The following is a 111,332-nucleotide window of genomic DNA, read 5'->3' as shown; positions in this document are numbered from 1 at the left end:
TCGTTTCGGCGCTGCATGTCGTGGCGATCTGGCTGCACGCGGCCGGTGAAGATGTGCTGATCCCGATCGAGCCGACGCCCAAGGAGCTGGCCCTGAACGGGCTGTACAGCGAGGCCGCCCTGCTCGCGCAGCTCAAACCGAAGGCGGATCAGACCAAGCAGCGCTTTGACGCCGACACCCGTGGGCAACTGGGCAGCTGATAAACGCAGGCAATAAAAAAACCCGGACAGTGTCCGGGTTTTTTATTGCCTGCCTGAAACGCCTTACTCGGCCGCAGGTGCTGCCGGCTTGCGGCGTTTGAGCGGGGCCATGCCGTCGCTGCTCACCAGAGAATCCGGCTTCGGACGGTTGGCGCTCTTGCGCTTGGTCGGGGTCTTGGCGGCAGCTTTTTTCTTGTCGCCCTTGGCGTCGGTCTTTTTCTTCTTCACGCCGACGGCCTTGCCCGAGGCCTTGACCTTCTTCGGTCCGCCGTAGGTGCCTTTGACTTCCTTGATGGTGCGGCGCTCGAAGCTCTGCTTCAGATAACGCTCGATGCTCGACATCAGGTTCCAGTCGCCGTGGCAAATCAGCGAGATCGCCAGACCGTCGTTGCCGGCACGGCCGGTACGACCGATACGGTGAACGTATTCGTCGCCGCTGCGAGGCATGTCGAAGTTGATCACCAGATCCAGGCCATCAACGTCCAGACCACGGGCCGCCACGTCGGTAGCCACCAGGATCTTCACGCCGCCCTGCTTCAGACGGTCGATCGCCAGTTTGCGATCCTTCTGGTCTTTTTCGCCGTGCAGCACGAACGCCTTGTATTCCTGGGCGACGAGGCGACCGTAGATGCGGTCGGCCATGGCCCGGGTGTTGGTGAAGACGATGGCCTTCTGATAGGTCTCGTTGGCCAGCAGCCAGTTGACGATCTGTTCTTTGTGCTGGTTGTGGTCGGCGGTGATGATCTGCTGACGAGTGGTGTCGTTCAGCTGGCTGACCGCGTTGAGCTGCAGGTGCTCAGGGTTGTTCAGCACCTTGGCGATCATCTCGCGCAGGCCGGAACCGCCGGTGGTGGCGGAGAACAGCATGGTCTGCTGACGGTTCGGGCATTCGTCGACCAGACGCTGCACGTCTTCGGCGAAACCCATGTCGAGCATGCGGTCGGCTTCGTCGAGCACCAGCACTTCGACTTCTTTCAGATCGAGGTTGCCGGCGTTCAGTTGCTCGATCATCCGGCCCGGGGTGCCGATCAGGATGTCCGGCACCTTGCGCAGCATGGCGGCCTGGACCTTGAAATCTTCACCGCCGGTGATCAGGCCGGACTTGATGAAAGTGAACTGCGAAAAGCGCTCGACTTCCTTCAGGGTCTGCTGGGCCAGCTCGCGGGTCGGCAGCAGGATCAGGGTCTTGATGCTGACGCGGATCTTGGCCGGGCCGATCAGGCGGTTGAGGATCGGCAGGACAAACGCGGCGGTCTTGCCGCTACCGGTTTGCGCCGTCACCCGCAGGTCACGCCCCTGAAGCGCCAGCGGAATGGCCGCGGCTTGCACAGGCGTTGGCTCGACAAATTTCAGCTCGGCCACGGCTTTGAGCAGGCGTTCGTGCAGGGCGAATTGGGAAAACACGGGTGCTACCTCGAAGATATGCAGAAAAACAGCTGCATAGGTTACCGGTTTCGAGCGCTCAGGCCGAGTTTCTTTATGAAATCAGCCGCAATCAGTGGCTTTTTTGTTGCTCGATTTGTCTCCAACGGTAATACACAGCGTCTTAAATGCTCTAATCGCCCGTCGCGTCCTACAGAAGAATCGTTGCCCTCATGGATTTCAAACAGCTCTGGCTCAACGCCCAAGACCTTTGGGGTGCCCTCGATCAGCACCCGCTCCTGCACGCCGGCCTGGCACTGATCCTGCTGCTGGTGATCGCGCTGGTCCTCGGACGAGTGGCGCGTTACCTGATCCTGCATGCCAGCCGGATGCTCGGTCGCCAGCCCGCGCTGCACTGGATCAACGACTTTCGGCATAACAAGGTGTTTCAGCGTCTGGCGCAGATGACGCCGTCGCTGGTGATCCAGTTCGGCCTGCACCTGGTGCCGGAGCTGAGCAAGACCGCCATGGTGTTCCTCGGCAATGTGGCGCTGGCGTTCACCATTCTGTTCCTGCTGCTGTCGGTCAGCGCCCTGCTCAACGCGCTGCTGGACATTTACGCCCGCACCGAACACGCCCGCACCCGCTCGATCAAGGGTTACGTGCAACTGGCGAAAATGGTCTTGTACGTGTTCGGCGCGATCATCATCGTCGCCACTCTGATCGACCGTTCGCCGCTGTTGCTGCTGTCCGGTCTGGGTGCGATGTCGGCGGTGATCCTGTTGGTCTACAAGGACACCCTGCTGTCGTTCGTCGCCAGCGTGCAACTGACCAGCAACGACATGCTGCGGGTCGGCGACTGGATCGAAATGCCGCAAGTCGGCGCCGATGGCGATGTGGTCGACATCACCCTGCACACGGTCAAGGTGCAGAATTTCGACAAGACCATCGTCTCGATCCCGACCTGGCGCCTGATGTCCGAATCCTTCAGAAACTGGCGCGGCATGCAGCAGTCCGGCGGGCGGCGGATCAAGCGCAGTCTGTTCATCGACGCCAGCGGTGTGCGTTTCATCCGCGACGATGAAGAAGAGAAACTGTCCCAGGTGCACCTGCTGACCGCCTACATGGGCCGCAAGAAAGCCGAACTCAAGGCCTGGAACGAAGCGCAGGGCAACGTCGCGGCGATGTCGGCCAACCGCCGGCGCATGACCAACATCGGCACCTTCCGCGCCTATGCCTTGGCTTACTTGAAGAGCCACCCGGAGATCCAGCCGAACATGACCTGCATGGTCCGCCAGATGCAGACCACGGCCCAGGGCATTCCGCTGGAAATCTACTGCTTTACCACCACCACGGTGTGGGCCGATTACGAACGGATCCAGGGGGATATTTTCGATTACCTGCTGGCGGTGCTGCCGGAGTTCGGATTGAGCCTGTATCAGCAGCCGAGTGGTGGGGATTTGCGCTCCGGGATATTGCCGGCAGTCCTTGGCGCGAGCCACATTCCAGAAGCCGAAAAACATCTGATGTAGCGCTTTCTTCAGCGCAAAAAAAGACGCAACCCGGGTTGCGTCTTTTTTTGTCCGGCCGACTTATCAGGCCTGACGCTGCGGTGCCTTGTGCACCATGGTGTAGGCGTAGTCGACACCCATGCCGTACGCGCCGCTGTGTTCCAGCACCAGGTCCATCACCGCTTGATAAGTGTCTTTGTGCGCCCAGTCACGCTGGTACTCGAGCAGCACTTGCTGCCAGGTCACTGGTACGGCGCCGGCCTGAATCATCCGCTGTACCGACATGTCGTGGGCTTCTTTGGTAGTGCCGCCGGATGCGTCGGTGACGATGTACACCTCGTAGCCTTCAGCCAGCGCTTCCAGAGCCGGGAAGGTCAGGCAGACCTCGGTCCACAGCGCGGCGATGATCAGTTTCTTGCGGCCGGTGGCCTTCACCGCGTCTACCAGCGCCTTGTCTTCCCAGGAGTTCATCGAGGTGCGTTCGATCGGCTTCTGCTCCGGGTGTACCGCCAGCAGTTCCGGCCAGATGTAGCCGCTGAAGCTTTCGGTTTCGACCGAGGTGTAGATGGTCGGTACGTTGAAGATCTTCGCTGCCTTGGCCAGGCCGACGGTGTTGTTCTTCAAGGTCTGACGGTCGATCGACTGCACGCCGAAAGCCATTTGCGGCTGGTGGTCGATCAGGATCAGGGCGGAGTTGGTCGGGTTCAGCAGTTCACGGATAGACATGGCGCGTTCCTTTTGATGTCGATTCAGCGTTTCGATTGGGTAATGGGTGAGTCGAGTGGCTTGCCGTCTTCGGCGTTGTTGTCTCGGCTTGGATGTCACTTTAGGGGCTAGCCGATAAAGGGACAATTCCCTAAAATCGAGAATCATTGATTCTAAAAAAGGGACAATCATGGATCGCATCGAATGCATGCGCGCCTTCGTGGTGACGGTCGGCGAAAACGGCTTCGCGGCCGCCGCCCGGGCCATGGACGTGCCCCGGTCGAAAGTCAGCAAACAGATTCAGGCGCTGGAAGAAGCCATCGGCGTGCAACTGCTGCAACGCACCACCCGCAGCCTGCACCTGACCGAGGCTGGCGCGGAGTATTTCGAAGCGGCGCGGGAAGTGATTGCGGCGCTGGACGAGGCCGAGCAGCGAGCGCGGGACGGGGTTGGCGAATTGCGCGGCGTACTGCGCGTAAACGCACCGATGTCGTTCGGCCTGCGGCGGCTCGGCAAACTGATTCCGCTGTTTCATGAACAGCACCCGAACATCGAGCTGCAACTGGTGCTCAGCGACCAGCAGGTCGATCCGGTGCGCGGCGGATTCGACGTGACCATCCGCATCGCCAGCCTGCCCGACTCGACCATGATCGCCCGGCAACTGGCGCCGGCGCCGCGAATCATGGTCGCCTCCCCCGCTTACCTCGAACGCGCGGGCACGCCCCTGTCGCCGCAGGATCTGCGCTCGCATCAATGCTTGAACTACGGCTATCTGCAGAGCGGCGTCAGCCTGCAACTGTGCAACGGCAAGGAGACCCAGCGCGTCAACGTCACCGGGCCATTGCACGCCAACAACGGCGACCTGCTGGCGCAAGCGGCCGAGGCCGGCATGGGCATTGCGCTGCTGCCGGACTTCATCGTCGAAGAGGCACTGGCGGCCGGGCGACTGGTGCCGGTGCTGTGCGAATGGCAAGCCCCGGCGATCACTATCAACGCGGTGTATTCGTCAGCGCGGCGGGTGCCGCAGAAGACCCGGGCGTTTATCGAGTTTCTGGTGGGGCAACTGGCTGCGACGTAGCTCTGGATGATCGTGCGAACTCAAGCGGATTGCGGAACATCACATACGCAGGATCCAGGCCTGAATCCTTCGGAAAGACCACGACATAATCTTCGAACACTACGTCTGCCGGGTCGGAAAATGTTTCCAGTAGTGGTACTGACGCCGAACGGATAAACCCTAATCGGTATGGCGTGATTGCAGCAGGTGGTAGAGCGGTTTCAAGCGTGTCAGGAGGACACCAATTTACGGTGACCGGGGTGCTTCCATCCGCAGTAAAACTGTAGGTCTGCGCCACGTCATCCCAGACCGCCGCCCGGACTCTTACCCCCGAGGTCGAGTTATCAACGTTGGCGGGCGTGAGAATGACCTGATGCAAAGTCTTGATTTCTCTGATCCCCTGAAACAGCGTGCCGGTCGGTACGGAGTAAGTGCCGCTGCTCAATCTGAACGGTACATCGACGGCGCCAAGAGTTGCCGCCAGATACTGCCAGTCCAACCCCTCAACCGGGATCAGCTCCGCCAGCGGAACGCAAACCCCATACAGGCCTGTGTCGGCGCGACTGCGGAAACCGAACTGCAGCACTTCGGCAAACTGAGCTTGCTCCGCCGGAGTGCTTGAAGTGCTTTGCCAGGTGAACTCCGACACCGCCGAACGAATGGCTTTTTGCAGATCGACACGATGACTTTCCAACGGTCGGGAAAGTGCGCCATCGACCAGGATTGCCGGCCGTGCGCTGATGAAAACCAGCGGAGCAAACAGTTGCGCTGACCCGCTGCCCAACTGTTCGCGTAGTTCAACCAGTTGCGTTTGGGCGCTCGTCAATAGAGCCTCAGACTGGGTTTGAAAATGCTTGAAACGTTGATGGATGTTTTTGAGCTTCACCACATAGCTGTCGTAAGTAGCAGTGATTTGCTGTGCAATATTTTGCCATTGGCCGCGCTCGGCTTGAGCCCGCGTCACCTCACCCAGAGCATCGTCCTTTTTGAACCGGACACGCATTTCCCAGGACTCATAGCGACCGATGGCGGCAAGCGCGTCCAGTTCGGCGGCCTCCACAGAACGAATGTCGGCCTCTCTCGAAACGACATCCACTTGCACACTCTGTCGCTGGCGCAAGTCAGCGAGACGCTCCTGCGCGATGGTCAGCGCAGCCTCTGCCGCTCGCTCTGAAACAGTCAGATCGCCGCTGATCTTGTGAGCATCAGCAAGACTTTTAGCAATGCGCTGCTGTGTAACCTGCGCCCAATCCACGGGGGCTCGGGGCCTTGCCGATGGCGCAGTTGCAGCAGACAGACTTTGCCCCTTGAACGCAGCACGGCCCTGCCCGCCGTGCCAAGCCTTTACGTGATACACCACGACGCCGGACGAGTTTGGATTTCGTTCGGTTTTCGGATGATAAAACAGCAGATCGGCGCCTCGGGGATGGCCTGCTATCCGGTCAAAATGGTTGATCAATCGATTGTGGTCGGCTTCAGGCAGATCGACGGCCCAGATCCGGTCGACCAGCGTCTGGAACTCCGGCTCGGTGTATTCGCCGAGGGTTGATTTGAGTTTCATGGTTTTTAACTTCCTTGTATGTCCGCATGACTCCGGAGGGCATTCAAGCGAATGCCCTCCGTCCTTGGTCACTTGCTTCAAAGTTAATCGGGTTTGAAGCCAGGTTTGTTATTGAGTGCGCGCCACTCTTTCACTTCTTTCAGGATGCCTTCGGGGCTGTCTTCACGTCCTTCCTTGGGGTAGAAGATGACGTCCGAGCGGTCGGGGTGTTCGGTGACCAGCTCGAAATGTATTACGCGCCTCATCATGTAGCGATCAAACTCGTCACCTGACAGCTCCTCCCCGCCCTCAAAAAGCTCTGTAAGAAACGCTCGGAATTCGGACTCTGTGTAGTCTTCGATACGTGCAGTATTTTTCATTGCGCATCCTCTCCTTTATGCACCGATATATGTCGCTTTGGCGTCATCACCAATATGTTTTCCACGTCATAAACCGCGCCTCCCTTCGCTACTGGAATTTTATGATGAAGCTCAAACTTCACTCTTCCCCCATGTTGATCTTCCAGCGCGGGAAAAGGCGCACTTCCCTTACGCATGAACCTGAGATTGGTCTTGTTGAACTGCGACACAAGAAGCTCATCCGCCGCCACAGCCTTCCAAAAGGCCTCCCTGAATCGATGAAAATTGGCAAACTCCTTCCCTCTTAACTGGTCAGCAATTTGCGCTGGAATGTGCGCACCCTCTGCCCTGGCACTGTCTCCCAACCAAATCCCCGTAATCTGCTGCCCAGTTCCCGTAGCAACTCCCGGATCATCCCTTCGATCCAGAAACAGAACATCCGGCGACGGCAGCTCCATATCCCCCGGGAACCCCGGAATACTCGCACCCGTCTGCCCTTCATCAACAGCCGGAAACGTCTCGTTTGCCGGTAGGATCGGGATGAACAGACTAATTGGTTAAACCATATAGTCCATGGGTATGTCGTCAGTTAAAAGCCACCAGAGTGCTTCGCAATCTAAACAGTTACTTTCGCCCTTTATCAATTAGGGTGAAAACCAACGTCTTAACTTGCATATCAGCGGTATATTGAAAGACCACCTTCAATCCTGGATAAGTTTTCTGATCAAGCGGATAGGACTCCCAACCGCCTGTCTGGCCCATTGGCTCAGGCATCTTTATAGGCCCCCTTGACTCAACTGCCCTTCCAAAAAGAGCATGAACACAACCTTGATCCATACTCAACTTGTAGGGCACAGGAAGTTCCCCCTGATAAGCAATGGTGGAGGGCGTCGTTTTTTTCAATGTAATAAACAACGCCTCAAACCTCTTAGTTTCCTCAAAGAAGGTCAAACTCACTCCAGCTTCCAGCTCCACATCCAACAAGTCACAGCCAGGATACAACGCATCTAACTTGCAAGACTCAGTAAAAAAATCCTTAGCAAGTAATTGTTCATAATTCTCACCAAGCCCAAGCATCAACTTATTAACTTGCATAATATTCATTCATACCACCCTTGGCGGACATGGAGATTGTGAATCTCAGAGCGAGCTTTCTCTATAGATACCTCGTCAAATCCACTCTGCGACAAACCAATTTTTATGGCGTCAAAATTAACATCTACGGCACGCCTGAGATTATCCGCATCCTCCACCTGCTTATCCCTATTGTTCCGCCCGCCATAAGTTTCACTAAATTTTCGATGTACTTGAGCTGGAATAGCCACGCTTGGGGCTTTTTTCACCATATCTGCCCTTTCTTGCCGGCCAAGTTCAGGAAACGCATATCTCAAATGGAAATCCAACGCTCTGCGCGAAGGAATATGGTCAATATCCAACCCATCCCCCCTGCTTCGCCCACTGAGTTCGTTGTACGGCCCGACCTCCAGCGGCTCAACCGGTGGACCGGCAAACACCAGATCCGGCGAAGGCAGCTCCATATCCCCCGGGAACCCCGGAATACTCGCACCCGTCTGCCCTTCATCAACAGCCGGAAACGTCTCGTTTGCCGGTAGGATCGGGATGAGCGGATTGCCGGGATAAATCGTGGGTGTCGAAGGGGAAATCGGTGTGGTGGTCGGCCCGAGGTGTTCGCTGCCCGGTGGCACCAGAGGTGTCCAGGTTCCAATGCCCACCGGGGGAATCGGCCAAGGCTGGACGGCGGGTAGAACGCCACGTCGTCCGTGGGCACTTTGCGGCGCGACGATGCTGACCCGGTCAAGATTGAACGGATTCGCATCGACGGATGCATCGTCCTGAAAACGCAGTTCGAACTCGCGGCGTTCACCCACCCAGGTGCTTTTCGGCGCATAAGGGGCGAAACCTTGCTCGACGCGTTTTTTGTTGACCTTGTCGAATTGACTGGTCAACGCGGAATGCTCACCGAGTGTTTGCCACAACACTTGGTCAAACGCGCCGAAAGACTGAATCTCCCGCCCACGTAACTGGTCGCCGATCTGACTGGGAACGGCTGCACCGGTGCTGCGGCTGGCCGTGCTCCACCAGTCAGCCTTGGCGGGTTGACCCTTGCCGGTGACGACGCCCGCGCCCAACGGTGGCAGGTTGAAGGACAGGTACATCGGCGCCGAACCTGGGACGCAGATGATGCAGTCCTGAATGCGCAGGTCGACGCCCTTCGGCAAGTCCTGAACAACCGGTGGCAGCAGCGCTATCCGGCCCTGACTCGGAACCTCTTTGGTGATGCTCGCATCGGGCGTGAACTGCAGGTGTCGGGCCGGTGAGCCGGGGACCTCTGCGGTGTAGTTTCCCGTCAGCGGATCAGGCACCGCATTGATGACCGGTACACTGGCGCTGATTTCCTTGCCGGTGGTGACCGCAATGACGGCGGTGCCTTGCGCTACGGCCTCAGGCTTGAGCCGATAAGGCATGTCCACCGACCCGCCGGAATCGGCTATCGAGCGCAGCGTCTGCTCATCAGAAAGCCCCAGCGCCTCGGCAGGCACGGCGACAGACTGAAACAATCGTCGTCGCTGCTCCGGCGTCAGTTCTCCATCACCCAGCGTCGGCGAGTACACCAACCCGCCGATCAATACCGTGGACGGATGCGGAACCAGCATGGCGAGAGGAAGGTGTTTGACCGCTTGCCGTACACCTGCCTCGATGAGTGCACCCGCTTGCTGGGCGACGAGTGCTCCGGAACGGGTCAACACCATCGCGCCTTGCGTCATCGACGACAGCGGGACGGTCAGCGTATTGGCCTGTCGGGTTCGACTTACCCGCGCATCTTCATCAGCCTGTTGCTTGAATCGAATCCGTGCCTCGCGCTGCGCGGCGTATTGGCGCTGAGCCTCCCAAACCGCTTCCCTCGCACGCCAGACCACAGTCTGCTCGGCATGATGCCTGGCCAGTGCAGCAGACTTTTCCCGCAGGGTATGGATCTGCGAGGTCAATAATCGCGCTTCATGGGCGGCGTTGTACGCGGTTTCCCAGATCCGGTGGCCGTCATCGAGCGCTTGGCCAAACTGGGCGATTCGAGTCAGATAGTGATGGGACGAGCGCGTCAGCGGGTCATGACCATCAAAGGAAAGGGCTGCCGCGTTCTGTGCATCGAGTTCCGCGGATTTGCGGGCGAGCAGCCCGTCGATTTCGCCTTTTTCCTTCGTGATCAGGTAGAGCTGCCAACGCTCACTGTCATCGCTGTTCGGTGGCCTGCGCGAAGCGAGGACTTCTTGCTCCAGTGACGTCGAGAGTTGACCGGCCCTTTCGGCAAAACGACGATCGACTTCCGCCCTGATGGCGTCATGTCGCTGCGCCAATCCCGCCAGGAACTGCATCAGCGCTTGATGGCGCGCCTGTTCCTGAACCTGCGTGGCGGTTGCCTGAGCCTGTGCCGCTTCGGCTTGTGCCTTGGCTGCTGCCTCAGCCTGCTCTTTTTGCTTTTTTTGAAGTGCCTCGGCTTTGGCTTTGGCCTTTGCCTTCTGCTTCTTCTTGCTGACCTTGCCGAAGCCGCCCGAAACTCCACCGCCGCCACCAAAACCACCACCCGATCCGCCACCCGACGCGGGCGGCCCGGATCGGATGACGACGCTCCCCGACGTTCCATCGTTGAAATTGTTCTGTGCCATACAGTCACTCCTTGTCTGTAGGGCACAGCGTGTCGATCAAGCGGTAATCAGGTGCGGTACATAGTTATCGCGGTGGAAATAAGGGGTTGATGGGCGATTCAGCCAATAGCCTGCGGCTTGCGAATCCCCAACCGGCTGATCCACACCGCCGCCAGAATCACACTGCCACCGAGGAACAACCGCCCCAGTTCTTCATGCTGATTCCAGATCAACAGGTTCAGCAGCAAGCCCACCGGTACATGCAGGTTGTTCATCACCGCCAGGGTGCCGCCGTTGACCAGGCACGCGCCCTTGTTCCACCAGTACAGACCGAGTGCGGTCGAGACCAGGCCGAGGAACACCAGCACGCCCCATTGCAGCGGCGCGTCGGGCAGGAAACTGGATTTGCCGAACAACAGGAACGCCGGCAGCGCCACCGCGAGTGCGCCGAGGTAGAAGAAACCGAAGCGCCGGTAGTGCGGCAGATCGCTCGGGTGCTTCGCCACCAGGTGCTTGTACAGCACCTGCCCGGCGGCATAGGTGAAGTTGGCCAGTTGCAGCAGCAGGAAGCCCATGAAGAAGTCCGGGTTGATCCGGTCATAGCGGATCACCGCCGCGCCTGCGACCGCCACCAGTGCGGCGATCAGCGCCCACGGGTTGAAGCGTCGGTTGAGAGCGTCTTCGATCAACGTCACATGCAACGGCGTGAGGATGGTGAACAGCAGCACTTCCGGCACCGTCAGCACGCGGAAGCTCAGGTACAGGCAGACGTAGGTCACGCCGAACTGCAACGCGCCGATCAGCAGCATGCCGCGCATGAACGCCGGTTCCACCGAACGCCAGCGCGTCAGCGGGATGAACACCAGCCCGGCCAGCACCACACGCACCAGCACCGCGAAGTAGCTGTCGACATGCCCGGCCAGGTATTCGCCGATCAGACTGAAGGAAAACGCCTGGATCAGCGTGACAATAAGTAGATAGCCCATGGTCGCCTCGATTTCGAATGGCGGCGACGATAGCGGTTTTTGCCGGCCATCGCTAAATCCCGGGCAAAAAAAAGCCCGATCTCGCTAAAGCGTTCAATCGGGCTACAGCACTCAGGAGCAACAAGTGCAAAGGGAGGTTCGATGCGCGTAGAGCCTTGAAGGGGTTGCGCCAGGTCACTAGAACAATCGGCGATTATCTGGCGATTAACATATCAAGCGACCTGGGAGAGTTTGGCGTTGGCCTGGTTGAGGCCTTTCTCCTGGAAGTCACCGCCCAGGTTCATGCCTTCGGCGTGGATGAAGGTCACGTCGTGGATGCCGATGAAACCCATCACCTGACGCAGGTACGGTTCCTGGTGATCCGCCGGGCCGCCGGCGTAGATGCCGCCGCGAGCAGTCAGCACGTAGGCACGCTTGCCGCTGAGCAGTCCTTGCGGACCGGTTTCGGTGTACTTGAAGGTCACGCCGGCACGCAGCACGTGGTCGAGCCAGGCTTTCAGGGTGCTTGGAATCGCGAAGTTGTACATCGGCGCGGCCATCACCAGCACGTCGGCGGCCAGCAGTTCATCGGTCAGCTCGTTGGAGCGATCCAGCGAGGATTGTTCGTTGGCGTTGCGCTGTTCGGCGGGCTTCATCCAGCCGCCCAGCAGGTTGCTGTCCAGGTGTGGCACCGGGTTCACGGCGAGGTCACGGACGGTGATCTGATCGGCCGGGTGTGCAGCTTTCCACTGACTGATGAAGGTCTGGGTCAGTTGACGGGATACCGAGTCTTGCTGGCGGGCGCTGCTTTCGATGATCAGAACGCGGGACATGTTGTGTAGCCTCCATCCGAGAATGTTGTAAGTCGATGGAGTGAAGGTTAAACAGAGTCGCATCGATGAAAAAGCGCAAATAATTGCTGCAAACCATCGAAATATTCGTTTAGATGCAAGCTACACCTGCAGGAGCGGGCTGACTCGCTCCCACAGAGAGGCAAAACCGCTATTTCGGATTGCAGCTCAGCTCGACGCGCAGCTTGATGATCTCGCGGGAGAACTTGGCGGTGGCGTTGGTGTGTTTGCCGGCCGGCACTTCGATATTGCGGGTGCGCGGCGCTTCCGGGCCATTGCTGAACACGACTTTGCAGACCGCGTCGACTTCGCCGTAGTTGGCGACCCGGATGGAGCCGATGTCTTTATCGGTATCGAAGGACTCGTAGTCGATCTTCAGGCCATTGAGATTCTTCTGCACATCGATCGGATACGCAAACGCGGTCAGCGGCAGCAGCGCCAGTACCACACAACAGAACTTTTTCATTCGGCAGTCTCCATGAGGGATCGCCAGCTTAGGACAAGAGGAGCTATCGATGAAAGCGCCCCGCGTGACCCTCGATCAATGGCGAACGTTGCAGGCAGTGGTCGACCACGGCGGATTCGCCCAGGCCGCCGAAGCGTTGCACCGTTCGCAATCGTCGGTGAGCTACACCGTCGCCCGTATGCAGGATCAGCTCGGCGTGCCGTTGCTGCGCATCGACGGCCGCAAGGCTGTGCTCACCGAAGCCGGCGGCGTATTGCTGCGGCGTTCGCGACAACTGGTGAAACAGGCCAGCCAACTGGAAGACCTCGCCCATCACATGGAGCAAGGCTGGGAAGCCGAAGTACGGCTGGTGGTCGATGCCGCCTACCCGAGCGCCCGCCTTGTTCGTGCGCTGACCGCATTCATGCCGCAAAGCCGTGGCTGCCGCGTGCGTCTGCGTGAAGAAGTGCTGTCGGGTGTCGAGGAGGTGTTGCTCGAAGGCGTGGCCGATCTGGCGATCACCGGCCTGAGCATTCCCGGTTACCTCGGTGCGGAGTTGAGCGACGTGGAATTCGTCGCCGTCGCCCACCCCGAACACGCACTGCATCGGCTGAACCGTGAACTGAATTTCCAAGACCTGGAAACCCAGATGCAAGTGGTGATCCGCGACTCCGGCCGCCAGCAACCCCGGGATGTCGGCTGGCTCGGTGCGGAGCAGCGGTGGACCGTCGGCAGCCTCGCCACCGCCGCCAATTTCGTTTCCAGCGGCCTGGGCTTTGCCTGGCTGCCACGGCACATGATCGAACGTGAATTGAAGGAAGGCCTGCTCAAGCTGCTACCGTTGGATCAGGGCGGCAGCCGCAATCCGAGTTTCTATCTGTATTCGAACAAGGACAAACCGCTGGGCCCGGCCTCGCAGATCCTCGTCGAACTGTTGCGTACCTTCGACACCTTGCCGCTGGACGCACCGTTCGCCGCCCCCGAACAAGCCTGACACGGAGTTCACCGATGGCGTATTTCGAGCATGAAGGCTGCAACCTGCACTACGAGGAATATGGCCACGGCGATCCGTTGCTGCTGGTTCACGGGCTCGGCTCCAGCACGCTGGACTGGGAATTGCAGATTCCGGCACTGGCCGCGCAATACCGGGTGATCGTCCCGGACGTGCGCGGTCATGGCCGCTCCGACAAGCCCCGCGAGCGCTACAGCATTGCCGGGTTCAGTGCGGACATCGTCGCCCTGATCGAACACCTGAAGCTCGGCCCGGTGCACTACGCCGGGCTGTCCATGGGCGGCATGATCGGCTTCCAGTTCGCTGTCGATCAACCACAGATGCTCAAGAGCCTGACCATCGTCAACAGCGCGCCCGAGGTCAAGGTGCGCAGTCGCGACGACTACTGGCAGTGGTTCAAGCGCTGGAGCCTGATGCGTTTGCTGAGCCTGGCCACCATCGGCAAGGCCCTTGGCGCCAAGCTGTTCCCCAAACCGGAGCAGGCGGACTTGCGCCAGAAAATGGCCGAGCGCTGGGCAAAAAACGACAAACGTGCTTATCTCGCCAGCTTCGATGCGATTGTTGGCTGGGGGGTTCAGGAACGACTTTCGAGGATCTCCTGTCCAACGCTCGTCGTCAGCGCCGACCGGGACTACACCCCCGTCTCGCTGAAAGAAACCTATGTCAGACTGCTGCCCGATGCGCGGCTGGTGGTGATCGCCGATTCGCGCCACGCCACCCCGCTCGATCAACCCGAACGCTTCAATCAAACGCTGCTGGCGTTTCTCGCCACAGCCGATATTCACCCTCAGGATCACTGAACCATGCTGAAAAAACTCGCCCTCGCCGCCGGCACCGTGCTGTTCGCCGCCAACCTGATGGCTGCCACGCCGGCCAAGGCGCCCCACGTCGAACTGGTGACCACCAACGGCACCATCGAAATCGAGCTGGATCCGGTCAAGGCGCCGATCAGTACCAAGAACTTCCTTGAGTACGTCGACAGCGGTTTCTACACCAACACCATTTTCCACCGCGTGATCCCGGGCTTCATGGCCCAGGGCGGCGGCTTCACCCAGCAGATGCAACAGAAAGAAACCAAGGCACCGATCAAGAACGAAGCCAGCAACGGTCTGCACAACGTTCGCGGCACCCTGTCGATGGCCCGCACTTCCGATCCGAACTCGGCCACCAGCCAGTTCTTCATCAACGTTGCCGACAACGCGTTCCTCGATCCGGGCCGCGACGCCGGTTACGCGGTGTTCGCCAAAGTGGTCAAGGGCATGGACGTGGTCGACATCATCGTCAACTCCCAGACCACCACCAAACAGGGCATGCAAAACGTGCCTGTCGACCCTGTGATCATCAAGTCGGCCAAGCGCATCGACTAAGCTTTACAGGGCATATCGAGCGGCTGCAGCTTAAAACTGCGCCGCTCACACTGATAAAAGGAGAGCCCGTACTCCGGGCGGTTATCTGATGCTCTATCGCCGTTTCGAACAACTGATCGACATATTCCGTGACGCGCCTACGGCATCCCCGCCGGATCGTGTTCTGCCCTTCTATACCTATTACCTGAAGCAGGTCTGGCCGAGTTTCGCCGCCCTGCTGATCGTCGGCCTGTTCGGTGCCCTGATCGAAGTGGCGCTGTTCAGCTACCTGAGCCGCATCATCGACCTTGCCCAAGGCACGCCGAACGTCGATTTCTTCAAGGTGCATGGCGCCGAACTGGCGTGGATGGCCGTGGTGGCCCTGCTCCTGCGACCCCTGTTCCTGGCCCTGCACGACATGCTGGTGCACCAGACCCTGAGCCCGAGCATGACCAGCCTCATCCGCTGGCAGAACCACAGTTACGTGCTCAAGCAGAGCCTGAATTTCTTCCAGAACGACTTCGCCGGGCGCATCGCCCAGCGCATCATGCAGACCGGCAACTCGCTGCGTGATTCCGCGGTGCAGGCGGTGGATGCGTTGTGGCATGTGCTGATTTATGCGATCAGCTCGCTGGTGCTGTTCGCCGAAGCCGACTGGCGCCTGATGATCCCGCTGCTGACGTGGATCGCCGCCTACATCGGCGCGCTCTACTACTTCGTGCCACGGGTCAAGGACCGCTCCGTCGCTGCTTCCGACGCGCGCTCGAAACTGATGGGCCGCATCGTCGACGGCTACACCAACATCGCCACCCTGAAGCTGTTCGCCCACACCAACTTCGAACAGCACTACGCCCGCGAAGCGATTCAGGAGCAGACCGAAAAAGCCCAGCTGGCCGGCCGCGTGGTCACCAGCATGGACGTGGCCATCACCACCATGAACGGCCTGCTGATCGTCGGCACTACAGGTCTGGCACTGTGGCTGTGGACGCAATCGGTGATCAGCGTCGGCGCCATCGCCCTGGCCACCGGCCTGGTGATCCGCATCGTCAACATGTCCGGCTGGATCATGTGGGTGGTCACCGGCATCTTCGAGAACATCGGCATGGTCCAGGACGGCCTGCAGACCATCTCGCAACCGGTCAGCGTCACCGACCGCGAACAGGCCAAACCACTGGCCGTGGCCCGTGGCGAGGTGCGTTTCGAGCACGTGGATTTTCACTACGGCAAGAAGAAAGGCATCATCGGCGACCTCAACCTGACCATCAAACCCGGTGAGAAAATCGGCCTGATCGGCCCGTCCGGCGCCGGCAAATCGACCTTGGTCAACCTGTTGCTGCGGCTGTACGACGTCGAGGGCGGGCGGATCCTGATCGACGGCCAGAACATCGCCGAAGTCGGCCAGGAAAGCCTGCGCGCACGGATCGGCATGATCACCCAGGACACCTCGCTGCTGCACCGTTCGATCCGCGACAACTTGCTGTACGGCAAGCCTGACGCCACCGACGCCGAACTCTGGGAAGCGGTGCGCAAGGCCCGGGCCGACGAGTTTATTCCGCTGCTGTCGGATGCCGAAGGACGCACCGGATTCGATGCCCATGTCGGTGAGCGCGGGGTGAAGCTGTCGGGCGGCCAGCGCCAGCGGATCGCGATTGCGCGGGTGCTGCTCAAGGACGCGCCGATCCTGATCATGGACGAAGCGACCTCGGCGCTGGACTCGGAAGTCGAAGCGGCAATCCAGGAAAGCCTGGAAACCCTGATGCAGGGCAAGACCGTGATCGCCATTGCCCACCGTCTCTCGACCATTGCCCGCATGGACCGGCTGGTGGTGCTGGAGAACGGCAAGATCGCCGAAACCGGCAACCATGCCGAACTGCTGGCCCACGGCGGATTGTACGCACGGCTATGGGCGCACCAGACCGGAGGGTTTGTCGGCATCGACTGATCCTGCGACAAACGAAAAAACCGCCACAGCCCCTTCACTACGGGCTCTGGCGGTTTTTTCATGGCTGCTGGAAATCCCCGCATTCCCTGCTGTACTCAGCGAAGGCTCTGGAGATGAACCTGTCGTAATTGCAAGGAAGCACAACTCGATGCAGTCTCGATAGCGCGTCTATCAAGGACTCTCTCATGTCTCTGTTAAAACGTTCAGCCACGGAGTTGTTGGGTACGTTCTGGTTGGTGCTGGGTGGTTGCGGCAGTGCGGTGATCGCCGCGTCTTCACCTGTGGGGATCGGCGTGCTGGGGGTCGCCCTGGCGTTTGGCCTGACGGTGCTGACCATGGCGTTTGCCATCGGCCACATCAGCGGCTGTCATCTCAACCCGGCCGTGTCGGTCGGTCTGGTCGTCGGTGGTCGGTTCCCGGCCAAAGAACTGCCCGCCTACATCATCGCCCAGGTGATCGGCGGGATTCTGGCAGCGGCGCTGCTGTATCACATCGCCAGCGGCAAGGAGGGTTTCGACATCGCCGCCGGCCTTGCTTCAAACGGTTATGGCGAGCACTCGCCGGGCAAATACTCCATGGCCTCCGGGTTCATCACCGAGCTGGTCATGACCGCGATGTTCGTGGTGATCATCCTCGGCGCCACCGACAAACGCGCCCCTGCGGGACTGGCACCGATCGCCATCGGCCTGGCCCTGACGCTGATCCACCTGATTTCGATTCCGGTGACCAACACCTCGGTCAATCCGGCCCGCAGCACGGGCCCGGCGCTGATGGTCGGCGGCTGGGCCATCGCGCAGTTGTGGATGTTCTGGGTCGCGCCGCTGCTGGGCGCGGTGGTCGGCGGTGTGGTCTATCGCTGGCTGGGCAAGGAAGAAACCTGAGGAGAGCGGGCGAGGATCAGGCTTGCCGATACGGCAAGGCGCTCCTCGCCTCTTCCGCATAGGCCAGCACACCGGCGCGTTCCTGCTGAAGAAAATCCTTCACGGCAGCTTTCAGGCCGGGATGGCGCAGGTAATGCCAGGAGTGAGTGATCACCGGTTCAAAGCCGCGAATCAACTTATGCTCGCCCTGGGCGCCGGCATCGAAACGCTGATAACCCTGAGCAATCGCGTAGTCCATGCCCTGATAAAAACAGGTTTCGAAATGCAGCCGGTCGTACTCGGCCAGACATCCCCAGTAACGCCCGTAGAAACTGTCGCCACCCACAAGGCTGAACGCCATCGCCACCGACCTTGAGCCCTGTTTGGCCAGCACGACACGAATCGATTCCGGCATGCGCTCGGCCAGCAGACTGAAGAACTCTCGCGTCAGGTACGGTGCCTGACGACGCACCGCATAAGTGTTGGCATAGCAGGCGTAGACAAAATCCCACTGCGCCTCATCCAGCTCTCGCCCTTCCAGCCATTCGAATTCGAAGCCCTGTCCCGCCACTTGCTCGCGCTCTTTGCGCATCTGCTTGCGCTTGCGTGAACTGAGCACGTCGAGAAAGTCCTGGAAGTCGCGATAGCCGCGATTCTGCCAGTGGTACTGACAGCCGATGCGTTGCAGCCAGCCCGGCTGCTCGGCCATGGCGGCATCGGTGAAGGCATCGGTGAAGTTGATGTGGGCGCCGGAGAGTTCTTCGATTTCCAGATAACCCGGCAGGCTCTTGAGCAGTTCGAATCCGTCCTCGACGCTCGCCGCCAACAGGCGCGGCCCGGTGACCGGGCTGAACGGCACCGCACTCAAGAACTTGGGGTAGTAATCAATGCCGGCACGGGCGCAGGCATCGGCCCAGCCGTGATCGAAGACGTATTCGCCATAGGAATGCCACTTGCGATAACCAGGCAGCGCCGCGATCAGACGACCGTCTTCGACATGCAGCAAATGCTCCGCCTGCCAGCCGGTGTGCGGGCCGACACTGCCGCTGTCTTCCAGCGCGCCGAGGAAGGCATGGCGCAGAAACGGCTGGTTGTCCGGCACCAGTGCATCCCAGAGTGCCGGTTCGATTTCCGACAGTTTTTGCAGGCGCTGCAACGGCATTTTCCTCTCCACTTTTGGCCCTGAAAGCCTCGCGAGTATCGCTGATCGGCCCTGTCTTGCCCACGCCCGATTGCGCGACAGCGCTCTAGATCAATAGTTCACGCAAGTTTTGTATCGTCATCAACCTGCCATCACCGTGCCACTGCTCTGTCATAAACCATCGCGATACTGGCGCCTGTTTTTAGAGCGCCGGGTTCTACCCGGACACAGTTTTCCGACGTTCAAATCGTCGGTTGTGCCCAGGATGGTTCAGCCATCCCTCTCATCTTCGGAGATTGCTATGCGTCTTGCTTCCACGAAAACTGCGGCGGCCCTGTGCGGTGGCCTGTTGCTGGCCATGAGTGTTCCGGCCAGTGCCGCAGTCGACGCCAAACTGCTCGACATGCTCAAGGCTAACGGTTCCATCACCCAGGCGCAGTACGTAGAACTGCAAACCGAACTGGCCCAGGATCAGAAGGCCCAGCAAATCGCGCAGCAGGCGCAGCAAGAGACCAACGAGCAAATCGCGGCAACCGCGAAGAAAACCAACGAGCTGAGCAGCTTCGACCAGAAGCTGGCCTGGGCTGCCAAGACCCAGTTCAAGGGTGACGTACGTTTCCGTCAGGAAACCGTGAAGAACGATGGCGTACCGAACGCCAAGGACCAGGACCGTCAGCGCATTCGTGCCCGTCTGGGTGCCTACACCGAAATCAACCCGCAGGTGGACACCGGTATCCGTATCGCCACCGGCAGCAGCGACGACGCCCGCTCCACCAACCAGGACCTGAACAACTACTTCGACAAGAAGCAGATCTGGCTCGACCTGGGCTACGTCGACTACCACCCTGACGCGGTCAAGAACCTGCACCTGATCGCCGGTAAGATGAACCAGCCTTGGGTGAGCATGGGCGACATCATCTGGGACAGCGACATCAACCCGGAAGGCCTGGCCGTCACCTACAAGTACCCGCTGAACGGCAGCGCCGAACTGTTCGGTAGCGCCGGTCACTACACCCTCAAGGACAACGTCGACGGCGAAGGCGTGCAGTTCAAGCACGACCTGCGTCTGTACGCTGGCCAGTTGGGCGGTCGTTTCGCACTGACCGACAGCCTGAAACTGACCCTGGGCGGCAGCATCTACTCCTACGACAACGACAAGGACAGCGCCTGCCCTACCAGCGGCACCGTGACTGCGCCATGCGCCCTGGCCGTCAACGGCAACAGCCCGAACGAAACCTTCAAACTGTATGAAGGCTTCGGTCAACTGGACATCGCCAACCTGCCGGTTCCGCTGTCGATCTACGGTCAGTACGTGAACAACAACGACGCCAGCAACGACCAGGACACTGGCTGGCTGGCCGGCGTGAAGACCAAGGTTTACGGCTTCGGCATCGACTACAACTACCGCGACGTACAGCGTAACGCGGTGGTGGGTGCCTTTACCGACTCCGACTTCGCCAACGGCTACACCGGTTCCCGCGGCAGCAAGCTGAAAGTGAGCTACGAGCTGGACAAGAACTTCACCCTCGGCGCCACCTACTTCATGGCTAACTCGGACTACACCAACGCCAGCCTGAAGAAGACCGACTCCGACATCAACACCCTGCAACTGGATGCTGAAGCCAAGTTCTAACACCGCAGTGACAAGCTTCAGGCAACCAGTGAATGCCTCATTTGTAGCCTGAAGCTGCTTTTCTCCTACAGCCCGGCGCCGCAGCAGCGATCCCCATCATCCGTTCGCTGCTGTTACGCCGGGCTGTTTTTTTGTCTCAGGAATTGTCTTTGCGCCGTTGCGCCGCCAGCCGCTCGGCCAACGCATCCACACCCTCATCCGGTTTCTCCGGCATCACCCGCAATGTCGCCTGCATCAAACGCATCTGACGAATGAAACGCCGGCAATTGGGGCAGAACATCAGGTGATGACGCACCATCAGTTTCTCGCGAAAGCTCAGCTGGCCATCGAGATAATCGCTGGATCGTGCCACTTGCTCCTTGCAGGTCAACATTCGCCTGTCTCCTCAAAATGTTCCACGGTCGCGAAGACCTTCAAACGTGCCCGGTGCAGCAGCACACGGACATTGGAGAGCGAGATCTCCAGAAGATTACAGATCTCTTCCAGCTCCAGGCCCTGACGCTCGCGCAGCAACAGCACACTGCTTTGCAGTTCTGACAGGCTGAGCAGCGTGTGTTCCAGGCATTCGCGCAGTTCATTTTCGGTCAGCAGCGCTTCTGGCGTGTCCTGATGCCAGGCGAACGGTGCGATCAGCCAGTGGCCGTCGCCGGGGGAAAAGCGGTCGTCGTCGATGGTGCCATGGGGCGATGGCAGATCATCCATCAGCACTTCGCGGCGGTTCTGCTTGTAACGGCCCTTGGCCGAGTTGGCGGTGATGGTCAGCAGCCAGGTCTTGAGACTGGAGCGTCCCTCGAAGCTGCCGATATGGCGCACCACCGACAGCCAGGCGTCCTGCACCACTTCCTCGACATGACGCTGACCGACAATCGCATAGGCCACGGCGCGCATGGCGCTCTGGTAGGTCGTGACCAGTTCCTTGAAAGCCTTTTGCTCACCGGCCAGCAAACGTGCCAGCAGTTGGGTGTCGTCAACCGCCATCCCTCAATCCCCTTTTCCTGACTTCGAAAATGATAACGGCAGGATGGCGCGCAACACACCATCCTGCCGTCAACGTCGAAAATTACAGCGTTACAGCTGATCCGGCTGTAGGAAAGATCAACGCGGTTAAGAGGAAATTAACCTCAATCTCAGCGCTTGCGCAGAATCACGCTACCAATCGAATAACCGGCACCGAACGAGCTCAGCACCGCCAACGAACCGGCCGCCAGATCGTCCTGATATTTGTGGAACGCGATCACGGAACCGGCGGAACTGGTGTTGGCGTAGGTGTCGAGGATCACCGGGGCTTCTTCTTCAGTCGCTTCGCGGCCCAGCAGCTTGCGCACGATCAGGTGGTTCATGCTCAGGTTGGCCTGGTGCAGCCAGAAGCGTTTCACGTCACCGACGTTGAGCTTGTTCTCTTCCAGATGCTCGCCGATCAGTTCGGCCACCATCGGGCAGACGTCCTTGAACACCTTGCGACCTTCCTGCACGAACAGTTTGTCGCGGGCACCGATGCCCTCTTCCGCTGCGCGGTTGAGGAAGCCGAAGTTGTTGCGGATATTGTTGGAGAACTTGGTCAGCAGTTTGGTGCTGACTACGTCGAACTGGTGCTTCGACGTTGCCGTATCGGCACGCTCGATGACGACGGCGGTGGCGGCGTCACCGAAGATGAAGTGGCTGTCGCGGTCGCGGAAGTTCAGGTGACCGGTGCAGACTTCCGGGTTGACCATCAGGATCGCCCGGGCCTGGCCCAGTTGCACGGTGTTGGCGGCTTGCTGGATGCCGAAGGTCGCCGACGAGCAGGCAACGTTCATGTCGAAACCGAAACCCTGGATGCCCAGTGCTTCCTGGACTTCGATGGCGATGGCCGGATAGGCGCGCTGCAGGTTGGAGCAGGCGACGATCACGCCGTCGATGTCGGCGGCGGTCTTGCCGGCGCGCTGCAAGGCTTGCTCGGCAGCACCGATGGCCATCTGGCAGAGCACCGACCATTCATCGTTGGAACGCTCCGGCAGGCGTGGCGCCATGCGTTGTGGATCAAGGATGCCGTCCTTGTCCATGACAAAGCGGCTCTTGATGCCCGAGGCTTTTTCGATGAACGCGGCGCTGGATTCGGTCAGGGCCTGGATCTCGCCGCTGGCGATGGCGTCGGCGTTGTCCGCGTTGAACTGCGCGACGTAGGTATTGAAAGACTGCACCAGCTCTTCGTTGGAGATGCTGTTGGCCGGGGTGTACAGGCCGGTGCCGCTGATGACGACGTTATGCATGGTCGTTTCTCTAATCTGTTCAGGCAGAAAGTGCTGGCACCGACGTGCCAACACGCAAAGGGTCTATTCCCATAGAGGGGACGCAAAAACCTGGCATCGCTTTATTCCGACCTCGCCCGCGGCTGACAAGGCTCAAAACCGCGGGGCCGGCGTTTATAGGCGCGAAGTTTGCCATAAACCTTGGCATTTGGCGCCTTTTGCAGGATCGGAGGTCAGGCCTCGACCTGACTCCACTGCTTGTTCAGGCGCTTGTCGGAGATCGGCACTTTCGTCCCCAACTGTTGGGCGAAGAGCGAAACCCGATACTCCTCCAGCCACCAGCGATACAGCTCAAGCTGCGGATCGCGCTTGCCTTCCTGGGCATGTTTGGCGGCGCGGGTCTGGTATTGCGTCCAGAGGCCGGCGAGTTCGCCGCTCCAGACCCGATCCTTCTGCACCTGCGCGCCCAGTTTCTCGAAACGCTGCTCGACGGCCTTCAGATAACGCGGCAGCTCCTTGAGCCACAGCATCGGTGTTTCCCGGACAAAACCCGGATACACCAGATGGCTGAGCTGCTGCTTGATGTCGTTAAGCGCCACCGCCTGAGCCAGATCGATCTTGCCCTTGAAGCGTTTTTGCAGACCGTGCCAGAGCTTGAGGATTTCCAGGGTCAGACGCGCCACGCGCTCCGCATGCTCGGTCCAGCTGCCGCGTTTGCGCTCGGCCAGTGCGGCCAGCCCTGCGCCGTCGCGAGGCAACGGGTCTTCGCCATCAAGAATGCAGCTGTCGAGGCTGGCCAGCAGAATGTCTTCCACCAATGCATCGACCCGGCCCAGTTCGCGATACAGCAGGCCCAGTTCGGTCAGGCCCGGCAACTTGCCGCGCAGGAACTTGGCCGGTTCGGCCAGTTGCTGCATCAGCAGGCGCTGCAAGGCGCGGCGGTGCTGGAATTCGGCTTCGGCCGGGGTCGAGAAGCGCCCTTCCTTGACCGTGCCGCCCTCTTCCACCAGCGCCGGATAGACCGTCATCGACAGCCCGGCGATCTTCTGCTGAGTCTTTTCCGCAACCGGCGCGAAGACCTTGGCCTCCACCGGTTGCTGACTTTTCGCGCTCTGCGGCACAGCCAGTGCGGCCTGACTGGCCTCGGCGAAACGCGCCGTCAACTCCGCCAGATCCCGGCCTTCGCCGAGGAACTTGCCCTGGCCGTCGACGATTTCCAGGTTCATCCGCAGATGGCTTTCGACCTGTTGCGCCGCTTCGGCCCAGGCCTCATCACTGACCCGCGCACCGGTCATGCGCAGCAGCTCACGACCCAACGCTTGCGGCAACGAACCCTCGGCGAACGTCATGCGTTGCAACGCAGCCTTGATAAAGTCCGGCACCGGCACGAAGTTCTTGCGCAGGGCCTTCGGCAGGTTGCGCACCAGCGCGATGCATTTGGCCTCGATCAGCCCCGGCACCAGCCATTCCAGACGTTCCGGCGGCAGCATCGGCAACAGCGGCGCCGGCACGCGCAGGGTCACACCATCGCGTGGGTGATTGGGTTCGAAGTGGTAACTCAGCGCCAGTTCCAGATCGCCGATGTGCAGGGTGTCCGGGTAATGCTGGGCGGTGACTTCGCTGGCTTCGCGGGCCAGCACGTCCTCTTCGCGCATGATCAGCAGTTGTGGGTCTTTCTGGCTGTTGACCCGATACCAACTGTCGAAGGTCGCGGTCTGGTGAATCTCCGCCGGCAGTCTCGCATCGTAGAACGCGTAGAGGGTTTCCTCGTCGGCCAGAATGTCCCGGCGACGGGCCTTGGCTTCCAGTTCGTCGAGTTGTTCGAGCAATTGCTTGTTGGCGGTCAGGCACTTGGCCCGGGACTGAATTTCGCCACGCACCAGGCCTTCGCGGATGAACAGCTCTCGCGAAACCACAGGATCAACCGGCCCGTAATGCACCGGTCGGCGACCGACCACGATCAGCCCGAACAGGGTGATCTGTTCGAATGCGACGACCTGACCGCGCTTCTTCTCCCAGTGCGGTTCGAAATGGTTCTTCTTGATCAGGTGCCCGGCCAGCGGCTCGATCCAGTCGGCGTCGATCTTCGCCACCATCCGCGCGTAGAGCTTGGTGGTTTCCACCAGTTCGGCGGTCATCACCCACTGCGGGCGCTTCTTGCCGATGCCCGATGACGGATGAATCCAGAAGCGCCGCTGACGGGCGCCAAGATAGTCGCCGTCCTCGGTTTTCTGGCCGATCTGGCTGAGCAGACCGACCAGCACAGCCTTGTGCAGCTTCGGATAATCCGCCGGCTCTTTGTTCAGGCTCAACTGCAAGTCGCGGCAGATCAGGCTCAACTGGCGATGGGAATCGCGCCACTCGCGCAAGCGCAGATAGTTGAGGAAATTCTTGCGGCACCAGTTGCGCAGCGGATTGGCGGTCAACGCCTGGCGCTGTTCTTCGAAGCCACGCCACAGATTGACCAGCGCCGCGAAGTCCGAATCGGCATCCTTCCATTGCGCGTGGGCCTGATCGGCGGCTTGCTGACGTTCCGGCGGACGCTCGCGCGGATCCTGAATCGACATGGCGCTGGCAACGATCAGCACCTCCTGCAAGCTGCCGAGTTTCGCCGCTTCCAGCAGCATACGGCCCATGCGCGGGTCCACCGGCAGGCGCGCCAACTGGCGACCGAGCGGGGTCAGCTGACTGTTGCGATCCACCGCCGAGAGTTCTTGCAGCAGATTGAAACCGTCGCTGATCGCCTTGCCGTCCGGCGGCTCGATGAACGGGAACGCGGTGATCTCGCCGAGGCGCAGATGCAGCATCTGCAGGATCACGGCGGCGAGGTTGGTGCGCAGGATTTCCGGGTCGGTAAATTCCGGGCGACCGAGGAAATCCTCTTCGCTGTACAGGCGCACGCAGATACCCGGTTCGACCCGGCCGCAACGACCTTTACGCTGGTTGGCGCTAGCCTGGGAAATCGCTTCGATCGGCAGGCGCTGGACCTTGGCGCGGTAGCTGTAGCGGCTGATGCGTGCGGTGCCGCTGTCGATCACGTAACGGATGCCCGGTACGGTCAGCGAGGTTTCGGCGACGTTGGTCGCCAGCACCACGCGACGGCCCGGATGGGACTGGAAAATCCGCTGCTGCTCGGCCGGCGACAGGCGCGCGTACAACGGCAGGATTTCGGTGTGTTTGAGCTGGGCCTTGCGCAGCATGTCGGCGGCGTCGCGAATCTCGCGTTCGCCCGGCAGGAACACCAGCACGTCGCCAGGACTGCGGCGTTCGCTGCGCTCGTAAGCGGCGATTTCGTCGAGGGTGGCGAGGATCGCCTGATCCACGGTCAGGTCGTCCTCGACGCGGTTGCCCTCTTCATCCTGCTCAAGGGTCAGCGGGCGATACCAGGTTTCAACCGGGAAGGTGCGGCCCGACACTTCGACAATCGGCGCATCGTCGAAATGCGTGGAGAAACGCTCCAGATCGATGGTCGCCGAAGTGATGATGACTTTCAGGTCCGGGCGACGCGGCAGCAGGGTTTTCAGGTAACCGAGCAGGAAGTCGATGTTGAGGCTGCGTTCGTGGGCTTCGTCGACGATGATCGTGTCGTAGCGTTCGAGGTAGCGGTCGTTCTGGGTTTCCGCCAGCAGGATGCCGTCGGTCATCAGTTTGATCAGGGTGTTGGCATCGCTCTGATCCTCGAAGCGCACCTGATAACCGACCAGCGCGCCCAGCGGCGTACCGAGTTCTTCGGCAACCCGGCTGGCCACGCTGCGTGCGGCGATTCGCCGAGGCTGGGTGTGGCCGATCAGGCCATGCTGGCCGCGACCGATTTCCAGGCAGATTTTCGGCAACTGGGTGGTTTTACCCGAGCCGGTTTCACCGGCGATGATCAGCACCTGATGCTTTTCCAGGGCCTTCTTGATTTCGTCACGCTTGGCCGCGATCGGCAGGCTGTCGTCGTAACGGATCACCGGCAGGCTGGCCTTGCGCGCCAGCACCTGATCGCAGGACGCCTGCATGCGCGCCACCCACTGGGCCAGCTTGGCCTCGTCGGGTTTCTTGCGCAGCTCAAGCAACTGCCGCCGCAGCCGGTGGCGGTCGGCGAGCATGGCGTGATCGAGGTTTTTCAGCAGTTTGTCGATGGAGGGCGATTCGTCGGTCATCGGGTACGCAATTCGGTCGTCTAGTGGCGCAAGGACGCGATTGTCGCAGAAAAGCAGCTACAAGCGCCAAGCTACAAGCCGCAAGTTGAAAGCGGGACCTGTAGCTTGCTGCTTGCGGTGGCTTTATTCGTTATCCAGGCCCTTGCGCCGATATGGGAAGACGTCGATGACTTTTCCAGCCCTGATCGCCTCCTGCAACCCCTTCCAGTAATCGGCGTTGTACAGCTCGCCATGCAACTGATCGAACAATTTGCGCTGCGCCGAGTCGGCAAACAGAAACGGCGGAAACTCCTCGGGGAACACGTCCAGCGGACCGATCGAGTACCACGGTTCGGAGGCCATTTCGTCCTCCGGCGTGCGCGGTGCCGGGATGTGGCGGAAGTTGGCTTCGGTGAGGAAGCAGATCTCGTCGTAGTCGTAGAACACCACCCGGCCATGGCGGGTGACGCCGAAGTTCTTCAGCAGCATGTCGCCGGGGAAGATGTTGGCTGCCGCCAGTTGCTTGATCGCCAGCCCGTAGTCCTCCAGCGCCTCGCGCACCTGGGCTTCGTTGGCGTTGTCCAGATACAGGTTCAGCGGAGTCATCCGGCGTTCGGTCCAGCAGTGGCGGATCAGCACGGTTTCGCCTTCCAGCGACACCGTGGACGGTGCGACCTCCAGCAATTCCGCCAGACACGCCGGATCGAACTTGCTCAACGGGAAACGGAAATCGGCGAACTCCTGGGTATCGGCCATGCGCCCGACGCGATCGACGCTTTTCACCAGCCGGTATTTCTCGATCACCGTGGCGCGGTCGACGTTTTTTGACGGTGAGAAGCGGTCCTTGATGATCTTGAACACGGTGTTGAAGCCCGGCAGCGTGAACACGCTCATGACCATGCCGCGCACGCCCGGGGCCATGATGAACTGGTCGTCGGTATTGGCCAGGTGGTTGATCAGGGCGCGATAGAACTCTGATTTGCCGTGCTTGTAGAAGCCGATCGAGGTGTACAGCTCGGCGATGTGCTTGCCCGGCAGGATGCGTTTGAGGAAACCGATGAATTCCGCCGGCACCGGCACATCCACCATGAAATACGAACGGGTGAACGAGAAGATGATCGACACATCGGCTTCGTCGGTAATCAGCGCGTCAATCTGAATCCCCCGCCCCTCGCGGTGCAGCAGCGGAATCACCAGCGGCCACTGATCGTCGTTAGTGTAGATGCGCCCCACCAGATAGGCGCCCTTGTTGCGGTACAGCACCGAGGAAAACAGCTCGACGCTCAGTTCCGGGTCCTTGCACACCCAGTCCGGCAGGTTCTCGCGCAGTTGCGCTTCCAGACGCTGCAGATCCCGGGGCAGATCGGCGTAATCCTCACTGAAACGGTAATCGGCAAAGATGCTCGCGAGCATGCCCGACAACTGCCCTTGCGGTTTGTAGGTGCGGGTTTGCGCAGCCCGGGCGCGGCGCAGGCTTGGCCGGGTGGTATGGATGAACATGCAGCCGTCGCTGATCAGGTCGTGGCTGAACAGGCCGCAGAAAATCGAGTTGTACCAGGTCTCGGAGAGTTCATCGTCGAAGCGCAGGTCGATGATGCTGATGTAGGCGCTTTTCACCAACGGCCAGCAACTGACCTCCATCAGCGTGTCCGCCTCGAAATGCTCACGCAGGCGCGCGACGGTTTCGCCGACCTTGTCTTCGTAGAGGTTGATCCGCGCCGCCGACGCGGTTTGCGTGTCCTGCCAGCGCGCCTGTTCGAAACGCTCCCGGGCGCCATCGGTGATCCGCCGGAAATGCTCGCGGTAATCGTCAAAGCCATCGAGGATCATGCGGGCGATGTCGGTGGCTGGCCATTGCTGCGGCATAGATGAGACCTCTGCGGGAATTGAAGAATCTGTGCTCGAAGGCCTGAGCTTAGCCACGGAACCGGGGGCAGGAGAAGCGTAATTTCTGCCAAATCTGCGACGGCGTTGTACAGCGACACAGTTTTTATCAAAGTTTTTTTAATCGACCGTTCGGTCAGCAAACACGCCCATCAGTCTTTCTCTCCATTCGGCCCCAGCCCGCGAATTCCCTGGGTTTCGGATCCAATCATACCGTGACATCTCTATTCCGCGGCTTTGCCCGGTCTGCGCATTCCTGTCCATCGCCCGTGACCTTGATTGCGCAGTGACCTTACCAAGGTGATGGCACTTTGATATACAGCCCGCCATCACCCGCCTCACAACAAGATCCTCGGCCCACGAGGACGCCCTCTTTCTCAACGTTCAAGGAGCACATTGATGTCTATCCGGAATCTGCGCATAGGTTTGCGCGCCAGTTTGAGTTTTGCCGTTCTGGCCGGTCTGCTGATGGTGGTGGGCCTGTTCGGTCTGGGCCAGATGAAGGCCCTGCGTGAAAGCGCAGCGGTGATCGAAGAATCGTGGATGCCCAGCATCGAAAGCATTCATGACGCAGCGGCGAATATCGCCAGCATCCGCCTCGAATCCCTGCGCCTGATCACCAGTACCCAGGCCGCTGTGCGCGAACGCAGCAAGGGCATTCTCACGGCGCAGCGTCAGGAGTTGCTCAAGCGCCTCGACGATCACAAAGCCCTGCTCGCCAACGATCTGGAACGGGCGATGCTCGAAGGTCTGGGTGCCGACACCGCCAAGTACCTGAGCATCCTCGACCAGATCATCAAACAGATCGACGCCGGGCAGAACGATCAGGCCTACACGCGACTGACCACTGAACTGGCGCCTCAGGGCAGCGTGCTCGACAAGACCCTGGAGCAAATGATCACCCTCAATCAGCAAGGTGCCGATGCCGCCGCCAAATCCGCTGCCGCGACCTATCAGCAGTCACTGTGGATCGTCGCGACAATCATCGTCATCGCCCTGATCGCCACTTTGCTGCTGGCGTGGCTGCTGACCCGCAGCATCACCGCGCCGATCAATCAGGCACTGAGCGTGGCCCGGCGGATTGCCTCCGGTGACCTCAGCGGCCGCATCGACAGCGACGGCCGGGATGAAGCGGCGCAGTTGCTCACGGCGCTGGCCGAGATGCAGGGCAATCTGCGCTCGACCATTCGCGGTATCAGCGAGTCGGCCCAGCAACTGGCCTCCGCCGCCGAAGAAATGAGTTCGGTGATGGAACAGAGCACCCGCGGCCTGCAACAGCAGAACGACCAGATCGAACAGGCCGCCACGGCCGTCACCGAGATGAGCACGGCGGTGGATGAAGTCGCGGCCAACGCGGTGTCCAGCGCCGAAGCGTCAGAAGCCTCGAACGAGGACAGCAAGCACGGGCATGTGCAGGTCAGCGAGACCATCAGTTCGATTCAGGAACTGGTCAGCGCGGTGCTCGGTGCGTCCGAACAGGCCGAGGGCCTGGCGACCCAGGCCCAGGACATCAGCAAGGTGCTGGAAGTGATTCGCGGCATCGCCGGGCAGACCAACCTGCTGGCGCTCAATGCCGCCATTGAAGCGGCGCGGGCCGGTGAGGCAGGACGTGGCTTTGCAGTCGTTGCCGACGAAGTCCGTTCGCTGGCGCAGCGCACGCAGAACTCCACCGAAGAAATCGAGCTGATGATCAGCAGCATCCAGCAAGGCACCGGTGCCACCGTCGGCGCGTTGCAAAGCAGCGCCGAGCAGGCCAGCCAGACTCTGCGCCGGGCCAACAGCGCCGGCCATGCACTGGAGAAAATCACCGCGTCGATCTCGCAGATCAACCAGCGCAATCTGGTGATCGCCAGCGCTGCCGAACAACAGGCGCTGGTGGCCCGGGAAGTCGATGAAAACCTGGTGACCATCCGTGACCTGTCCACGCAAACCGCCGCCGGCGCGACCCAGACCTCTGCCGCCAGTCAGGAACTGTCGCGCCTGGCCGTCGACCTCAACGGTCTGGTGACGCGCTTCGTGCTCTGACGGGGAAATTAAATGCCCGATTAGCGGTTGCCATCGTCAGGGCGCTCGGCAACACTCTCGTCCCCATCAAGGAAGGAGTTACCCGTGAGCCCTGTCGATATTTTCCGCATGTTGTCGCTGGCTGCGATCTGGGGTGCGAGCTTCCTGTTCATGCGCATCATCGCCCCTGCGATCGGCACCGTTCCGACCGGATTTTTCCGGGTCTCGATCGCGGCGGTCGGTTTGCTGGTGATCCTTGGCCTGATGCGCATCAGCTGGGATTTCAAAGGCAAACTCAAGACCGTAATGGTGCTGGGGGTGATCAACTCCGGCGTTCCGGCCACCCTGTACTCCGTCGCCGCCCAGGTGCTGCCGGCCGGGTACTCCGCAATTTTCAATGCCACCACGCCGCTGATGGGCGTGTTGATCGGCGGGCTGTTCTTCAGTGAAAAACTCACGGTGGCCAAACTGGCCGGGGTGTTTCTTGGTCTGCTCGGCGTGGGCGTGCTGACCCGCGCCGGCCCGGTCGCGTTCGACCTGCCGCTGTTGATGGGTGCCGTTGCCTGCCTGCTCGCAACGACCTGCTACGGTTTCGCCGGTTTCCTCGCCCGACGCTGGCTGGATCAGGCCGGCGGGCTCGACAGCCGCCTTTCGGCGCTGGGCAGCATGCTCGGTGCGACGCTGTTCCTGTTGCCGCTGTTCGGCTACAGCGTCATTACCCAGCCGCCGGTGAGCTGGGGCGGCTGGAATGTCTGGCTGTCGCTGTTGGGCCTGGGTCTGGGCTGCACCGCGTTTGCGTACATCATTTACTTCCGCCTGCTGAGTTCCATCGGGCCGGTGAAGTCGATGACCGTGACTTTCATGATCCCGCCGTTCGGCGTGTTGTGGGGCGCGTTGTTTCTGGATGAGCCGCTGTCGATGGCCCATGTGTATGGCGGGGTGTTGATCGCAATTGCGCTGTGGCTGGTATTGAAGCCCGCGGCAGTAAAGCCGGCAGAAGTCGCGACTCGCTGATCGACAGATGCAAAAAGGCCCGGGAGTTTCCTCCCGGGCCTTTTTTATGTGCGGCTGTTATTCCGACTTACGGAACACGAATACCAGACCGACGATGATCAACAGCATCCCCAACACACTCAACGCGGCCAGGCGGTTGCCGAAGATCAGGTAGTCCATCACCGCCGTCACGGCCGGCACCAGATAGAACAGACTGGTGACATTCACCAGATTGCCCCGGGCGATCAGTCGATACAGCAGCAACGTTGCCAGTACGGAAACCACCAGTCCCATCCACAACACCGGCACGATGAAACCGGCACTGTGCTCGAAGTGGAACGGCTGGAACGGCACGAAGATCCCGCACAGCAACAGTCCTGCCAGATACTGCACCGGCAGCGTGCCAAGGGGATTGTCGGTGATGCGTTTCTGCATGATCGAGCCGAACGTCATGCTCGCCAATGCCGACAAACCGAACAGCATCCCCGCCAGCGACATCCCGGCCAGGCCGATGCCCTGGTACACCACCATGATCAGACCGGCCAGCCCCAGCGCCAGACCGAAGATCCGGCTCGCAGAGCGTTGCCGCTCCATGATGACCACGGTGAGGATCGGTTGCACGCCCATGATGGTCGCCATCACCCCGGGAGTGACCTTCAGGTCCAGCGCCAGCAGATAAAAGATCTGATAAGCACCCAACAGCACCACCCCGGTGGCCATCGCATACAGCATCGGCCGGCCGCCCTTGGGCAGTTTCAGCTTGAGCAACGGCACCAGCAGCACCAGCCCGCACAGGGCAATCACAAAACGGATCAGCAGAAAGGCAAAGGGCGAAGCGTGGGCCAGCCCCCATTTGGAGAAAATCGCCCCGCTGCTCCACAGCAGAACGAACAGGCTCGTGGACGCCGCCGCGAGCGCGGACTTTTTCGAAAAGACAAACATGAATACCACCTGTAGTCAGGCAAATAGCCAACTCAGCCGAAGCTGAAATTCAGTAGGTTTTTTCAGGCGGGCACAGGGGTCAGCAGAAAACGCTGATCAGCCCGAAACGCCAACGCCCGGCGGTGATACGACTGCGCACACCGGCGTGCTACTGACAGGTGGGGGGTAATGGCTGATCTGCACAGGCTGCTGATTCCCGCACGGCACGACGCCAGCGTTGACCGCTGAATCGACTACCGCGTTGATGAGGGATGCAGGCATCTGGGCTGATCTTTTTTGAGGGATTGAAAGGTGAGCCGTAGAACTCACGAGCGCCGACTATAACCAGCCTGCGACATGGATTGCAATGAGTTGGGCAAAGGGCCGGTAGCGACGGATGAGCGAGAGCTGAATAGGCTGTTGAGCAACGGCTACATCCACTACGAGGGCGGGCTCATGCGTAGATCCGTGAAAAAATCCCCTACCAAGAAAAGATCAATCAAAACGGATGAAAGGCTTGCTTCCTCCGAGCTATCAACCAATCAGCAGCGCTTTCTTCAGCTACTGACTACAGGTATAGAAGGCGAACCCGACGTTCTCGCTGGACGGCGCTGACTCGCAGGCAATAAAAAACCGCTCCTTGTGAGCGGTTTTTTTATTGCCTGCATCCAGCCTCAACCAAACAGCCAATACCCCAGCAACGTCAACACCACCACCGCCAGCACCGGCCGCATCACGCGGTAGGCCTTTGGATTGCGGCGCTTCCACTGCTTGACCACGCCGCTGAACCGGTCGCTGAAGTTCTTGGTCCAGGCATAGGCCTGGTTGATCCCGCCGACGCGCTCATCGTCGAGGTTCTGTGGTGCGGTGGCGCGGCCCAGCCAGGCGCTGATGGAGCGGTTGATGCGGGTCATGAGGCGGTTGCTCAGCGGACGCTCGACGTCGCAGAACAGGATGACGCGGGTCTGTTCGGTTTCGTTCTTGACCCAATGCACATAGGTCTCGTCGAACATCACGTCTTCACCGTCGCGCCAGGCGTAGACCTGACCATCGACGAAGATCCGGCAATCGTCGGAGTTCGGCGTCGACAGCCCCAAGTGATAGCGCAGGGAACCGGCGAACGGATCGCGGTGCGGGTTCAAGTGGCTGCCGCCCGGCAACAGCGCGAACATCGCGCCCTTGACGTTGGGAATGGCACTGACCAGCGCCACGGTTTTCGGGCACAGGGTCTCGGCCGAAGGCAGCGGTTTGTCGTACCACTTGAGGTAGAAACGCTTCCAGCCCTTCTTGAAGAACGAACCGAAACCGGCATCGTTGTTCTTCTCGGCGGCGCGAATATAGCCCTCGTCGAACAGGTGCATCGCTTCGTCGCGGATGGTTTCCCAGTTGTCGCGCAGCACGTCCAGTTCCGGGAACTTGCTGCGGTCCAGGTACGGTTTGGACGGCACACCGGAAAACAGGTACATCAAGGCGTTGTACGGAGCGAACAGCGCCGAATGGTTGACGAACTGGCGCAGCACCGGCAAACGCGCCTTGCCGCGCAAATGCACGTAGAGGATGCTGCTCACGAACAGCAGCAACACCAACACCTTGGCGGCCAACGAAAAGGTCATCAACGACTCCTTGAAAAAAGACAACGCCACGCAATGTCATTTACCCGACATGGCGGCCGGCCATGATAAACACTACCGGCTCCGGGAAAAACCCGCCCGACCCAAGATTCAGTGTTAAGAATTGCGCAACAAAGCACTAATTAACATAACGAGCCTGAACCCTGGCTGATCTGAATCAACGGGACGCTTACTGCTGGTTCTCCTGATCGGTGAACAGATCGCTGAACAACATGCTCGACAGATAACGTTCACCGGAGTCCGGCAGTACCACCACGATGGTCTTGCCCTGCATTTCCGGGGTTTCCGCCAGGCGCACCGCGACAGCCATCGCCGCACCGCAGGAAATGCCGCACAAGATCCCTTCTTCCTGCATCAGGCGCAACGCCATGACCTTGGACTCTTCGTCGGTTACACGCTCGACCCGGTCGACCATCGACAAATCCAGGTTCTTCGGCACAAAACCGGCACCAATGCCCTGAATCTTGTGCGGACTCGGCTTGATCTCTTCACCGGCCAGCGCCTGGGTGATCACCGGCGAGGTCACCGGCTCCACCGCCACCGAAATAATCGGTTTGCCCGCCGTATTCTTGATATACCGCGAGACACCGGTGATGGTTCCGCCCGTGCCGACGCCCGCCACCAGCACGTCGATGGCACCGTCGGTGTCATTCCAGATTTCCGGGCCGGTGGTTTTTTCGTGGATGGCCGGGTTGGCCGGGTTGTCGAACTGGGCCGGCATGAAATATTTGCCCGGATCGCCGGCAACGATCTCGGCAGCCTTTTCGATTGCGCCCTTCATGCCCTTGGCAGGCTCGGTCAGCACCAGCTCTGCACCCAATGCCTTGAGCACCTTGCGCCGCTCGATGCTCATCGAAGCCGGCATGGTCAGCATCAGTTTGTAACCACGAGCAGCCGCCACGAAGGCCAGGCCGATGCCGGTATTGCCCGAAGTCGGCTCGACGATGGTCATGCCCGGCTTGAGTTTGCCGCTGCTTTCGGCGTCCCAGATCATGTTCGCGCCGATCCGGCACTTCACCGAGTAACCCGGGTTTCGACCTTCGATCTTGGCCAGAATGGTCACGCCACGGGGCGCAATGCGATTGATCTGTACCAGCGGCGTATTGCCGATGGAATGGGCGTTGTCAGCAAAAATACGGCTCATGGCTGGGTCCTTGTGCAGCGTTGAATTCAGCTCTCCAAGGTAAGCCTGTTGCTCCTGCCAGTCCAGTCGGGTCGAACGTCTGCAACGGCCGACAGTCAATCGCTTTACATCGTTCGGGAATTGCCACCATGAAGCGTCGCTACCGCTGGCCGTTGTGGATCCTCGCCACTGTCGTTGTACTGCTGATTGCCCTGCACATCGCCCTGCCCTACCTCGTGCGTGACTATCTGAATGACAAGCTGGCCAACATGGGCGACTACCGTGGCCAGATCACCGACGTCGACTTGGCCCTGTGGCGCGGTGCATACAAAATCAACGGTTTGAAAATCGTCAAGGTCGACGGCAAGGTGCCGGTGCCGTTCGTCAACGCGCCGTTGATCGACTTGTCCGTCAGTTGGCATTCGCTGTGGTACGACCACGCGGTGGTGGCCCAGGTGAAGTTCTTCAAACCTGAAGTCAACTTCGTCGATGGCGGCGCCAACAAACAGAACTCCCAGACCGGTAAGGGCACCGACTGGCGCGCGCAGTTGGGCAAGCTGCTGCCGATAACCCTCGATGAAGTGCAGATCCACGATGGCCGCATCAGCTTCCGCAACTTCAATTCCAAACCGCCGGTGAACATGAACGCCACCAACGTCGAGGCGAGCATTTACAACCTGACCAACGTAGTCGACACCAAGGGCAAGCGTGATGCCCGCTTCGAAGGCAAGGCCCTGCTACTCGGTCAGGCCCCCTTGGAAACCTCTGCCACATTCGACCCGCTGAGCAACTTCGAAGACTTCGAATTCCGCCTGCGCGCCCGCGACCTCGAACTCAAGCGCATGAACGACTTTGCCTCGGCCTACGGCAAATTCGACTTCAACGCCGGCCACGGCGACGTGGTCATCGAAGCCCAGGCCAAAAAGGCCCAGCTCACCGGATATATCAAGCCGTTGCTGCGCGACGTTGAAGTGTTCAACTGGCAGCAGGACGTGGAAAACAAGAACAAAAGCATCTTCCGCTCCGTCTGGGAGGCGCTGGTCGGCGGCACTGAAACCGTGCTGAAGAATCAGGCCAAAAACCAGTTCGCAACCAAGGTCGAACTCAGTGGCAGCGTCCATCAGCAAGATATCAGCGCATTCGAAGCGTTTTTGCAGATTTTGCGCAATGGATTCATCCAGGCATTCAATGCCCGGTATGAGCGGCCGAAGCCGGATGCGGGTTAAGTTTTACGGTTGACGATGTAGCGCCCAGTGTCCTCTGCTGCGATCAGTGCAGGTTTCTCCTGCAACGAATCCCAACCCAGACAGGCCAGGGCCAATGACCGTGGCACGGGTTCCCGGCCATTACTGTAGCGACTGATGCTGCGGGGACTGACGCCCAACGCTTCGGCTGCCTCATTCAGTGGTAAACCGGTGCGAGCGCGCCAATCCATGAAGATCCGTGTGTTTTCGTCCGGAGCATTTTGCGCGAGCGCGTCCCGGTACAAGGTATCGGCACCAATCTGGATATCCGGCTCCAGCCACTCCACGCTCCAACCGTTGTCGCCCAGATCGGCTGTTACAAACACGGCAGCATCCAATAACGGAGCGAGCCCCGGATAAGTCTGGAGGTCGCGGCTCAAATCGAGTGATAGTTGCTGGCCATCAATGAAGGTCAGTGACAGGCGAGCATCAGCCAGTGCCTGCACTGCCGCCAACCTTGGCCTCTTCATGGGTAACATCGTTTCCAGTCCTCCAGCAATTGCGTCTGATGGGCCGAAACCCACGCCAACGCTTCCTTGACGATCAGCGGCGGTGCCTTGCCCATCATGACCTCGACGGTTTCCAGGCTCAGCATCACATCCACTCCACCACCGGTCAGGTGAACATGGGGTGGCGGGTGATCCTTCTCGCGCAACTGAATGCGGTATTTTTCGCGAAATCGGTATTTAGTAGACATGCTCGAAGGCTATCGCCAAATCGGCGATACCTGAATACTGGCCTCGTGCCGAAACTGAGTCAACATGTGACGCCCCATTCAGAGACTGAATAAGCCGTCTGCGTTCACAGTCGACCGGGCCGCGCGTTATAGTCGGGCATCCGATTATTTCGCCCCCGCCCTGCCCGTTCAGGTCGGCGTTACCGTTCGAGGATTAGCAGATGAAGTTCGAAGGCACCCAGGCCTACGTCGCCACCGATGACCTGAAGCTGGCGGTCAACGCCGCCATCACCCTGGAGCGGCCGCTGCTGGTCAAGGGCGAACCGGGCACCGGCAAGACCATGCTCGCCGAGCAACTGGCCGAATCGTTCGGCGCCAAGCTGATCACCTGGCACATCAAATCCACCACCAAGGCCCATCAGGGTCTGTACGAGTACGATGCGGTCAGCCGTCTGCGCGACTCGCAACTGGGCAATGAAAAAGTCCACGACGTGCGCAACTACTTGAAGAAGGGCAAGCTCTGGGAGGCGTTCGAGTCCGAAGAGCGCGTCATTCTGCTGATCGACGAAATCGACAAGGCCGACATCGAGTTCCCCAACGACCTGCTGCAAGAACTCGACAAGATGGAGTTCTACGTTTACGAGATCGACGAGACGATCAAGGCCAAGAAGCGTCCGATCATCATCATTACCTCCAACAACGAGAAAGAGCTGCCGGACGCCTTCCTGCGCCGCTGCTTCTTCCACTACATTGCCTTCCCCGATCGCAGCACCCTGCAGAAAATCGTCGACGTGCACTACCCGGACATCAAGAAAGACCTGGTCAGCGAAGCGCTGGACGTGTTTTTCGACGTGCGCAAGGTGCCGGGCCTGAAGAAAAAGCCGTCGACCTCGGAACTGGTGGACTGGCTGAAACTGCTGATGGCCGACAACATCGGCGAAGCGGTGCTGCGTGAGCGCGATCCGACCAAGGCCATTCCGCCGCTGGCCGGTGCGCTGGTGAAGAACGAGCAGGACGTGCAACTGCTGGAACGTCTGGCGTTCATGAGCCGTCGCGGCACCCGTTAAGAGGCTGACGCCATGTTGCTCAACCTGTTCAATGAAATGCGTGCAGCCAAGGTGCCGGTGTCGGTGCGCGAGCTGCTCGACCTGATCAACGCGCTGAAACAGCGCGTGACCTTCGCCGACATGGACGAGTTCTACTACTTGTCCCGGGCGATTCTGGTAAAGGACGAACGGCATTTCGACAAGTTCGACCGGGCGTTCGGCGCCTACTTCAACGGCCTGGAAAAACTCGACGATCATTTGCAGGCGCTGATTCCCGAAGACTGGCTGCGCAAGGAATTCGAGCGTTCGCTGACCGATGAGGAACGTGCACAGATCCAGTCCCTCGGCGGCCTGGACAAGTTGATCGAGGAATTCAAGAAACGCCTGGAAGAACAGAAGGAACGTCACGCCGGCGGTAACAAATGGATTGGCACTGGCGGCACCAGCCCGTTCGGTTCCGGTGGCTTCAACCCGGAAGGCATCCGGGTCGGCGACGCCGGCAAGCGCCAGGGCAAAGCGGTGAAAGTCTGGGATCAGCGCGAGTACAAGAACCTCGACGACTCCGTGGAACTGGGCACCCGCAACATCAAGGTCGCCCTGCGCCGCCTGCGTAAATTCGCTCGCCAGGGCGCGGCGGAAGAGCTGGACATCGACGGCACCATCGACCACACCGCCAAGGACGCCGGCCTGCTGAACATCCAGATGCGCCCGGAACGGCGCAACACGGTGAAACTGTTGCTGCTGTTCGACATCGGCGGTTCGATGGACGCCCACGTGAAGATCTGCGAGGAACTGTTCTCGGCCTGCAAGACCGAGTTCAAGCACCTGGAGTACTTCTACTTCCACAACTTCATTTATGAATCGGTGTGGAAGAACAACATGCGCCGCACCTCCGAGCGCACGTCGACCCAGGACCTGCTGCACAAGTACGGCGCCGACTACAAAGTGATCTTCATCGGTGACGCCGCCATGGCGCCCTATGAAATCACCCAGGCCGGCGGCAGTGTCGAGCACTGGAACGAAGAGCCGGGCTACGTGTGGATGCAGCGCTTCATGGAGAAGTACAAGAAGCTCATCTGGATCAATCCGTACCCGAAAGATACGTGGGGCTACACCTCGTCGACCAACATCGTGCGGGACTTGATCGAGGATCAGATGTATCCGCTGACCCTGCGCGGGCTGGAAGAAGGGATGCGGTTTCTGTCCAAGTAATCCGGGATCACTCCCCCGTCAACGGCGGGGGAACGATCAAAAGCGCTTCAGATACTCGACATGCTCCCGATGCGCGACGTCCTGCACCACCGGGCGCAATCTGACTTTCGCCCCTGGCAGACACTGCGCCAGGCGAGCCAGCGCCAATGGCGTCAACGCTCCCAATCGCGGATAACCGCCAATGGTCTGCCGATCATTGAGCAACACGATCGGCTGCCCGTCCGGTGGCACCTGCACCGCGCCCAGCGGAATGCCCTCGGAAATCATCGGCTGGCCCTGATACTGCAAAGCAGTGCCCAGCAAGCGAATGCCCATGCGGTCGGCACGACTGTCCAGCGTCCAATGACTGTTGAACGCATCGAACAGGCTCTGCCCGCTGAACTGACCGATCTGCGCGCCGAGCACCAGATCCAGCGGCGCGTCGAGGCGCAGATCCGGTCGATGCTGTGCCGGGACCTCACGCACCAACAGGGTTTCACCCTGATAGCTCAGCGAAGCACCCTTGGCCAATGGCAAACCAAAACCATCAAGACCACCGAGTTCCTCGCGCACCACCGTCGCACTGCTGCCCAACACTTTCGGCGCAGTGAAGCCACCGGGCGCCGCCAGATAGGCCCGAGCCCCCAGCAACGGCTGAGTGAGCTTCAAGGTCTGCCCTTTGCGCAGTTTGAAACTGCGCCACGGCGCCAGCGCTTCACCGTCAATCTGCGCGCCCAGATCGGCACCGGCCAGCGCCAGCAGACAATCCTCTTGCGCCACCACCGCAAACCCGCCAAGGGTGATTTCGATCACCGGCAGATCCAGGCCATTGCCCAGCAACCAGTTGGCCCAGGTCATCGAACGCCAGTCCGCCGCACCGCCCTGAGTCACGCCCAGATGGCGCACGCCGAACCGCCCGGCGTCCTGCAACAGGCACAGCGGCGTGCTCGCTTCAATCGTCAGTCGGCTCATGACAACGCCTCCAGAGGTGTGTCATCACCGCCGAGGTTGATGAATTCTGCGTGGCTCACCGCTTCGAAGCGCACGGTATCGCCGGGCTGCATGAGGCTGTAGCCATCGCGCTCGCGGTCGAACAGTTTTGCCGGCGTGCGGCCGATCAGGTTCCAGCCACCCGGTGACACCACCGGATACGCGGCAGTTTGCCGTTCTGCGATACCGACGCTGCCGGCGGCGACTTTCTTGCGTGGGGTATTCAGACGCGGTGCCGCCAGGACTTCTTCCACCAGTCCCATGAAAGCGAAACCCGGGGCAAATCCGAGCGCGAATACCTGATATTCCCGGGCGCTGTGACGACGAATCACCTCTTCCACCGACAACCCGCTGCGCTGCGACAGCAGGCTCAATTCCGGGCCGACACTCAGGTCGTACCACACCGGCAGCACATGACACTGGCCGCCGGTGCGCGCATTCGGCGACAGGTCGATCAAGGCTTCGGCGATCAATTCCCGGGCCTGACCCGGATTCAATTCGGTCAGGTCGTAATGCACCATCAACGTGGTGTACGACGGCACCAGATCGATCAGATGCGCACCAAATACCGTGCGCAACCGCTCGCTGGCGGCGAGCATCCACGGCATGTTGGTTTCGGCGATTTCATCGAACAGACGCAACATCAGGCAATCCAGTGCCACCACTTCCACCCGCGGATTCATGGCGCGCTCTGCTCGTTCAAGGCGTGACGAATACGCTGCACGGCCGCAACCGAACTGGCGTTGTCGCCGTGTACGCACAACGTGTTGGCTTGCAGATGCAGCGCGCTGCCGTCGCTGGCGGTGAGGTTGTCGCCCCGGGCGATGGTCAGCGCTTGCCCGATGATGGTTTCGGCGTCGTGATGCACCGCGCCAGGCAGTTGCCGCGAAACCAGTCGGCCAGCGCTGTCGTAGGCGCGGTCGGCGAAGGCTTCGAACCACAGGGTCACGCCGTATTCGTCGCCGAGCTGTTGGGCGGCCGTGTTGTCGCGGGTGGCCATCAGCATCAGCGGCAAGCTGCGGTCGTACACCGCGACGGCCTGAATCACTGCTCGCAACTGCGCGGGGTTGGCCATCATGTCGTTGTACATCGCGCCATGAGGTTTGACGTAACTCACTCGCCCGCCCTGGGCACGGCAAATACCGTCGAGGGCACCGATCTGGTAATGCAGGATGTCTTGCAGTTCCTGGGCGGTGTAGGCCATGGAACGCCGGCCGAACCCCACCAGATCCTGATAGGCCGGATGCGCGCCGATCTGCACGCCATGGCTCAGGGCCAGGCTGACGGTCTTGCGCATGATGCCCGGGTCGCCGGCGTGGAAACCGCAGGCAATGTTGGCGCAATCGATGAAGGGCATGACTTCCGCGTCCAGACCCATGGTCCAACTGCCGAAGCTCTCGCCGATGTCACAGTTCAATAGCAGGCGGCTCACGGTGAACACTCCTGTAGCTTTTGTCTTTTTTTATCGTAGGGCGTTGTCGCAGGTTATCAGTTACTGCGCGTCCAGTTGCTTGCCACGGGTTTCCGGCAGGCTCAGCGCCGCCAGGATCACCACGCCGTAGGACACGGCCGCGAAGGCACCGATGCCTACACTCAGCGGTACTTTCTGGCTGAGCAGCCCGATCAGCAGCGGGAACAATGCCGCCAGCGCCCGGCCGATGTTGTAGCAGAAGCCCTGCCCCGAGCCGCGAATCCGGGTTGGAAACAACTCGGTGAGAAACGCCCCCATGCCACTGAAAATCCCCGAGGCAAAGAAGCCCAACGGGAAGCCCAGCCACAGCATCACGCCGTTGCTGACCGGCAATTGGGTGTAGAGCAGAACGATGGTGAACGAGCCGACCGCGAACAGGATGAAGTTCTTCTTGCGCCCCAGCAGGTCGGTCAAATAAGCGCTGATCACATAACCGGCGTAGGAACCGATGATCACCATCGCCAGATAACCGCCGGTACCGAGTACGCTCAAGCCGCGCTCGTTCTTCAGAAAAGTCGGCAGCCAGGAAGTGATTGCGTAGTAACCGCCGAGAGCCCCCGTGGTCAGCAACGAAGCGCGGAACGTGGTGAAGAGCATGCCCGGGGCGAAGATCTCGTAGAACTTCGAAGGGCTGTCCGGAGCTTGCTTGGCTTTGGCTTCGCGATAGATCTCCGGATCCTTCACCAGACGGCGGACGAAAATCACGAACACCGCCGGCACGATGCCGAGGATGAACAGTGCGCGCCAGGCGTCTTCCGGTGGCAGCACCGAGAACAGCAGCGCATAGAGAATTGCCGTCAGCCCCCAACCCAGTGCCCAACCCGATTGCACCATGCCCACCGCCTTGCCGCGATCCTTGGCCCGGATCACTTCACCGATCAGCACCGCGCCGGCGGTCCACTCGCCACCGAAACCGAAGCCCATCAGGGTGCGGGCGATCAGCAGTTGTTCGTAGTTCTGGGCGAAACCGCATAGGAAGGTGAAGAAGGCAAACCACAGCACCGTCAGTTGCAGGGTGCGCACGCGGCCGATGCGGTCGGAGAGAATCCCCGCCACCCAACCACCAATGGCCGAGGCGATCAGGGTGCTGGTGTGAATCAACCCGGCCTCACCGGTGGTGATGCCCCACATCGCGATCAGGGTCGGCACCACGAAGCTGAGCATCTGGGTGTCCATGCCGTCCAGACCGTAGCCGATCTTGCAGCTCCAGAAGGTGCGACGCTCCTGCTGATTGATGTTGCGATACCAGTCGAACGGGCCGGGACGGACCGTGGTCTTGGGGAGGTCGAGGGTGTCGGGCGCACTCATGGCATGTCTCCGCAGGCTTTTATTGGTCTTGTTCGAAGCTCCGACGACGCCTATCGTGGGAACCGGATGCGTCGATTCTTGGGTGCGTCACCCGGTCGCGTCCAACGAATAAAAACCCGCCCAAGACATAAGAAAAATTTGTTGCCATGAACCTGAAGTTTCTCGAGACCTTCGTCTGGGTCGCCCGGCTGAAGAGTTTTCGCCTGACCGCCGACAAGCTGTTCACCACTCAGGCCTCGATCTCCAGCCGGATCGCGGTGCTTGAAGGCGAGCTTGGGGTGAAGCTGTTTGTGCGGGATTCGCGCGGTGTGAGCCTGACGCCGGAAGGCCTGAAAGTGCTGGACTATGCCGAGCAGATGCTCGACACGATGCAGGCGCTGAAGCAGTCCATCGAGACCCGATCGAGCAAGGTCGGCCGGGTGCGCATCGGGGTGATGGACACGGTGATTCACACCTGGCTCAGCCCGTTGGTGGCGCAGATGACCGATCTGTACCCACGGGTGGAAATCGAGCTGGTGGCGGATACCTCGCTGAATCTCTGCGATCAGCTGCAAAAAGGCTTTCTCGATCTGATCCTGCAAACCGATCTGGTGCGCCATGAAAGCGTGCGCAGTCTGGAACTGGCCAGCCACCCCATCGGCTGGATCGTCGCCAGCAATTCGATCTACAACCGCGACTACCAAAGCCTCGCCGACCTGGCGCAGGAGCGGATCATCACCTACTCGAAAAACTCCCGGCCGCATCAGGACATTCTGGCGCTGATGCAAGCCCAGGGCGTGCTGGCGCCACGCTTGAACTGCGTGAATTCGGTGTCGGCGATCACCCGCTTGTTGCGTGATGGCTTCGGTATCGGCGCGTTGCCACCGGTGCTGGTGGCCGAGGAACTGGCGCGGGGTGAACTGACCCTGCTCGACATTGATCAACGGCCACCTGCACTACAAGTGGTGGTGTCGTGGCGGGTCGGTGTGGAATGGGTCGAAGAGATCGTGACGTTGTGTCAGCAGGTGCTGGAGGGGTATGCGCGCGAGGTGGGTACGGATTACATCGTTCTGAGTTGATCGTTCCCACGGCGTGGGAACGATGCATCGAGGTTTACAGCCCGCGCACATCCCGGTCTTCGATCGGCCGGCTCTGGCGCAGGCGCTTGCCGCCCAGCACCACCCAGTCGATCAGACGGAACAGGCATTCGAGGCCGAACGACAGCAGCAGCGCGCCGCTCATGCCCCAGATCATTGCTTCAGGCGTCAGCAGGATCTGGTAGCTGTAGCCGTTCCAGGTTTCCTTGCGGATATCCGGATCGGCGGCCAGCACCACTTGCAGGAAGCGGATGTACCACGGGCCCTGCATCGCCTGGAATTGCTTGTCCAGCGCCAGTTGACGGTTGAGCAAGGTGCTCAGGCTGTCGGCATCGCTGCGAAACACCGGGTCCTCGCTGGCGCGATAGTGGGCGACCAGCGCCTGAATATCACCTTTGAAAAACTGCTCGGCAGTGCCCTGGAAGCCGCGCAGACCGGTCTGCGCCTCGATCAGATGCGCTTCGACCCGCTTGGCGTAATCGTTGATGAACCCCGGCACCTGGACACCGATCAACAGGCCCGCCGCAAACAACACCAGCCGTAGATAACTGAGCAACATCGAGGAAAGATCCTTTATTCGGTCGTGCCCTGGCTGACGCATTCGCCGCGTCGCCACAGGCTCCATTGGCCCGGTTCGTAGCGGGTCCAGGTTTCGTTTTCGGTCAAGGGTTCGGTGGCAATCACCGTGACCACGTCGTTGGGCGTGGTTTCGGCCTGGAAATCAACGATCACATCGACGTCCTTGAGCCGTGCCGGGCCGAACGGTGCGCGCCGGGTGATCTGCGCAAGTTTGGTCGAGCAATAGCAGAACAGCCAGTCGCCGTCGCTGAGCAGGCAGTTGAACACGCCTTTGCTGCGGTATTCGGCGCATGCGGCGACCAGATCCGGCAGCAGCACTTCTATATCGACCGGTTCCGGAAACGCTGCACGTACGCGGTTGAGCAAATCGCAGAACGCCGCCTCGCTGTCGGTGTCGCCGACCGGGCGGTAGAAACTCTTGATCGGGGTGAAATCGGCGAGCTGGCCGTTGTGCGCGAAGCACCAGTTGCGCCCCCACAGTTCGCGGACGAACGGATGGGTGTTGGACAGGCAGACCTTGCCGACGTTGGCCTGACGGATATGGCCGATAACCACTTCGCTCTTGATCGGATAACGCTGCACCAGATTGGCGACTTCCGACTCACAGCTGGCTGCCGGATCCTGGAACAGCCGCAGCCCGCGACCTTCATAGAAGGCGATGCCCCAGCCATCGCGGTGCGGCCCGGTGCGACCACCGCGCTGCATCAGCCCGGTGAAGCTGAACACGATATCGGTCGGCACGTTGGCGCTCATGCCCAATAGTTCACACATGTGCGGGCTCTCGTGATTACAGACGCGGCTCGACGCGCCCGCGCTGCGGATTGCTCGGCAGCGGTGGGCGGCCGTAACGTTCGTCGCCGGCACCGCCGAACGGTTGATCGCCGTCACGCTCGTCTTCGGCACGGGCGGCTGCGCGGGCGGCTTCGGCCTGCTCCTTGCGCGCCTTCGAAGCGCGTTCGATCGGGAAGCGGATCAGCACGAAAATCAGATACAGGCCGAACGCGATCATCGCGTACATGAGCAATTCGGAAATCGCCCGCCAGGCGTTGTTGCCGACCTTGAACGCCAGATCCAGCGCCGTGATGGCGACGGCCGGGGCGAATTTTTCCTTCACCGGATCGATGATGGTCGGGCTGAACAGCAACACCGCCATCAGCACACGCAGCGGCTCGCGCAGCCAGCGCCACATCCAGCGGGTCATGCGCATCCATACCAACAGGCAGCCTACGGCAGCAAAGGCGTAGAGGCCCCAGGCGATCAGATAGTCGTTCTCGGTCATGGTGTCCATGGCAAGGCAGGCAAAGAGGCGCTTATAGTAACGACTTTTCGCACATCAGGCTTCCCCGCCGTCCGTGCGGTCCTCATTTGTCATGTTCGAGAGCCCTCCATGCCCGTATCCGCCAACGTCACCAGCGCCCCGATCGCCCGCAAAGATGCCGGTGCCGACCCGTATGCCTGGCTGCAGGAACGCGACACCGACGCGGTGCTCGACTACCTCAAGGCCGAAAACGACTACCAGCAGGCGCAGACCGCCGATCAGGCCGGACTGCGCGAAACCCTGTTCGAGGAGATCAAGGGCCGGATCCTCGAAACCGACCTGTCCCTGCCGTCGCCGTGGGGCCCGTATCTGTATTACACCCGCACCACGGCGGGTGACGAATACCCGCGCCACTACCGCTGCCCGCACCCGGCCGACGACAGCCTGACCCTCGACGAAAGCCGCGAACAACTGCTGCTCGACCCGAATGCCCTGGCCAATGGCGGCTTTTTCTCCCTCGGCGCGTTCAGTATCAGCCCGGATCACCAGCGTCTGGCCTACAGCGTCGATGCCTCGGGTGACGAGATTTACACGCTGTTCGTGAAGGAACTGGCCAGCGAGCGCATCAGCGAACTGGAATTCCAGGACTGCGACGGCAGCATGACCTGGGCCAACGACAGCCTGACGCTGTTTTTCGGTGTGCTCGACGACACCCATCGTCCGCACAAACTGTTCCGCTACCGCCTCGACGGCACCGCCGCCGAAGAGGTATTCCACGAGCCGGACGGGCGTTTCTTCCTGCATTGCTACCGCGCCAGCTCCGAACAGCAATTGCTGCTGTCCCTGGGCAGCAAGACCACCAGCGAAGTCTGGGCGCTGGATGCCAATCAGCCGCACCAGCCGTTCACCTGCCTGGCGCCACGGGTCGAGGATCACGAATACGACGTTGATCACGGCAAACTTGATGGCGAATGGACCTGGTTCATCCGCACCAACCGCGACGGCATCAACTTCGCGCTGTATCAGGCGCCGGACACCGGCATCGCGCCGAGCGAAGCCGACTGGCAGAACCTGATTCCCCACAGCGATTCGGTGATGCTCGATGGCGTGACCCTCAACGCCGAAGCCCTGACCCTGAGCCTGCGCGAAGGCGGACTGCCGATCATCGAAGTGCGCCCACACGGTCTGGCGCCTTATCGCGTGCAGTTGCCGGACGCGGCCTACAGCCTCTATGTGCAAAACAGCCTGGAATTCGAAAGCGACCGCATCCGCCTGCGCTATGAAGCACTGAATCGCCCGGCTCAGGTCCGTCAATTGATCCTCGCCACCGGCGAACAGGAAGTGCTCAAGGAAACCCCGGTACTCGGCCCGTTCGACGCCGACGCCTACGTCAGCCAGCGCCTGTGGGCCACGGCTCCGGACGGCACGCTGGTGCCGATCAGTCTGGTGATGAAACGCGAAATGCTCGGCAAACCGGTGCCGCTGTACCTCTACGGTTACGGCGCCTACGGTTCGAGCCTCGACCCGTGGTTCTCCCACGCCCGCCTGAGCCTGCTGGATCGCGGCATGGCGTTCGCCATCGCCCACGTCCGTGGCGGCGGCGAACTGGGCGAAGCCTGGTATCGCGCCGGCAAGCAGGAGCACAAGCAAAACACCTTCAGCGACTTCATTGCCTGCGCCGAGTTCCTGATCCTCAACGGCATCACCACCGCGCCGCAACTGGCGATCAGCGGCGGCAGCGCCGGTGGCCTGCTGATCGGCGCCGTGCTCAACCAGCGCCCGGAGCTGTTCGGCGTGGCGATTGCCGAAGTGCCGTTCGTCGATGTGCTCAACACCATGCTCGACCCGGATCTGCCGCTGACCGTCACCGAATACGACGAGTGGGGCAACCCCGAAGAGCCTGACGTTTACGAGCGAATCAAGGCCTACGCACCGTACGAAAACGTCACCGCCCAGGCCTATCCCGCGACGCTGGTGATCGCCGGCTACAACGACAGCCGCGTGCAGTACTGGGAAGCGGCCAAGTGGGTGGCGAAACTGCGCGCGACCAAGACCGACGACAACCCGCTGCTGCTCAAGACCGAACTGGGCGCCGGCCACGGCGGCATGAGCGGGCGTTATCAGGGATTACGTGACGTAGCGCTCGAATATGCATTTGTTTTCAAGGTTCTGGGCATCGCCTGAGGAACTCCGCCGGTCACTTGGGTCTTAATTCCGGGCACCGGAAGCCGATAATCAAGTCGGCTCCCGGTGGCGAGCCTGTAACCCGACACAACAAAAAGACCGCGATGACATGTCAGAACCGACCTTACTGAACAACGAAATCCGTGACTGGCTGATGGACTGCGGCCTGTTCGATCAATTGCAACTGGCGGACTTCGCCGCTGCTTCGGGCTACTTCAGCATCAGCACCGTGGCCGAGGGTGAGGCGATCTTTCGCGAAGGCGATGCCGGCAGTTTCATGTGCATCATCCACACCGGCCAGGTGGCCGTGCAGAAAACCGGCGCTGACGGCCAGGTCATTACCATGGCCACCCTGCGCAGCGGTCGGGCGTTCGGTGAAATGGCCGTGCTCGATGGCGAACGCCGCTCGGCGACTTGTGTGGCCGCGAGCAACTGTCAGTTGCTCAACCTGGGCAAGGACTCGCTGGAAAAAATGCTCAACGACGCGCCAAAGATCGCCGCCAAGATCATCCGCGCCCTCGCCGTTTCTCTCTCCAAGCGTCTGCGCATGGCCGACGGCCAACTGGCGGCACAGCAGATCTAGCCGCCGGGGGATTTGGTTTTACCTTCGGGCTGTTCGATCCCCGGCAGCGGCTGATCCTTGGATGGCGGGCTGGGCATCTCGATCGGCACCAGCGGTGGCCCGCCACTGCCGGAGCCGGCCTTGGGAATCGATACCGGACTGATCTGCGGATATGGTGTCGGCGTTGCGGTGCCGGGCGAACCCGGTTGCGGGGTCGGGCTGGCGGGAATCGCCTGCTGGGCCTGCACTGCAGTAATCGAGAGCGCGGCCAGGGCAATGACCGTTAGAATGGTGCGCTTCATCAAGGGCTCCGTTGCCTGAAGTCTGCTCTCAGGCTACTCCCAACGCGCCTGCTTGCCTTCCCCCCTGTAGAGATTTCCATGAAACGTTTCGTTCTGCTCGACACCACGCCGATCCCTGACAACGGCGGCGCCCTGTGCCTGTTCGAGTATGGCGAAGACTTCGTCATCAAGATCCAGGGCGGCGACGGCGGGCAATTGATGAACACCCGCATGCACGGTTCCGAAGACGCGCTGGCCGAGATTCCGTGCTGCAAGGTTGCCGGCCGACCTGACTCGCGCGTGCTGATCGGCGGGTTGGGCATGGGCTTCACCCTCGCCTCCGCGCTCAAGCATCTGGGTAAAAGTGCCGAAGTGGTGGTCGCCGAGCTGGTGCCCGGCGTGGTCGAGTGGAACCGCGGCCCGCTCGGTGAAAAGTCCGGACGCCCGCTGCTCGACCCACGCACGGTGATCCGCCAGGAAGACGTGGCCAAGGTGCTGCAAAGTGAGCCGAACGGCTTCGACGCGATCATGCTCGACGTCGACAACGGCCCCGAAGGCCTGACCCAGAGGGCCAACAGCTGGCTGTATTCCGCCGCTGGCCTCGCCGCTTGTGCCAGGGCGATGCGGCCCAAAGGCGTGCTGGCGGTGTGGTCCGCCAGCGCCGACCGGCAGTTTTCCGACAAATTGAAGAAGGCCGGTTTCAAGGCCGAGGAAGTGCAGGTCTTCGCCCACGGCAACAAGGGCACCCGCCACACGATCTGGATTGCCGAGAAGCTCAAGGGCTGAGCTAAACTTGCGTCATAACCGTCATTAGTCTTTCTACAAAGGTGAACCCATGAGTTCGTCCACCCCGACCAACACTTCGAAGCTGGATCGCATCCTCGCCGACAACCAGCGCGACAAGGAAATGGGCTACCGCGACAAGGCCCTGAAGATGTATCCGCACGTCTGCGGCCGCTGCGCCCGTGAGTTCTCCGGCAAGCGTCTGAGCGAGCTGACCGTGCATCACCGCGATCACAACCACGACAACAACCCGCAGGACGGTTCCAACTGGGAACTGTTGTGCCTGTACTGCCACGACAACGAACACTCGCGCTACACCGACCAGCAGTATTTCGGCGAAGGCTCCCTGAGCACGCCGAAAATCGCCAAGGCCACGCACAACCCGTTTGCGGCGCTGGCCGGGTTGATGAAGAAAGAAGACTGAACCGTCCGTGATCATTCCCGCGTCGCGCGGGAATGATCGGTGCCGCCCTCCCCCAATCCCCGTATAATCGCCCTCTTTTTCCCGAAGGCGCCCCGCTCGTGGCAGACAAACGGTACAGCTGCATTGGTTTGTATAACCCCAAATCACCGGAAAACGTCGGTTCGGTGATGCGCGCCGCAGGCTGCTATGGCGTGTCGACCGTGTTCTACACCGGCAAGCGCTATGAGCGCGCCGCCGATTTCGTCACCGACACCAAGCGCGTGCACTACGACATCCCGCTGATCGGCATCGACGACCTGAAAAAGATCCTGCCGCTCAATTGCGTCCCGGTCGCCGTGGAACTGGTCGACGGCGCCCGCCCGCTGCCGGAATACACCCACCCGGATCGCGCCCTGTACATCTTCGGCCCCGAAGACGGTTCGCTGGATCAAGAGATCCGCGACTGGTGCGAAGACGTCGTGTACATCCCGACCACCGGTTGCATGAACCTCGCCGCCACGGTCAACGTCGTGCTCTACGACCGCATGGCCAAAGGCCTGAACACCCGTTCCGGGCCGAAATTCCGCTGAAACGCCGCACATCCGATGGAACAAGCTGACCGCCAGTGCAGTCAGCTTGTTTATCCATCACTCATTGCCTGGAGAAAGATCATGACCGAGCTCAAACGCGTCGAGCGTATCGAATCCACCCCGTTCCAGACCCGCTCCGAGCAGAACGTCGAAGGCTGGGAGCGCATCGGCTCGCTGGCCGGCGGCGTGATCATGGTCGGCAAGGGCCTGCGCCGTGGCGGCGTGTTCGGTCTGATCCAGGTGGCGATTGGCGGCGTGGCCATGGCCCGTGGCATCACCGGCCACAGCTCGGTGAAAAGCCTGCTGGAGAAAAGCCGTCAGGACATGAACAACGTGCGCACGAAGATCGAGCGCGCAGGTGAAGAGTTGAGCAAGCTCAAAGCCAATGCCGAAGCGGCGACCAAGACCGCCACCGTGACCGGCAATGATTCGGTGAAGTCGCCCAAAGCCGGGGTCTGATCGCTACTGAATCAATCCGGTATCAAGCACCTTGGACGACTCGCCGACGACACTCTCGGCGAGTTGTACAAACGCCTTGGTATCGACCGTCCCCAGATGCATCGCCCCGCGCAGCACATCATCCAGCGAGCGCTTGTTGCGGGTCTTCAGACGGATCTCGCGATCCAGCTCCTGTAACAGCAGAACCGCTTTGGAGACCTGCGCCGGGCTGATCTGCTCGCCGCGCAACGTCGTCACCTTCTGGCTGTCCGTCGCCAGTTTCACCTGATACGCCTGATAACGTTCGTCGCTCATGCCACCAGCACGGCGCACCAGTTCGACGGCGTAATACTCGGCGAACCCTTCCTTGATCCAGTCACTGCGCTGCTCGTCGTTGATCCGCCCGAACACCTGCGCCAATTCCCGAACCAAAGGGCTGCTGCCGCTCTCGCTGACCAACGGCAACCGCGTGTTGAGGTAGATCGACTCCCGCGCTGCGAGGCTGCCGCGCCACATCGGGTCGTTGGCACCGACGATCAGCAGTTTGCCCGGATGGCGCGGATACACCGCTTGCACCTGCGGCCAGACGAAGGTCAGCAGCGTCAGCACATCCATCCGGCGCATGCCCTGCCCTTGCGGCGACGCCACGGTGACTTCGGTTTCACCCAGCCGCGTGCGACGGCTGCCGAGGTGCCCGGCGAGCATCCAGCCCGTGGGTCGGTCGAACAGACGGGACGGATTGTCGATGCGGAATTTGTTCTTGCCGATGCGCGGCCACGCGGTTTCGACGCTTTTCCAGCCGTCGGGCAGTTCGAATTGCAGGCGTGAGACCAGTTCAATGCCATCCTGCTGATCAAGCTTCGCCGGCGGCACCAGTTCATCGCCGCGCATCAGCGCCCAGGTCGGGGTCATGCGCGTGTCGAAGCTGCCGTTCTTGCGGCCGTGGCTGATGCGCACGCGATAGGTCAGGCTGGCCTTGTCCGCCGTCGGGCGCCACACACCGCGTGCGTGCTGGCCCGGCGTCAGTTGCCATTGGCCGTCGGCTTTGAAGTCGCTGTAGTGGCTGCCGTCGCCGAGGTCGAAATCCAGACTGCGCACGGCCTCGCCCTTAGCCAGGGTCAGGCGCACTTCGGCCTGATCGCTTTGCGACAACAGGCGCACGTGGTAATCCAGATCGACCTTCTTTGCCGCCCACACCGGCGCGCTCAGCATCAGCAGTCCGACGATCAGCGTCCGGCGCAATCCCACAGCCATACACACTCCTTGTTGAAACTCGATCCTCGAGGCCTGGATCCTCGAGGGGCTTAGCCGGCCCGGAAAATCAGGTGATCTTCCCAATCGTCTTCCGGCACGCTGCCTTCGGCGAGCATGCGCCCGGACTGGGAAATCCGCTCGTGGTGCACGGCGTCGCGATCACCGCAGACCAGGTGATGCCACAACGGCAGGTCCTTGCCTTCGCTGACCAGCCGATAACCGCAGGTCGGCGGCAGCCATTTGAATTCTTCGGCCTGGCCCGGGGTGAGCTGGATGCAATCCGGGACAAACTTGATGCGGTTCGGGTAATCGCTGCACTGGCAGGTTTTCAGATCCAGCAGTTTGCAGGCGATACGCGTGTAATAGACGCTGTTGTCTTCTTCATCCTCGAGCTTCTGCAGGCAGCACAGGCCACATCCGTCGCACAGCGATTCCCATTCCTCGTGATCCAGTTGATCGAGGGTTTTGCGTTTCCAGAACGGTTCGACTTTGGCGGCCATGGCTCAAGCATCAACATCAGGTGGTGAAAAGGCCGCCAGTCTAGTGCCCAGGGCCCCGTGGGCCAAGCGCTGGCGACTGCCGGTTGTACAGGGCTTGTCAGTTTTTGCGCGGCCAAGTAGCTTTGCCGTTCTCAAGAAGCCCTGGCTGGATGCCATTAACGCTCGACCGCGTTGCATTCCGGTGAACTGCACGGCTTCGGATTCAACCCCCATCGTTCAGCCCAACTGATCCCGCCGGGTTTTGCTTCAAACCTGTCCTCAAACGTAGCAAGGAATCTCTCGATGAGCGCCAACCCTCGCGTTGCCGAATACGCCATTCACCCGCAGTTCACCGATCGCTGGTCGCCCCGCGCCTTTACCGGCGAAGCGATTTCCGAGGAAACCCTGCTGAGCTTCTTCGAAGCCGCGCGCTGGGCGCCATCGGCGTACAACTCGCAGCCGTGGCGTTTTCTCTACGCCCGTCGCGACACGCCGAACTGGGAGCGTTACCTGGGCCTGCTCAATGAATTCAACCGCAGCTGGGCCCAGCACGCCTCGGCACTGGTGATCGTGATTTCGAAAACCACCTTCACCGCACCGGGCGCAACCGAAGAAACACCGGCGCTGTGGCACACCTTCGACACCGGTTCCGCGTGGGGCCATCTGGCGCTGCAAGCGAGCCTGAGCGGCTGGCACACCCACGGCATGGCCGGCTTCGATCAGGAGCTGACCCGCAAGGAGCTGAACATTCCGCAAGGTTATGCGCTGCACGCCGCCGTTGCGGTGGGCAAGCTGGGTGACAAGGCAACCCTGGCGGATTACCTGCAAGCGCGGGAAACGCCGAGCCCGCGTCGTCCGCTGAGCGAGCTGGCGGCTGAAGGGGATTTCACCCTCTAATCCGTACCGCTGATCGTTCCCACGCAACGTGGGAACGATCTCTGAACTCAGTAACCGCGTGCGAAATCCACTTCCCCACGCAACGCTTCGCCCGCCTGATACGCCCGCAGGTTATCCAGAAACAACTGCACCATCATCGGCGGCGAGGTCGGTGCCGAGCTGTGCCCGGTCAGCAACAAGCCCCACGCGGTCCAGAACGGATGACGTTGCGGCAGCGGTTCCTGACGGCAGACGTCGATCACCGCGCCGGCCAGATGGCCTTCCTTCAGCGCTTCCACCAGATCCGCATCGACCACCGCCACACCGCGCCCGGCGTTGATGAACAGCCCGGTCGGCTTGAATTGCTTGAACAGCGCCGCGTCGTAAATGTCGTGAGTGTGCTCGGTGTTGGGCAGCAGATTGACCACGTAATCCACTTCACCCACCAGCCGAGGCAGATCCGCCATCGAACCGACTTCGACAAACGGCGCCTGCTCCCGGGCGCTGCTGGCGATGCCGTACAGCTCGACGCCGAATGGCCGCAGGAACTGCGCCACGCTCTGGCCGATGTCACCGGTGCCGACGATCAACACCTTGCGCCCGACCAGGCTCTGGCCGGTGCGATTGTCCCACTTGCGCTCGACCTGGCTGACCAGACGCGCCAGCACTTCGCGCTCGTGACCGAGCATGTAGGTCAGCACGTACTCGGCCATCACCTGACCGAAAATGCCGACCGCCCGGGTCAGGCGGTAATCCCGGCGTAAGCCGTCGGCCAGCAGCGGCGTGATGCCGGCCCAGGTCGATTGCAGCCATTGTGGCTGGTGGCCCTGACGCAGCAGGGTCGCCAGCAGATCCGGCTGCCCCAGCCACACCGGGCAATCGACGGCCTGGCGAGCCAGTTCGGCGGAGTCACCGCTGGTCAGCACTTCAAGCTCCGGGGCCGCCTGACGCAGCAGTCGGGCGTATATCGCGTGGTCGTGTTCAGCAATCAGAACGCGCATCTTCAAACCTTTCGCAAACCGTGCAGACGGCCGCCCACTTCGTGGCAGTCGTCGCCGTAAAAACAGTTCCAGGGATTACAAGAGGCCCGGGACCGGGCCTCGCAGGTCAGACCGGGTCGTTGCGTCGCAGCAACTCTTCCGGCAAGTGCTCGATGTACTCTTCCTCGGCCGGCGGCATCTGCAGGTGGTAACCCTGCTTGTCGAGGTTCTCCAGGACGACGGCGATGTCTTCGCTGGCCAGCTTGCGCTCGGGGGTCAGCACCAGATCGAAGGAGTGCTTCGCCTTGCCGAACGCCGCCATCAGGCCTTCCGGCACGCGCTCCAGCGCATCACTCTTGAGCACGTACAGGTACATGCCGCTTTTCTTCGAACTTTGGTAAATGGAGCAAATACGTTTCAAGGCTGTTCTCCGGCAGTGGCCAGGCTGTCGAGCAGCTTCTGGCCCATCAATTCGCGGCGCCAGCCACGCAGCGAATCAGGCAATTGGTAAGGCCCCTCGGGGAAGCCACTTTTGACCAGCGCTTCGAGGGTTTTCTTGCGCAGCATCAGTTCCGGCGCGATGCCCAGGCGTTCAGCCTCGGCCTGGCCCAGGGCGCGCAGTTGCTTGATCAGCGCGGCGGCTTCGATCGGCAGCGGCTCCGGCACGGCTGGCGGCCACTGATCAGGCCCCACACTGCCAGAGCGCTTGATCAGATCAAGCAGAAACTCGCCGTCCTGACGCACGGTACGAGGGTGCATGTCTTCGATCTTGCCCAGCGCGCTGAGGTTGTCCGGTTGCGTGCGGGCCAGCGGCCACAACGAATGCTCACGGACGATACGGTTGCGCGGCAGGTCGCGGGCGCGGGCCTCGCGTTCACGCCAGGCGCACAGCTCGCGCAGAACGGCGAGTTGCGCGCGGGACAGTTTCCACGCCAGCTTCGCCTCGCGATACACCTCATACGGATCGGTCTCGCGACGCAGGTTGGCAACCAGTTCGGCGCCGTCCTCCAGCACCCAGGCACATTTATCGTCAGACAGCTTCGGACGCAGTTGTACGAAAACTTCCGCCAGATGCACGGCGTCTTCGGCGGCATAGCTGATTTGCGTGTCGGACAACGGACGCTGCAACCAGTCGGAACGGGTTTCGCCCTTCGGCAGTTCGATGCCGAGCACTTCCTGCACCAGACGCGAATAACCCATCGAGAACCCGAGGTTCAGATAGGCCGCGGCCAGTTGCGTGTCGAACAGCGGCGCCGGCAGGCTGCCGGTCAGGCGCAGCAGGACTTCGAGGTCTTCGCTGCAGGCGTGCAGGACTTTCAGCACCGCCGGGTTTTCCAGCAACGCCGCCAGCGGTTGCCAGGCGTCAATGGTCAGCGGGTCGATCAGATAGGCGCGTTTGCCGTCGCCGACCTGCAACAGACCGGCAATCGGGTAGAAGGTGTCGACCCGCATGAATTCGGTGTCGAGGGCAACGAAAGGCAGCTGCTGCCACTCGGCGCAAAACTGCGCGAGGCTATCGTTGTCGCGAATCCAGTGAATATCGATGGCCACACGGCTCTCCCTTCAAGAATGGCGCGCAGTATATATCGCCACCGGCGCTTTCCGCGCCTGTGCAGGGCAAGAGCGTTGATGAAATCTCCTGCCTGCCAGCAAGAATAGTCTTACAGAACAATTCCGACGGATCAGTCCTTGGCCAATACGCCGTCGATGACCGCACCACGGCAACCGGCAAACAGATCCAGATCGTGCTGATAGACCTTGCTCTGCACTTCCAGCAGGCCAAGCATCGAATGAAACAGGTTGTCCTGGCTCAACGGCTTGTCGCGGCTCAATTGCAGGCAATGGGTGTCGACCGAGTAGGACTTCTGATAACTGTCGGAGAACCACGCCAGCATCGCCACATGTTTCTGTTGTTCCGGCGCCAGCATGTACGGCGTACCATGCAGGAACAGGTTGTACTCGCCCAGGGACTCGCCGTGATCGGAGAGGTACAGCATGGCGGTATCGACTTTTTCCTGATTGCTGCGCAGCACATCGATCAGGCTCGACAGCACATGGTCGGTGTACACCAGCGTGTTGTCGTAACCGTTGACGATGCTTTCGCGGCTGCAATTGTTCAGCGCGTTGCTTTCACACACTGGCGTGAAGTGTTCGTATTCCTTCGGGTAACGCTTGAAGTATTCCGGGCCGTGACTGCCCATCTGGTGCAGCACCAGCACGGTGTCCTTGTCCAGGTGATCAATGAAACTCTGCAGGCCTTGCAACAGGATTTCGTCGCGGCATTCGCTGTTGGCGCACAGGGCCGGGTCTTTCAGGTTGCTCACGTCCTGCAGGGTGACGCGGTCGCAGGTGCCCTTGCAGCCCGACTGGTTGTCGCGCCAGATCACATCAATGCCGGCGCGTTTGAGCACGTCCAGCAGCCCTTCCTGATTTTTCGCCTTGCTGGCGTCGTAATCCTGGCGACTCATGTTGGAGAACATGCACGGCACCGAGACGGCTGTTTCCGTACCGCAGGAATGCACGTCGGTGAAGGCGATCAGTCCGGCTTCCTTGTCCAGCTTCGGCGTGGTGTCGCGGTTGTAGCCGAGGATGCCGAAGTTCTCCGCCCGGGCACTTTCCCCCACCACCAGCACGGTCAGCGACTTGCGCGAACGGTTTTGCAGCGCAGGGTTGCGCTGGGCGTCTTCGCCGATCTTGATGAACGGTTGCCGGGCGGAAACCACCTGCTCACGCAGATATCCAACCGATGCGCCGATGTAATTGCTCGGTACCAGCATCAGGCGCAATTCGTGGTGGTTGCGAAACAGCGAAGACAAGCCCTGATAGTTGGCCAGCGCCACGCCGCCAATCACGGCGACCGATGCTGCACACACCACAACTTTGCTTAATAACTCTCGGTGCCAGCGACGATACTCAACGGGCAACTTCCACAACACCCACGACGGCAATACGCCCAGAAACAACATATAGGCGAACAACTTCAACGACAGCAGATCACGAACTTCCGTGGCATTGGTTTCAGCGAAGTTGCGAAACATGCCGGCGTCAATCATTACGCCATACTGACTCATGAAATAAGCCACGCCGGCACTGATCAGAAACAGCGCCGTCAACACCGGTTTCAATACCGGGCGAAACGCCAGAAAGGTCAGCACGATGTTGTAGGCCGCGAAGATCATCACCCCGAACGCAATGCCCATGGCGATGCCGTCGGCAGCGGTGATCTCGAGGAGATGTTGCCAAAGTACGAAATTGAATCCGATCAAAAGAAAGGCGCTGGCAAACAACGTCACCCATTCCGGGCGCACGGCTTTTAACTTCAACATATGAGGGGGGGCTATTTCCTGAAAAGAAGCGCCGTGGCCAATTGTGAAAACTTCATTGACCCGGGCAATGAAAACTCTACGTAGCCCCCCATCAATTTTTTGTGAAAAAGAAGCCAACGATTAGTTGGCTCATGAAATAACCATGAAATCTGAACATTCGTCAGGTGTGATTCAGAAAAAATTACGGCTCGCTTCGGCAGTGCCCACGGTAGGCGTATCGACTTTTTAAATACCCCTCGGGATTTTCTGATTTGCCGACGCCGGTAGCCCGCACGCCTAATCGACAGCCTCTGATTCAAAGGTCTGAAGATGGAAAACGTTCGCGCCTCTGCCCGCCCCGCCGCCTGGCTGATGCTCGGCATCGTCCTTGTCGCCCTTAACCTGCGCCCGTCGATGGCCGCCGTCGGGCCTTTGCTGTCGGCGATTCGTGGCGACATTCCGTTGAGTTTCAGCCTGGCCTCGCTGCTGACCATGCTGCCGGTGATGGCCATGGGGCTGGCGATGTTTTTCGGGATCGGCATCAGCCAGCGTCTGGGCGAGCGACGCACGGTGGTGCTGTCGTTGCTGATCATCGGCGTGGCGACGCTGTCGCGGCTGTTTCTCGACTCGGCGGCGCAACTGATCGTCAGCGCCGTGCTCGCCGGAATCGGCATCGCGCTGATTCAGGCCTTGATGCCGGCACTGATCAAATCGCGGTTTCCCGACAACGTGGCGCTGTGCATGGGCTTGTATATCACGTCGATCATGGGCGGTGCCGCGCTGGCCGCTTCGTTCGCACCTCAGGTGATGCTCGGTACCGGCAGTTGGCGTGCAGCGCTGGCGATCTGGGCGGTACTGGCGCTGCTCGCGTTGCTGTTCTGGCTGTCACAACGCGATGACGTACCCTCCATCACCACTACTGCCGTGAAGAAGGAGGCCTTTTTCACCCATTCCCGCGCCTGGCTGCTCGCCATCTTCTTCGGTCTGGGGACAGCGTCCTACACCTGTGTACTCGCGTGGCTGGCGCCGTACTACGTGGAAAACGGCTGGAGCGAACAGAACGCCGGTCTGCTGTTGGGTTTTCTGACGGCCATGGAAGTGATTTCCGGTCTGGTGGTTCCCGCTATCGCCAACCGCAGCCGTGACCGGCGCCTGGTGCTGGGCGCCCTGCTGGTGCTGATCATCGGCGGGTTCTGCGGCTTGATCCTCAGCCCGCAACATCTAAGCCTGTTGTGGCCATGCCTGCTGGGCCTGGGAATTGGCGGGTTGTTTCCGATGAGCCTGATCGTCTCCCTCGATCACCTCGACAACCCGCAGCGCGCCGGTGGGCTGACCGCGTTCGTGCAGGGCATCGGCTACCTGATTGCCGGACTGTCGCCACTGCTGGCCGGGGTGATCCGCGATCGACTGGGCAGCTTCGAATGGGCCTGGTGGTCGCTGATTGCGGTGATGGTGATCATGCTGCTGATCGTGCTGCGTTTCGACCCTCGGCATTACGCCCGGCACTTTCGCTGATCGGGCGTTGTGCACGGTGCTTCACCCCTCTGGCTAAAGGCTTCTGGCCATCTTTTGCGGGATCGTTTTGACACGTCGTATTCCTAAAACTTTCTGTCCCACAACTGTCCGTGAAAAATCCTACAGGGCTTTCTCCTGGCACCATCGTTCCGTTACGATCATGCGCACACGTTTGCGCGGATTCGGCGCAAGGAGCACAGCGAGACAGAACGGATGCTGAACAGTAACTTGCTTAGAAAGCTCGATATGCAGGATCTCATGGTGTTTGTCGCCGTGTATGAGCAAAGCAGCGTCACCGATGTGTCGGAGGCGCTGTTTGTCAGTCAGTCCACCGTCAGTTACTGCCTGAAGAAACTGCGTACCAGTTTTGAAGACGAATTGTTCGTCAACACCCGCACGGGCATGCGCCCGACCTACAAGGCCAGCAGCATGTATGGCCATGTGCAGAAAATCCTCGAAAGCATCAACCTGTGCCACGCCGGCGCCCCGACCTTCGACCCGATGGCGCAACCGGTGACCTTCAACATCTGCGCCCCGGAATACTTCGAACAGCTGATCCTGCCGCGCATGCTCAAGCGTTTCGACTTCGACGATCTGCCGGTGATGGTCAACATGCACAAGTTCGAAACCGACGTGCCGGCGCAAGAGCTGCGCGATGGCAGCCTCGATCTGGTGATCTGTTTCGGCCCGCATTTCCACCGCAGCCATACCGACCTGAAATCGCGGATGCTGCTGGAAGATGACCTGGTCTGCGTCTTCGACAAACGTGCGACGCCGCTGGAGCCGCGCCTCAGCCTGCAAGCCTTCACCGAACGCCGGCATGTGTTCCCCACGCCTTGGACGTCCACTACCAACATGGTCGATGGCTGGCTGGCGCGGCAGGCGCAGAAGCGCCAGATCGTCGCTCGCTCCAACAGCTACAGCGCGGCGTTGAAGATGATCACCGGCACCGATTTCATCCTCACCCTGCCCCGGCGGATCCAGCGTTTGCTGACCAACGACGCGGTGTTCAATCACTGCGAGGCACCCAATGGCCTGCCGGGGTTCACCCTCGACATGCAGTGGAGCCACAACGTCGACCAGGACAGCGCCAACCTCTGGCTGCGCGAGCAGGTCATCAAGACCTGCGCGGAGCTGGAGGCGGCCTGAGTCTTACACGCCGATGGCGACTTTGCTGTAGGACTCGCGGTCGATATCGAGCAGTTCCACGCTCAACTGCACTTCGACACCGGCCGGCCACTCGCACAGGTCCTGCAGCACCGCCAACAGGTTTTGCGAGAGTTGCTTCTTGATCTCCGGGGAGCGACCGCTGAGCAGCGCCAGCCTCACCGCCACAAAGGCCCGCTCGCTCATGGCGGTGCCGACCTTGAAGGTTTCGACCTTGACCGCCCGGCTCTTGATATCGAACTCCGCAGCGAACTGACCGGAACCCACCAGGGTGTTGTTGAGCCGGATCAACGCTACGTCGGCGTTCAGTTGCGGCAGGTTGGCGGTGTATTCCATGTGCAGGTGTGGCATCGAAAGACTCCAGTCGGCGGGTAGAAAGGCCGTACATATAACACAGCTGCGCCCTACTCTCCTGCGGCTTTTTCCGACACAGGAACGGGAAGCTCCCGACGCAGTGCCAGGGTTTCCCAGATCGCCACCAGCACCACGACTGCTGTGGTCAACGCACCGAGCGCCAACGCCGAAAACCAGTGATTCAGTGCCGGCGGCAACAACAGCGTGAGCACTACCAGCCCGAATACATGGGACAAGGGTGGAAACGGCCGATCAGCCATGACCCACTTGAACAGCGCATTACCGAGCAGGAACAGCCATGGCCCGGCGATGATCACGACAATGCCGGAATCGCTGGCATGATCCGGATGCACCAGAACCAGCTCATCAGCCACCGCGCTGACGATCACCCCGGCGACAATCAACACATGCAGGTAGGTGTAGGCGATTCGCGCCTGACGCCCGGGGTCGGTGGAGTGGGCGATACGGTGGTGCGCACGCTCGGCACCGCTGTCGAAGTACACCCACCACATGGCGACGCTGCCCAGCACCGCCACCAGAAACGCCAGCAGTCCATCGCGGCCCGGGACCAGCTCGGCAAAGGTCGCACCGGTCACCAGCAACGACTCCCCCAGCGCAATGATCACGAACAGCGCACAACGCTCGGCCATGTGATTGCCTTCGACATTCCAGTCGCTCAGTGACGACCGCCCCAGCCCCGGCACCCAGAAATACAGCGACGGCGAAATCAGTTCGATCAGCAGCGCCAGCGCCCAGCAAAGCAACCGCTGCTCGCCCTCGACCAACGCCCCGCCGATCCAGAACACCCCGGACAACATCAGCCAGGCGAGGATGCGCTGGAAGTTGCGCGTCATGTTCAACGACTCGCCGCGCACCGCCCAGATCGCGAACAGGGTGCGCCCGACCTGCATGAACACGAACGCCGCCGCGAACATCAGGCCGCGCTCGGTGAATGCCTTGGGAATCGAAGACGAAAGCAGCAAACCGGCGATCATCAGGCCGAACAGCCCGAGACGCACTGGCAGTTTTTCCGGGTCGAGCCAGTTGGTGATCCAGGACGTGAAAATCCACACCCACCACACCGCGACCATCATCAGCGTCACCTGCACCGCACCGATAACCGACAAGTGCGCGAGCAAGGTGTGGGACAGTTGAGTCACGGCAAACACGAACACCAGATCGAAAAACAGCTCGACCATGCCGACCTTGCCGCTGTCAAGACTGCCGCGCCCACGCAGCAAACCACGGGAAATGCTCATGGGTCCAGGCTCCACCGAGTTCAGGTGTACTCAGCAAAGCAGCCGGACAACGGCTCGGCAAGTCAGAACGGTGTGTGCGGTCGCTCGCTCATGAACTGCTCCAGCCGCGAGCGCAGCCAGCGCTCGGCCGGGTCGCTGTCGACATGGCTGAGCCAGACCATCGACAAGTCGAGCGTCGGGGTTTTGAATGGAAACGGTTCCTTGAACAACAGGCCCGAGGCGGCCATGGCCTCGGCGGTGTAGTCCGGCAGGCTGGCTATCAGGTCGGTGCCCGCCAGCAGCGCCGGCAGTGCGCTGTATTGCGGCACCGACAACACCACCTGACGGGTGCGGCCGAGGTCCGCCAGCCACTCATCGGCATAACCACTGACATTGGCCGTGTGGGAAACCAGTACATGGGGCCGTGCGCAATATTCGTCGAGGGTCAGCGGGGTGGCGGACTTGTCGGCGCGCAGGATGCTCGGCTGGATATGCCGCAGCAGTTTGCGCTTGGCATTGGCCGGCAGGCCACGGGTCTGGCTGATGCCGACAGTGATGTCGCCAGCGGCCAGCAGATCCGGAATCCGCCAGTAATCGACATGCTGCACCACGAACACCACGTTCGGTGCCTCCTGGCGCAAGGCGCGCAACAGCGGTGGCAGCAGACCGAATTCGACGTCGTCCGACAGGCCGATGCGAAAGGTCATGGTGCTGACGGCGGGATCGAAATCACGGGTCAGGCTCAGCGCCACCGACAACGAGTCCAGCGCGGGCTTCAAATGGCGATAGATGTCTTCGGCGCGGGCCGTCGGTTCCATGCGATGGCCGACGCGAATGAACAGCGGATCGTTGAGCATCGTGCGCAGGCGATTGAGCGCCGAGCTGATGGTCGGCTGTCCGAGAAACAGCTTCTCGGCAGCCCGGGTCACGTTGCGTTCGAGCATCAAGGTCTCGAACACCACCATCAGGTTGATATCGGCCTTTCGAAGTTCATTGCGGTTCATCCATTGCCCCCTGTCCCCGGATTGCGGGCAGTGTAGAAAGCCCCGCCGATGCCGTCTATGCGCGTAAGGGTCAGTTGACAGTCAATGTCTTCAATCCCATGGCCAGTTTGCGGGGGTCCTTGCTCATTCCCAACTCTTGAGGGCTGATGGCGTCGGCAAATTGCAGTTGCATCCGCAGCAGCCCCTCGTCCTTGATGCGTTGACGGATCGCCGGGGTCAAGGTCAGTTCGAGCGTGTTGCCATCCAGCTTGTCCAGCGTGGTGTTCAAGGTCTCGAGGCCATTGAGCTTGACCACAACGCCCTGCCGGTCATGAGAGGGTGTGAGAAAAGCGGTCGTTTCAAGACGCAGGGAGCGGGCCGAATCGGGAATCCGGAACACCAGTTCGGCGTCCGGGCTACTGGACCAGACGCCCCATGGCTCAGGTTCTGACCAGCCACGCGCCAGAAACCCGTAACCGGCAGCACCGTAGCCGAACAGCGTCGTCTGACCGGACGGTATTTCAGGAACCAGTTGTTGCGGCGCCTTTTCAACCGACTCTTGCAGACACTTGTCACACTGTTTCCAGCCAGGTGCCAGCACCGTGAAACCGTTGATACGCGTCAGCAGGTCAGTACGCGTATCAATGCTTGGAACCGCTCGCAATAGTGCATGATCACTGAGCAAGTACAGCGAATCGGCCTCGTATTTCCCTGAGTTCAACATTTCGGACGCGTGCTCATCCGCGCGACGTAACTGATCGCTACTGATTCGCCCGAGGTAAATCGCATCCGTCGATAACCCGTGGCGTGCCGCAAAAGCCGCGACACTGAGCCATTCCCGAGAGTAGTTTTGCGGGAGCAGCCAGCGAATCTTTGGATAATGTGCGGCCGCACTTTGCCAGAACGGATCAACAAAAGGCGTTGCCCATTGAGCCGTCGGTTCCACCATCAACTGCTTGCGCACGACAGCCCATCCGCTACGCGTATCGGATACCTGGATCACGAGCGCCAAAGCCAGGAGACTACCTGCCGTGCGCACCTTGTTGGCCCGAATCACCAGAAAGAGGATAAACAGAATGGTCGCGTAGTAAACCGGCCAGAACATTCGCCCTGACGCCCGAAAAACATTGGCGATCGCGATGATTTTTTCCGGCAGCGGGTAGGAGAAATCCAACGATCCCAGCGCAATATTGTTGGAAAGCGAGAACATCAACAGCCCGAACAAAGCGACCAGCAAAAAACCATACCGACGCAAACGCAGCCCCACTCTGGTCTGTCCTTGCAGCCAACCGGTCAGACCGCAAATCGTCAGCAGCACAAGCCCCAGCCCCAAAAAGCTGAAGCCGTCCAGATCCCCTACGCCATTCGGCAGATCTTTCAGTACATACGACCAGCCATTGGCATTGAACAGGGTCAGGAGATTGGCACGGTACAAACCAAAACCCGCAGATGCCGCATCGGATCCGCTTACTGAAAAATAACCGGCTTGCCAGCAACAGAAACTGACCAGAGCAAACAGCATAACCAGCTCGACCGCCGCGTTGCGCAGGGTCAATTTGCTTTTGAAGACACGGGCAGCAAGATCCGCCAGCCAGATGAGCGCCACCATCGCCAGCAAATAGGCGTGAATCAGCGCGGTACATCCCAGCAAGGCACCCCAGGCCAGACGCCGGCGCTCATCGCCCGGACGCAGTGCCAGGTACAGCGCCGCCAGAATCACGAAGTGCCCGGCCAGTGACAGATGCACCGGAATGCGCATGATCATCGGCGGAGCAAACAGAAACAGCGCAGCCCCCAAGGCGCGCAAGGTCACGTTTGGCGTGATCAGCCCCAACAGTTTCCAGGCGAACCAGGACTGCAGCATGAAACAGCCGAGAAACCACAGGCCGAAATACTGGAACGTCTCGGGCAATAACCCGGCGAAAGGCTTGAACAGCAGTGCCAGCAGCGGGTTGGAGTCGGAGAAGATCAGGCCATTGCCCAACTCCAGCCCATAAGTCGGGTTCAAGCCCAGCGGAAAGGTCCACGGAGATTGGCGAAAGAACACCCATCCCAGGTAATGCGTTGCCGGATCCCCCTGCCCTAGCCAGGCAATGTTTTGCGGATTGAGCGCACGGGGCCCGACCACGATGAAAAAGGCCAGAATGCCGATGATCAACGGCAACAGAGTGATAGCAAGGCGCTTTGCCGAATCCTTCATCGATACGTCCAGAAGTTATGCAATACAAAAGTGAACGCCGGAATGGTCAGCGCAACCGCCACGACTCCCAGCAAATAGTGCAGGCCGGCCATCTGGGCGGCCCAGGCCACGAGCATCGCCAACACGAAACCTCCCGCCGAGACCATCAGGAAGCGCAGCAGGGTCTTGCCATGCAACCTTGCGGAAAAACTCCAGGTGGTGTTGATCACGTAGGAAACCACCGTCGCCACGACAAATGCCACGCCGTTGGCCAGCGGCGGTTGCGGGCTCACGAAATTGATGAACAACACGGCCACCAGCGCATGCAGGGCCGTGACGAACAAACCCGTTACGGCAAAGCGCATGCCGCGCCGGATGAGTTCGGAGCGCTGTGTCGCCATCAGGGTTTGCGCGCCAGTACGAAGACACTCAGGCCGGCCAGGCGGTTCATGCCCATCAAGGGCAGTTCGAGGCGGCATAGGGTTTTCAGCAGCGTATTGACCAGCGGGTGATGTTTTTTCAGCTGCGAACGTGGCGCTGAACCGCCGGGAATCAGGCGCGAAGCAACGGCAATCGGGAACACCGCTCCGAAGTAGTAGGCGCCCCTCTCGACCGTTAATCCGGCGTTCTTTGTCAGAGACTCGAACTGTCCCAGGGTATAGCGACGTTTGTGTTCGAGAAAATCATCGTGCCCGCTCCACATGAACCGGAACGCCGGCACGGTCATCAGGAAGCGACTGCCGGACGGCACTTTGTCAACGTAGGACTTGAGCAGGCCGAGGTCATCATCGACGTGCTCCAGCACATCCATCAGCAACACCAGATCAGCGTCCACGGTGTCGATCGAGCGGCGGTAATGAACCGGTTTGCCGGCAGTGCTGGCACTGGAGTCGGCCGGATAGCTGATATCCACGCACCACGCTTCTCGCGCGGCGGTATGAGTCAACAGATGATGGGAGAAAAACCCTGAACCGGCGCCGACGTCGAGAATGCGCTTGATCGGCGCCTCCCCCAGCAATCGACGGGTCGCTGCCGCTTTGGAGCGGTAATACCAATGCTCGCCGATGCTGTCGCCGAGGATGTCGGTTTCCTTGAGATCCATGCTTCAGTCCTTGGATTCATAAATGCGGCGCACCAGAAAAACCGGTCGGCGCTTCGCTTCGATATAGGTGCGGCCGAGATACTCGCCGAGCACGCCAATACCGATCAGCTGCAAGCCGCCGAGAAAGGTCACCGCGACCATCAGCGAGGCGTAACCGGGCATGTCAACGCCGTGGATCAGCGTGCGCACCACGATGAACATGGCAAAGGCAAACGACACCAGAGACACCAGCGCCCCCAGATACGTCCAGATCCGCAATGGCTCGGTGCTGAAACTGGTGATGCCTTCGAGCGCGAAATTCCACAGCCGCCAGCCATTGAACTTGCTCTGCCCGGCCGCCCGCTCCGGGCGCTCGTATTCGACCTGGGTGGTGCGAAACCCGACCCAGGCAAACAAACCTTTCATGAACCGCCGGGATTCCGGCAGCGTCAGCAGCGCGTCGACCACACAACGATCCATCAGCCGAAAATCACCGACGTTTTCCGGCAATGTCTGTTCGGCAATCTTGTTGTGCAGACGATAGAACCAATTGGCGGACGTCTGCTTGGCCCAGGAGTCATTGCGGCGGCTGATGCGGTGACCAAGCACCACTTCATAACCTTCGCGCCAACGCTCGATCATTTGCAGAATAACCTCGGGCGGGTCCTGCAAGTCGACATCAATCGGCACCACGATCTGCCCGGTTGCAGTCTGCAAACCGGCAGAGAGCGCCGCTTCCTTGCCGAAATTGCGACTCAGATCGACGATGCGAATCTGCGAATTGCCCTGCTGGCAGAGCAGCAGGCACTTCAGTGTCGAATCGGTACTTCCGTCGTTGACGAACACCAACTCAAGGCTGATCAGGGTTTCACGCTCGAATACCTGACGAATGCGCAGGAGAAAGCCGTCGAGACTGTCCTCTTCGTTGAATACGGGAATCACCAGCGACAGCGTCACCGGCCCCGCGTGTGGCGTTCCATGCGGATGGGTCAATGGACTGCTCTTTTTTATAGTGTTTGTCGGTCGTCGAACGAAATCCGACGCCATGAGCCGCCCCGTATTAAGCAGCACCACTGAAGGTCATGCAAGGGCGACGCAAGGACGTACTTGCCAATCCAAAGGCCGATCCCGACGCTCTGCCCCGCGCCTCGCTGAAACATTACCCAACGATTGGAAACAAATCCCCGATAGCCAAATAACTGCTCTCCGCTAGGCTTGCGACGATGCGCCAAACAGGTTGTCGCAATATCCCATCGCATGGAGCGAACTGAATGTATTTCGAGATTTACAGGCAATCCAAGGGCACCCCGAGCACTGGCAAGGGCCAATGGCGCTGGCGGCTACGGGCGGGAAACCATGAGACGGTTGCCAGTGGCGAGTCGTATGTGAACAAGGCGGACTGCCTGCATGTGATCGAATTGATCAAGGGCGTGCAGGGCGAGACGCCGGTCAAGGAGATTTGAGGGCTGGCTGACAGTCCTGCAAAAACGTAAAAGCCCCTTGGATCTTCATCCAAGGGGCTTTTTCAATATCAACGTCTGAGACTTACCTGTCGAGAATCACGCGAGCGATCTTTCTGATTTTGCCTTTCCATGTCCTTGAAGCATCCTTTTCCTGTCGTTGAGCCGTGACCAACGCCTCCAGCGCAAGCTTTTCCTGCGTCAGTTGCTCGATCAGCGCATGCTTCTCCTGACTCAGTTGTTCAATTCCTGCGTGAAGCCTTCCGATCGTCTCGGAATGCTCGTTATATGCCGAAAGAATTTTTTCCCACTCCTGGAACATTTGGTCCTTTTCAGCGACCACCAGACCGATGGCCTGCGCTCTCTTTTCTTGTACATCAAGATGATTGCGCAACGGGTTTGCTTGATACGCATGCAATGGCGGAACATGGCTCGCACAGTCCGTTCCGCTGGCAAAGGCCTTCAAAAAAGCATCTTTCGAGTAATAACGCTCAAAATGCTGCAGTGCAGATGCACCGTGCTGCCTTAGCAACGGTTCGTCCCACTGGCTGAAAATCCGAGCGAGATCTTCATAGTTGCTCCAGATGAAACTTTCCGGATAAGCGATATCGGATCCGGCGTGGTATCGCGAGCGATAGGATTCGTGAGTAATCACGGGCACCCCGACCGACATCGCCTCGATCAGCGATTTGCCCCCCCCAACCGGGAAAGAAGAAATATAGACATCCACCGAGTTTTCGATCAGCGCCCGAGAGAGCGAAGCGACCCAAGGTATGTGAATGAACCGGTCATGGCTTACGTTCTCGGCATCGAGCTCTTCGTGGATTTTCTGCAGAAATGCATCGGACAAATCCCCGATATGCACATGGTAACCAGCGGAGGCTTTCAGGATGCACGCTACCGCACGCTCATAGCGAATCGTGTATGACCCAGATTCGAACTTGGACATCCGACCGCATGAGCAAGTCGTCAAAGCCCCGCGCTCGAGGAATCGGGTTTTGATCGAGGATGCACCGACAGTGCTGATCGGCCAATAGAGCTGCCGTGTGACACCAATCTCGTTTTTGCACAGTTCATAGGACATGTTGTGCAAGTCGACATGCTGAAACGCTGCGCATGTCACACCCAGGGACAAATGATGATCGCCATGGTGAACGTAGTAACGGTTCTGAATGCCGGGGGCGTGGGCCGCGACGATGCACACGACGTCCTGATTGTGGCCGAATGACAAAACGTTGGAAGGATTCCACTCGCCCAGCCACTTGGTCACAGTATCGAGTTTGCCATCGAGCGCGGTTTCGGCGGCGATGAATACTTCACAGCCGAGCAACGAACTCCACTCACCAATCGAGGCGTGATCAATCCGATTGAACAGATCTGTCAAAACGACACGAACCGGGCTTTCGAACAGTCCCAACGCCAGGTAATCCTTGATCAGTTCGACATGCCCGCCAGCCTTCGCCAATTCAGTCGCCAGAACGACAGTACCCTGACGCTCCGTCACGGGCGCAGGATGATCGGCATAGCAGGCGTCGGCCAGCCTTGCGCAGAGCGAATCGAGCTCACGGCTCGCGAACACTACACCGATGGATTCCGGATCGTTGATGACTCCTTCGGCGAATAACTTGATACACGTCATCGCATCGCCGTATTGCGCTCGAGAAACATGGTTCGCAACCGTTTCTTGCAAGTGGTCGAGATCGAAATCCTTCATTACTGAAAACCTGCAATGATTTCACAGACATACGCCGCTTGTTCGAGTGTCATATGTGGTCCGATCGGCAGGCTGAGTTCGGTCTCCGCCAGTGTCTCTGCAATGGGGAAGGCGCCCTTCTCGAAGCCGAGATACCGATAAGCCTGTTGCCTGTGAGGAGGGATCGGGTAATGAATCAGCGTTTCGATACCGGCTTCCTTCAGCCGTGCTTGCAAAGCATCTCGCTGCGGCGAAAAAACGGGGAACAGATGCCACGATGATGTGCAGTCCGGTTGCACGGCCGGCAGCCTCACAACGCTATCTGGCAAGTGCTGCCGGTAATAGGCGGCAATTTCCCCGCGACGCGCGTTCCACTCGTCAAGAAATGGCAACTTGACGCCCATTACTGCAGCGTGGATCGGATCGAGACGACTGTTTACGCCACACACTTCATTGACGTATTTAACTTTGGAACCATAGTTCGCAATCATCCGGATGCGTTCTGCGAGCTCTGCATCGTTGGTCGTGACGCCGCCGCCGTCACCGAATCCACCGAGATTCTTGCCGGGATAGAAGCTCCATGCTACGGCATCTCCGTGTGCGCCGATGGGCTCCCCACGATAACGTGCACCATGCGCCTGTGCGCCGTCCTCAAGGACCCTCACGCCCTTTTGACGGGCCAGCTCGAGGATCGGCCCCATTGCGGCTGGCTGCCCGTACAGATGAACAGGAAGAATGACCTTGGTCTTGCCGGTCATCGCCTGCTCGATACGTTGCGGATCGATATTGAGAGTGTCGACGTCAGGCTCGACAGGCACGGGGCGTGCTCCGCACTGGGTCACCGCGAGCCAGGTTGCAATATAGGTATTGGACGGCACGATGACCTCATCCCCTTCGGATACCCCCATCGCCATCAAGGAGATACGCAGCGCATCGAGCCCGTTGCCGAGCCCGACTGCATGACGAGCGCCTGTGTATTCGGCAAAAGATTTCTCGAATTGGGCAACCTCTTCCCCAAAGATATACCACCCGGAATCGAGAGCCCGCGCGACCGCTTGATCGAGCTCGGGCTTGAGTTCGAGGTAAGTGTTACGGACATCAAGAAATGGCACTTTCACAATCTTGCTCCTGACTCTCGAATGGAATAGCGTTGGCTGCACACTCATATCACCAAACGATACCTGGCGTTGTGCGAACACTTACCGGACGCCTCCCGAACAGCACATCGGCCGTGTCGGCGAGGTGTCCCTGCGCGCGCAATCGAGACTGTTGCGGCGCGGTGCTTGTAGTTATGGTGATCGAAGTACCACGGCTGTAAAAAACTCAACGAGACCGGACAGCAGCCAGAAACTCGTCGTAGTCCCGATAATAATCGGACTCATCGAATGCCATGGACACAAGGACCAGGCAAACGGATCCCGGATCGAAATTGAGCTCGGCCGCCCAGATCATGGGGGGAATATGCAAACCATGCCACGGGCGGTTGAGGTGGATCGTCTTCTTCTCTACCCCGTCGTCGAGCGTAACGTCGAAACTGCCGGACAGGCAGATCAACAGCTGGTGCAGCTCCTTGTGCGCATGCGCACCGCGACCTTCCCCGGTCGGGATATCGTACAGGTAGAAAACACGCTTGATATCGAAGGGGATGTGTTGCCCACCCTCCAGAAAGGTCAAATTTCCCCGCGGATCAGTGATCTTCGGCAAATTGATGATCTTGCAATCAGACAGCGGCATCCTGAACACCTAATAGATCGATATCATAAAATTCGTGTACAGCCCCTCCGCCTCCGTACTCATGCTTGTACTGGTAGAGGCCCTCGTTGAGTACCGTACCCTCACACTCGTTGCTTGTTCCGAAATCAAAATATCGGACACCGGCTGAAAGTGCCTCGGCCGTGACTCGCTCGAACACTGCATCGAGCGCGGAAACCGCATAGGCTTTCTCGCTCGCCGCAATGTACTGCGCATGCCATACCGTACGCGCCTTGAACACGACGATCCCCGCCTCCACCTGCTCTTCGATTCTGGCGCAATACAACTCGATAGACTCAGGGAAACGAGCGATCAACTGCTCCATTTCTTCCAGGCTATGCACGGGGGCCGCGCCGTGTTTGCGTTCCAGATTATCGGCCAGCACCTGCCAGAGTGCTCGAACCTGATCGCCCCCAGCCACCACTGACACCGATTTGAGAGCCTTTTTCAGCCCGCGCCGGCGGCGTTCGGACGGTTTTGTGCGATCTGCCAACTCAATTGTGCACGACAGATCGCAGCGCGACCGGTGCGCACCGACCCGGAACAAGGCATAGAGATCGTCCTGAGAAGGTCGAGACTGGTAAATATGGGGCACCGCTTTATATCGCAGACGGTCATACCCGTTTCTGCGGTAGTGCTCACTCAAGCACTCCAGCGCATTGATCATCTTGCCGCCGCACAGGTAGCCATCATGCACGATACCGCCATAGGTGATACCGGGATGGCTGACGACCATGGAGTGGTCTGACGGAGACTGAGCCGCCGGGAAAACACCTACGATGCTGCCGGCGTGCATGAGCACAGCCGAGACGTCCAGAAAACGGTCGCCATGGTATTCGAGAAAACGGCGCGAATGCAGGAATGTGGCGTTTGCCGCCTTCGCGCAGAATGCATTCCAGGCCTCACTCATTGCAGGTTGATAGCTCACGACTTCGATGGTCACTGAATCAACTCCACGACGCAGAAGCCCTGCTCACCAAAATTATTGCCGTCCAGACATGTCATACAGGCACGAATGACATCATCGTTGAGTCGGCAAGGTACAGGCCCCATTGCATGGGCTCTAGCCCAATCGAGAGTGCCATCAGGCGTCCAGACAATGCCTGGTTTTTGCCAATTCATGTCCGGACCTTGAAAAAGCGTCGTGCGGTGACCCTGGCAGGCTCCGGTTGCTCGGTTTTGAACAGACAATCAGGATCCGTGTTCTTGAGGATATTGACCCCGACGCCCAACCAATTGTCGGCACCTATGACAACGTTATTGGCAATTGCGGAGTTAACGCCAATGAACGTGTTTTCGCCGATCGTACAAAACCCGGAAATAACAGCATGAGAGGAGATAAAGCAATTGTCTTTGACCACCGAGTGATGGCCGACGTGATTTCCACTCCAAAGTACGACGTTATTGCCGATTTTGACGAAGGGCTGGATTGTATTGTCTTCAAAGATAAAGCAGTGTTCGCCCAATTGCGCATTGGGCCAAACAAATGCACGGCTACTGATATAACTCGCAGGCCTATATCCCTTTGACTTCATCGCTTCGTACAGCCGCGTCCTCAGCCGGTTGAGCTGGGAATAAACGAGTGCCGCATAAAACTCGACTTCGAGGGGAGCAAAGGTTTGCTCGATCTCCTCAAGTGCCACGACAGGCAAACCGAACAACTCATTTTTTTCAAGAAATGCCGATTCGACAGAGAAACCGACGACTTCGTATTCAGAGTCGTGAGTAAAACACTCATAAGCGACCTCGGCGAAGGCACTGTCGCCCAGAATGACAACCTTTTTTGTCTTTAACATGTCCTGCTCTCAAGGTCTGCTGATGAGAATATCTTCACGCCGGTTCGCCATCGGAAGTGCAGGATCCTGTGGCAAGAGATAGGCATCGAACCCTTGGCTCCGGGCCCGTTGAATGATCGACATCACGACAGCATCGTCAATCTGGTCGGGCTCTATTTTATTGAACTCGACAACAGGTGCCTGATCCGTCTTCATATGATCTTTGTGGAAACTCACACCGGTTTCACTGGAAAAGAAACGCTTGCGCTTGGAGATATTGGGAATGTCGCCAATCAACATTTGCCCACCGGGAGCCAACAAGGAAAGCGATACATCGACAAATCGAAAAAAACCAACATCAGCAAAGACATAATGCAGCACGCTGTAACACAGGATCACGTCGACCTTGCCTGCCACTCCAGCCACCCATTCAGGGCACTGTGGATACATGGCCGGCACTTTTTCGATGAAAGGTGCGCTCTCAAGCAAATCCAGCATTTCCTGGCTGTCGATCAACGTCAGCGCATGATTATGGGATGCACACTGATCAATCAGCATCTTCGGTAGATCGCTGCAGCCCGGGCCGATATCGACCACTTGCTGACTCGTCTTTTCCAGATTGGTCAGCTTTGCACAAATATCCTTGAAGATAGTTGCTTCATAACCGGCACGATATGAGTCGGGGAACCCGATGCGCTCATATTTAGACATCGACTCATCCTTTGCGGAGCGTCGGAAATCGTCGAAGTTCGCATGCTCAATTCGGTTAGGTGGCGCCATGTTCAATCCTCTAGAACAACACATTCCCATTACGCTGCAACGCTCGGGCCCATATCTTTAATGTCACAGGCAAAAACCTGTAGGGATCTCGGAAAGCTGAAACGCCTCCCGCCATTCAGGGCAGAATCCATCAGCTCTGGGATCGCAGAACTCCATCATCCCAGAAAAGGTGGGACAATCCGAGGCGGCCTACGGAAAAATGTCATTCAGTTGCTCGAACGAGAGCTGAATGCGCGTAATGCAACGCTGAAGAGTCCGCTGCTGAATCGCTCGACCTGGGCGCAGTAGACGAAGTGAGCTCTATCGGTCGGATCTTCGCCAAACTGTACAGTTTTTTGGCAGTTTGAGTCTGATCGTTGGTTCAGACCACTTTCACCTTGCAAACGCGCCATCACAATCACTGAAAACGAAAAAGCCCCCGTAATCAGCAATGATTACGGGGGCTTCGTCTTGTTCAATAATGGCGGAGAGATAGGGATTCGAACCCTAGGTACCGGTGAAGGTACAACGGATTTCGAATCCGTCCCATTCGGCCACTCTGGCATCTCTCCAACGGCGCGCATCATAACAACACTTTCGTGGAATGGGAAACCCCTAAACGAAATTTTTTCCGTGCTATCAGATGCTTGCGTCGATTAAAGCGGTACGCCCAGACGGTTGGCGACTTCTTCGTAGGCTTCGATGACGTCACCGAGGCCCTGACGGAAGCGGTCCTTGTCCATCTTCTTCTTGGTGTCCTTGTCCCACAGACGGCAGCCGTCCGGGCTGAACTCGTCGCCCAGGACGATGGAGCCATCGCTGAACACACCGAATTCAAGCTTGAAGTCCACCAGCAAGAGGCCTGCGTCGTCGAACAGTTTGCTCAGGACTTCGTTGACCTTGAGCGACAGTTCTTTCATGCGCGCCAGTTGCTCGGCGGTGCCCCAGCCGAATGCCACGACGTGGGATTCGTTGATGAACGGGTCGCCCTTGGCGTCGTCCTTCAGGAACAGTTCGAAGGTGTACGGGTTGAGCTTCATGCCCTCTTCGACGCCCAGACGCTTGACCAGGCTGCCGGCGGCGTAGTTACGCACGACGCACTCGACCGGGATCATGTCGAGTTTTTTCACCAGCACTTCGTTGTCGGCCAGCAGCTTGTCGAACTGGGTCGGAATGCCGGCCGCTTCGAGTTTCTGCATGATGAAGGCGTTGAACTTGTTGTTCACCATGCCTTTGCGGTCGAGCTGCTCGATGCGCTTGCCGTCGAACGCCGAGGTGTCGTTGCGAAACAGCAGGATCAAGCGGTCAGCGTCGTCGGTCTTGTAAACCGATTTGGCTTTGCCGCGGTAGAGTTCTTCACGTTTTTCCATGATGGGCTCCGCTTGCTAAGTAGATGGGCTAGGCGATGTGGCGCCAGTCGAGCCCTGAATCTTGATCGGCCAGTTGCAGCCAGTCCGGGTCGCACCCGAGGGTGTCGACAAAACATTGCCGGGCCAGCTGCGGCAGGTTGTTCTTGCTGCTCAGATGGGCCAGGACCAGGTGTTGCAGGCCTTGCCAGCCCAACTCGGCCACCAGGAATGCCGCCTGATGGTTGTTCAAATGTCCCAGCTCGCCGCCCACCCGCTGCTTGAGAAAGTACGGGTAATGACCACGGGCCAGCATGTCTCGGCAATGATTGGACTCGATCATCAACGCATCGAGGTCCCGATAACCGTCCAGCACCCGCTCGCAGTATGAACCCAGATCGGTCAGCAGGCCGAAGCGTCGCTGTTCCTGATCACTGAAGACATACTGGGTCGGTTCCTGTGCATCGTGGGCCACGGCAATGACCCGGATGTCCAGAGCACCGATCTGCAGCTGCTCGCCGCCGGCCACGAAGCCTGCGGGTTCAATCGGTTTGCGCATCCCGCGCAGTGTGCCGCGACTGAGGTAGACCGGCAGATTGTAGCGCCGAGACAGCAAACCCACGCCATGCACGTGGTCGGCATGTTCGTGGGTCACGAGTATCGCGCTCAGTTGCGCCGGGTTCACACCCAGGCGCAACAGGCGTTTTTCGGTTTCCCGCAGGGAAAAACCACAATCCACCAGTACATACGTATCAGCACTGGCGATCAGCGTGCCGTTCCCTTGGCTACCGCTGCCGAGAACGGCAAAACGCATTGGATCAGCCCAGGTTGTCCTGAATCACGCTCAACACTTTGCGGGCCACATCGGCTGGCGCAACGGTGTTGATGTTTTTCTCGACGGTGACCTGAACGTTGTCGCCAACCTTGCTCAGGCGAACCTGATAACGCTCGGCACGGGCTTCAACTTCTTCCTTGGTCGGCGCACTGCCGAACAGGCTGCTGAAGAAACCAGGCTTCTCGTCTTTCTTCTCGGCCTTTTCGGCCAGGTTGATGTAGTACAGGCCCAGGCTGCGGTTGATGTCTTCAACGCGCCATTGACCTTGCTCCAGCGCACGACCGACGCTCGACCAGGCACGGTCCAGATCGGAACCGACGTTCAACACCGGGTTGCCACTGCCGTCTTCGCTGAGGGCAACACGGCTCGGGGTATCGAAATCACGGGATGCCAGCATCGACACCGAACCGCCCTTCTCGGAAGTACGGCTCATGCTCGCGAGCATGTCGTCGACCAGCGCAGCGTCCAGGCCGGTATTGACCGAACGGTTGGTGAAATCGACATTGGCGGTGCTGCCGGCAGGACGCTCGGCGCTGACCACGTAGATTTCACTGGTATTGCGCTGCACGCCCGGCTCGATGCGCACCCGCACGCGGGTTTCGCTGTCGGCACCGACGCCGGCGGCGCTCAGGCGCTTGGCCATGGCGGCGGACAGTTCGTCGGAATGCTGCCAGGTAGTGGTGAATTCGCCGGTTTGCGGGCGCTGTTCATCCAGACGGAAACCGTTGTCCTGGAAGAACTGCACAGCCACTGGCCAGACTTCGGCCGGTGGATGCTGACCCATGACCCAACGCGAATCACCGCTCTTCTGCAGCGAATAGTCGCTGGCATCAGCGATCGCCGACAGTGGTTGAGGACGCGGAACCACGTATTCGCCGGTAGCGGTGTCGTCGGCGACGTTGCGCGGGATCGGCAGCAGCGGATCCAGGCGCTTGGAGGTGCTGACACCTTCTGGCAGTTGCATCGGTGCAGTCTGTTTCGCTTCCAGGTAGTCGCTACCACGGTCACGGAAATAACCTTCCGGGCCCCAGATCCATCCGCAGCCACTGGTGCTGGAGATAATCAAGGCAAGTGCGGAAAGTCCGGCCATTCGCTTCATGCGTTGTACTTCCTCAATTAAACCAGGACGCTGCACTGGCGCAGGGCCGAGCGCAACGTTTCATGACAAGGAGCGCTCAGCCAGGTCAGCGGCAGGCGAATGCCTTCGTGCATCAGGCCCATTTCGACCAAAGCCCATTTCACCGGAATCGGGTTGGCTTCGATGAACAGGTCCTTGTGCAGCGGCATCAGTTTTTCATTGATGGCCCGTGCGGTCTCGGCGTCGCCCTTGAGCGCGGCCTCGCACAGGTCGGCCATTTCGCGCGGAGCGACGTTGGCGGTGACGGAGATGTTGCCTTTGCCGCCCAGCAGGATCAGTTCGACGGCGGTCGGATCATCGCCGGACAGCACGATGAAATCCTTGCTCACGCCGTCGAGGATTGCCTTGGCGCGTTTCAGGTCGCCAGTGGCTTCCTTGATACCGATGATGTTCGGCACGGTGGACAGACGGATCACGGTCTCGGCCTGCATGTCGCAGGAGGTGCGGCCGGGAACGTTGTAGAGGATCTGCGGGATGTCAACCGCTTCGGCGATGTGCTTGAAGTGCTGGTACAGGCCTTCCTGGGTCGGCTTGTTGTAGTACGGGACGACCAGCAGGCAGGCATCGGCGCCGGCTTCCTTGGCATTGCGGGTCAGCTCGACGGCTTCGCGGGTCGAGTTGGCGCCGGTACCGGCGATGACCGGAATGCGGCCTGCCACCTGTTTGACCACGGCTTTGATGACGGCAATGTGTTCTTCTACATCAAGGGTTGCCGACTCGCCGGTAGTACCGACCGCGACAATGGCATGGGTGCCGTTCTTGAGATGGAAGTCCACGAGTTTGCTGAGGCTGTCCCAGTCAAGACGCCCTTGTGCATCCATGGGTGTGACCAGTGCCACCATACTGCCCGCAATCATGAAACCGCTCCTGCCGGAAAAAGAGAGCGGTAATGGTACTGGCGCCAAGATGCTTGCACAAGCGAAGTACTGCGCCGCCATTCCCCTTGGCGCCGCTTTTCGCTACCCTTCAGACTTTGATCGGTACTGATCAGCTTGTGCGCCGGGTTCCTGCCCCCCGTTTCGGTCTTCCAGACCCCGTTCCAGCGTCGCCGTCTTACGCTTCCTTATTATTGGAGCCGTGGCGACAGGCGAACCGGGTCTTCAGGACAGGTATGTCCCGGCACTCAACGCCCTCACCCTACCGACCGCTCATCGCTTTAGGAATGCTGCATGTCCACCCCCACAGTTCGCGAACAATTCCTTGTCATCAGTGCCCTCGGCGCCAATCCCATGGAGCTGACCAACGTCCTGTGCCGCGCCAGCCATGAAAACCGCTGCGCGGTCGTCACCTCGCGCCTGACCCGCCACGGCGAGTGCAGCGCGCTGGTGCTTGAAGTTTCCGGCAGCTGGGATGCCCTGGCCCGCCTGGAAGGCAGCCTGCCGACCCTGGCCAAACGTCATGCGTTCACGGTTAACGTGGTGCGCAGCGCCGCCCTGGAAAACCGTCCGCAAGCCCTGCCGTATGTGGCTTACGTGTCGTCGGCCTATCGCCCGGACATTATCAACGAGCTGTGCCAGTTCTTCATGGATCACAACGTCGAGCTGGAAAACCTGACCTGCGACACCTATCAGGCACCACAGACCGGCGGCACCATGCTCAACGCCACGTTCACCGTGACCCTGCCGGCCGGCACCCAGATCAGCTGGCTGCGCGACCAGTTCCTGGACTTCGCCGATGCCATGAACCTCGACGCACTGATCGAACCGTGGCGCCCACAGAACCCAATGTAAGGAAGCTTTCATGGCCGTAGCTATCGATCAACCGGTTGCCGACTTCGAAGCACCCGCCACCAGCGGGCAGACCGTCAGTCTCTCGGCCCTCAAGGGCAAGCAAGTGGTGATCTACTTCTATCCGAAGGACAGCACCCCGGGCTGCACCACCGAAGGCCAGGGTTTTCGCGATCAGTACGCCGCGTTCAAGGCCGCCAACACGGAAATCTTCGGTATCTCCCGCGACAGCCTGAAGTCCCACGAGAATTTCAAGTGCAAGCAGGAGTTTCCGTTCGAGCTGATCAGTGACAAGGACGAAGCCGTCTGCCAGCTGTTCGACGTGATCAAGCTGAAAAAGCTCTACGGCAAGGAATACCTGGGCGTGGATCGCAGCACGTTTCTGATCGACAAGGATGGCGTACTGCGCCAGGAATGGCGCGGTGTGAAAGTACCGGGCCACGTGGATGCGGTGCTGGCCGCTGCTCAGGCGCTGAACAAGGCCTGATCCTTTCGGCGCCCTGGCGGGCGCCGAATTACTTTCAAAGCAATGGCGCCACCACCGGTTCCTTGCGCGGCCACGCATCAAGCACAGCTTTGAACAGCGTCGCCAGCGGAATCGCGAAGAACACACCCCAGAAGCCCCACAACCCGCCGAACAACAGCACCGCACAGATGATCGCCACCGGGTGCAGGTTGACCGCTTCGGAGAACAGCAACGGCACCAGCACGTTGCCATCCAGCGTCTGGATGATCCCGTAGACCGCCATCAGATAGATAAACTGATCGCTCCAGCCCCACTGGAACAACGCAATCAGCATGACCGGCACCGTCACCACTACCGCCCCGACGTACGGCACCACCACCGACACCCCCACCAGCAACGCCAGCAGTGCCGCGTAGTTCAGCCCGAGGGCGACGAAGGCGATGTAGGTCACCCCGCCACAGATCACGATCTCGATGACCTTGCCGCGAATGTAGTTGGCTATCTGCCGGTTCATTTCCTCGGCAACCCGGGTGATCAGCGCCCGCTCACGGGGCAGATAACCGCGCACCCATTCGCCGATCATCACCCGGTCTTTCAGGAAGAAGAACACCAGGATCGGCACCAGGACCAGGTAGATCATGATGTTCACCAGCAGCGGCAGGCTGGATAACGAGAACGTCAGCGCCCACTGGCCGAATTTGCCGATCTCGCCGCGCGCCGCTTCGATGGCTTGCAGCACCTGCTCGTCGGACACCAGATGCGGATAGCGCTCCGGCAGCAGCAATAGTAGCGATTGCCACTTGGCGAGCATGCCCGGCAACTCGTTGAACAGCGTGATCAATTGATGCCAGAGCAGCGGCAGCACCACGACAATGAACAACAGCAGCACGCCCATGAACAGCGCAAAAACCAGCCCCACCGCCGCTCCACCGGGCATGCGCAGGCGCTCAAGCGTGACCACCAGCCCCTGCATCAGATACGCCAGTACCATCCCGGCCAGCACGGGCGCGAGCATTCCGCCAAGGGTAAGCACGGCGGTGAAGGCAAGAAACAACAACACCGCCAGCACCACCGCCTCTTCATCGGAAAAGTAGCGCTGAATCCAGTCGCGTAACACTTTGAACATCAATAATCCTTAGGTCTTTTACGCTGTCGATTTCAGGCTTTTTTCAACCAGTAACGGTAAACACCAGCCTCGTCTTCTTCACGCAGCAGCGTATGACCGGCCAACCGGGCAAAGGTGCGAAAGTCGCGCTGTGAGCCAGCGTCAGTGGCGATCACCTTGAGCACTGCGCCGCTGGGCAGCTTGTTCAGCTCCATCTTGGCCTTGAGCAACGGCAACGGGCAATTCAGGCCGCTGGCGTCCAGTTCACAGTCGTGGGCTACAGCGTCGGTCATGCGTTACTCCGGTTCAGAGGGTCAGGCTGCCTAGAATATCTGGTCGCAGGCCCGGTGTCCGGCTACAGTAAGGTCTTTGTCGACTAAGGCTTTGTGCATGACATTTTTGCGCCCTACCCTGCTGACGCTCGCTTGCCTGCTCGCCTCACCGGGCTTCGCCGACGACCTGCCGTCACTCGGTGACGCCAGCTCTGCCATCGTCTCGCCACAACAGGAATACCAACTGGGCCGCGCCTGGTTGGCGCTGCTACGCAGCCAGGTTTCACAGCTCAACGATCCACAGCTCAAGGACTACGTCGAGTCCAGCGTCTATAAGTTGGTGGAAACCAGTCAGGTCAACGACCGACGCCTGGAATTCATTCTGATCAACAGCCCGCAGCTCAACGCCTTCGCGGCTCCGGGCGGGATTGTCGGGGTCAACGGCGGCCTGTTCCTCAATGCCCAGACCGAGGGCGAATATGCCTCGGTACTGGCTCACGAACTGGCTCACTTGTCCCAGCGTCACTTCGCCCGAGGTGTCGAGGCGTCGCAGCGGATGCAGGTGCCGATGATGGCCGCGCTGCTGGCCGGGATCGTCATTGCGGCCGCGGGTGGCGGCGAGGCCGGGATCGCGACCATTGCAGGTACCCAGGCAGCGGCGATCCAGTCGCAACGGACCTTCTCGCGCCAGAACGAACAGGAAGCCGATCGCATCGGCATCCTCAACCTGGAGAAGGCCGGCTACGACCCTCGTTCCATGCCGACCATGTTCGAACGCCTGATGCGCCAATACCGCTATGACGCCAAGCCGCCGGAATTCCTGCTGACTCACCCGGTGACCGAATCGCGGATCGCCGACACCCGCAACCGTGCCGAGCAGGCCAAGCCCGGCGGTATCGAGGACAGCATGCGCTATCAACTGATCCGCGCACGGGTACAGTTGATCTACGAAGAAACCCCGGGAATGGGTGCCAAACGCTTCCGGGCACAACTGGACGAGAACCCGAAAAACGATGTGGCCCGTTACGGTCTGGCGATCGCCCAGATCAAGGGTGGCCAGTTGAATGAAGCGCGGGAAAACCTCAAGCAGCTGCTGGAAAAGTCCCCGAACGAGATCATCTACAACCTCGCCCAGGTCGATCTGGATATCACCAACAATCGTCTCGCGGATGCGCAGTCGCGCGTCGACCGCATGCTGACTCAATATCCAGGCAACTATCCGCTGAATCAGGTACGCGTCGATCTGTTGCTGAAACAGAACCGCACCGCCGATGCGGAAAAGGCCCTGGAAGGCTTGCTGAAGTCTCGGCCGGACGATCCGGACGTCTGGTATCAGGTGGCGGAGACCCGCGGCCTGTCCGGCAACATCATTGGCCTGCACCAGGCCCGTGCCGAATACTTTGCGTTGGTTGGTGATTATCGTCAGGCCATCCAGCAACTGGACTTCGCCAAACGCAAGGCTGGCAGCAACTTCCCGCTGTCGTCGCGGATCGATGCTCGTCAGCGCGAACTGATGGAGCAGGAACGCATGATCAAGGACATGATGGGGTAAAAGCTGCAGGCATAAAAAAACCGCCTCTTTCGAGGCGGTTTCTTTTTTACTCAACCGCTATTGGGTCATTCAGCCAGCTTGAACGTAATGAAGCTGGCACGACCCTGACGCAGAACCCGCATCGACACGGAGCGATTCTTCGGCAGCGCTTTGGCGATCTCTCCGAACTCCTTGGCCGAACCGATGGCCTGGTTGTTCAGGTGAGTGATGATATCGCCTGGCTGCAGGCCGATCAGGGCGGCTGGGCCGTCCTGCACATCCTTGATGACCACACCACCTTTCAGGTCGTAGGTTTTCTTCTGTTCGGCGGTCAGTTCGATCACCGAAACACCCAAGCGATTGCTACTGCTCTCGGCCCCGGATTTCGGCAAGGCATCCAGCTCCTTGTCTTCGTCAGGAATCGCGCCGACCGTCAGATCGATAGTCTTGCGCTTGCCATCACGAATCACTTCCAGACTGGCCTTGGCGCCAGCCTTCAAAGCGCCGACCAGATGAGGAAGATCAGCAGACATGACGATCGGCTGACCGTTCATGCTCAGGATCACGTCGCCCACTTGCAGGCCGCCCTTGGCTGCCGGACCGTCATCCTGGATCTGTGCCACCAGCGCACCGGCCGGTTTTTCCAGACCGAACGACTCGGCCAGATCCTTGTTCACTTCCTGAATGACCACGCCCAGCCAGCCACGGCTGACCTTGCCACCGCTTTTCAGCTGGTTGGATACATCCATGGCAACGTCGATCGGGATGGCGAAGGAGACGCCCATGAAGCCCCCGGAGCGGGTGTAGATCTGCGAGTTGATCCCCACCACTTCACCGTTCAGGTTGAACAGCGGACCACCGGAGTTGCCCGGGTTGATCGGCACGTCGGTCTGGATGAACGGCACGTAGTTTTCGTTTGGCAGGCTGCGGCCAACGGCGCTGACGATACCCTGGGTCACCGTGTGATCGAAGCCGAATGGCGAACCGATCGCCACAACCCACTGGCCGGCTTTCAGGTCCTGGGATTTGCCGAGTTTGAGTACCGGCAGATCCTTGCCTTCGATTTTCAGCAGGGCCACGTCGGATCGCGGGTCAGTGCCGATCAGCTTGGCTTTCATTTCACTGCGATCGGCCAGGCGAACGAGAATTTCGTCCGCATCGGCAATCACGTGGTTGTTGGTCAGGATGTAGCCATCCGGCGAAATGATGAAGCCCGAACCCAGCGACTGCGCTTCACGCTGGCGATCACCACGCGGCGAACGCTGCTGTGGCGGCATGCCCCGTTCGAAGAACTCGCGCAGCATCGGTGGCAAGCCTTCCAGATCAGGCATCTGCTGGTTCACTTTGCGATCCGGCAGCTTTTGCGTGGTACTGATGTTCACCACCGCAGGCGAGGCCTGTTCGACCAACTGGGTGAAATCCGGCAGGTTGACCGGACTGGCCGCATCAGCCGCCTGGACTGCAGGAACGGCCTGACCGAGCACCAGCACGGTGGCGACAATGGAGAGATAAGACTTCAAGCTTGGTATCGACATACAGCTCCCGTTACGACGAGCAGGGTTAAGCGATATGGAGCAAGGAACACCGGGAACTACAGGCCGGCATTTTTGTTCCGGGAACAACAAAACAAGGCCAGAGCCGTGAGGCTCTGACCTATAAAAAATTTTCGGGTTATTTGCAAATGAAAATGCTCAGCAAACATTTCATGTCTCGAACACGAAGTGGAAACTGCTGAAATCAGCTCACTGCTTGCTGGTTGCAGCGCCATCGTTGCGTATCGACAAGGCAATCCGCTCGGCAGTACCGATTGGAATTTCGCCGACCACCGTCACCATCATCTCGCCCTGCGGCGTAGTCAAACGGCGGGATACGGCAACCGTGGGGCCCAGCTGAGTCCGTGTATCCGTGACGACGGCACCGTTCAGTGGTTCCAGGAACACCGAGAAACGCGCCAGACCATCGTCATACAGCAGGCTGTTGACCTGGGTCTTGGTGTCTGGGTCCTTGTGCGAGGAACTGCTGGTGAGCTCAAAGCCCGGCGGCAACCAGTCGGATCGCCAGACCTGTGCGGTCTTGACGGCTGAAGCCTTGTCACTTTCGAGGTTGACAGGCTTGCAGTCGGAGGCTGCCTGAAGATCCTTGTCGGATGGAACCTCGGCAGTATCCAGCCGAGTGAACTGGAACCGCTCGAGCAACTGGCCCTTGTCGTTGAGCAGCAACGACTTGAGTGGCAATCCCGTTTCCTTGTCCAGGTGCAGTTCAAATCCGTAGCGATACTGATCCCGTGGCGTCAGCGATACGATTACCGCATCACGCCCGGCCACACGCGACTTGCCGATCACGGCAAGCTCATACCAATTCTTCAGCTTCTGTGGATCGAGAGGGCGAGCGGCAGAGTTTGGAGAATCTCCCAGCCCCGCAATCAGCGTGCCGCTGACGCATTGAGTATGCCCATCAATGCGTACGACTTCCTGTGCCGAACCGTCGAGCTGGAGCAACCGCTCGCGAACCTGCCCGTTCTGGACGCGATGCCAGATGCTGTGGGTAGAAAAACTACCGTTACGCTCGTAAACGAATGTGCCGTGGAAGCTTTGCTGCTGCTCGGCCTGGCCCAGGCGGGTCAGCCAATCCTGGGCCTCATCGGCGTGGGCTGGAACGATGAACCAGCCACTGAGCAGAAGCGAAAGTAGAGGTATGGCGCGCATGATCCTCCTTAACGGTTTTCCAGACTGGCTGCTCGTGCATAAGGCAATGCGCTTTCAGTACCTTTCAGCGCGGCTTGCTGAGCATGTTGACGCAGGTAACCCGGCAAACGCTGATCGTGCCAGCCTGGCTGGCCTTGCAGCACACCATTGGCCATAGGACCAGTGGCTTCAGAACTCTCATTGTAGCCTGCCAGTACCGCCGGCCCCTTGACCTGAGGAGTCGCCAGCGCTGGCTGATTGGACTGCTGCGCCAGTTCGACACCTGCAATTTCGTCATGGTTATACAGACGAACGCCTGCCAGAACGGCAACGGTCACCGAGGCTGCAACGGCCAGACGACCCAGGCTGCGCCATGGACCGCGGGACACTTTGGCTGGAGTGGCTTCATCTTCCAGCGCAGCAGACACTGCCGCAGCGAGATCCAGGCGTGGGAGCAGCAGATCCTTGTGCATGGCTGCCCGAGCGATCTGGTAACGAGCCCAGGTTTCGCGGGTTTCAACATCATCCAGTGCGTTGAGCACTCGACGCAATTCCAGTTCGTCCGCTTCGTTATCCATCACTGCGGACAGCGATTCCTGCAGGGCTTCCCGACTCATGGCGTTCCTCTCTTGGCTGTCGCCGCTGTCTTTAGTTTTCCTGCAACAACGGCTGCAGGGCTTTATCGATGGCCTCCCGGGCGCGGAAAATCCGGGAGCGCACGGTACCAACCGGACATTGCATGACGCTCGCGATGTCCTCGTAACTCAGACCGTCGAATTCGCGCAAAGTTAATGCCGTGCGCAAATCTTCTGGCAGTTGCTGAATGGTTCGATGGACGGTGCCTTCGATCTCATCCCGCAGCAATGCGCGTTCAGGAGATTCGAGATCCTTCAGGCCATGATCGCCGTCATAGAACTCTGCATCTTCGGAACTGACATCGCTATCCGGCGGCCGGCGGCCGCGTGAAACCAGATAGTTTTTCGCCGTGTTGATGGCGATGCGGTAAAGCCACGTATAAAACGCACTGTCTCCGCGAAAATTTCCTAATGCCCGGTAAGCCTTGATAAAGGCTTCTTGAGCAACATCCTGGGCTTCATGGGTGTCGTGCACGAAACGCACGATCAACCCGAGAATTTTGTGTTGATACTTCAACACGAGCAGATCGAAAGCTCGCTTGTCACCGCGCTGAACGCGCTCGACCAGCTGCTGATCCTCTTCCTGGGTTAGCATGAACACTCCTCGATAAACTCGGAGGAAGCTTGCATGGCTAAACGACCGGACTTGCAAACATAGACTCGGGCTTTTCGCAAAAGTTCTCCCCCTCCAAGCAAGTTTCCTGCGGGCTCTGATTTGGCACGCACGAAAAACGCAGCGCGGGATAAACCGGCTGCGCGAATAATCTTTTCATCGGCTCGCCGGCTAGAACCCAACCGCAGGTTCCGCATTGAAGCCGACACTGTCCCTTGTTTCGGGCAACTGTCTATTGATCTTGGGCCTCTGGCAAAAGTTCCAAATATTTATAGACGGGCCACGCCGACATTGGGCAACCGTGAGCGGAAAAAGCATGTTTCATCTGCGATACAGTCGCTTTTTCCCAAAACCGGCGGAAAAAACTTCCGACAAAGCGTCGGCATTTCACCGTCACAGTAGTTTCACAATGCCATATCCACCCGGCTATTGTGCCGCCCCACCCCTCTATATACTAGTGGGCTGTGTGGCTGTCTCGACTCGCCCATCCGCCTGTCTTGCGCCAACCCCGACCCGGGTCGCATTGAGCGGAATCCTGAAATGAGCCAACAGTTTCAACACGATGTTCTGGTGATTGGCAGCGGCGCTGCCGGTTTGAGTCTCGCGCTGACCCTGCCCGGTCACTTGCGCATCGCCGTCCTGAGCAAGGGCGATCTCGCCAACGGTTCGACTTATTGGGCCCAGGGTGGCGTCGCAGCCGTGCTGGACGACACAGACACCGTCGAATCCCACGTCGATGACACCCTCAATGCCGGCGGCGGCCTGTGCCATGAAGATGCGGTACGTTTCACCGTCGAGCACAGCAAAGAGGCGATCCAGTGGCTGATCGACCAAGGCGTGCCGTTCACCCGTGATGAACAATCCGGGACTGAAGACGGAGGATTCGAGTTTCACCTCACCCGCGAAGGCGGCCACAGCCACCGCCGCATCATCCACGCTGCCGACGCCACCGGCGCCGCGATCTTCACAACCTTGCTGGCCCAGGCAAAAGAACGCCCGAACATCGAGTTGCTGGAACAGCGCGTCGCCGTCGATCTGATCACCGAACGTCGCCTGGGGCTGGATGGCGACCGCTGCCTCGGCGCCTACGTGCTCAATCGCAAGACCGGCGAAGTCGACACCTATGGCGCCCGATTCGTGATTCTGGCTTCCGGCGGTGCCGCCAAGGTCTACCTCTATACCAGCAACCCCGATGGTGCCTGCGGCGACGGCATCGCCATGGCCTGGCGTTCGGGTTGCCGGGTAGCGAACCTGGAATTCAATCAGTTCCACCCCACCTGCCTCTATCACCCGCAGGCCAAGAGCTTCCTGGTGACCGAAGCCCTGCGCGGTGAAGGCGCACATTTGAAGTTGCCCAACGGCGAACGCTTCATGCAGCGTTTCGACCCGCGCGCCGAACTGGCACCACGGGACATCGTCGCCCGGGCCATCGACCATGAGATGAAGCGCCTGGGTGTCGATTGCGTCTATCTCGACATCAGCCACAAACCCGAAGCCTTCATCACATCGCACTTTCCGACCGTCTACGAGCGCTGCCTCGGATTCGGCATCGACATCACCAGACAGCCGATCCCGGTCGTTCCGGCGGCGCACTACACCTGCGGCGGCGTGATGGTCGACCAACAAGGCCGCACCGACGTACCCGGGCTGTACGCCATCGGCGAAACCAGCTTCACCGGCCTGCACGGCGCCAACCGCATGGCCAGCAACTCGCTGCTGGAATGCTTCGTTTATGCCCGTTCAGCGGCTGCGGATATTCTCGAACAACTGTCCGACGTCGCCATCCCTCGTGCCCTGCCCGCCTGGGATGCGAGCCAGGTAACCGACTCCGACGAAGACGTGATCATCGCGCACAACTGGGACGAGTTACGGCGCTTCATGTGGGACTACGTTGGCATCGTGCGCACCAACAAGCGCCTGCAACGGGCACAGCATCGCGTGCGACTGCTGCTGGACGAAATCGACGAGTTCTACAGCAACTATAAAGTCAGCCGCGACCTGATCGAGTTGCGTAACCTGGCACAAGTGGCGGAACTGATGATCCGCTCGGCCATGGAGCGCAAGGAGAGCCGAGGCCTGCATTACACCCTCGACTATCCGGATCTGCTGCCCGAGGCCCTCGACACTATTCTGGTGCCGCCCACCTACGCCGGCTGAACTTGAGCCGCACACGCAGGCGTCGGTGCAGATCCGCCGCCTGCGCATCCCGGGGCACGCAGATCGACCTGACCCGACGCTCACCGCGCAACCGAAAGCGCAGCACCACGATCAATGGCAGCGCCAGGCTGTCCGGGCGCAACTGCACTGGCTGCCAGCCATCGGCCTGATTCCACAACTGCCAGCCATCTGCATCACGGCGCAATCCGCAGAATGCCTTGGGATGACTCAGCAGAATCTGCCGGGGCAACACCCACGCCGCATGGCACAGACAGCTGATCGCACCGAGCAGGCTGACCCAGAAAGGGATGACAAGCAGAAACAAAGCGCACAGGGCGAACGCCTGGGCCAGGAGATACGCCGCCAGCAATTGCCGTGAGGCCTGCCAGCGGCAATCGAACGTGTTACTTGGGCTGGACACGATCCAGAATCATGCGAACCATGCGTTGCAGCTCCGGATCTTCGGACTCGCTGCGTTCCATGAACCAGCCGAACATGTCCTGATCCTCGCACTCCAGCAGGCGGACATACAGCGCACGGTCCACCTCGTTCAGATTCGAGTAGACCTCTTTCACGAACGGCACCAGCAACACGTCAAGCTCAAGCATGCCGCGACGGCTGTGCCAAAAGAGGCGATTCAGTTCAACTTGTTCGACCATGGAGCGCTCCTCAAATAGGCCGCAAGTATACAGGCCCGAGACGGGGCGAACAGTCGGCTTTGGTCGGGCACCACCGATCCTTTATGAACTACCCATTTCAACACCACCCCCTTATGATGTGCCCCAGTCTATTTACCCTGCGATGACCCATGGCCGATTCTGCTTTTTTCTGCACCCTGTCTCATGAAGGCGTTCTCGCGGTTCGCGGCGCGGATGCCGGCAAATTCCTGCAAGGCCAGTTGACCTGCAATATCAATTACCTGAGTAACGACCGGGCCAGCCTCGGCGCCCGTTGCACGCAGAAAGGCCGGATGCAGTCGAGTTTCCGCATTGTGCTTGAAGGTGACGGCGTGCTGCTGGCGATGGCCGGCGAACTGCTGGAACCGCAACTGGCGGATCTGAAAAAGTACGCGGTGTTTTCCAAATCGAAACTGACCGACGAAAGTGCCTCATGGGTGCGCTTCGGTCTGGAGCATGGGGACGCAGCCCTGAGCAGCCTGGGTCTGGAACTGCCGGCGGACACCGACAGCGTGGTTCGCCACGAAGGGCTGATCGCGATTCGCGTCTCCACCAACCGTGCCGAACTCTGGGCGCCAGCCGATCAGGCCGATGCCATCAAAGGCAAGTTATCTGCGCAATTGACCGAAGCCGAACTCAATCAATGGCTGCTGGGCCAGATCCGCGCCGGTATCGGTCAGGTCATGCCGAGCACCCGCGAACTGTTCATCCCGCAGATGCTCAATCTGCAGGCCGTCGGCGGTGTGAGCTTCAAAAAAGGCTGCTACACCGGCCAGGAAATCGTTGCGCGCATGCAGTACCTGGGCAAGCTCAAGCGTCGCCTGTACCGCGTGCAACTGGATGCCAGTGAATTGCCGGAGCCTGGAACCCCGCTGTTCGCCCCGAGCCACGGCAGTTCCATCGGCGAAGTGGTGCTGGCCGCCCGCGCCGAGAAAAATATTGAACTGCTGGCGGTGTTGCAGGCCGAAGCTGCCGACGCAGGCGATTTGCATCTGGGCACGGCCGAAGGTCCGGCGCTGCACTTGCTCGACCTGCCTTACGAACTGGATCGCGACCGCGAAATCCAGCGTTGATCGCAGCATTTGTTGCAACACCCTAGAGAAATGACATGAGTGATCTGGCGGATAAGGTCCAACAGGATTTGGTTGAGGCCATCGATAACGATGACCTGGTTCTGCCAACGTTACCGGAAGTGGCCCTGCAGATTCGCAAGGCCGCCGAAGACCCGGATATCAGCGTCAGCGACCTGAGCAAAGTGATCGGCCGTGACACGGCGCTCTCGGCGCGCCTGATCAAAGTAGTCAACAGCCCTTTGCTGCGCGCCACCCAGGAAGTCACCGACCTGCACACCGCGATCACCCGGCTGGGCGTCAACTACAGCAGTAACCTGGCGATCGGTCTGGTGATGGAGCAGATCTTCCACGCCCGCTCCGAGGTGGTGGAACAGAAAATGCGCGAAGTCTGGCGCAAGAGTCTGGAAATCGCCGGGGTCAGCTACGCCCTGTGCCGCCGCTATACCCAGCTCAAGCCCGACCAGGCTGCGCTGGGCGGACTGGTGCACCAGATTGGCGTGCTGCCGATCCTGACCTATGCCGAAGACCATTACGAACTGCTGTCCGACCCCGTCAGCCTCAATCACGTGATCGATCACATTCATCCGCTGATCGGCGACAAGTTGCTACGGGTCTGGGAATTCCCGGAACGACTGGTTGAATTGCCGGGGTTGTATCAGGACCTGAAACGCGAATCGCCCCAGGTCGATTACGTGGATCTGGTGCAAGTGGCCAGCCTGTATTGCCACAAGGACAGCGATCATCCCCTCGCCCGGATCGACCCGCTCAGCGTTCCGGCCTTTCGCAAGCTCGGGATCGACATCGACAACAAGGTGTTGTGCGCGGATCTGGAAGAATCGCGGTCGATGTTCTACTGAGTCTCAGCCCGCGATAAAACTCACCCGCACCTTCAACCCCGCCTGCTCGCCATCATGCAGCGTGATCTGCGCCAGATGCGCACGGCAGATTTCCCCGACAATCGCCAGACCCAGCCCGGAACCGGCGACCTGCTGATTGCGCCGGTAGAAGCGCTCGAACACCCGGTCACGCTCATCCTGGGGAATGCCCGGGCCGTCGTCTTCAACCTCCAGCACCGCCGGCGACTTCACTCGCAAGATCACGTTGCCCCCCGACGGCGTGTGGGCCAGCGCGTTGTCCACCAGATTGCTCAGCAGTTCGTTGAGCAACGTCGGCTCGCCGCGCAGCCAGACCGGTTCGTCCGCTTCCAGTGCCAACGCCACGCCGCGCGCATGAGCCAGCGGCGCCATGGCCATGCCCAGCTCCCGGGCCAACTGGCTCAGATCGAGCAACTGCGCGCCGCCCTCGGCAATCGCCCGGGCGCCGTTTTCCACCCGGGCCAGCGACAGCAACTGGTTGGCCAGATGGGTCAGGCGATCGGTGCTTTGTGCCGATGATTCCAGCGTGTCGCGCCAGGTTTGCGGTTCGCTCGAGCGCAAGCCCAACTCAAGACGCGCCTTGAGCGCTGCCAGCGGCGTACGCAGTTCGTGGGCCGCATCGGCGATGAATTGCGCCTGCCGCTCGAACTGCCCGCGCAGACGTTCGGTGAAGTGATTGAGCGCCCGCACCAGTGGCCACAATTCGTGCTGCACCTCCACCAACGGCAAGGGCCGCAGATCGTCGGGCTGACGCTCTTCCACCGCCGTGCGCAAACGCTCGAGCGGCCGCAACGCCGCGCTGACCGCAAACCACACCAGCAACAATGCGCCAATCGCCAACATACCCAATCGCAGCAAGGTGTCGGCCGCCAGACTGCGGGCCATGCTGACGCGTGCTTCGTCGGTTTCGGCGACGCGAATTTCCGCCATGCCGTTCATGTTCGGCTCGGTCACCGCTTTCAACAGACTGACGACGCGCACGTTCTGCCCCTGATACGTGGCGTTGTAAAAGCGCGCGAGTGCCGGATAACTGTCGGTTCGCGGCGTCCCCGGCGGCGGGCCCGGCAGGTTTTCGTAGCCGGAAATCAACTTCTGGTGAATGTCGTTGACCTGGTAATAGATGCGTCCCGCGCTGTCGTAGGCGAAGGTATCAAGGGCCACGTAAGGCACGTCGGCACTGAGGCTGCCGTCACGCTGCGAAAGGCCGGCGGCGATGGTCCGTGCCGACGCCAGAAGTGTGCGGTCATAAGCGGTGTCGGCGGCTTCGCGACCGTTCCAGTAAGCGCTCAGGCCGCTGGCCAGCATCAACACAACCAGCAATAGCGCGAGGTTCCACAGTAACCGCCAGCGCAGACTGCTGGGCCTATGCATCGCGGCTTTCCAGCAGATAACCCAGGCCACGGAAGGTCACGATGGCCACTGCATGACCGTCGAGCTTCTTGCGCAGGCGATGCACGTAGATTTCGATGGCGTCGGGGCTGGCTTCCTCGTCAAGCCCGAACACCTGCGACGCCAGTTGCTCCTTGCTCATCACCCGGCCCGGGCGGGCAATCAGCGCTTCAAGCACCGCTTGTTCGCGAGACGTCAGGGTGAGCAATTCTTCGCCGAGGGTGAAGCGCCGGGTCTCCAGGTCATAGGCCAGCACGCCACAACGCTGGATGCGTTCGCCGCCAAGCACACTGCGACGCAACAGGGCTTTGACCCGAGCCTCAAGCTCCGTCAATTCAAACGGCTTCGCCAGATAATCGTCGGCGCCGAGGTTGAGTCCGTGGACCCGATCCTTGACGTCGCTGCGAGCGGTCAGCATCAGCACCGGCAGATTCTTGCCCCGGGCCCGCAGACGCGCCAGCACTTCGAATCCGTCCATGCGCGGCAGGCCGACATCGAGAATCGCCATCGCGTATTCCTCGCTGCCCAGCGCCAGGTCGGCGGCCACGCCATCGTGCAGCACGTCCACGGTCAGACCGGTGCTCTTGAGCGCCTGGGCAACGCTTTCGGCCAGTTGCAGATGGTCTTCGACGAGCAGAACACGCATGGATCTCTACCTCATTCAGGGATGGCCGGCGCCATTCTTTGCCGCGGAGTTTACAGCCGCAACCGCCGCTGTGAAGCCCGAAAACGCGTTAAAACCCGCTGAAAGGTTAGCGAAAGGTTTGGCCGATAGAGTCGGGTTACGGAATGTTTCGGCTTCCGTCGCTGCTGCCACACAGCGATACGAAAAACGCCTCGAAGCGTTTTCGACCAATAAGAACAATAAACGGAGTACACCCCGCATGCCGTCCTTGCAGACCAAGGCTCCTACGCCTGTCCGTCCTTCCCGTTTCAGCCACACCGCCCTTGCCAGTGCCGCCGCCCTCGCCGGTTTTGCACCGATGAGCTACGCCGATTTCATCGAAGACAGTTCCGCCACCTTCGAAACCCGCAACATGTATTTCAACCGCGACTTCCGCGACGGCACCAGTGCCCAGCAGTCCAAGCGCGACGAGTGGGCCCAGGGTTTCATGCTCAATCTGCAATCGGGCTATACCGATGGCACCGTGGGGTTCGGTGTCGATGCACTGGGGATGTTGGGGGTCAAGCTCGATTCGAGCCCGGACCGCACCGGCACTGGCCTGCTGCCGACCCACGATGACGGGCGCGCGGCAAACGAATACTCCAAGGTCGGCCTGACCGGCAAAGTGAAGATCTCCGCCACCGAACTGAAAATCGGCAGCCTGATTCCGGAACTGCCGATCCTCAAGCCGAACGACGGGCGCATCCTGCCGCAGACTTTCGAAGGTGGTTTGCTGACGTCCAAAGAGATCAAGAACCTGACCTTCACCGGCGGCCGCCTGGAGAAAGCCAAGGACCGCGACAGCACCGATTTCGAGGACATTGCCCTCAACAACAAGAACGGCCGTTTCGCCGGCACCGTCGCCGGCAAGCACTTCGACTTTGCCGGCGTGGACTACAAGTTCACCGACAAGATCACCGGCAGCTACCACTTCGCCCAGCTCGATGACGTCTACAACCAGCACTTCTTCGGACTGGTCGCCTCGCGGCCGATGGGCCCGGGCACTTTCGCCACCGACCTGCGTTTCGCCGTCAGTGACGATCAGGGCGCAGCCCGTGGCGGCAAGATCGACAACCGCTCCCTCAATGGTCTGGTCAGTTATGCCCTGAGCGGCCACAAGTTCACCGCCGGTTATCAGCACATGTCCGGCGACAGCGCCTTCCCCTATGTCGATGGCAGCGACCCGTACCTGGTCAACTTCGTGCAGATCAACGACTTCGCCGGCGCTGAAGAACGCTCCTGGCAGGCGCGCTACGACTTCGACTTCGCACGCCTTGGCATCCCCGGCCTGAGCTTCATGAGCCGCTATCTGAGCGGTGACAACATCAAACTCAAGAACGGCGATGAAGGCAAAGAGTGGGAGCGCAACACCGAGATCAAATATGTAGTACAAAGCGGCGCCCTGAAGGACGTTGCCGTGCGTTTACGTAATGCCACTTACCGTTCCAACTACTCCGCTCGCGATGCCGATGAAGTGCGTCTGCTGGTGAGCTATAGCGTTGCCCTTTGGTAATTCAGTACGTCCATAACAACAACTCCCAAGGAGACATAGATGAACTTATCACTGCGTAAAGTCGCTCTGGCCGCTGGCGTCATGCTGTTCGCCGGTCAACTGATGGCTGAACCGAAACGTCCGGAATGCATCGCCCCGGCCTCCCCCGGCGGCGGTTTCGACCTGACCTGCAAACTGGCGCAAAGCGCGCTGGTCAACGAAAAGCTGCTGACCAAACCGATGCGCGTGACCTACATGCCCGGCGGTGTCGGCGCGGTGGCGTACAACGCCGTTGTAGCGCAGCGCCCGGCGGACGCGGGCACGCTGGTAGCCTGGTCCAGCGGTTCGCTGTTGAATCTGGCACAGGGCAAGTTCGGCCGTTTCGATGAAACCAACGTGCGCTGGCTGGCGGCGGTCGGCACCAGCTATGGTGCCATCGCAGTGAAAAGCGACTCGCCCTACAAAACCCTCGATGATCTCGTTCAGGCACTGAAGAAAGATCCGAGCGCCGTGGTCATCGGTTCCGGTGGCACCGTCGGCAGCCAGGACTGGATGCAAACCGCACTGATCGCCAAAGCCGCCGGGATCAACCCGCGCGACCTGCGTTACGTCGCCCTCGAAGGCGGCGGCGAGATCGCCACCGCCCTGCTCGGCGGCCACATCCAGGTCGGCAGCACCGACATCTCCGACTCCATGCCGCACATCCAGAGCGGTGACATGCGCCTGCTGGCCGTGTTCGCTGAAAACCGCCTCGACGAGCCGGAAATGAAAGGCATCCCGACCGCTCGCGAGCAAGGCTACGACATCGTCTGGCCGGTGGTTCGCGGCTTCTACCTCGGGCCGAAAGTCAGCGATGAAGACTACGCCTGGTGGAAAGGTGCCTTCGACAAACTGCTGGCTTCCGACGAGTTCGCCAAGCTGCGCGATCAGCGTGAACTGTTCCCGTTCGCCATGACCGGCCCGGAGCTGGACACTTACGTGAAGAAGCAAGTCGCGGATTACAAAGTGCTGGCCAAAGAGTTCGGCCTGATCCAGTGATCGTCTCTGTCTAGCGGCCATGGCCTCGCGCATCGAGGTCGTGGCCCAGGAGTTCCTCATGCTGATTCAACGCATTTTTGCCTCGGTGTTGCTGCTGGCCTGTGCCGGCCTGGCACTGATGGCCTGGCCCTATCAGGCGGCATTTTCCTACGAACCGGTCGGCCCGCGGGCGTTTCCCCTGCTGATGCTCGGCCTGATGAGCCTGGCGCTGCTGTACATGGTGTTTCGCCCGGCACCGATCAAACACAGCGAAGACGAGCCGCCGCTGGACCGCGAAACCCTGACCAAGATCAGCATCTGCGTGCTGTTGCTGCTGGTGTTCGCCGGTCTGTTCGAGCCGCTGGGTTTCATCCTCAGCAGTTGCCTGATCGGCATCCCGATGGCGCGCCTGTACGGCGGCCGCTGGTTGCCCAGCATCGTGGTGACCACGCTGATGGCCATCGGTCTGTACCTGCTGTTCGACCGTCTGATGGACGTACCGCTGCCCCTCGGCCTGCTTGACGTTCTGGAGAACTGATATGGATACGCTCGGATATTTGGGACAGGGCTTCGGCGTCGCGCTGAGCCCGTACAACTTGGTCACCGCGCTGACCGGTACGCTGATCGGCACCGTGGTCGGCCTGTTGCCGGGCCTGGGCCCGATCAACGGTGTGGCACTGTTGATTCCGATCGCCTTCGCCCTTGGCCTGCCGCCGGAGTCGGCGCTGATTCTGCTGGCGGCGGTGTACCTGGGCTGCGAATACGGCGGCCGGATCAGTTCGATCCTGCTGAACATTCCCGGCGAAGCCTCCACCGTGATGACCACCCTCGACGGCTACCCGATGGCCCGCCAGGGTCTGGCCGGGGTCGCGTTGTCGCTGTCGGCGTGGAGCTCGTTCATCGGTGCATTCATCGCCACCTGTGGCATGGTGCTGTTCGCCCCGCTGCTGGCGAAATGGGCGATTGCCTTCGGGCCGGCGGAATATTTCGTACTGATGGTGTTCGCGATTGTCTGCCTCGGCGGCATGGCCGGTGACCGACCACTGAAGACGTTCATTGCAGCGTTGATCGGCCTGTTCCTGTCCAGCGTCGGCATCGACGCCAACAGCGGCGTGTACCGTTTTACCGGCGACAATATTCACCTGACCGACGGCATTCAATTCGTGGTGTTGGTGCTGGGCCTGTTCTCGATCAGCGAAATCCTTCTGCTGCTGGAGAAAACCCATCGCGGCCAGGAAGCGGTGAAAGCCACCGGGCGGATGATGTTCAACTTCAAGGAAGCGGCGTCGGTGTTCGTGGTGAACATCCGTTGCGGCCTGCTCGGCTTCATCATGGGCGTATTGCCGGGCGCCGGCGCGACCCTGGCCAGTGCCGTGGCCTACATGACCGAGAAACGCATCGCCGGTGCCGACGGCAAATTCGGTGAAGGTGACAAACGCGGTCTCGCCGCCCCGGAAACCGCCATCGGCGCATCCGCCTGCGGCGCGCTGGTGCCGATGCTGACCCTGGGTGTTCCGGGTTCGGGCACCACGGCGGTGATGATCGGCGCACTGTCGCTGTACAACATCACTCCGGGCCCGCTACTGTTCCAGCAACAACCGGACATCGTCTGGGGCCTGATCGCCTCGCTGTTCATCGCCAACATCATGCTGGTGATCCTGAACATCCCGATGATCCGCATCTTCACCCGCATCCTCGCCGTGCCGAACTGGGCGCTGGTGCCGGTGATCGCGATCATTACCGGGATCGGCGTGTACGCCGTGCATGCCACCACGTTCGACCTGTTCCTGATGGTCGGCATCGGCATCTTCGGTTACATCCTGCGCAAGCTGGATTTCCCGCTGTCGCCGGTCCTGCTGGGGTTCATCCTCGGTGGTCTGATGGAGCAGAACCTGCGTCGTGCGTTGTCGATCTCCAACGGTGCGCTGGAAATCCTCTGGTCGAGCCCGATCACCTTCGGCGTCTGGGTGCTGACCGCGATCATGTTGCTGATGCCGCTGCTGCGGATCTGGCGCAAACGTTCGGTCGCCCGGCGCGCAATCGCCGATGTTTGATCGGTCCTTCAAAACCTGGTGGGGAACCCCGCTGGTCGGTCTGCTTGGCGGTTTCATCGCCAGCCAGATCGGCTGGCCGCTGCCGTGGATGGTCGGCTCGTTGCTGGCGATCATCCTGGTGCGCTGCCTGACCCCGTGGCAACTCACCGAAATCCCTGGCGGTCGCAAGTGCGGCCAGTGGATCGTCGGGATCGGCATCGGCCTGCACTTCACCCCGCTGGTGATGGAGCAGGTGCTGAGCCACTTCGGCCTGATCTTCTTCGGGGCGCTGGTCACCAGCCTGTCGGCAGTGGTCGGCGTGTGGCTGATGCGCCGCACCGGCGAGGATCGCGCCACGGCGTTTTTCTCCAGCATGCCCGGTGGCTCCGGCGAGATGGTCAACCTCGGCGCACGCAACGGCGCGATGCTCAGCCATGTCGCGGCGGGGCAAAGCTTGCGGGTGCTGGTGGTGGTGCTGTGTGTGCCGGCGGCATTCAAATATCTGCTGGGCGATGGTGCCCCGATTTCTCACGCTGGCATCGTCGATTGGCGCTGGCTGGCGATTCTGTTTCCGGCGGGCGGCTTGCTCGCGTGGCTCTGGCAACGTCTGCGCCAGCCCAATCCATGGCTGTTCGGGCCGTTGCTGGTCAGCGCGGCGGTGAGCATCGGTTGGGATCTGCATATCGGCCTGCCCAATGGCGGCAGTCAGATCGGTCAGTGGCTGATCGGCAGCGGACTGGGCTGTCACTTCAACCGGCAGTTCTTCCGCCGTGCGCCGTCGTTCATGGGGCGTACGTTGATCGGCACGGCGCTGACCATGTTGATCGCCACATTGGCGGCATTGGGACTGAGCGCAATGACCCATCTGGATCTGCGTTCGCTGACCCTGGGCATGATGCCCGGCGGAATCGCCGAGATGAGCCTGACGGCGGAAACCCTGCAACTGTCGGTGCCGCTGGTGACGGCGATGCAGGTGATGCGGCTGTTGTTCGTGTTGTTTCTGGCGGAACCGTTGTTCAAGTACTGGAACCGTAATCCCGAAGCCTGATCCGGTTAGTGATCGTTCCCACGCGGAGCGCGGGAACGAGATTAGCCGCCAGCCCTGAGTTTCAGACCACCGACGGCAGGCGCCACTCGATCGGCGCTTCGCCATTCTGCTCAAGGAACTTGTTGGTACGGCTGAAGTGCCCGCAGCCGAGAAAGCCGCGATAGGCCGACAGCGGCGACGGGTGCACCGAAGTCAGCACCAGATGCTTGGTGGCGTCGATCAGCTTCTGCTTGCTCTGGGCGTGGGAGCCCCAGAGCATGAACACCAGATGCGGCTGCCGCTGGCTGACCACTTCGATGATCCGGTCGGTGAAAAACTGCCAGCCCTTGTCCTTGTGCGCGTTGGCATTGGCACGCTCGACGGTCATGGTGGTGTTGAGCATCAACACGCCCTGATCGGCCCAGCTCTGCAGATAGCCATGGTTGGGGATGTCGATGTTCAGATCGCGTTTCAACTCTTTGTAGATGTTGACCAGCGACGGCGGCGCCGGCACGCCCGGTTGCACCGAGAAGCACAAGCCGTGGGCCTGGCCCGGACCGTGGTACGGGTCCTGGCCGAGAATGACCACTTTTACCTTGTCCAGCGGCGTCGAGTTCAACGCATTGAAAATCAGCGGTCCCGGCGGATAGATTTCCTTGCCGGCCGCCCGCTCCTGCTGCAGAAAATTGCGCAACTCTGCCATGTAAGGCTGGTCGAATTCGGCACGCAGTGCCTCCTTCCAGCTCGGTTCGAGTTTGATACGGTCGTCAGCAGTCATGGTCATACCCGGCAAAAACAATGGGGCGAACCCTAGGAAAGCCGACCACGCTTGTCAATTGATCTGACGCAGATCCGGCACTTTCCCACACAGCGATCATACTGATCGTTCAAATTCCTAATCGAGGTCACGATGAATCTGCACTTCGAAGAACTGACCGGCACCGACGGCGCGCGCATCGGCGTAGCCACGCTGGATGCCGAAAAGTCGCTCAATGCGCTGTCCCTGCCGATGATCCATGCCCTGAGTGACAGACTGAACGCCTGGGCCAAGGATCCGCAAATCGTCTGCGTGCTGCTGCGCGGCAATGGCGCCAAGGCCTTCTGTGCCGGGGGCGAAGTGCGCAGTCTGGTGGAAGCCTGCCGCGCCCATCCCGGCGAAGTGCCGCCGCTGGCCGCGCAGTTTTTCAGCGCGGAATACCGTCTCGACTACAGCCTGCACACCTACCCGAAACCGTTGATCTGCTGGGGCCATGGTTATGTGCTCGGCGGCGGCATGGGCCTTTTGCAAGGCGCACACATCCGGATCGTCACGCCAAGCAGTCGATTGGCGATGCCGGAAATCAGTATCGGCCTGTACCCGGATGTCGGTGCCAGTTGGTTCCTGTCGCGCCTGCCGGGCAAGCTCGGTTTGTTCCTGGGCCTGACCGGCGCGCACATGAATGGCCGCGATGCACTCGACCTGGATCTGGCCGACCGCTTCCTGCTCGACGAACAGCAACAGGAACTGATCGATGGCCTGCTGCAACTGAACTGGCAGGAACAGACCGCGATGCAGCTCAACAGCCTGCTCAAGGCGTTGCAGCAGGAAGCCGTGGCGCAAATGCCCGAGGCGCAATGGCTACCGCGTCGTCAGGCAATCGATGAACTGCTGGATGTCAGCGACGTGACCTGCGCCTGGAAAGCCATCAGCCTGCAACGGGACAGCAACGACCTGTTGATTGCCCGGGCAGCGAAAACCATGAGCGAAGGTTCGCCACTGACCGCGCATCTGGTCTGGGAACAGATCGTCCGCGCCCGCCACTTGTCACTGGCCGAAGTCTTTCAGATGGAATACACCCTGAGCCTCAATTGCTGCCGGCATCCGGAGTTCAGCGAAGGGGTTCGCGCGCGATTGATCGACAAGGATCACAAACCGCACTGGCATTGGCCGGACATCACGCGGGTCCCGGAAGCGGTGGTCGAGGCGCACTTTCACAAGGTCTGGGAGGGAAGGCATCCGTTGGCGGATCTCTCCAGTTACTGAAATCCGGGCATAAAAAAAGCGGCGCTCAATGCGCCGCTTTTTTGCGGTTGGTTACCAGCGGCTACCGCGCCAGTGATCGCCACGGTCATGGTTACCACGACCGCGGTGATCGTCCCAGCCACCACGACGGTGGCCATCCCAGCGTCCGCGATCATCACCGTGCCAGCGGCGGCTCTCGTAGTAGCGTGGGGCCGGTTGGTAGTACCGGGGCGCCGAGTAATAACGTGGCGCCGGTTGGTAATAGCGTGGTGCTGGCTGGTAGTAACGCGGGGCCGAGTAATAGGTGCTGCCACCGCTGTAATAAGTGCCGCCACCTGTGTAGTAAGCCGGTGCGGGGGATGTGTAGACCTCTGACCTGTAATAGCTGTCTCCGTAGGAATAAGGGACGCAACCGGCAACGGAAAAAAGCAACGCGGCAAGCAGAAGAATTCGGCGATACATGGCGGCCTCCTGGACCGCGGGTAGCCACACCAGCGACGCTGGCAGGCGTCAGTCTTTCATTCGGCGACTGACGAAACATCTGACAGCGTTTTCGGAATCTGGTGCGTTCCTGTAACAACTTGAAACATGTGATTGATGAAACCTTGTTCATGAAAACGACGCCACATTCAGTCGCTGATCAGTGATGCCCACCGTGATAGCCGCCGCGATAACCTCGCCCGTAGCCTCGATACCCGTAACCGCCATAGTAGTAACGGGCGCCGCCGTAATAGCGCGGGCCGTAGTAGCCACCGTAGTAATAGGGCGAGTAATAGCCGGGATAGTAATAAGGCGCGGAGTAAACGTCGTAGCCGCCACCGTAGTAATAACAGCCGGACAGCCCCAGACCGAGCACTGCTCCCAGCAGCACCCGACGCAGCAATTTTGCAGTACTCATGACGGCCTCCTGGAAGACCTGTGACAGCAGTCGGCAAAGACCGGCTGACAACAGATTTGACTGGCTAACCCCAGCCGAGTGCCAACTTCCATCGCCCGTCGGATCAGCGGCGCAACAGGCTGCTCATTTCAGGCAAATATGCCGCAACCTTTTCCTCGTCACTGCCACTAGAATGCTGCCATCGGGCCACCGTCAACGGAATTGCCAATGCCGCTCAGATCTGCGTTTTACTCCCAACGTTCGCTGGTACTGACGCTGGTCGCCCTCCTCGGCGCAGGCTTCCTCGCCACCTCGCTGCTCAGCTACTACGCCTCGCGGGCCTCGATCCGCGACAACATCGTCAACACCGAACTGCCGCTGACCTCCGACACGGTGTATTCGGAAATCCAGAAAGACCTTGTCAGACCGATCCTGATTTCCTCGATGATGTCCCGCGACACCTTCATGCGCGACTGGGTGGTGAACGGCGAGAAAGACAGCGACCAGATGACCCGCTACCTCGACGAGGTCATGACCCACTACGGCGCCTACACCGCGTTCTTCGTCTCCAACAGCAGTCACACCTACTACCACGCCAAGGGTGTGCTCAAGCAGGTGAAGATCGACGAGCCGCGCGACGCCTGGTACTTCCGCGTGCGCGACATGAAAGATCCCTACGAGATCAACGTCGACCCGGACCTGGCCAACAAAGACAACATGACCTTTTTCATCAACTACAAGGTCTTCGATTACAACGATCGCTTCATCGGCGCCGCTGGCGTGGGACTGACGGTGGATGCGGTGATCAAGCTGATCGACAAGTATCAGCAGCGTTATCAACGCAGCGTTTATTTCGTCGACACTTTTGGCCGACTGGTACTGACCGGCGCCGAAGGCGGGCCGGAAGGTGCGCGGGTCGGGAAAAGCCTGACGGACCTCGACAGCATGAATGGTCTGGTCAGCCAGTTACCCAAGCCCCACAGCGGCAGCTACGAATATTCCGCCCACGGCCAGGGACATTTCCTCAACGTGCGGTTCATTCCGGAGCTGAACTGGTACCTGTTCGTCGACAAACGCGAAGACGGCGCACTGAGCGAGATTCGCCAGTCGTTGTACCTCAACCTGCTGATCTGCCTGCTGGTGACGTTGATCGTGCTGGCACTGGTCAATCGCTTGATCAAACGCTATCAGGACAAGATCCACGCTCAGGCTACCCTCGACAGCCTCACCGAACTGCCCAACCGCCGGGGCTTCGATTTGCTCGCCGGGCAGGCCTTGCAGGAAGCCCATCGTGAGCCGAAACCGCTGACGGCGCTGCTGCTGGATCTGGATCACTTCAAGGTGTTGAACGATACCTACGGACACATGGCCGGCGATCAGGTGCTGATCGGTTTCGCCCGGGACCTGCAAAGCTGCCTGCGCCATTCCGACATCGTCTGCCGTTGGGGCGGTGAGGAATTCATCGTTCTGCTGAAGGACACTGACGGTGAGACCGGTCAGAAGATTGCCGAGAAAATCCGCCAGCACGTCGAACAGCATGAATATGCCTACAACGGTCACACCCTGAATCTGACGGTCAGCATCGGCGCCACCACCCTGCAACGGGATGACACCTTGCACAGCCTGCTGTCCCGGGCCGATCATGCGATGTACCGGGCCAAACAGACCGGCCGCAATCGCATCTGCGTGGAAATGCATCAATCGACCTATGCCTGAGCCCCATGAACAAACCTGACCTCTGCCCGGCCTGCGGCGCCCGCAACGACTGCACCCTGGCCGACCCGCGCACCGCCGACCGCGCCTGCTGGTGCTACGGCGTCTCCATTGACCCGGCCGTGCTCGAGGCCCTGCCAGCGGAACTGCGCGACAAATCCTGTCTGTGCCCGCGTTGCGCCCGGGTCGAGGCGCAACTGCAAGCGGCCAAGCCATCGATCCCGTAAGATGCGCGCCCCGCTCCCTGCCGATTCCTGATCATGCGTGTCGACCGTTTCCTCAGTAACCTGCCCCGCTTCAACCGCAAGCAGGTTCGCCTGTTGCTGGTGGAAAAGCGCGTGCGCATTGACGGAAAAGTCGTCAGCGATCCCCACAGCGAAGTCCTGGAATTCAGCCGCGTCGAAGTCGACGACGAAGTGCTGCAAAGCGGTAAACCGGCGCGCTATTTCATGCTGTACAAACCCCAGGGCTGCGTCAGCGCGACGCGCGATCCCGAGCATCCGACCGTGCTCAACTTGATCCACGAGCCGGACAAAGACGACCTGCACATTGCCGGGCGTCTGGACTTCAACACCACCGGGCTGATGCTGATCACCAACGATGGCACCTGGTCCCGGCGCCTGACTCAGCCGCAGACCAAACTGCCGAAGGTCTATTACGTCGAGACCGAGCAGGACATCGGCCCGGAATATGCGATCAAGTTTGCCGAAGGGATCTACTTCGCCTTCGAGGACCTGACCACGCAACCGGCGCAGCTGGAAGTGCTCGGCCCACGAACGGCGCGGCTGAGCATCGTCGAAGGTCGCTACCATCAGGTGAAGCGCATGTTCGGTCACTTCAACAACAAAGTGCTGCGCCTGCACCGCGAATCCATGGGCCTGCTGCACCTGGATAACGCGCTAAAACCGGGCGAATACCGCGCCCTGCGCACCGAAGAGATCCATTTGTTCTAAGCCGCCGACCGCTCAGCAGAAGTTGTCGAACAATTTACCAACGGCACTTGCGCGATCCGGATCCCCCTGCTTGAATCAGGACGTCGGCCAAATTGTGACCGATGAGTCACTCATAACTTCTAAGAAACCTTTTGCCGGTAGAGAGCCCTCAGGGCTCCGCCTCAGCCGGCAGATTGCCCGCCAATAACAATACCCGTCGACCTGCCGTAACGGATCGACATGGGCTCCAAAATTCCAGGCGTATGCCTACCTGTCACAAAGCTCGTGCAATCTCTATTTGCGCGCATACCCGCTTGCCAGGAGTCTTATGACATGAGGCCAGAAATCGCTGTGCTGGATATACAGGGTCAGTATCGGGTTTACACGGAGTTCTATCGCGCAGACGCCGCGGAAAAGACCATTATTCTGGTCAACGGCTCGATGGCCACGACTGCGTCGTTTGCACAGACCGTGAAAAATCTGCACCCGCAATTCAACGTGGTTTGCTACGACCAGCCCTACGCGGGCAGGTCGAAAATCCACAATCGTCACGAGAAACATCTGACGAAAGAAGTCGAAGGTCTGATCCTGCTGGAACTGATCGACCACTTCGCCGCCGAACATGTGCTGTCGTTTTCCTGGGGCGGCGCCGCGACCATGGTCGCTCTCGCTCACCAGCCCCGGCGCATCGAAAAAGCCGTGATCAGCTCGTTCTCTCCGGTGGTCAACGCGCACATGCTCGATTACCTGGAGCGCGGCGTCGAATGCCTCGGCAAACGCGACGGCGACCGGGTCGGCCATCTGGTCAACAACACCATCGGCAAGCACCTGCCGTCGCTGTTCAAGCGCTTCAACTATCGCCACGTCAGCAGCCTCGCCGAGCACGAATACGGGCAGATGCACTTTCACATCAGCAACGTGCTGAACAGTGATCGCCAGTGCTATCTGAACGCGGCGAAGAAGATCAACGTGCCGGTGCTGTTCATGAATGGCGAATGGGACGAATACACCGCTGCCGAAGATGCCCGGCTGTTCGGCAACCACGTGGCGCAAAGCACCTTCACCACCCTGCAGGCCACCGGGCACTTCCTCGACATGGAACACAAGTCCGCTTGCCGGGACAGCCAGAATGCCTTGCTCGGTTTCCTGAAACCTGCACAGCAGCCTATCAGCCGAACGCGTCACCCGTTTACTCAGGATCACCATGCATTGGCCGTTTGAAACAGTGTCATCGCGAGCGAGCCTGCGGGGCTGAGATAAAGCCGTCCTCCAGCCCGCAGCGCTTGCCCGCGATTGACCGATCCGGCTCTGATTCAGGCTTTTCCGCTCGCCACACGCAAAGAAAACTTCAAATCCGTGGCCGAGTCTGGTACAAAGTCAGCCGCTCTGAGCGGGTGTCGTATAATGGCATTACTCCAGCTTCCCAAGCTGATAACGAGGGTTCGATTCCCTTCACCCGCTCCAATCGAATTCATGTCCTGCGTCGTGGTTTGACGGGGGATGCGCACACAGAAAAAACCGGCCTTGATGGCCGGTTTTTTTGTGTCTGTGATTTGTAGCGCAAAAGCCCGCTTCTGAACCATTCAGAAACAACACGTTGATTGAATTCACCCCGTCTTCCCTTACGCTCGTGACAATCCGACACTCATTTCGTGAGCGCTCCGCAGCGTTCACGCAATACATCCCGGTAACCGTGAATTCGCATGGCGAGTTGAGATGCCAGACCTCCCTGGCTGCTTCTCGACCGGGGCCCCCCAGGAACAGGCGATTGAGATGGTCTCGAAGGAATGCTCCACGTAAAGCCAGATTGGACTGCTTACAAACTTAAAATTTAATTATGCATTATTGTGGCTTATCGACATAAATCGAGGTTAACTCATATCAAAATGGATTTAACTGATTTGACGCACTGAAGGTTAACTCTATAATTTTGGGTATTAACTGACCTTTATGCGACATAAGGCACACCATGCTGGAATTAAGCCTCAGCAAACCAAGCGAGATCGTCAAGCGGCTCTGCCAACGCCTCCGCACAGAGCGGATAGCCCTGCAAATGACACAAGCCGATGTGGCTGCTCGCGCCGGTGTCGGCACCAATACGGTGGCCAACCTTGAAGCCGGGCGTAATGTCAGTTTCGAAACCGTGGTCCGTGTAGCCATGGTTGTTGGGCGTGTCCAGGAAGTCGAAGATCTGTTCTTGCCAAAACTGGACAGCCTGGACGACATCCTTCGCTATGAAGACAGCTCCAGGCGTCAGCGCATAAAAAGGAAATCAGGAAATGCTTGAACGAGTGGACGTTTATTACGACGGATGGGGTGAACACTGGCGGTGGGGGACACTCGTTTCCACGACGGCTATCACCGGTCGTCCACTGATCGTGTTCGAGTACAGCGACGAGGCAAAGAACAGAAGCCTGGAACTGTCGGCGTACAGACTGCCATTGGAAGGTCCCAAGTTACGGCGTGACTTTCCGTCCCATCAATTGGGTTTGCCTGGACCTGTCTACGATTCGCTGCCGGATGGCTGGGGCATGCTGCTGATGGATCGTTTGTTCAAGCGGCGTGGCCTTAACTCCGCACGCATTGGTCCGCTCGAGCGTCTCGCTTACATCGGCAACAACGCCATGGGTGCGATGTCATTCAAGCCAGTGGCATCCGATGCGCTGGAGCCGCAAGTTGAGGTCTCCATCGATCTGTTGGCGGCTGAGGTGCAGGAAGTTCTCAATGGTGAAGGTGGTGAATTCTTGCAACGGCTGTTGCTGGTGGGTGGCTCTCCGCAGGGTGCCAGACCAAAAGCCTTGGTCTATCGCGATCCGCAAACCGACACTTTTACCACCATAGCCAGATCAGGCTTCGAAGCCTGGCTGGTCAAGTTTCCCGCGCGGCAGGAGCATCCCGAGGTGTGTGCCATCGAAATGGTCTACGCCGAATGCTTGCGGATGTGTGGAATAAAGACACCTGACACTCAGTACTTCAGCTTGCCAAACGGGCTGGCAGCGTTTGCTACCAAGCGCTTTGATCGCGAAGACGACTTACGCGTGCCTATGCAAAGTCTCGCAGCCTTCACTGCCGCTGATTTCCAGAATGCCGGAGCACTGGACTACGTCAACTTCCTGCGTGCAACCCATCTGTGCACCAATGACGTAAGGGAGAAAGCGCTCGCGTTTAAGCGTGTAGTTTTCAACGTCGCGTTCAACAACCGAGATGACCACCCAAAGAACTTCGCCTACATCATGTCGGAATCCGGCCAATGGAAGCTGGCGCCAGCCTACGATGTGACCTTCTGCGAGGGTCCCGGCGGCTACCACCAGATGGACGTAATGGGCGAGGCATTGGAAATCGGGCGAAAAGCCATTCTCGATCTAGCAGAAGAAGCAGAGGTTTCGGCTGAAACGGCCGACGCTGTCATCACCCGATTCTGCGAAGTGGCAGACCAGTTCGCGGCGATGGCCGAAAAAATGTATCCCGGCGTCATCACTCAAGACACGTTGCAAACCATCCAGAAACGAATCAATGAGAACGTAGAGCGGCTACGCTGAGCTGCTTACAGATCCCCAACACTCGTTCGGTTCTCACGCTTGCCCCGACCCGCTAGCATTTCCCCACCACCCACCACCCACCACCCACCACCCACCACCCACCACCCTCCCCCTGCGCGGCCATCGACGAATACGCGCCATCACGTTTCGAGGGACTTCAAATCGTGGCCGTTGAGCCACCCAAATCAAATTCAAACGAGCACCAAACCATGACCCAGAACATCTACGACGACCCCGAATTTTTCCAGGGCTACAGCCAGATGAACCGCTCCATCGGCGGCCTCGACGCCGCGCCGGAATGGCCGGCGCTGAAAGCCTTGTTGCCTTCCCTTCACGGTTTGCAGGTGGTGGATCTGGGCTGCGGCTACGGCTGGTTCTGCCGCTGGGCCAGCGAACAAGGCGCAGCCGAGGTGCTGGGGCTGGATGTCTCGGAGAAAATGCTCGAGCGGGCGAAGGACACCACCTCGGCCGCGAACATCCGCTACGAACGTGCCGACCTGGAACAGCTCGACTTGCCTGCGTGCACTTTCGATCTGGCCTACAGCTCACTGGCCCTGCATTACATCAAGGATCTCTCGGGGCTGTTCGCCAAGCTGCATGCGGCGCTGAAACCCGGTGCGCATTTCGTGTTTTCCATCGAGCACCCGATCTTCATGGCGCCGCGCAATCCGGGCTGGCTGGTCGACAGCGAAGGCAACAAGCGCTGGCCGCTGGACAGTTATCAGATGGAAGGCGAACGGGTTACGAACTGGCTGGCGGACGGAGTGATCAAGCAGCATCGTACGGTCGGCACGCTACTCAACGCGTTGATTGGCGCAGGCTTCACGATTCAACACGTCAACGAATGGGGCCCGAGCGATGCAGAAGTGGCCGCACAACCGGCCCTCGCCGAGGAGCGCGAGCGGCCGATGATGATGCTGGTCGCCGTACAGCGCTGACCGCAAAAAGAAAGGGCCGATCCAATCGGCCCTTTTTCATTTCAACGTGTGGCGACGATGAACAATCGCGGAAACGGCAACAACACCGAACCATCCGCCAGCGCCGGATAAGCCTTCGCAACCTCCGCCAGATAATGCGCCAGATACTCCGCCCGCTCCGCTTCCGTCAGCGGGCTGAGGAATGGAATCAAACCGCTGCCCTTGAACCACTCGACAACACCTGAAGCCCCGCCCGCCAACTGATGGTGATAGGTGGTACGCCACACATCGACCCGCGAGCAATGCGGACGCAGCATCGAGAAATAGGCGCTGGCATCCGCCATCTCGGTCCGCTGCCCTGCCGCACCTGCCAGTTTGCTGGCCCAAGGCCCGTTGGCAGCCACTTCACGCATCAATCGATGGGACGGCTCGTTGAGGTTGTCCGGCATCTGAATCGCCAGACTGCCACCCTGCGCCAGCTTGCCCGCCAGCGCCGGCAACAACGTCCCGTGATCCGGCACCCACTGCAATACCGCGTTGGCGAAGATCACATCGAACGACCCCGCATCCGTCCATTTATCAATGTCCGCCACCTCGAACTGCAACTGCGGCAGACGCTTGCGCGCGGCATCGATCATGTCCGGCGAGCTGTCGAGGCCCTGCACGTTCGCCCCCGGGAAACGCTCCACCAGCAGCCCGGTCGAGTTACCTGGGCCGCAACCGATATCGACCACAGAACGCGCCTCCCGCGTGGGAATCGCCGCCAGCAGGTCACGGGCCGGGCGGGTGCGTTCATCTTCAAAAGCGACGTATTGTTTGGCGGACCAGGTCATTGCGTTCTCCTGTCTTGGACGTTTTGGCGAAACGTGGAAAAAGCGGCTGCCGTCACGATACAGCGAACGTGTTTATCTGCCTTCCCCTACCTACGTCCGATATCGCCGGAATCACGGTCTGCGGCGGTTTCCATAGAGATCAGAAAACTGTAAGCAGAATTTTCCTCCCTCCCCCGCTGTCTGAATTTCAAGCTCCCTCCCAACAAGGAACACCGCCATGAAATTCGCAAAGATTTCCCAGACGCTCGCACTCTGGGCCGGCAGTCCGAAGACGTTCATGGGGGCTTTGATTCTGATCGGGTTGTGGGGGTTGAGCGGGCCGATTTTTCATTTCAATGACACCTGGCAACTGATCATCAACACCTCGACCACGATCATCACGTTCCTGATGGTGTTCCTGATCCAGAACACCCAGAACCGCGATACCGACATCCTGCATTTGAAGATCGACGAGTTGTTGCTGGTAACCAAAGAAGCGCAGAACGCGATGCTCGGGCTTGAGGCGCTGGATCTCAAACAACTTGAAGCGTTGCGCAAACACTACCGGGCATTGGGTGAAGGCGAGGTTTTCAACCTTGACGGGTTGGGTGAAAAGAGCAAACCGAAGCAGGACCTGAATGACTGCTGAGCAAAAAAAACGGCGCCTTGAGCGCCGTTTTTGTTCGACCCGGTTTCAGCGACTGGCTTGCAGCGCCCGCGCCATTTCCAGGTGGCTTTGCAGTTTCGGCAGGGTCTCGTCGGCGAAAGCCTTGATCTCCGGCACGTCGGTGGTCTGGGCTTCCTGCTGGATCTGTTCGATGGCTTCTTCCGTGGCTTTGACCTGGCTCGCGGCATAGGCCTGATCGAAAGACGCGCCGTCCTTCACTTCCGGAATCAGCGTCTTGGCCTTGTCGGCGATTTCTTCACGGGGGGCGATGGGCAGGTCCAGCTTCTTGGCGATTTTCGCCAGATGCTGGTTGGCCGTGGTGCGGTCGTTGATGACCACGATGGTGTAATCCTTGACCTCTTTGGATTCGGCCTTGCTGTGGGCCTGGCGACTGGCTTCGATATCGGCCATGCCTTTGGCCGAGGCTTCGTTGATGAAGTCGGCGGGCGACTGGGCAAATGCGCTGCCGGCACTCAGGCCCAGCAGGGTGACAAAACTGATGTTGCGTACTCGGGTGGCCATCCGGCTCATGGTCGCGCCCTCCTTCTCGGCAAATTCAAGCGGGAGCTTGCGCCCCCGCCTCTCAATCAAAACAACCTTCGCCGACTACTTCGATTTCTGAGCGGGCTTGCGGCCCATTTCAGTTTTAGGTTCTTTATCGACAGTCGTGGTGGTGGTTTTCCCACCC

Annotated in this window: 114 protein-coding genes and 2 tRNA genes (2 of these 116 running past the window's edge); 47 read left to right on the top strand and 69 right to left on the bottom strand. The window is 59.9% G+C overall.

Translation table 11 applies throughout. The features are described from left to right. Positions 1-200: the end of a hypothetical protein gene (locus M5B98_RS12625; RefSeq protein ID WP_248742875.1), read on the top strand. It extends 400 nt beyond the left edge of the window; 200 of the gene's 600 nt are visible here — the last part of the coding sequence; its start codon lies beyond the left edge, outside the window; its stop codon occupies positions 198-200. A 63-nt stretch (positions 201-263) separates the two neighbouring features. Here M5B98_RS12625 and M5B98_RS12620 read toward each other — a convergent pair whose 3' ends face one another. After that, positions 264-1,604, bottom strand: coding sequence for a DEAD/DEAH box helicase (locus tag M5B98_RS12620; protein WP_085710336.1), 1,341 nt, complete (start codon positions 1,602-1,604; stop codon positions 264-266). A gap of 191 nt (positions 1,605-1,795) precedes the next feature. On the opposite strand from M5B98_RS12620, the gene M5B98_RS12615 reads away from it, so the two are divergent. Then, positions 1,796-3,094 (top strand): mechanosensitive ion channel family protein, encoded by a 1,299-nt coding sequence (locus M5B98_RS12615; RefSeq protein ID WP_085710335.1) that lies wholly within the window; start codon positions 1,796-1,798, stop codon positions 3,092-3,094. Between the two features lie 63 nt (positions 3,095-3,157). On the opposite strand, the gene M5B98_RS12610 is transcribed toward M5B98_RS12615, so the two are convergent. Next, a complete protein-coding gene (locus tag M5B98_RS12610) occupies positions 3,158-3,799 on the bottom strand; it encodes a hydrolase (protein ID WP_007956548.1) in 642 nt (213 codons plus the stop codon). Positions 3,800-3,968: 169 nt separating this feature from the next. Here M5B98_RS12610 and M5B98_RS12605 point away from each other — a divergent pair, with 169 nt between their 5' ends. Continuing rightward, a complete protein-coding gene (locus M5B98_RS12605) occupies positions 3,969-4,856 on the top strand; it encodes a LysR family transcriptional regulator (RefSeq protein ID WP_248742874.1) in 888 nt (295 codons plus the stop codon). Here the strand turns inward: M5B98_RS12605 and M5B98_RS12600 are convergent. From M5B98_RS12600 to M5B98_RS12565, 8 genes are all read right to left on the bottom strand, one after another. Further along, positions 4,819-6,396, bottom strand: a complete 1,578-nt coding sequence (locus tag M5B98_RS12600; protein WP_248742873.1) for an S-type pyocin domain-containing protein — start codon at positions 6,394-6,396, stop codon at positions 4,819-4,821. The genes M5B98_RS12605 and M5B98_RS12600 overlap by 38 nt on opposite strands. A gap of 83 nt (positions 6,397-6,479) precedes the next feature. Continuing rightward, positions 6,480-6,755: a bacteriocin immunity protein gene (locus tag M5B98_RS12595; protein WP_248742872.1), complete on the bottom strand. Its 276-nt coding sequence runs from the start codon at positions 6,753-6,755 to the stop codon at positions 6,480-6,482. Then, positions 6,752-7,192 carry an HNH endonuclease signature motif containing protein gene (locus M5B98_RS12590; protein WP_318654177.1) on the bottom strand — a complete coding sequence of 147 codons (441 nt, stop codon included), beginning with the start codon at positions 7,190-7,192 and terminating at the stop codon, positions 6,752-6,754. Before M5B98_RS12590 ends, M5B98_RS12595 begins: the two co-directional genes overlap by 4 nt. A gap of 166 nt (positions 7,193-7,358) precedes the next feature. After that, entirely contained in the window at positions 7,359-7,838 is a 480-nt protein-coding gene (locus tag M5B98_RS12585; protein ID WP_248742871.1) for a DUF6392 family protein, read from the bottom strand. Next, positions 7,835-10,417, bottom strand: a complete 2,583-nt coding sequence (locus M5B98_RS12580; RefSeq protein ID WP_248742870.1) for an S-type pyocin domain-containing protein — start codon at positions 10,415-10,417, stop codon at positions 7,835-7,837. Before M5B98_RS12580 ends, M5B98_RS12585 begins: the two co-directional genes overlap by 4 nt. A 98-nt stretch (positions 10,418-10,515) precedes the next feature. Then, entirely contained in the window at positions 10,516-11,382 is an 867-nt protein-coding gene (locus M5B98_RS12575; RefSeq protein WP_248742869.1) for a carboxylate/amino acid/amine transporter, read from the bottom strand. A 212-nt stretch (positions 11,383-11,594) separates the two neighbouring features. After that, the gene (locus tag M5B98_RS12570; protein WP_134825822.1) at positions 11,595-12,194 is read right to left on the bottom strand and encodes an FMN-dependent NADH-azoreductase; all 600 of its coding nucleotides are present in this window, start codon (positions 12,192-12,194) and stop codon (positions 11,595-11,597) included. Positions 12,195-12,363: 169 nt separating this feature from the next. Continuing rightward, entirely contained in the window at positions 12,364-12,678 is a 315-nt protein-coding gene (locus M5B98_RS12565; RefSeq protein ID WP_085710332.1) for a 3-phosphoglycerate kinase, read from the bottom strand. Positions 12,679-12,727: 49 nt separating this feature from the next. Between M5B98_RS12565 and M5B98_RS12560 the strand changes: the two genes are divergently transcribed. From M5B98_RS12560 to aqpZ, 5 genes are all read left to right on the top strand, one after another. Next, positions 12,728-13,651, top strand: a complete 924-nt coding sequence (locus M5B98_RS12560; RefSeq protein WP_007956543.1) for a LysR family transcriptional regulator — start codon at positions 12,728-12,730, stop codon at positions 13,649-13,651. Between the two features lie 14 nt (positions 13,652-13,665). Further along, positions 13,666-14,469, top strand: coding sequence for an alpha/beta fold hydrolase (locus M5B98_RS12555; protein WP_248742868.1), 804 nt, complete (start codon positions 13,666-13,668; stop codon positions 14,467-14,469). Between the two features lie 3 nt (positions 14,470-14,472). Beyond that, complete coding sequence (locus tag M5B98_RS12550; protein ID WP_134825820.1) at positions 14,473-15,036, top strand: peptidylprolyl isomerase; 564 nt, start codon at positions 14,473-14,475, stop codon at positions 15,034-15,036. An 88-nt stretch (positions 15,037-15,124) separates the two neighbouring features. Further along, entirely contained in the window at positions 15,125-16,957 is a 1,833-nt protein-coding gene (locus M5B98_RS12545; RefSeq protein ID WP_085710329.1) for an ABC transporter ATP-binding protein, read from the top strand. Between the two features lie 185 nt (positions 16,958-17,142). Then, on the top strand, positions 17,143-17,838 hold the full coding sequence (gene aqpZ, locus M5B98_RS12540; protein ID WP_248742867.1) for an aquaporin Z: 696 nt from the start codon (positions 17,143-17,145) through the stop codon (positions 17,836-17,838). Between the two features lie 16 nt (positions 17,839-17,854). On the opposite strand, the gene M5B98_RS12535 is transcribed toward aqpZ, so the two are convergent. Then, positions 17,855-18,979: a GNAT family N-acetyltransferase gene (locus M5B98_RS12535; protein ID WP_248742866.1), complete on the bottom strand. Its 1,125-nt coding sequence runs from the start codon at positions 18,977-18,979 to the stop codon at positions 17,855-17,857. A gap of 280 nt (positions 18,980-19,259) precedes the next feature. Here M5B98_RS12535 and M5B98_RS12530 point away from each other — a divergent pair, with 280 nt between their 5' ends. Beyond that, complete coding sequence (locus M5B98_RS12530; protein ID WP_114881829.1) at positions 19,260-20,591, top strand: putative porin; 1,332 nt, start codon at positions 19,260-19,262, stop codon at positions 20,589-20,591. A gap of 136 nt (positions 20,592-20,727) precedes the next feature. Here M5B98_RS12530 and M5B98_RS12525 read toward each other — a convergent pair whose 3' ends face one another. The 5 genes from M5B98_RS12525 to aceK form a co-directional block, all read right to left on the bottom strand. Continuing rightward, positions 20,728-20,964: an anti-sigma factor family protein gene (locus M5B98_RS12525; protein WP_248742865.1), complete on the bottom strand. Its 237-nt coding sequence runs from the start codon at positions 20,962-20,964 to the stop codon at positions 20,728-20,730. Next, positions 20,958-21,569 (bottom strand): RNA polymerase sigma factor, encoded by a 612-nt coding sequence (locus M5B98_RS12520; RefSeq protein ID WP_119428711.1) that lies wholly within the window; start codon positions 21,567-21,569, stop codon positions 20,958-20,960. Before M5B98_RS12520 ends, M5B98_RS12525 begins: the two co-directional genes overlap by 7 nt. A 149-nt stretch (positions 21,570-21,718) precedes the next feature. After that, positions 21,719-22,840 (bottom strand): beta-ketoacyl-ACP synthase III, encoded by a 1,122-nt coding sequence (locus M5B98_RS12515; protein ID WP_114881826.1) that lies wholly within the window; start codon positions 22,838-22,840, stop codon positions 21,719-21,721. Between the two features lie 212 nt (positions 22,841-23,052). Then, entirely contained in the window at positions 23,053-26,964 is a 3,912-nt protein-coding gene (hrpA, locus tag M5B98_RS12510; RefSeq protein ID WP_248742864.1) for an ATP-dependent RNA helicase HrpA, read from the bottom strand. Positions 26,965-27,087: 123 nt separating this feature from the next. Next, on the bottom strand, positions 27,088-28,809 hold the full coding sequence (gene aceK, locus M5B98_RS12505) for a bifunctional isocitrate dehydrogenase kinase/phosphatase (RefSeq protein ID WP_114881824.1): 1,722 nt from the start codon (positions 28,807-28,809) through the stop codon (positions 27,088-27,090). A 417-nt stretch (positions 28,810-29,226) separates the two neighbouring features. On the opposite strand from aceK, the gene M5B98_RS12500 reads away from it, so the two are divergent. Next, positions 29,227-30,852 carry a methyl-accepting chemotaxis protein gene (locus tag M5B98_RS12500; protein WP_248742863.1) on the top strand — a complete coding sequence of 542 codons (1,626 nt, stop codon included), beginning with the start codon at positions 29,227-29,229 and terminating at the stop codon, positions 30,850-30,852. Positions 30,853-30,936: 84 nt separating this feature from the next. Continuing rightward, positions 30,937-31,845 (top strand): DMT family transporter, encoded by a 909-nt coding sequence (locus M5B98_RS12495; RefSeq protein WP_248742862.1) that lies wholly within the window; start codon positions 30,937-30,939, stop codon positions 31,843-31,845. A 57-nt stretch (positions 31,846-31,902) separates the two neighbouring features. Here the strand turns inward: M5B98_RS12495 and M5B98_RS12490 are convergent, their stop codons facing one another. The 3 genes from M5B98_RS12490 to cysK all read right to left on the bottom strand — a co-directional run bounded on the left by M5B98_RS12490 (position 31,903) and on the right by cysK (position 35,520). Beyond that, the gene (locus M5B98_RS12490) at positions 31,903-32,766 is read right to left on the bottom strand and encodes a DMT family transporter (protein ID WP_248742861.1); all 864 of its coding nucleotides are present in this window, start codon (positions 32,764-32,766) and stop codon (positions 31,903-31,905) included. A 653-nt stretch (positions 32,767-33,419) separates the two neighbouring features. Continuing rightward, on the bottom strand, positions 33,420-34,358 hold the full coding sequence (locus M5B98_RS12485) for an aspartyl/asparaginyl beta-hydroxylase domain-containing protein (RefSeq protein WP_085710304.1): 939 nt from the start codon (positions 34,356-34,358) through the stop codon (positions 33,420-33,422). Between the two features lie 187 nt (positions 34,359-34,545). Beyond that, positions 34,546-35,520, bottom strand: a complete 975-nt coding sequence (gene cysK / locus M5B98_RS12480) for a cysteine synthase A (protein WP_114881819.1) — start codon at positions 35,518-35,520, stop codon at positions 34,546-34,548. A 128-nt stretch (positions 35,521-35,648) separates the two neighbouring features. On the opposite strand from cysK, the gene M5B98_RS12475 reads away from it, so the two are divergent. Further along, a complete protein-coding gene (locus M5B98_RS12475) occupies positions 35,649-36,725 on the top strand; it encodes a DUF748 domain-containing protein (protein ID WP_248742860.1) in 1,077 nt (358 codons plus the stop codon). On the opposite strand, the gene M5B98_RS12470 is transcribed toward M5B98_RS12475, so the two are convergent. Next, positions 36,722-37,222, bottom strand: a complete 501-nt coding sequence (locus M5B98_RS12470) for a helix-turn-helix domain-containing protein (protein ID WP_248742859.1) — start codon at positions 37,220-37,222, stop codon at positions 36,722-36,724. The two genes, M5B98_RS12475 and M5B98_RS12470, sit on opposite strands and share 4 nt — an antisense overlap. Further along, a complete protein-coding gene (locus M5B98_RS12465; protein WP_119428721.1) occupies positions 37,210-37,440 on the bottom strand; it encodes a DUF4160 domain-containing protein in 231 nt (76 codons plus the stop codon). The genes M5B98_RS12470 and M5B98_RS12465 overlap by 13 nt, the downstream gene beginning before the upstream one ends. 200 nt (positions 37,441-37,640) lie before the next feature. On the opposite strand from M5B98_RS12465, the gene M5B98_RS12460 reads away from it, so the two are divergent. Further along, on the top strand, positions 37,641-38,486 hold the full coding sequence (locus M5B98_RS12460; RefSeq protein WP_076566454.1) for an AAA family ATPase: 846 nt from the start codon (positions 37,641-37,643) through the stop codon (positions 38,484-38,486). 12 nt (positions 38,487-38,498) lie between these two features. Further along, on the top strand, positions 38,499-39,677 hold the full coding sequence (locus M5B98_RS12455) for a vWA domain-containing protein (protein ID WP_007956512.1): 1,179 nt from the start codon (positions 38,499-38,501) through the stop codon (positions 39,675-39,677). 36 nt (positions 39,678-39,713) lie between these two features. Here M5B98_RS12455 and M5B98_RS12450 read toward each other — a convergent pair whose 3' ends face one another. From M5B98_RS12450 to M5B98_RS12435, 4 genes are read right to left on the bottom strand one after another with little or no spacing between them, the layout of a single operon-like run. Then, entirely contained in the window at positions 39,714-40,628 is a 915-nt protein-coding gene (locus tag M5B98_RS12450; protein WP_248742858.1) for a biotin-dependent carboxyltransferase family protein, read from the bottom strand. After that, positions 40,625-41,329 carry a 5-oxoprolinase subunit B family protein gene (locus tag M5B98_RS12445; RefSeq protein WP_085710294.1) on the bottom strand — a complete coding sequence of 235 codons (705 nt, stop codon included), beginning with the start codon at positions 41,327-41,329 and terminating at the stop codon, positions 40,625-40,627. Before M5B98_RS12445 ends, M5B98_RS12450 begins: the two co-directional genes overlap by 4 nt. Beyond that, on the bottom strand, positions 41,326-42,078 hold the full coding sequence (locus tag M5B98_RS12440) for a 5-oxoprolinase subunit PxpA (RefSeq protein ID WP_248742857.1): 753 nt from the start codon (positions 42,076-42,078) through the stop codon (positions 41,326-41,328). Before M5B98_RS12440 ends, M5B98_RS12445 begins: the two co-directional genes overlap by 4 nt. 60 nt (positions 42,079-42,138) lie before the next feature. Beyond that, the gene (locus tag M5B98_RS12435; RefSeq protein WP_248742856.1) at positions 42,139-43,425 is read right to left on the bottom strand and encodes an MFS transporter; all 1,287 of its coding nucleotides are present in this window, start codon (positions 43,423-43,425) and stop codon (positions 42,139-42,141) included. A 146-nt stretch (positions 43,426-43,571) separates the two neighbouring features. On the opposite strand from M5B98_RS12435, the gene M5B98_RS12430 reads away from it, so the two are divergent. Beyond that, entirely contained in the window at positions 43,572-44,483 is a 912-nt protein-coding gene (locus M5B98_RS12430) for a LysR family transcriptional regulator (RefSeq protein WP_248742855.1), read from the top strand. Between the two features lie 34 nt (positions 44,484-44,517). Here M5B98_RS12430 and M5B98_RS12425 read toward each other — a convergent pair whose 3' ends face one another. The 3 genes from M5B98_RS12425 to M5B98_RS12415 are packed head-to-tail and all read right to left on the bottom strand — an operon-like array spanning position 44,518 to position 46,368. Further along, positions 44,518-45,060 (bottom strand): DUF2937 family protein, encoded by a 543-nt coding sequence (locus tag M5B98_RS12425; RefSeq protein ID WP_007956487.1) that lies wholly within the window; start codon positions 45,058-45,060, stop codon positions 44,518-44,520. Positions 45,061-45,074: 14 nt separating this feature from the next. Beyond that, a complete protein-coding gene (locus tag M5B98_RS12420; protein ID WP_003222625.1) occupies positions 45,075-45,851 on the bottom strand; it encodes a class II glutamine amidotransferase in 777 nt (258 codons plus the stop codon). A 16-nt stretch (positions 45,852-45,867) separates the two neighbouring features. Next, positions 45,868-46,368 (bottom strand): MFS transporter, encoded by a 501-nt coding sequence (locus tag M5B98_RS12415; protein ID WP_248742854.1) that lies wholly within the window; start codon positions 46,366-46,368, stop codon positions 45,868-45,870. A 99-nt stretch (positions 46,369-46,467) separates the two neighbouring features. Between M5B98_RS12415 and M5B98_RS12410 the strand changes: the two genes are divergently transcribed. Next, positions 46,468-48,522 (top strand): S9 family peptidase, encoded by a 2,055-nt coding sequence (locus M5B98_RS12410; RefSeq protein WP_248742853.1) that lies wholly within the window; start codon positions 46,468-46,470, stop codon positions 48,520-48,522. A gap of 109 nt (positions 48,523-48,631) precedes the next feature. Continuing rightward, entirely contained in the window at positions 48,632-49,105 is a 474-nt protein-coding gene (locus tag M5B98_RS12405; protein ID WP_085710279.1) for a cyclic nucleotide-binding domain-containing protein, read from the top strand. On the opposite strand, the gene M5B98_RS12400 is transcribed toward M5B98_RS12405, so the two are convergent. Beyond that, entirely contained in the window at positions 49,102-49,386 is a 285-nt protein-coding gene (locus tag M5B98_RS12400; protein ID WP_192553060.1) for a hypothetical protein, read from the bottom strand. The genes M5B98_RS12405 and M5B98_RS12400 overlap by 4 nt on opposite strands. A 78-nt stretch (positions 49,387-49,464) precedes the next feature. Between M5B98_RS12400 and M5B98_RS12395 the strand changes: the two genes are divergently transcribed. The 4 genes from M5B98_RS12395 to M5B98_RS12380 all read left to right on the top strand — a co-directional run bounded on the left by M5B98_RS12395 (position 49,465) and on the right by M5B98_RS12380 (position 51,600). Next, positions 49,465-50,151 (top strand): hypothetical protein, encoded by a 687-nt coding sequence (locus M5B98_RS12395; protein WP_248742852.1) that lies wholly within the window; start codon positions 49,465-49,467, stop codon positions 50,149-50,151. A 49-nt stretch (positions 50,152-50,200) separates the two neighbouring features. Beyond that, entirely contained in the window at positions 50,201-50,572 is a 372-nt protein-coding gene (locus M5B98_RS12390; protein WP_007944009.1) for a YajD family HNH nuclease, read from the top strand. Between the two features lie 98 nt (positions 50,573-50,670). Next, on the top strand, positions 50,671-51,141 hold the full coding sequence (locus M5B98_RS12385; protein WP_007958066.1) for an RNA methyltransferase: 471 nt from the start codon (positions 50,671-50,673) through the stop codon (positions 51,139-51,141). A gap of 81 nt (positions 51,142-51,222) precedes the next feature. Beyond that, entirely contained in the window at positions 51,223-51,600 is a 378-nt protein-coding gene (locus tag M5B98_RS12380; protein WP_096819384.1) for a DUF2892 domain-containing protein, read from the top strand. Between the two features lie 3 nt (positions 51,601-51,603). On the opposite strand, the gene M5B98_RS12375 is transcribed toward M5B98_RS12380, so the two are convergent. Both M5B98_RS12375 and M5B98_RS12370 read right to left on the bottom strand, forming a co-directional pair. Further along, positions 51,604-52,833: a hypothetical protein gene (locus M5B98_RS12375; RefSeq protein ID WP_248742851.1), complete on the bottom strand. Its 1,230-nt coding sequence runs from the start codon at positions 52,831-52,833 to the stop codon at positions 51,604-51,606. 50 nt (positions 52,834-52,883) lie between these two features. After that, complete coding sequence (locus M5B98_RS12370) at positions 52,884-53,333, bottom strand: YcgN family cysteine cluster protein (RefSeq protein ID WP_003222605.1); 450 nt, start codon at positions 53,331-53,333, stop codon at positions 52,884-52,886. 282 nt (positions 53,334-53,615) lie between these two features. On the opposite strand from M5B98_RS12370, the gene M5B98_RS12365 reads away from it, so the two are divergent. Beyond that, entirely contained in the window at positions 53,616-54,209 is a 594-nt protein-coding gene (locus tag M5B98_RS12365) for a nitroreductase family protein (RefSeq protein WP_007958056.1), read from the top strand. Between the two features lie 47 nt (positions 54,210-54,256). Here M5B98_RS12365 and M5B98_RS12360 read toward each other — a convergent pair whose 3' ends face one another. The 4 genes from M5B98_RS12360 to M5B98_RS12345 form a co-directional block, all read right to left on the bottom strand. Continuing rightward, complete coding sequence (locus M5B98_RS12360) at positions 54,257-55,189, bottom strand: D-2-hydroxyacid dehydrogenase (RefSeq protein WP_085710268.1); 933 nt, start codon at positions 55,187-55,189, stop codon at positions 54,257-54,259. Positions 55,190-55,295: 106 nt separating this feature from the next. After that, on the bottom strand, positions 55,296-55,589 hold the full coding sequence (locus M5B98_RS12355) for a YcgL domain-containing protein (protein ID WP_085703814.1): 294 nt from the start codon (positions 55,587-55,589) through the stop codon (positions 55,296-55,298). Next, positions 55,586-56,719 (bottom strand): ribonuclease D, encoded by a 1,134-nt coding sequence (gene rnd, locus M5B98_RS12350; protein WP_248742850.1) that lies wholly within the window; start codon positions 56,717-56,719, stop codon positions 55,586-55,588. The genes M5B98_RS12355 and rnd overlap by 4 nt, the downstream gene beginning before the upstream one ends. Positions 56,720-56,850: 131 nt before the next feature. Next, positions 56,851-58,494 carry a phosphoethanolamine transferase gene (locus M5B98_RS12345; protein WP_248742849.1) on the bottom strand — a complete coding sequence of 548 codons (1,644 nt, stop codon included), beginning with the start codon at positions 58,492-58,494 and terminating at the stop codon, positions 56,851-56,853. 309 nt (positions 58,495-58,803) lie between these two features. Here M5B98_RS12345 and M5B98_RS12340 point away from each other — a divergent pair, with 309 nt between their 5' ends. Both M5B98_RS12340 and M5B98_RS12335 read left to right on the top strand, forming a co-directional pair. Continuing rightward, entirely contained in the window at positions 58,804-59,988 is a 1,185-nt protein-coding gene (locus tag M5B98_RS12340) for a cyanate transporter (protein WP_248742848.1), read from the top strand. Positions 59,989-60,201: 213 nt separating this feature from the next. After that, the gene (locus M5B98_RS12335) at positions 60,202-61,137 is read left to right on the top strand and encodes a LysR family transcriptional regulator (protein ID WP_085710261.1); all 936 of its coding nucleotides are present in this window, start codon (positions 60,202-60,204) and stop codon (positions 61,135-61,137) included. A 3-nt stretch (positions 61,138-61,140) separates the two neighbouring features. On the opposite strand, the gene M5B98_RS12330 is transcribed toward M5B98_RS12335, so the two are convergent. The 7 genes from M5B98_RS12330 to M5B98_RS12300 all read right to left on the bottom strand — a co-directional run bounded on the left by M5B98_RS12330 (position 61,141) and on the right by M5B98_RS12300 (position 67,983). Further along, positions 61,141-61,506: a 5-carboxymethyl-2-hydroxymuconate Delta-isomerase gene (locus tag M5B98_RS12330; RefSeq protein ID WP_192553054.1), complete on the bottom strand. Its 366-nt coding sequence runs from the start codon at positions 61,504-61,506 to the stop codon at positions 61,141-61,143. A 53-nt stretch (positions 61,507-61,559) separates the two neighbouring features. Next, positions 61,560-62,768 carry a low temperature requirement protein A gene (locus tag M5B98_RS12325; RefSeq protein ID WP_248742847.1) on the bottom strand — a complete coding sequence of 403 codons (1,209 nt, stop codon included), beginning with the start codon at positions 62,766-62,768 and terminating at the stop codon, positions 61,560-61,562. 62 nt (positions 62,769-62,830) lie between these two features. Then, positions 62,831-63,751, bottom strand: a complete 921-nt coding sequence (locus tag M5B98_RS12320) for a LysR substrate-binding domain-containing protein (protein ID WP_248742846.1) — start codon at positions 63,749-63,751, stop codon at positions 62,831-62,833. A gap of 70 nt (positions 63,752-63,821) precedes the next feature. Beyond that, positions 63,822-65,930 (bottom strand): DUF6311 domain-containing protein, encoded by a 2,109-nt coding sequence (locus tag M5B98_RS12315; protein WP_248742845.1) that lies wholly within the window; start codon positions 65,928-65,930, stop codon positions 63,822-63,824. Continuing rightward, positions 65,927-66,310: a GtrA family protein gene (locus M5B98_RS12310; protein ID WP_248742844.1), complete on the bottom strand. Its 384-nt coding sequence runs from the start codon at positions 66,308-66,310 to the stop codon at positions 65,927-65,929. The genes M5B98_RS12315 and M5B98_RS12310 overlap by 4 nt, the downstream gene beginning before the upstream one ends. After that, entirely contained in the window at positions 66,310-67,011 is a 702-nt protein-coding gene (locus tag M5B98_RS12305; RefSeq protein WP_248742843.1) for a class I SAM-dependent methyltransferase, read from the bottom strand. Before M5B98_RS12305 ends, M5B98_RS12310 begins: the two co-directional genes overlap by 1 nt. A 3-nt stretch (positions 67,012-67,014) precedes the next feature. After that, positions 67,015-67,983: a glycosyltransferase family 2 protein gene (locus tag M5B98_RS12300; protein ID WP_248742842.1), complete on the bottom strand. Its 969-nt coding sequence runs from the start codon at positions 67,981-67,983 to the stop codon at positions 67,015-67,017. 278 nt (positions 67,984-68,261) lie between these two features. Here M5B98_RS12300 and M5B98_RS12295 point away from each other — a divergent pair, with 278 nt between their 5' ends. Then, complete coding sequence (locus tag M5B98_RS12295) at positions 68,262-68,453, top strand: YegP family protein (protein WP_007958030.1); 192 nt, start codon at positions 68,262-68,264, stop codon at positions 68,451-68,453. A gap of 82 nt (positions 68,454-68,535) precedes the next feature. Here M5B98_RS12295 and M5B98_RS12290 read toward each other — a convergent pair whose 3' ends face one another. From M5B98_RS12290 to dapA, 11 genes are all read right to left on the bottom strand, one after another. Then, positions 68,536-70,164 (bottom strand): glycosyltransferase, encoded by a 1,629-nt coding sequence (locus tag M5B98_RS12290; RefSeq protein WP_248742841.1) that lies wholly within the window; start codon positions 70,162-70,164, stop codon positions 68,536-68,538. Beyond that, the gene (locus M5B98_RS12285) at positions 70,164-71,261 is read right to left on the bottom strand and encodes a DegT/DnrJ/EryC1/StrS family aminotransferase (protein WP_248742840.1); all 1,098 of its coding nucleotides are present in this window, start codon (positions 71,259-71,261) and stop codon (positions 70,164-70,166) included. The genes M5B98_RS12290 and M5B98_RS12285 overlap by 1 nt, the downstream gene beginning before the upstream one ends. Positions 71,262-71,466: 205 nt before the next feature. Then, on the bottom strand, positions 71,467-71,877 hold the full coding sequence (locus tag M5B98_RS12280; RefSeq protein WP_248742839.1) for a sugar 3,4-ketoisomerase: 411 nt from the start codon (positions 71,875-71,877) through the stop codon (positions 71,467-71,469). After that, positions 71,864-72,838 (bottom strand): GNAT family N-acetyltransferase, encoded by a 975-nt coding sequence (locus M5B98_RS12275; protein WP_248742838.1) that lies wholly within the window; start codon positions 72,836-72,838, stop codon positions 71,864-71,866. Before M5B98_RS12275 ends, M5B98_RS12280 begins: the two co-directional genes overlap by 14 nt. Before the next feature lie 175 nt (positions 72,839-73,013). Continuing rightward, positions 73,014-73,691, bottom strand: coding sequence for an acetyltransferase (locus M5B98_RS12270; RefSeq protein ID WP_248742837.1), 678 nt, complete (start codon positions 73,689-73,691; stop codon positions 73,014-73,016). Between the two features lie 9 nt (positions 73,692-73,700). Beyond that, positions 73,701-74,450, bottom strand: coding sequence for a class I SAM-dependent methyltransferase (locus tag M5B98_RS12265; protein WP_248742836.1), 750 nt, complete (start codon positions 74,448-74,450; stop codon positions 73,701-73,703). Positions 74,451-74,911: 461 nt separating this feature from the next. Beyond that, positions 74,912-75,001: transfer RNA gene (locus M5B98_RS12260), tRNA-Ser, on the bottom strand. 84 nt (positions 75,002-75,085) lie between these two features. Beyond that, positions 75,086-75,799 (bottom strand): phosphoribosylaminoimidazolesuccinocarboxamide synthase, encoded by a 714-nt coding sequence (gene purC, locus M5B98_RS12255; protein WP_007958019.1) that lies wholly within the window; start codon positions 75,797-75,799, stop codon positions 75,086-75,088. A gap of 28 nt (positions 75,800-75,827) precedes the next feature. Next, positions 75,828-76,589, bottom strand: coding sequence for an MBL fold metallo-hydrolase (locus M5B98_RS12250; protein WP_114881797.1), 762 nt, complete (start codon positions 76,587-76,589; stop codon positions 75,828-75,830). Positions 76,590-76,593: 4 nt separating this feature from the next. Continuing rightward, positions 76,594-77,709 (bottom strand): outer membrane protein assembly factor BamC, encoded by a 1,116-nt coding sequence (gene bamC, locus M5B98_RS12245; protein WP_085710245.1) that lies wholly within the window; start codon positions 77,707-77,709, stop codon positions 76,594-76,596. 17 nt (positions 77,710-77,726) lie between these two features. Next, the gene (gene dapA / locus M5B98_RS12240) at positions 77,727-78,605 is read right to left on the bottom strand and encodes a 4-hydroxy-tetrahydrodipicolinate synthase (RefSeq protein WP_085710243.1); all 879 of its coding nucleotides are present in this window, start codon (positions 78,603-78,605) and stop codon (positions 77,727-77,729) included. Between the two features lie 312 nt (positions 78,606-78,917). Between dapA and M5B98_RS12235 the strand changes: the two genes are divergently transcribed. Both M5B98_RS12235 and M5B98_RS12230 read left to right on the top strand, forming a co-directional pair. After that, a complete protein-coding gene (locus M5B98_RS12235; RefSeq protein ID WP_047292291.1) occupies positions 78,918-79,478 on the top strand; it encodes a glycine cleavage system protein R in 561 nt (186 codons plus the stop codon). Positions 79,479-79,488: 10 nt separating this feature from the next. Further along, positions 79,489-79,962 carry a peroxiredoxin gene (locus M5B98_RS12230; protein WP_248742835.1) on the top strand — a complete coding sequence of 158 codons (474 nt, stop codon included), beginning with the start codon at positions 79,489-79,491 and terminating at the stop codon, positions 79,960-79,962. A 34-nt stretch (positions 79,963-79,996) separates the two neighbouring features. Here the strand turns inward: M5B98_RS12230 and M5B98_RS12225 are convergent, their stop codons facing one another. Then, positions 79,997-81,067 carry an AI-2E family transporter gene (locus M5B98_RS12225; RefSeq protein ID WP_085710240.1) on the bottom strand — a complete coding sequence of 357 codons (1,071 nt, stop codon included), beginning with the start codon at positions 81,065-81,067 and terminating at the stop codon, positions 79,997-79,999. Positions 81,068-81,099: 32 nt separating this feature from the next. Beyond that, on the bottom strand, positions 81,100-81,339 hold the full coding sequence (locus M5B98_RS12220) for a sulfurtransferase TusA family protein (protein ID WP_007963279.1): 240 nt from the start codon (positions 81,337-81,339) through the stop codon (positions 81,100-81,102). Positions 81,340-81,436: 97 nt separating this feature from the next. Between M5B98_RS12220 and M5B98_RS12215 the strand changes: the two genes are divergently transcribed. Then, positions 81,437-82,870 carry a M48 family metalloprotease gene (locus M5B98_RS12215; RefSeq protein ID WP_114881795.1) on the top strand — a complete coding sequence of 478 codons (1,434 nt, stop codon included), beginning with the start codon at positions 81,437-81,439 and terminating at the stop codon, positions 82,868-82,870. A gap of 65 nt (positions 82,871-82,935) precedes the next feature. On the opposite strand, the gene M5B98_RS12210 is transcribed toward M5B98_RS12215, so the two are convergent. The 4 genes from M5B98_RS12210 to rpoE form a co-directional block, all read right to left on the bottom strand. Then, positions 82,936-84,384 (bottom strand): DegQ family serine endoprotease, encoded by a 1,449-nt coding sequence (locus tag M5B98_RS12210; RefSeq protein ID WP_134825788.1) that lies wholly within the window; start codon positions 84,382-84,384, stop codon positions 82,936-82,938. A 207-nt stretch (positions 84,385-84,591) separates the two neighbouring features. After that, entirely contained in the window at positions 84,592-85,554 is a 963-nt protein-coding gene (locus tag M5B98_RS12205; protein WP_248742834.1) for a MucB/RseB C-terminal domain-containing protein, read from the bottom strand. 8 nt (positions 85,555-85,562) lie between these two features. Then, the gene (locus tag M5B98_RS12200; protein ID WP_114881793.1) at positions 85,563-86,150 is read right to left on the bottom strand and encodes a sigma-E factor negative regulatory protein; all 588 of its coding nucleotides are present in this window, start codon (positions 86,148-86,150) and stop codon (positions 85,563-85,565) included. Between the two features lie 31 nt (positions 86,151-86,181). Further along, positions 86,182-86,763, bottom strand: coding sequence for an RNA polymerase sigma factor RpoE (gene rpoE / locus M5B98_RS12195; protein WP_003172477.1), 582 nt, complete (start codon positions 86,761-86,763; stop codon positions 86,182-86,184). 558 nt (positions 86,764-87,321) lie between these two features. On the opposite strand from rpoE, the gene nadB reads away from it, so the two are divergent. Further along, positions 87,322-88,938 (top strand): L-aspartate oxidase, encoded by a 1,617-nt coding sequence (gene nadB / locus M5B98_RS12190; protein ID WP_248742833.1) that lies wholly within the window; start codon positions 87,322-87,324, stop codon positions 88,936-88,938. On the opposite strand, the gene M5B98_RS12185 is transcribed toward nadB, so the two are convergent. Together M5B98_RS12185 and M5B98_RS12180 are read right to left on the bottom strand one after the other, a co-directional pair. Continuing rightward, a complete protein-coding gene (locus M5B98_RS12185) occupies positions 88,907-89,359 on the bottom strand; it encodes a protein YgfX (protein WP_248742832.1) in 453 nt (150 codons plus the stop codon). The genes nadB and M5B98_RS12185 overlap by 32 nt on opposite strands. After that, entirely contained in the window at positions 89,343-89,597 is a 255-nt protein-coding gene (locus M5B98_RS12180; protein ID WP_065257636.1) for a succinate dehydrogenase assembly factor 2, read from the bottom strand. The genes M5B98_RS12185 and M5B98_RS12180 overlap by 17 nt, the downstream gene beginning before the upstream one ends. A 149-nt stretch (positions 89,598-89,746) precedes the next feature. Here M5B98_RS12180 and M5B98_RS12175 point away from each other — a divergent pair, with 149 nt between their 5' ends. Beyond that, positions 89,747-90,688 (top strand): YgfZ/GcvT domain-containing protein, encoded by a 942-nt coding sequence (locus tag M5B98_RS12175; protein ID WP_248742831.1) that lies wholly within the window; start codon positions 89,747-89,749, stop codon positions 90,686-90,688. A 35-nt stretch (positions 90,689-90,723) separates the two neighbouring features. After that, positions 90,724-91,545 (top strand): HDOD domain-containing protein, encoded by an 822-nt coding sequence (locus M5B98_RS12170; RefSeq protein ID WP_114881789.1) that lies wholly within the window; start codon positions 90,724-90,726, stop codon positions 91,543-91,545. Positions 91,546-91,548: 3 nt separating this feature from the next. Here the strand turns inward: M5B98_RS12170 and M5B98_RS12165 are convergent, their stop codons facing one another. Together M5B98_RS12165 and M5B98_RS12160 are read right to left on the bottom strand one after the other, a co-directional pair. Continuing rightward, positions 91,549-92,934, bottom strand: coding sequence for a sensor histidine kinase (locus tag M5B98_RS12165; RefSeq protein WP_248742830.1), 1,386 nt, complete (start codon positions 92,932-92,934; stop codon positions 91,549-91,551). Next, positions 92,927-93,598, bottom strand: coding sequence for a response regulator (locus M5B98_RS12160; protein WP_085710230.1), 672 nt, complete (start codon positions 93,596-93,598; stop codon positions 92,927-92,929). Before M5B98_RS12160 ends, M5B98_RS12165 begins: the two co-directional genes overlap by 8 nt. 238 nt (positions 93,599-93,836) lie before the next feature. Between M5B98_RS12160 and M5B98_RS12155 the strand changes: the two genes are divergently transcribed. Genes M5B98_RS12155 through M5B98_RS12135 form a run of 5 tightly spaced genes read left to right on the top strand, consistent with a single transcriptional unit; the run spans position 93,837 to position 99,206 of the window. Continuing rightward, positions 93,837-95,129 carry an OprD family porin gene (locus tag M5B98_RS12155; protein ID WP_248742829.1) on the top strand — a complete coding sequence of 431 codons (1,293 nt, stop codon included), beginning with the start codon at positions 93,837-93,839 and terminating at the stop codon, positions 95,127-95,129. 39 nt (positions 95,130-95,168) lie between these two features. Beyond that, positions 95,169-96,146: a Bug family tripartite tricarboxylate transporter substrate binding protein gene (locus M5B98_RS12150; RefSeq protein ID WP_119428757.1), complete on the top strand. Its 978-nt coding sequence runs from the start codon at positions 95,169-95,171 to the stop codon at positions 96,144-96,146. 58 nt (positions 96,147-96,204) lie between these two features. Beyond that, a complete protein-coding gene (locus M5B98_RS12145; protein ID WP_114886620.1) occupies positions 96,205-96,663 on the top strand; it encodes a tripartite tricarboxylate transporter TctB family protein in 459 nt (152 codons plus the stop codon). 1 nt (position 96,664) lies between these two features. Further along, a complete protein-coding gene (locus M5B98_RS12140) occupies positions 96,665-98,179 on the top strand; it encodes a tripartite tricarboxylate transporter permease (RefSeq protein WP_085710226.1) in 1,515 nt (504 codons plus the stop codon). Continuing rightward, the gene (locus M5B98_RS12135; RefSeq protein ID WP_248742828.1) at positions 98,172-99,206 is read left to right on the top strand and encodes an AbrB family transcriptional regulator; all 1,035 of its coding nucleotides are present in this window, start codon (positions 98,172-98,174) and stop codon (positions 99,204-99,206) included. Before M5B98_RS12140 ends, M5B98_RS12135 begins: the two co-directional genes overlap by 8 nt. A 61-nt stretch (positions 99,207-99,267) precedes the next feature. Here M5B98_RS12135 and ung read toward each other — a convergent pair whose 3' ends face one another. Continuing rightward, a complete protein-coding gene (gene ung / locus M5B98_RS12130; RefSeq protein ID WP_085710669.1) occupies positions 99,268-99,963 on the bottom strand; it encodes a uracil-DNA glycosylase in 696 nt (231 codons plus the stop codon). A 132-nt stretch (positions 99,964-100,095) separates the two neighbouring features. Here ung and M5B98_RS12125 point away from each other — a divergent pair, with 132 nt between their 5' ends. Further along, the gene (locus M5B98_RS12125; RefSeq protein ID WP_248742827.1) at positions 100,096-101,208 is read left to right on the top strand and encodes an enoyl-CoA hydratase/isomerase family protein; all 1,113 of its coding nucleotides are present in this window, start codon (positions 100,096-100,098) and stop codon (positions 101,206-101,208) included. A gap of 51 nt (positions 101,209-101,259) precedes the next feature. Here the strand turns inward: M5B98_RS12125 and M5B98_RS12120 are convergent, their stop codons facing one another. Next, complete coding sequence (locus M5B98_RS12120; protein ID WP_248742826.1) at positions 101,260-101,649, bottom strand: hypothetical protein; 390 nt, start codon at positions 101,647-101,649, stop codon at positions 101,260-101,262. Between the two features lie 178 nt (positions 101,650-101,827). Continuing rightward, positions 101,828-102,085 carry a hypothetical protein gene (locus M5B98_RS12115; protein WP_248742825.1) on the bottom strand — a complete coding sequence of 86 codons (258 nt, stop codon included), beginning with the start codon at positions 102,083-102,085 and terminating at the stop codon, positions 101,828-101,830. Between the two features lie 207 nt (positions 102,086-102,292). Between M5B98_RS12115 and M5B98_RS12110 the strand changes: the two genes are divergently transcribed. The 9 genes from M5B98_RS12110 (at position 102,293) to M5B98_RS12075 (ending at position 109,186) form a co-directional block, all read left to right on the top strand. Further along, positions 102,293-103,780: a sensor domain-containing diguanylate cyclase gene (locus M5B98_RS12110; RefSeq protein ID WP_248742824.1), complete on the top strand. Its 1,488-nt coding sequence runs from the start codon at positions 102,293-102,295 to the stop codon at positions 103,778-103,780. Positions 103,781-103,785: 5 nt separating this feature from the next. Further along, complete coding sequence (locus M5B98_RS12105; RefSeq protein ID WP_248742823.1) at positions 103,786-104,004, top strand: cysteine-rich CWC family protein; 219 nt, start codon at positions 103,786-103,788, stop codon at positions 104,002-104,004. Positions 104,005-104,037: 33 nt separating this feature from the next. Beyond that, a complete protein-coding gene (locus M5B98_RS12100; RefSeq protein WP_248742822.1) occupies positions 104,038-104,730 on the top strand; it encodes a pseudouridine synthase in 693 nt (230 codons plus the stop codon). A 312-nt stretch (positions 104,731-105,042) separates the two neighbouring features. Next, positions 105,043-105,930 (top strand): alpha/beta fold hydrolase, encoded by an 888-nt coding sequence (locus M5B98_RS12095; RefSeq protein ID WP_085710215.1) that lies wholly within the window; start codon positions 105,043-105,045, stop codon positions 105,928-105,930. A gap of 169 nt (positions 105,931-106,099) precedes the next feature. Beyond that, positions 106,100-106,173: transfer RNA gene (locus tag M5B98_RS12090), tRNA-Gly, on the top strand. A gap of 213 nt (positions 106,174-106,386) precedes the next feature. After that, positions 106,387-106,509 (top strand): type II toxin-antitoxin system HicB family antitoxin, encoded by a 123-nt coding sequence (locus tag M5B98_RS28840; RefSeq protein ID WP_412548540.1) that lies wholly within the window; start codon positions 106,387-106,389, stop codon positions 106,507-106,509. A gap of 169 nt (positions 106,510-106,678) precedes the next feature. Next, positions 106,679-106,996: a helix-turn-helix transcriptional regulator gene (locus M5B98_RS12085; RefSeq protein ID WP_248742821.1), complete on the top strand. Its 318-nt coding sequence runs from the start codon at positions 106,679-106,681 to the stop codon at positions 106,994-106,996. Beyond that, positions 106,989-108,248: a type II toxin-antitoxin system HipA family toxin gene (locus M5B98_RS12080; protein ID WP_248742820.1), complete on the top strand. Its 1,260-nt coding sequence runs from the start codon at positions 106,989-106,991 to the stop codon at positions 108,246-108,248. The genes M5B98_RS12085 and M5B98_RS12080 overlap by 8 nt, the downstream gene beginning before the upstream one ends. Positions 108,249-108,457: 209 nt before the next feature. Further along, positions 108,458-109,186: a class I SAM-dependent methyltransferase gene (locus tag M5B98_RS12075; RefSeq protein ID WP_248742819.1), complete on the top strand. Its 729-nt coding sequence runs from the start codon at positions 108,458-108,460 to the stop codon at positions 109,184-109,186. A gap of 41 nt (positions 109,187-109,227) precedes the next feature. Here M5B98_RS12075 and tam read toward each other — a convergent pair whose 3' ends face one another. Continuing rightward, entirely contained in the window at positions 109,228-109,998 is a 771-nt protein-coding gene (gene tam / locus M5B98_RS12070) for a trans-aconitate 2-methyltransferase (protein ID WP_248742818.1), read from the bottom strand. A 217-nt stretch (positions 109,999-110,215) separates the two neighbouring features. Here tam and M5B98_RS12065 point away from each other — a divergent pair, with 217 nt between their 5' ends. Next, positions 110,216-110,626: a low affinity iron permease family protein gene (locus tag M5B98_RS12065; protein ID WP_085710209.1), complete on the top strand. Its 411-nt coding sequence runs from the start codon at positions 110,216-110,218 to the stop codon at positions 110,624-110,626. Positions 110,627-110,671: 45 nt separating this feature from the next. Here M5B98_RS12065 and M5B98_RS12060 read toward each other — a convergent pair whose 3' ends face one another. After that, complete coding sequence (locus M5B98_RS12060) at positions 110,672-111,175, bottom strand: DUF4142 domain-containing protein (protein ID WP_192553034.1); 504 nt, start codon at positions 111,173-111,175, stop codon at positions 110,672-110,674. A gap of 75 nt (positions 111,176-111,250) precedes the next feature. Beyond that, positions 111,251-111,332, bottom strand: partial view of a KGG domain-containing protein gene (locus M5B98_RS12055; protein WP_082302357.1) — the 3' portion only. Its footprint extends 74 nt past the window's final position; the window shows 82 of its 156 coding nt (coding positions 75-156); its start codon lies beyond the right edge, outside the window; the stop codon is at positions 111,251-111,253.

The sequence above is a fragment of the Pseudomonas sp. MWU12-3088 genome (genome assembly GCF_023242405.1).
Classification (GTDB): Bacteria; Pseudomonadota; Gammaproteobacteria; order Pseudomonadales; family Pseudomonadaceae; genus Aquipseudomonas; species Aquipseudomonas kribbensis.
This window is presented reverse-complemented; position numbering and strand designations above follow the sequence as displayed.

What these genes read in the sequence shown, in the direction of transcription:
- M5B98_RS12145 (WP_114886620.1), top strand. Translation starts at nt 96,205, where the DNA reads ATGCTGATTCAACGCATTTTTGCCTCGGTGTTGCTGCTGGCCTGTGCC.
- M5B98_RS12060 (WP_192553034.1), bottom strand. Translation starts at nt 111,175, where the DNA reads ATGAGCCGGATGGCCACCCGAGTACGCAACATCAGTTTTGTCACCCTG.
- M5B98_RS12550 (WP_134825820.1), top strand. Translation starts at nt 14,473, where the DNA reads ATGCTGAAAAAACTCGCCCTCGCCGCCGGCACCGTGCTGTTCGCCGCC.
- ung (WP_085710669.1), bottom strand. Translation starts at nt 99,963, where the DNA reads ATGACTGCTGACGACCGTATCAAACTCGAACCGAGCTGGAAGGAGGCA.
- M5B98_RS12340 (WP_248742848.1), top strand. Translation starts at nt 58,804, where the DNA reads ATGGAAAACGTTCGCGCCTCTGCCCGCCCCGCCGCCTGGCTGATGCTC.
- M5B98_RS12205 (WP_248742834.1), bottom strand. Translation starts at nt 85,554, where the DNA reads ATGCGCGCCATACCTCTACTTTCGCTTCTGCTCAGTGGCTGGTTCATC.
- M5B98_RS12375 (WP_248742851.1), bottom strand. Translation starts at nt 52,833, where the DNA reads ATGGCTGTGGGATTGCGCCGGACGCTGATCGTCGGACTGCTGATGCTG.
- M5B98_RS12430 (WP_248742855.1), top strand. Translation starts at nt 43,572, where the DNA reads ATGAACCTGAAGTTTCTCGAGACCTTCGTCTGGGTCGCCCGGCTGAAG.
- M5B98_RS12175 (WP_248742831.1), top strand. Translation starts at nt 89,747, where the DNA reads ATGGCCGATTCTGCTTTTTTCTGCACCCTGTCTCATGAAGGCGTTCTC.
- M5B98_RS12585 (WP_248742871.1), bottom strand. Translation starts at nt 7,838, where the DNA reads ATGAATATTATGCAAGTTAATAAGTTGATGCTTGGGCTTGGTGAGAAT.
- aqpZ (WP_248742867.1), top strand. Translation starts at nt 17,143, where the DNA reads ATGTCTCTGTTAAAACGTTCAGCCACGGAGTTGTTGGGTACGTTCTGG.
- M5B98_RS12520 (WP_119428711.1), bottom strand. Translation starts at nt 21,569, where the DNA reads ATGGCGGTTGACGACACCCAACTGCTGGCACGTTTGCTGGCCGGTGAG.
- M5B98_RS12220 (WP_007963279.1), bottom strand. Translation starts at nt 81,339, where the DNA reads ATGACCGACGCTGTAGCCCACGACTGTGAACTGGACGCCAGCGGCCTG.
- M5B98_RS12390 (WP_007944009.1), top strand. Translation starts at nt 50,201, where the DNA reads ATGAGTTCGTCCACCCCGACCAACACTTCGAAGCTGGATCGCATCCTC.
- M5B98_RS12265 (WP_248742836.1), bottom strand. Translation starts at nt 74,450, where the DNA reads ATGGCGCCACCTAACCGAATTGAGCATGCGAACTTCGACGATTTCCGA.
- M5B98_RS12485 (WP_085710304.1), bottom strand. Translation starts at nt 34,358, where the DNA reads ATGACCTTTTCGTTGGCCGCCAAGGTGTTGGTGTTGCTGCTGTTCGTG.
- cysK (WP_114881819.1), bottom strand. Translation starts at nt 35,520, where the DNA reads ATGAGCCGTATTTTTGCTGACAACGCCCATTCCATCGGCAATACGCCG.
- M5B98_RS12270 (WP_248742837.1), bottom strand. Translation starts at nt 73,691, where the DNA reads ATGTTAAAGACAAAAAAGGTTGTCATTCTGGGCGACAGTGCCTTCGCC.
- M5B98_RS12515 (WP_114881826.1), bottom strand. Translation starts at nt 22,840, where the DNA reads ATGCATAACGTCGTCATCAGCGGCACCGGCCTGTACACCCCGGCCAAC.
- M5B98_RS12295 (WP_007958030.1), top strand. Translation starts at nt 68,262, where the DNA reads ATGTATTTCGAGATTTACAGGCAATCCAAGGGCACCCCGAGCACTGGC.
- M5B98_RS12200 (WP_114881793.1), bottom strand. Translation starts at nt 86,150, where the DNA reads ATGAGTCGGGAAGCCCTGCAGGAATCGCTGTCCGCAGTGATGGATAAC.
- M5B98_RS12290 (WP_248742841.1), bottom strand. Translation starts at nt 70,164, where the DNA reads ATGAAGGATTTCGATCTCGACCACTTGCAAGAAACGGTTGCGAACCAT.
- M5B98_RS12160 (WP_085710230.1), bottom strand. Translation starts at nt 93,598, where the DNA reads ATGCGTGTTCTGCTCGTCGAAGACCATCTGCAACTGGCCGAAAGCGTT.
- M5B98_RS12330 (WP_192553054.1), bottom strand. Translation starts at nt 61,506, where the DNA reads ATGCCACACCTGCACATGGAATACACCGCCAACCTGCCGCAACTGAAC.
- M5B98_RS12465 (WP_119428721.1), bottom strand. Translation starts at nt 37,440, where the DNA reads ATGTCTACTAAATACCGATTTCGCGAAAAATACCGCATTCAGTTGCGC.
- hrpA (WP_248742864.1), bottom strand. Translation starts at nt 26,964, where the DNA reads ATGACCGACGAATCGCCCTCCATCGACAAACTGCTGAAAAACCTCGAT.
- M5B98_RS12460 (WP_076566454.1), top strand. Translation starts at nt 37,641, where the DNA reads ATGAAGTTCGAAGGCACCCAGGCCTACGTCGCCACCGATGACCTGAAG.
- M5B98_RS12225 (WP_085710240.1), bottom strand. Translation starts at nt 81,067, where the DNA reads ATGTTCAAAGTGTTACGCGACTGGATTCAGCGCTACTTTTCCGATGAA.
- M5B98_RS12410 (WP_248742853.1), top strand. Translation starts at nt 46,468, where the DNA reads ATGCCCGTATCCGCCAACGTCACCAGCGCCCCGATCGCCCGCAAAGAT.
- M5B98_RS12420 (WP_003222625.1), bottom strand. Translation starts at nt 45,851, where the DNA reads ATGTGTGAACTATTGGGCATGAGCGCCAACGTGCCGACCGATATCGTG.
- M5B98_RS12555 (WP_248742868.1), top strand. Translation starts at nt 13,666, where the DNA reads ATGGCGTATTTCGAGCATGAAGGCTGCAACCTGCACTACGAGGAATAT.
- M5B98_RS12155 (WP_248742829.1), top strand. Translation starts at nt 93,837, where the DNA reads ATGCCGTCCTTGCAGACCAAGGCTCCTACGCCTGTCCGTCCTTCCCGT.
- M5B98_RS12530 (WP_114881829.1), top strand. Translation starts at nt 19,260, where the DNA reads ATGCGTCTTGCTTCCACGAAAACTGCGGCGGCCCTGTGCGGTGGCCTG.
- M5B98_RS12315 (WP_248742845.1), bottom strand. Translation starts at nt 65,930, where the DNA reads ATGAAGGATTCGGCAAAGCGCCTTGCTATCACTCTGTTGCCGTTGATC.
- M5B98_RS12335 (WP_085710261.1), top strand. Translation starts at nt 60,202, where the DNA reads ATGCTGAACAGTAACTTGCTTAGAAAGCTCGATATGCAGGATCTCATG.
- M5B98_RS12415 (WP_248742854.1), bottom strand. Translation starts at nt 46,368, where the DNA reads ATGGACACCATGACCGAGAACGACTATCTGATCGCCTGGGGCCTCTAC.
- M5B98_RS12085 (WP_248742821.1), top strand. Translation starts at nt 106,679, where the DNA reads ATGCTGGAATTAAGCCTCAGCAAACCAAGCGAGATCGTCAAGCGGCTC.
- M5B98_RS12235 (WP_047292291.1), top strand. Translation starts at nt 78,918, where the DNA reads ATGTCCACCCCCACAGTTCGCGAACAATTCCTTGTCATCAGTGCCCTC.
- purC (WP_007958019.1), bottom strand. Translation starts at nt 75,799, where the DNA reads ATGGAAAAACGTGAAGAACTCTACCGCGGCAAAGCCAAATCGGTTTAC.
- M5B98_RS12320 (WP_248742846.1), bottom strand. Translation starts at nt 63,751, where the DNA reads ATGAACCGCAATGAACTTCGAAAGGCCGATATCAACCTGATGGTGGTG.
- M5B98_RS12405 (WP_085710279.1), top strand. Translation starts at nt 48,632, where the DNA reads ATGTCAGAACCGACCTTACTGAACAACGAAATCCGTGACTGGCTGATG.
- M5B98_RS12525 (WP_248742865.1), bottom strand. Translation starts at nt 20,964, where the DNA reads ATGTTGACCTGCAAGGAGCAAGTGGCACGATCCAGCGATTATCTCGAT.
- M5B98_RS12140 (WP_085710226.1), top strand. Translation starts at nt 96,665, where the DNA reads ATGGATACGCTCGGATATTTGGGACAGGGCTTCGGCGTCGCGCTGAGC.
- M5B98_RS12395 (WP_248742852.1), top strand. Translation starts at nt 49,465, where the DNA reads ATGAAACGTTTCGTTCTGCTCGACACCACGCCGATCCCTGACAACGGC.
- M5B98_RS12560 (WP_007956543.1), top strand. Translation starts at nt 12,728, where the DNA reads ATGAAAGCGCCCCGCGTGACCCTCGATCAATGGCGAACGTTGCAGGCA.
- M5B98_RS12250 (WP_114881797.1), bottom strand. Translation starts at nt 76,589, where the DNA reads ATGCGTTTTGCCGTTCTCGGCAGCGGTAGCCAAGGGAACGGCACGCTG.
- M5B98_RS12580 (WP_248742870.1), bottom strand. Translation starts at nt 10,417, where the DNA reads ATGGCACAGAACAATTTCAACGATGGAACGTCGGGGAGCGTCGTCATC.
- M5B98_RS12080 (WP_248742820.1), top strand. Translation starts at nt 106,989, where the DNA reads ATGCTTGAACGAGTGGACGTTTATTACGACGGATGGGGTGAACACTGG.
- M5B98_RS12210 (WP_134825788.1), bottom strand. Translation starts at nt 84,384, where the DNA reads ATGTCGATACCAAGCTTGAAGTCTTATCTCTCCATTGTCGCCACCGTG.
- M5B98_RS12400 (WP_192553060.1), bottom strand. Translation starts at nt 49,386, where the DNA reads ATGAAGCGCACCATTCTAACGGTCATTGCCCTGGCCGCGCTCTCGATT.
- M5B98_RS12575 (WP_248742869.1), bottom strand. Translation starts at nt 11,382, where the DNA reads ATGGGCTATCTACTTATTGTCACGCTGATCCAGGCGTTTTCCTTCAGT.
- M5B98_RS12135 (WP_248742828.1), top strand. Translation starts at nt 98,172, where the DNA reads ATGTTTGATCGGTCCTTCAAAACCTGGTGGGGAACCCCGCTGGTCGGT.
- M5B98_RS12120 (WP_248742826.1), bottom strand. Translation starts at nt 101,649, where the DNA reads ATGTATCGCCGAATTCTTCTGCTTGCCGCGTTGCTTTTTTCCGTTGCC.
- aceK (WP_114881824.1), bottom strand. Translation starts at nt 28,809, where the DNA reads ATGCCGCAGCAATGGCCAGCCACCGACATCGCCCGCATGATCCTCGAT.
- rpoE (WP_003172477.1), bottom strand. Translation starts at nt 86,763, where the DNA reads ATGCTAACCCAGGAAGAGGATCAGCAGCTGGTCGAGCGCGTTCAGCGC.
- M5B98_RS12115 (WP_248742825.1), bottom strand. Translation starts at nt 102,085, where the DNA reads ATGAGTACTGCAAAATTGCTGCGTCGGGTGCTGCTGGGAGCAGTGCTC.
- M5B98_RS12590 (WP_318654177.1), bottom strand. Translation starts at nt 7,192, where the DNA reads ATGGAGCTGCCGTCGCCGGATGTTCTGTTTCTGGATCGAAGGGATGAT.
- M5B98_RS12595 (WP_248742872.1), bottom strand. Translation starts at nt 6,755, where the DNA reads ATGAAAAATACTGCACGTATCGAAGACTACACAGAGTCCGAATTCCGA.
- M5B98_RS12475 (WP_248742860.1), top strand. Translation starts at nt 35,649, where the DNA reads ATGAAGCGTCGCTACCGCTGGCCGTTGTGGATCCTCGCCACTGTCGTT.
- M5B98_RS12365 (WP_007958056.1), top strand. Translation starts at nt 53,616, where the DNA reads ATGAGCGCCAACCCTCGCGTTGCCGAATACGCCATTCACCCGCAGTTC.
- M5B98_RS12125 (WP_248742827.1), top strand. Translation starts at nt 100,096, where the DNA reads ATGAATCTGCACTTCGAAGAACTGACCGGCACCGACGGCGCGCGCATC.
- M5B98_RS12600 (WP_248742873.1), bottom strand. Translation starts at nt 6,396, where the DNA reads ATGAAACTCAAATCAACCCTCGGCGAATACACCGAGCCGGAGTTCCAG.
- M5B98_RS12180 (WP_065257636.1), bottom strand. Translation starts at nt 89,597, where the DNA reads ATGGTCGAACAAGTTGAACTGAATCGCCTCTTTTGGCACAGCCGTCGC.
- M5B98_RS12325 (WP_248742847.1), bottom strand. Translation starts at nt 62,768, where the DNA reads ATGAGCATTTCCCGTGGTTTGCTGCGTGGGCGCGGCAGTCTTGACAGC.
- M5B98_RS12565 (WP_085710332.1), bottom strand. Translation starts at nt 12,678, where the DNA reads ATGAAAAAGTTCTGTTGTGTGGTACTGGCGCTGCTGCCGCTGACCGCG.
- M5B98_RS12490 (WP_248742861.1), bottom strand. Translation starts at nt 32,766, where the DNA reads ATGTTTGTCTTTTCGAAAAAGTCCGCGCTCGCGGCGGCGTCCACGAGC.
- M5B98_RS12075 (WP_248742819.1), top strand. Translation starts at nt 108,458, where the DNA reads ATGACCCAGAACATCTACGACGACCCCGAATTTTTCCAGGGCTACAGC.
- M5B98_RS12445 (WP_085710294.1), bottom strand. Translation starts at nt 41,329, where the DNA reads ATGAATCCGCGGGTGGAAGTGGTGGCACTGGATTGCCTGATGTTGCGT.
- M5B98_RS12215 (WP_114881795.1), top strand. Translation starts at nt 81,437, where the DNA reads ATGACATTTTTGCGCCCTACCCTGCTGACGCTCGCTTGCCTGCTCGCC.
- dapA (WP_085710243.1), bottom strand. Translation starts at nt 78,605, where the DNA reads ATGATTGCGGGCAGTATGGTGGCACTGGTCACACCCATGGATGCACAA.
- M5B98_RS12435 (WP_248742856.1), bottom strand. Translation starts at nt 43,425, where the DNA reads ATGAGTGCGCCCGACACCCTCGACCTCCCCAAGACCACGGTCCGTCCC.
- nadB (WP_248742833.1), top strand. Translation starts at nt 87,322, where the DNA reads ATGAGCCAACAGTTTCAACACGATGTTCTGGTGATTGGCAGCGGCGCT.
- M5B98_RS12615 (WP_085710335.1), top strand. Translation starts at nt 1,796, where the DNA reads ATGGATTTCAAACAGCTCTGGCTCAACGCCCAAGACCTTTGGGGTGCC.
- M5B98_RS12165 (WP_248742830.1), bottom strand. Translation starts at nt 92,934, where the DNA reads ATGCATAGGCCCAGCAGTCTGCGCTGGCGGTTACTGTGGAACCTCGCG.
- M5B98_RS12110 (WP_248742824.1), top strand. Translation starts at nt 102,293, where the DNA reads ATGCCGCTCAGATCTGCGTTTTACTCCCAACGTTCGCTGGTACTGACG.
- M5B98_RS12100 (WP_248742822.1), top strand. Translation starts at nt 104,038, where the DNA reads ATGCGTGTCGACCGTTTCCTCAGTAACCTGCCCCGCTTCAACCGCAAG.
- M5B98_RS12380 (WP_096819384.1), top strand. Translation starts at nt 51,223, where the DNA reads ATGACCGAGCTCAAACGCGTCGAGCGTATCGAATCCACCCCGTTCCAG.
- M5B98_RS12610 (WP_007956548.1), bottom strand. Translation starts at nt 3,799, where the DNA reads ATGTCTATCCGTGAACTGCTGAACCCGACCAACTCCGCCCTGATCCTG.
- M5B98_RS12310 (WP_248742844.1), bottom strand. Translation starts at nt 66,310, where the DNA reads ATGGCGACACAGCGCTCCGAACTCATCCGGCGCGGCATGCGCTTTGCC.
- M5B98_RS12500 (WP_248742863.1), top strand. Translation starts at nt 29,227, where the DNA reads ATGTCTATCCGGAATCTGCGCATAGGTTTGCGCGCCAGTTTGAGTTTT.
- M5B98_RS12455 (WP_007956512.1), top strand. Translation starts at nt 38,499, where the DNA reads ATGTTGCTCAACCTGTTCAATGAAATGCGTGCAGCCAAGGTGCCGGTG.
- M5B98_RS12425 (WP_007956487.1), bottom strand. Translation starts at nt 45,060, where the DNA reads ATGTTGCTCAGTTATCTACGGCTGGTGTTGTTTGCGGCGGGCCTGTTG.
- M5B98_RS12545 (WP_085710329.1), top strand. Translation starts at nt 15,125, where the DNA reads ATGCTCTATCGCCGTTTCGAACAACTGATCGACATATTCCGTGACGCG.
- M5B98_RS12095 (WP_085710215.1), top strand. Translation starts at nt 105,043, where the DNA reads ATGAGGCCAGAAATCGCTGTGCTGGATATACAGGGTCAGTATCGGGTT.
- M5B98_RS12170 (WP_114881789.1), top strand. Translation starts at nt 90,724, where the DNA reads ATGAGTGATCTGGCGGATAAGGTCCAACAGGATTTGGTTGAGGCCATC.
- M5B98_RS12535 (WP_248742866.1), bottom strand. Translation starts at nt 18,979, where the DNA reads ATGCCGTTGCAGCGCCTGCAAAAACTGTCGGAAATCGAACCGGCACTC.
- M5B98_RS12230 (WP_248742835.1), top strand. Translation starts at nt 79,489, where the DNA reads ATGGCCGTAGCTATCGATCAACCGGTTGCCGACTTCGAAGCACCCGCC.
- M5B98_RS12345 (WP_248742849.1), bottom strand. Translation starts at nt 58,494, where the DNA reads ATGTTGAAGTTAAAAGCCGTGCGCCCGGAATGGGTGACGTTGTTTGCC.
- M5B98_RS12450 (WP_248742858.1), bottom strand. Translation starts at nt 40,628, where the DNA reads ATGAGCCGACTGACGATTGAAGCGAGCACGCCGCTGTGCCTGTTGCAG.
- M5B98_RS12370 (WP_003222605.1), bottom strand. Translation starts at nt 53,333, where the DNA reads ATGGCCGCCAAAGTCGAACCGTTCTGGAAACGCAAAACCCTCGATCAA.
- M5B98_RS12065 (WP_085710209.1), top strand. Translation starts at nt 110,216, where the DNA reads ATGAAATTCGCAAAGATTTCCCAGACGCTCGCACTCTGGGCCGGCAGT.
- M5B98_RS12150 (WP_119428757.1), top strand. Translation starts at nt 95,169, where the DNA reads ATGAACTTATCACTGCGTAAAGTCGCTCTGGCCGCTGGCGTCATGCTG.
- M5B98_RS12470 (WP_248742859.1), bottom strand. Translation starts at nt 37,222, where the DNA reads ATGTTACCCATGAAGAGGCCAAGGTTGGCGGCAGTGCAGGCACTGGCT.
- M5B98_RS12360 (WP_085710268.1), bottom strand. Translation starts at nt 55,189, where the DNA reads ATGCGCGTTCTGATTGCTGAACACGACCACGCGATATACGCCCGACTG.
- tam (WP_248742818.1), bottom strand. Translation starts at nt 109,998, where the DNA reads ATGACCTGGTCCGCCAAACAATACGTCGCTTTTGAAGATGAACGCACC.
- M5B98_RS12305 (WP_248742843.1), bottom strand. Translation starts at nt 67,011, where the DNA reads ATGGATCTCAAGGAAACCGACATCCTCGGCGACAGCATCGGCGAGCAT.
- M5B98_RS12605 (WP_248742874.1), top strand. Translation starts at nt 3,969, where the DNA reads ATGGATCGCATCGAATGCATGCGCGCCTTCGTGGTGACGGTCGGCGAA.
- M5B98_RS12570 (WP_134825822.1), bottom strand. Translation starts at nt 12,194, where the DNA reads ATGTCCCGCGTTCTGATCATCGAAAGCAGCGCCCGCCAGCAAGACTCG.
- bamC (WP_085710245.1), bottom strand. Translation starts at nt 77,709, where the DNA reads ATGAAGCGAATGGCCGGACTTTCCGCACTTGCCTTGATTATCTCCAGC.
- M5B98_RS12280 (WP_248742839.1), bottom strand. Translation starts at nt 71,877, where the DNA reads ATGCCGCTGTCTGATTGCAAGATCATCAATTTGCCGAAGATCACTGAT.
- M5B98_RS12105 (WP_248742823.1), top strand. Translation starts at nt 103,786, where the DNA reads ATGAACAAACCTGACCTCTGCCCGGCCTGCGGCGCCCGCAACGACTGC.